The following is a 113,339-nucleotide window of genomic DNA, read 5'->3' on the forward strand; positions in this document are numbered from 1 at the left end:
CAGACTATGGGGTTGATAGGCCGGAGGTGTACAGCAGTAATGCCTAGCCGACCGGTACTAATAGGCCGAGGGCTTGTCCCAACACCGTACAAAACCAATCACCACACGTACGAGACACAGACAGACCCCGCGCACCATGAGAGCCGCTACAAAGCAGCCCGCGTCCACATGCAGTTCCCAACCAACACACCCACCATTGATACCCGGGTAGTGACGGCCACCAGAACCGAACAACAGCACTGAACAACAGCACCGAACAACAGAACTGAACAACGAGCACAACATCAAGCTTGGAACACCCCCACACCAGACAGTCGTGGGTGCGTGTGTTCCGCCAGAGTTACGGCGGCCATAGCGAAAGGGAAACACCCGGTCCCATACCGAACCCGGAAGTTAAGCCTTTCAGCGCCGATGGTACTGCAACCGAGAGGCTGTGGGNTGAAAGAGGGGTCGCCTTGTGCGGCCCCTCTTTTGCGTTCCCGGATGTCGACGCGGGTCACAAGCCGTTCACAGGCAGAACTACCTGGTCTCTTTCCACAGGCGGCGCCGGTCCGGTGAGCCTGCTGTCGGTGCGGGCGGGCAGGTTCGTCGGCGGAGGTGATGTGCAATGGCTGCACAGCTGGCAACCGAGTCAGTCAACGAAGTCCGTCTGGTGGGTCGCGTCAGCGCGGTTCCCGAGGAGCGCACGCTGCCGAGCGGGGATCTGATGGTCACGTTCCGGGTGGTGACAGACCGGCCATCCGGTCATGCGTCCGAGGTGCGGGTCGATGCGCTCGAGTGCACGGCCTGGACGGCACGGGTGCGCCGTACGACCCGGACCTGGCGCAAGGGCGACGTGGTCGAGGTGACGGGTGCCGTGCGGCGACGGTTCTTCGCCACGCCGACCGGTCGGGCGTCGCGGGTCGAGGTCGAGGTCAGGTCGGCGTCGATGGTTCGTCGCGCAACGAGCGCATGATGACGCCGAGGCTGGGCTTCGGCTGGAAGGACGTCGCCTTCTCGGGCAGCAGTCCGCCGCGGTTCACCAGGTCCCGCACAGCGGCGAAGTCCGGTGCCGGCAGCAGGGCCGCGACCGTCCTGGCCGTCGCCCGGCCGAGCGCGTCCTCGGCGGAGTGATGGAACGCCACGGACGTCGGCTGCTGCTCGAGCACGGGGATCAGGCCGGACTGGAGCCACTCAACGAGCTCGAGGCCGGAGCCGTGCGGCGGGGTGAGCACCGCCCACGCGTGGGAGTCGGTGACGACCACCGTGTTGGGGGCCAGCTCGGCCAGTGCGGTGTCGCGGTCACCCGGGTGCACCGCTCCACCCGCCAGGACGGCGGCCGCGCAGACCTGGTCCAGGCTGACGCCGTTGATCGTGCGGTGGATGGCCCCGAGGAAGAGGGGAGTGTCCGTCTGGTCCACGAGCATGGCGAGACCGCGGTCCCAGGCCGTGCCCGGGTGCGCCTCCTGGAGCTGGAGGTAGGCGGCGTAGCGGTGGTGGCCGTCGGCGATCAGGGCCGCCCCGCCGGCGAGCGAGCCGTTGATGGCATCGATCTGACGGGGGTCGGTGATGGCCCAGATCCGCTGCTTCTGCTCGTTGCGGTCGAGGTACTCGCCATGCGGCGGCCGGGTCGCGACCTCCGTGAGCAGCGCGCGCACGTCCTCGGGGCCCTCGTGGACCAGCAGGATCGGCGCGGGATTCATGCCCATCTCGAACATCCGGGTGGCGAGCTCGTCGACCTGGGTGGGATGGATGCCTTCGTGGGGCCAGATTGCGCGGTCGGCCAGGCCGTCAGCGCGACGGTCCATCGCCAGGGCGCCCACCAGGCCCCGAATGGTCAGCCCGCCTGCGGTGTACTCGTGCAGGAAGAGGCCGGGCAGCTCGGAGCGGGTGACGCGACCGTCGGCCTCCCACTCGAGCAGCCGGTTGGCGACCGCGCGATAGGGTCGCGCAAACGCGCGTGCGGAGGCAGGATCGCCGACCCGGTTCGGCGCCAGCAGCATGGCCCGGAACGGCTCGAGTCGCAGCGGCTTCGCGACGTAGGGAGGCGTGATCACGGCCGCGAAGTCCATCGAAGCATCGTAGGGGCCGCCCACCGGCGGCCGACGGGAGGGTGATCGTGCTCAAGGCGTCCGAGGTGCCGTTGCTCGAGGGGTACGACCTGGCCATGTTCGACCTCGACGGGGTCGTCTACGTCAGCGGCCGAGCCATCGACGGTGTGGCGGAGCGGCTCGACCGCGTCCGTGAGGCGGGCGTGCACCTGGCGTTCGTGACCAACAACGCGTCACGCACGCCGGAGAAGGTCGCGGCCAACCTGAACAAGCTGGGCGTGTCGGCCACGGCGGACGACGTGGTGACCTCGGCCCAGGCGGCGGCCCGGGTGCTGCGGGACCGCTTCGGCGACGGCGCCACGGTGATGCTGCTCGGCGGCGCCGGCCTCGAGTCGGCGCTGGCGGCCGAGGGGCTGGTCGTCACGGCCCAGCCTGACGACGCCGTGGCGGTGGTCAGCGGCTACGGACCTGACGTCCTGTGGAAGGACATCATGCGCGCGGCGACCCTGATCCGGGACGGGATGCCGTACGTCGCCAGCAACACCGACCTCACGATCCCCACCGACTACGGTCTCGCGCCCGGCCACGGGGTGCTGGTGCGGACGATCAGTGAGTTCGCCGGGGTGGAGCCGATCGTCGCCGGCAAGCCTGCCCGCCCGCTGATGGACGAGACCATCCGCCGGGTCGGGGGAGACCGCCCGCTGATGGTGGGGGACCGGCTCGACACCGACATCGAGGGCGCCCACGAGGTCGGGATCGACTCCCTCCTCGTGATGACGGGAGTCACCCACCTCGCCGAGCTGGTCTCGGCGACGCCGGACCTGCGGCCCACTTACATCTCGCCCGACCTCGAGGGCCTCTTCGAGGCGCATCCCGTGCCCGAGCAGGACGGGAGCCGAGCCAGTCTGGGCGGATGGCACGCGGAGGTCCGCGACCAGACGCTGACGGTCGACGGCTCCGGCAGCCCCGCGGACTGGTGGCGGGTCGTAGCGTCGGCGAGCTGGTCCGCGCTCGACACCAGCGGCTCCGCCGTGGACGTGTCCGGGCTCGAGCCACCGGTCGCCGCCGGGCAGGCCGGACGGAGGTAGCCTCCCGATCATGAGTGAGCACGACGAGCAGGTGTCCCCGGACGAGCACGCTCCGGCGCACCCGGCAGCGGAGGAGCCGGCCGACGTCCCCACGACCGGCGTCGCGGCCGTCGACGAGGTGCTGGCCGCCGTGGCGCGCCTCGAGGGCCGCCCGGTCGAGGAGCACGTCGCCGTCTTCGAGCAGGCCCACGAGCGGCTGCGTCGGGCCCTCGACCCCGGGCACGGCTGAGTCGTGCCACCCCGTCGTCTGCGGCTGGATGCCGAGCTCGTGCGCCGCGGCCTGGCCCGGTCCCGCGAGCACGCCAGCGAGCTGATCTCCGACGGTCGGGTCAAGGTGGCCGGCGCGCCCGCCACCAAGCCGGCGACCGGGATCACCACCGACGTGGCCATCGTCGTGACGCAGGACCCCGACCGGGAGGAGTACGTCTCGCGCGGGGGGCACAAGCTCGCCGGCGCGCTCGACGTGTTCGAGGCGCTCGGCCTCACCGTGGGCGGCCGTCGGTGCCTCGACGCCGGCGCCTCCACCGGCGGGTTCACCGACGTGCTGCTGCGCCGCGGGGCGCGCGAGGTCGTCGCCGTCGACGTCGGCTACGGCCAGCTCGCCTGGTCCCTGCAGAGCGACGACCGCGTCGTCGTCCACGACCGCACCAACATCCGCGAGCTCACCCCCGACCTCGTCGGCGAGCCGGTCGACCTCGTGGTCGGCGACCTGTCCTTCATCTCCCTCGAGCTCGTCCTCGACGCGCTGCTGGGTGTGACCGCACCGGACGGCGAGCTGGCCCTGATGGTCAAGCCTCAGTTCGAGGTCGGCAAGGACCGCGTCGGCAAGGGTGGCGTCGTCCGCAGCCTCGACCTGCGGGCCGAGGCCGTCAGCCACATCGCCGACGTGGCCGCCCAGCGCGGCTGGGGTGCGGTCGCCGTCACCACCAGTCCGCTGCCCGGTCCGTCGGGCAACGTCGAGTTCTTCCTGCTCCTGCGCCGCGGGCCGGCGGGGATCGACGCCGACGACGTCCGCGCCGAGGTCGAGCGCAGCGCCAGCTGGGGCAACGCGGGTGAGAGGGTGGAGCCGTGAGTCCTGAATCCGCCGATCCGCAGCGACGCGTGCTGCTGCTGGCCCACACGGGACGCGAGGAGGCTCGCACGGTCGCACGTGATTGTGCGCTGGCCCTGACCGAGCACGGCATCGCCGTACGCCTGCTGGCGCACGAGGCCAAGGACCTCGAGCTGGAGCCGACCACGGGCACCGACGGGTCCGGGTGGATCGAGATCGTCGGGGCCGAGGAGACGGCCGGCGACGGCTGCGAGCTGGCCCTGGTCATCGGCGGTGACGGGTCGATCCTGCGCGCGGCGGAGCTCACCCACGCCAGCGGCACGCCGTTGCTGGGAGTCAACCTGGGGCACGTCGGGTTCCTCGCCGAGGCCGAGCAGGACGACGTGGCCATCACGATCGACGCGATCGTCCAACGGCGCTACGTCACCGAGGACCGGCTCACCATCGACGTGTCGGTGCACGAGGACAAGACACTCATCTACTCGACCTTCGCGCTCAACGAGGCGAGCGTCGAGAAGGCGGCGCGCGAGCGGATGCTCGAGGTGGTCGTGGAGATCGACGACCGCCCGCTGTCGCGCTGGGGCTGCGACGGGGTCGTCTGCGCGACGCCCACCGGTTCCACCGCCTACAACTTCAGTGCCGGCGGGCCGGTCGTGTGGCCGGGCGTGGAGGCGCTCCTCATGGTCCCGATCAGCGCGCACGCCCTCTTTGCGCGACCGATGGTGGTCGCACCGACCAGCGTGCTGGCCGTCGAGGTGCTCGCCAACACCCAGGGGTCGGCCGTCCTGTGGTGCGACGGCCGGCGCAGCGTCGACCTGCCGCCGGGGGCCCGGATCGAGGTACGCCGCGGTCAACGGCCGGTGCGACTGGTCCGGCTCCACCAGGCGCCGTTCACCGACCGACTCGTCGCGAAGTTCGACCTCCCGGTCGAGGGCTGGCGAGGCGTGGCCGAGCGACGCCGGCGTGAGGAGGCGCAGCCCGATGCTTGAGGAGATCCGCATCCGCTCGCTGGGGGTGATCGAGTCCTCCACGCTCGAGCTCGGCCCGGGGCTGACGGTGATCACCGGTGAGACCGGGGCCGGCAAGACCATGGTCGTGACCGCGCTCGGCCTGCTCCTGGGCGGGCGGGCCGACCCGGGCGCCGTACGCACCGGAGCCAAGGCCGCACGGGTCGAGGGGGTGATCGGCGTGGCCGACCTTCCCGGCGTGGTCACCGCGGTCGAGGAGGCCGGTGGTGAGGCGGAGGACGACCGCGTCGTGCTCGCCCGCAACGTCGCGGCCGAGGGACGCTCACGCGCCTGGGTGGGTGGCGCCGCCGTGCCGGTCTCGGCCCTCGCCGGCGTGGCGGAGCCGTTGGTCGCCGTCCACGGCCAGTCCGACCAGCACCGGCTGCTCAAGCAGAGCGCGCAGCGCGACGCCCTGGACCGGTTCGGAGGGGCGAGCGTCGCCAAGGCGCTGGCCGCCTACTCCGGGCTCCACGAACGACTGGTCGCCGTCGAGCAGGAGCTGAGCGCCGTGGTGCTCAGCGCCCAGGAGCGCGCCCGCGAGGCCGACCAGCTGCGCTTCGGGCTCGGCGAGATCGACGCCGTCACGCCCGAGCCCGGCGAGGACGCCGCGCTGGCCGCGGAGGAAGGCCGGCTCGGCTTCGCCGACACCCTGCGCACGGCTGCCGAGAGCGCCCGCGAGGCGCTGAGCAGCGAGGAGGGCAGCCCCGACGCGCTGGCCACGACCTCCGCGGCGCGCACCCAGCTGGAGGCGGTTCGCGAGCACGACCCGCAGGCGGGCGAGCTGGCCGATCGGCTGGCCGAGGTGACCTACCTGCTCTCCGACGTCGCGGCCGACGTCGCGTCCTACGCCGCCCGCCTCGAGACCGACCCGGCCCGCCTGGCCGCGGTCAGCGAGAGGCGCGCCGCCCTCACGGCATTGACGAGGAAGTACGGCGAGACGATCGACGAGGTCCTCGCCTGGGCCGAGGCCGGGTCGCTGCGGCTGGTCGACCTCGACGGCACCGACGACCGGATCGAGGAGCTCCGGGCCGAGCGGGCCGACCTGCGCCAGCAGCTCGACGGTGCGGCCGCCAGGCTCACCGCGGCCCGGGTCAAGGCCGCGGGCAGGCTCGGGACGGTGGTGACCGACGAGCTGACCCTGCTGGCGATGCCGCACGCGGTCGTCAGCGTCGAGGTGCGCGGCCACGAGGTCGAGACCGACGAGGAGCTCACCGCAAGCGTGCTGCGGGTCGGCGACCGCCTGCTGCGGGCCACGAGCAGCGGCGTCGACGAGGTCGAGCTGCTGCTCGCCGCCAACACCGGCGCGGACGCCCGGCCGCTGCACAAGGGTGCCTCCGGCGGTGAGCTCTCGCGGGTGATGCTCGCCGTCGAGGTCGCGCTCGCCGGGACGAGCCCGGTGCCGATCTTCGTCTTCGACGAGGTCGACGCCGGGGTCGGCGGCAAGGCGGCCATCGAGGTCGGGCGGCGGCTCGCCCAGCTCGCGCGCGACGCGCAGGTGCTGGTGGTCACCCACCTGCCCCAGGTGGCGGCCTTCGCGGACCGCCACGTGGTCGTGCACAAGTCCAGCGACGGGACCGTCACCACCTCCGGGTTGACCGTCCTCGACGACTCCGAGCGAGAGCGTGAGCTGTCCCGGATGCTCGCCGGCCTGGAGGAGTCGGACAGCGCTCTCGCGCACGCCCGCGAGCTCCTCGAGACCGCTGCCCCGGCCCGCGCCGGACGCTGACCCCGCGCCTGGCCCGCAGGCCGCGCGACGGCCTCGAGAGCTCGACGCGCCCGCGCACACGGGTGCGCGGATCGGCCTGCTCAGGCTGACACCATGGCTTGGTCATGAAGATTCCCGGAAACCAGCTCAGACGCACCCGTACCGCCCTGCCCGGCATCGTCGGGGTCGCGCGTGTCGATCGCCGTACGACCCACCTGCTCGCCCGCCTCCAGCCGGGCGACATCGCCGTGATCGACCACCAGGACCTGGACCGCGCGACCGCACAGGCCCTGGTCGACGCAGGGGTGGGAGCGGTCCTCAACGCCGCGCCGATGATCTCCGGGCGCTACCCCAACCTCGGGCCCGAGGTGCTGGTGCAGGCGGGGATCCCGGTCGTCGACACGTTCGGTGGCGAGGTCGTCAGTCGCGTCAAGGACGGCGCCCGCGTGCGGGTGCACGACGGGGAGGTCTTCGACGGCGACGACAGCATCGCGGTCGGCCGCCCGGTCGACGCCGAGGTGGTCCGCGGCGAGCTCGAGTCGGCCCGCACCGGGCTGCACGCGCAGCTCGAGAGCTTCACCCACAACAGCACCGAGTTCCTGCGCCGCGAGCAGGACCTGCTGCTGCACGGGCGCGGGGTGCCCCGCACCGCCACCGACCTGGCCGGGCGACCGGTGGTGGTCGTGGTCAAGGGCCACGACTGGGAGGCGGAGCTCGCGGGCATCAAGCCGTTCATCCGCGAGCAGGACCCCGTCCTGATCGGCGTCGACGAGGGCGCCGAGGCGCTGCGCTCGGCCGGTCACAAGCCACACATCGTCGTCGCCAACGCCGCCGCCGAGGAGCTGCCGGCGCTGCCCCTGCTCAAGAAGGCCAAGGACGTGGTCGCGCTCGTCGACCGCGGTGCACCGGCCACGGTCACCGAGCGGTTCGAGCGCAGCGGCATCCGTCCCCTGCGGTTCGAGACCGGTGCGACCACCGAGGACGCCGCCCTGATCCTGGCCGACGCCGGCCACGCCAGCCTGATCGTGGGCGTCGGCATGCACGCCACGCTCGACGAGTTCCTCGACCGACGGCGCACCGGCCTCGCCAGCACGTACCTCACCCGGCTCAAGGTCGGCCCGCGGCTCGTCGACGCCGCCGCCGTCCCTCGTCTCTACGACGGCCAGGTGCGACCGCGCCACCTGCTCGCCGTCATGGTCGCCGGGCTGCTCGCCCTGGCCGCCGCCATCGGTGTCACCCCCGTCGGCCAGGAGTGGGTCGACGCGGCCTCCCCGGCCGTGACCGACACCGTCTCCACCGTCATCGATCGCGTGCAAGGACTGTTCTGAGTGATCACCTTCCGGCATTTCCTGACCAGCCTCGTGGCGGTCTTCCTCGCGCTCGCCGTGGGCATCGTCCTCGGCGGCGGACCGCTGTCCGACGTCACGAGCTCCGACCCCGCACCTGCCGCAGTCACGGAGGACGGCTCGGCTGATCCGGCTGCGGTGTACGCCGACGGGTTCGCCGGCGCCGTCGGGCCGGCGCTCACCAGCGGCAAGCTCGCCGAGCGCGGCGTCGCCGTCGTCACCGCGCCCGGCGTCAACGAGGAGACCCTGACCGCCCTGGCCGAGCAGGTCTCGGCCGCGGGCGGCTCGATCACCGGACGCTTCTCGCTCACCGACGCCATGGTCGCCCCCGAACAGAAGTCGCTCGTCGACACGCTCGGCTCGCAGCTGATGACGCAGCAGGGCAAGGAGATCGCGGCCGACGCGACGACGTACGACCGGATCGGCCAGCTGCTGGGCATCGCCATCGCGACCACCGCGGCCGAGGGCGACGCACCGAGCGCCAAGCAGAAGGCGGTCATCGACAGCCTGCTCGGCGCCGACCTCGTCGGCTTCGACGGCACGGTGGCGCGACGCGCGCCCCTCGTCCTGCTCGTCCTGGGCAGCGAGCCCGCGGCCGACGGTGGGGACGCGATCCTGGCCGCGCTGGCGACGGGCCTGTCCCGCGCCGCGGCCGGCGTGGTGGTCGCGGGCACCGTCGCCGACGGGGGAGAGGGCCAGGTCGGGCGGCTCCGGGCCGAGCCCGTCTCCGCCCAGGTGGCGACCGTCGACGGCATCGACACCGCGGCCGGGCGGGTGACCACCGTGCTCACGCTGGCGCGAGCCATGGACACCGACGGCGGAGCGTTCGGAGCGTCGGGTGCGGACGGACCTGCCCCGCTGGGGTAGGCTTGAACCCCGTGAAGAACCCGACGCCGACCAAGCACGTTTTCGTCACCGGAGGCGTCGCCTCCTCGCTCGGGAAGGGACTCACGGCCTCGAGCCTGGGCAGCCTGCTGAAGTCCCGCGGACTGCGCGTCACGATGCAGAAGCTCGATCCCTACCTCAACGTCGACCCCGGGACGATGAACCCGTTCCAGCACGGTGAGGTGTTCGTGACCGACGACGGGGCCGAGACCGACCTCGACATCGGGCACTACGAGCGGTTCCTCGACACCAACCTCAACCAGATCGCCAACGTCACGACGGGGCAGGTCTACTCCAGTGTCATCGCCAAGGAGCGCCGCGGCGACTACCTCGGCGACACAGTGCAGGTCATCCCGCACATCACCAACGAGATCAAGGACCGCATCCTCGCGATGGGCGGCCCCGAGATCGACGTGGTCATCACCGAGATCGGCGGCACCGTCGGCGACATCGAGTCGCTGCCCTTCCTCGAGGCCGCCCGGCAGACGCGCCACGAGATCGGCCGCGACAACTGCTTCTTCATCCACGTCTCGCTGGTGCCCTACATCGGCCCGTCAGGCGAGCTGAAGACCAAGCCGACCCAGCACTCGGTCGCCGCCCTGCGCTCCATCGGCATCCAGCCCGACGCGATCGTCTGCCGCGCCGACCGTGACCTTCCCGCCGGCATCAAGCGCAAGATCGCGCTGATGTGCGACGTCGACGACGAGGCCGTTGTCACCGCCGCCGACGCGCCGTCGATCTACGACATCCCGAAGGTGCTGCACCGCGAGGGCCTCGACGCCTACGTCGTACGCCGCCTCGACCTGCCCTTCCGCGACGTCGACTGGACCGTGTGGGACGACCTGCTGCGTCGTGTGCACCACCCGCAGGAGGACGTCACCGTCGCGCTCGTCGGCAAGTACATCGACCTGCCCGACGCCTACCTCTCGGTCGCCGAGGCCCTGCGCGCCGGCGGCTTCGCGCACGAGGCCAAGGTGCACCTGCGCTGGATCGCCTCCGACGAGTGCGAGACCCCGCAGGGCGCGGCCAAGCATCTCCACGACGTCGACGCGGTGCTGGTCCCGGGCGGGTTCGGCATCCGCGGCCTCGAGGGCAAGCTCGGGGCGCTCACCTACGCGCGCACCCACGGCATCCCCACCCTCGGGCTGTGCCTCGGCCTGCAGTGCATGGTCATCGAGTACGCCCGCAACGTCGCCGGCATCGAAGGCGCAGGCTCGACCGAGTTCGAGACCGACGTCGAGCACCCGGTCATCTCGACGATCGAGGAGCAGAAGAAGTACGTCGAGGGCGCGGGCGACCTCGGCGGCACCATGCGCCTCGGCCTCCAGCCGGCCGACCTGGTCCCCGGCAGCGTCGCCGCCAAGGCGTACGGCACCGAGCGGGTCGAGGAGCGCCACCGGCACCGCTACGAGTTCAACGACGCCTACCGTGCGGAGCTCGAGGAGGCCGGCCTGGTGTTCTCGGGCGTCAACCCCGATCTCGGGCTGGTGGAGTTCGTCGAGCTGCCCGCCGACGTGCACCCCTACTACGTGTCGACGCAGGCGCACCCGGAGCTGAAGTCGCGCCCGACCCGCCCGCACCCGCTCTTCGCCGGGCTCGTCGGTGCCGCCATCGACCGCCAGCGTGAGCTGCGCATCCCACTCGACGAGCAGGGCTTGCGCCGGGTCGACGCCGAGACCGAAGCCGACCCGGCGACCGTCTAGCGCCGACTCGGCCGTCGGCTGGCGCCGACTCGGCGGTCGGCTGGCGCCGACTCGGCCGTCGGCTCGTGCCGACTCGGCGGTCGGCTGGCGCCGACTCGCGGGTCAGAGCTCCCGGGCGCGGTGCAGCCGGCCGAGCACGAACGACTGGGCGCGCAGCTGGTTGCGGGCGTACAGCGAGATCGACTCGTCCTCGCTGGCGGCGAGCGCCGCCGTCAGGAACGACTCGTCGCCGACGGCGTGGGGATACATCGCCCGGATCACCACGCCCTGGTTGAGCATGCCGCCCTTGAGGACGGGGAGCTCCTCGAGGTAGCGGTGGGTGTACGGCGCCAGCAGCTCGAACTGGCCGGGCCGCCAGAAGATGGCACCGAGCTCGAGGGTGTCGCGGCTCGCGGGCACGGCGTAGTCGACGAAGAACGCCCGCCACACGGCCTCCTTGGCCTCCTGGTCGGGGCTGGCGGCGAGCACCTTGAGCCGCTTGATCCCGGCGTCGGGGTCGGCGTCGCGCTCGAGCAGGCGGTCCACGGCGTCGTCGTCACGCTGGCCCAGCTCGGCGCGGCGGATCAGCATCCGCCAGGCGAGGTCGGAGTCGCCGGCCGCGGCCGACGCCTCGTCGAGCACGGCCCAGTGCTCGTCGGTCGTCGCGTTGCCGGCCAGCGTGCGCAGCGCCGGCTGCCGGTTGGCCGGGTCCTGCGCCAGGATCGCGGCCGCGTCGGCGAGCGCCGAGCGCAGCGTGGGGGAGTCCGCGGGACGGGCCCAGCGGTCGGCGACGTGGTGGCCGACGGACAGGAAGGGCTCGACGAGCGCGGGGTTGCCCTCGGTGCGCAGCGCGCGGGCCAGCGAGGTGGCGCCGGCGGCCGGTGCGAGCTCGCCGAGGAGCAGCAGCTGGGTGATCGTGCCGACGACCAGCGCCCGCGCGAGCGGGTCCTCGAGGTCGCCGACGCGCTCCAGCGCCAGGTCGAGCGAGGCGGCGTCGGGACGGACCGCGGCGAACGTGAGGTCGCCGGCGTTCAGCAGCCGCAGGTCGCCCTCGGGGAGCTCGACCTCGGTGGTCGCGCCCGCGAGCTGGACCGGCGTCACCGCGACCTCGCGCATCGCCTCCCCGTCGACGGCGTAGGTCGCGATGTCGATGCGGTGCGGGCGCGGCTCGAGGTCGTCCGCGGACTCGACGTGCACGGTCGAGCCGACCAGCGAGAGGACGTCGGTGCCGGCCCGGTCCAGCCACGCCGCGGTCCAGTCGGACAGGTCACGGCCGGCGGCCTCGCCGTACGCCCCCATCAGGTCGTCGAGGACGGTGTTGCCGAACGCGTGGTCGCGGAAGTAGGCGCGCAGCCCCTCCACGAAGGCGTCCTCGCCGATGTAGGCCATCAGCTGGTGGAGCACGCTCTGGCCCTTGACGTAGGTGATCGCGTCGAAGTTGGCCATCGCGCCGTTGACGTCGGCGACCTCACCGCGGATCGGGTGGCGGCCCGGGCCCATGTCCATCTCGTAGGCGGGGCGCTTGTAGAGCGCGAGGAAGCTCGCCCACTGGTCGGAGAACTCGGTGGCCCGCGCCATCGCCCAGTTGGACGCCCAGGACGCGAACGCCTCGTTGAGCCACAGGTCGTCCCACCACTGCATGGTCACGAGGTCGCCGAACCACATGTGGGCCATCTCGTGGAGGACGAACTCGGCCCGCACGGCGCGCTGGTTGTGCGACGGCGGCGTGCGGAAGAGCTGGGAGTCGCCGTAGGTCACGCAGCCCCAGTTCTCCATCGCACCACCGAGGTTGGGCACGAAGACCTGGTCGTAGCGCTCCTGCGGGAACGGCATGGCGAACTTCTCGCCGAAGAACGCCAGCCCCTGGCGTGTGAGCGTCACCAGCTCCTCGAGGTCGCGCTCGAGGTGCGGCACGAGCGACTGGCGGCAGAAGAAGCCGAGGTCGTAGCCGTCGTGCTGCTGGCGGATCTCGTGGAAGGGCCCGGCGTTGACGACCACGACGTACGTCGAGAGGCGGGGCGTGTCCGCGAAGCGCCACAGCCGCGCGTCGGCCTGCGCGGCGTCCTCGACCGAGTCGGGCGCCGAGTTGGAGGTGACGGTCCACGTCGACGGGGCGAGGACGGTGAAGCCGTGTGGTGCCTTGAGGTCGGGCTGGTCGAAGCAGGCCCACAGCTTGCGGGCCTCGTCGGTCTCGAGGCTGGTCCAGACGTAGACGAGCTTGTCGGTGGGGTCGACGGTGCGGAGGATGCCCTCGCCGCTGCCGGTGTTGGTGGTCGACGCCTCGACGACGAGCACGTTGTCGGCGGCCAGTCCGGTGAGGGGGAGGCGGCCGTCCCGGGCGGTGCTGACGTCGAGCTCGACGCCGTTGAGGCTGGCCCTGGAGACGTCGGCGACGCAGTCGACGAAGGTCGAGGCGCCCGGCTCGCGGCAGGTGAAGGTGATGGTGCTGACCGAGGCGAAGCGCTCGCCCTCGAGCAGCCCGGTCATGTCGACCTCGATGTCGTAGCGCTCGACCTCGAGCAGGCGGGACCGCTCGGCGGCTTCGATCTGGGTCAGGCTCAGCAACGTCATGGGGTGACCGTACTCACAGAGCCCGCGAACGCTAATTTGGCGGCATGGACGACGCAACGCTGGCCGATCGACCGTCCTCCTGGCCGGTCGTGCGCACTCGCGACCTGCACCGGGACGGGTGGATCGTCGCGCTGCGCGAGGACGTCGTGACGAGGCCCGGCCACCCCGAGGACGAGTTCACCAGGATCTCGCTCGAGCACCCCGGCGCGGTCGTGGTCCTCGCGGTCGACGACGAGGAACGGGTGCTGTGCCTGCGGCAGTACCGCCACACGACCCGCCGTGACTTCGTGGAGCTGCCCGCGGGGCTGAAGGACGCGGCGGGGGAGCCGGCGGTGGACACGGCCCGTCGCGAGCTGCGAGAAGAGGCCGAGCTCGCCGCGAGCTCGTGGCAGCTGCTGCTCAGCACCTTCGCCAGCGCGGGCATCAGCGAGGAGGTGCACGACATCTTCCTCGCGCGCGGGCTCACGTCCGCGCCGCGCGGGGACTTCGAGCTGGTGCACGAGGAGGCGGAGATGGAGACCTTCTGGGCGCCGATGTCCGACCTCCTCGACGCGGTGCTCGAGGGACGTGTCCGGCAGGGTCCGCTGGCCCAGGCGGTGCTGGCCTACGACGTGCTCAAGAGGCGCGGTTTGCTCGAATCGTTGTGACAGGCGAAGGGCGGTAGTGTCGCTCCGTTGTGACACGGGTCACGAGGTGTGACGCGTGCAGGCTCGGCACGTCAGTTCGGCAAGGAGACAAGGTGAAGGTCGGCGTTCCCAAGGAAGTCAAGAACCACGAGTACCGGGTGGCGATCACCCCGGCCGGTGTCCACGAGTTCACCACGCACGGCCACGAGGTCGTCGTGCAGGAAGGGGCGGGCCTGGGCTCGTCCATCGCCGACGAGGAGTTCGTCGCGGCCGGCGCGCGCATCCTGCCCACCGCCGACGACGTCTGGGAGTACGCCGACCTGGTGCTCAAGGTCAAGGAGCCGATCGAGGAGGAGTACCCCCGCATGCGCGAGGGGCAGGTGCTGTTCACCTACCTCCACCTGGCCGCCGACAAGCCGCTGACCGAGGAGCTCGTCAAGCGCAAGGTCACCGCCATCGCCTACGAGACCGTCCAGACCCCCGACGGGGCGCTGCCGCTGCTGCACCCGATGTCCGAGGTCGCGGGCCGCCTGGCCCCGCAGGCCGGCGCCTACCACCTGATGCGTGCCGGCGGTGGCCGCGGCGTGCTGCTCGGCGGCGTGTCCGGTGTCTACCACGGCAAGGTCGTGGTCATCGGCGCCGGCGTGTCGGGCATGAACGCCGCCGCGATCGCCCTCGGCATGCACGCCGAGGTGCTGCTGCTCGACAAGGACATCAACAAGCTCCGTTCGGCGGACCGGATCTACCAGGGCCACCTGCAGACGATCGCGTCCAACGGCTACGAGATCGAGCGCGCGTGCCTCGACGCCGACCTGGTCATCGGCGCCGTCCTGGTCCCGGGCGCGAAGGCGCCCACCCTGATCTCCAACGACCTGGTCTCGCGGATGAAGCCCGGCTCGGTGCTGGTCGACATCTCGATCGACCAGGGCGGCTGCTTCGAGGACTCCCGCGCCACCACGCACGCCGACCCGACCTACCAGGTCCACGAGTCGATCTTCTACTGCGTGGCCAACATGCCCGGTGCGGTGCCCCACACCTCGACGTACGCCCTCACCAACGTGACGCTGCCCTACGCCGTCGCGCTGGCCGACAAGGGCTGGCAGCAGGCGTGCAAGGACGACCACAGCCTCGCCCTCGGGCTCAACACCCACGACGGCCAGCTCACCAACGGCCCGGTCGGCGAGGCGGTCGGCCTGGAGGCCGTGGGGCTGGATACCGTCCTCGTGTGAGTGATCGTGGGTGACGCCCTGACGCGCGCCATCCGCACCTACCTCGACCACCTGGCCGTGGAGCGCGGACTGGCGGCCAACACCCTGACGTCCTACCGGCGCGACCTGCGGAGGTACGCCGCACACCTGGACGCCGAGGGTGTCGGCACCCTCGACGAGGTGAGCGAGGCGGTGGTCTCGGGCTTCCTGATGCGGTTGCGCGAGGGGGACGCCGACCACCCGCCGCTGAGCTCGACCTCGGCCGCGCGGACCGTCGTGGCGGTCCGGGGGTTCCACAAGTTCGCCGTCGCGGACGGCCTGGCGACCCACGACCCGGCAGGTGCGGTCAAGCCGCCGACGCCGGCCAAGCGGCTGCCGAAGGCGCTCCCGCTCTCCGACGTCGAGGCGATCCTCGAGGCCGCCGGGTCGGCGGACACCACGCTCGCGCTGCGTGACCGCGCGCTGCTGGAGGTGCTCTACGGCACCGGGGCCCGGATCTCCGAGGCGGTTGGCCTCGACGTGGACGACGTGGACACGGTCGACGCGACGGTCCTGCTGCGCGGCAAGGGGTCGAAGGAGCGGCTGGTGCCGATCGGCGGCTACGCCCTCGACGCGGTCGCGGCCTACCTCACCCGGGCCCGCCCCGAGCTGGTGGCCGCGAAGACGCCGGGCGGCGCGATGTTCCTCAACTCCCGGGGCGGGCGGCTGTCACGGCAGAGCGCCTGGGCGGTCCTGGTGCGGACCGCCGAGCGGGCGGGCGTCACCCGCGACGTCTCGCCGCACACGCTGCGCCACTCGTTCGCCACGCACCTGCTCGACGGTGGTGCCGACGTCCGCGTCGTGCAGGAGCTGCTCGGCCACGCATCGGTGACCACGACGCAGGTCTACACGCTGGTGACCGTCGACAACCTGCGCGAGGTCTTCGCCACCGCGCACCCCCGGGCCCGTGACTGAGCTCCACGCGCCCGCGCTCCGGCTCCTGGACGGCGTCTCCTGGCAGGGCGAGGCCATCCCCGGCGATCGGCTGAAGTCGTTGCTGGCCGCCCTGGCCCTCGAGCCAAGCGGCGTGAGCGACGCCGGGCTGGCGGCGAGGGTGTGGGCGGACGACGAACCCGCCCACCCGACCAAGGCCCTGCAGGTGCTGGTCTCGCGCATCCGTTCGCGCACGCAGGCGTCGGTGCCGGTGCGGCACGACGGCGGCTACCGCCTCGGGCTGGCGGTGGCGGACGTGGACGCGTGGACGCTCACGCGACGCGTCACCGATGCCCGGGCGGCCCTGGCTGCCGGCGACCCCGCGGCCGCCCTGGACCTGGTCGACGTCGTGTCGGGGTGGTCCGTCTCGACCGTCGACTCCGGCCCGCTCGCCGACCTGCGCGCCCGGGCCCGCGCGGACCTCGCCGACGCGCTCCGCACCCGTGGCGTCGCGCTCAGCCGGACCGGTCGCCACGACGAGGCCGCTCCGGTGCTCGCCACGGTCGCGGCGACCGCTGGCGACGACGTGGAGGTGCGGGAGGCGTGGTTGCGCTCGCAGGCCGCAACAGCCGGCGCGGCCACCGCGCTGTCGAGCTACGAGGCCTTCCGCGAGGACCTCGCCGACCGGCTCGGCGTCGATCCCGACCCGACGCTGCAGCGGCTCCACGCCGAGCTGCTCGCGGCCGACGCCCCGGTCCGCAGCGGTGTGCGTCACGACGTCGGGGACACCGGGGGGCTGCTCGGCCGCGACGCCGACCTCGAGCGACTGCGCACGAGCATGGCCAGCGGCCGGCTCACGACGATCCTGGGCCCCGGCGGCATCGGCAAGACCAGTGCCGCCCAGCTGCTCGCCGCCGAGTCCACGGTGCCGCGCGTGCACGTGGTCGAGCTGGTCGGCGTGGGCGCCGGCGACGACGTGGTCGCGGCGGTCGGCGCCGCCCTCGGGGTCCGCGGCTCGTTCACCACCCGCCACGCGCTCACCGCGGCCCAGCAGTCCGACGTGCGTGGGCGGTTGGCCCAGGAGCTCGACGCCGCGCCCGCGCTGCTCGTGCTCGACAACTGCGAGCACGTCCTGGAGCCGGTCGCGGCCCTGGTGGCGTTCCTGCTGGCGACCACGCGCGACCTCCGGGTGCTCACGACCAGCCGCGCGCCGCTGCGGCTGGCGGCGGAGCGGGTGGTGCCGCTGAGCCAGCTCGCCGACCCCGACGCCGAGCAGCTGTTCGTACGCCGCGCGCTCGCCGTCCGCCCGGACGCCGCCGTGGACGCCGACACCGTGCGCGCGGTGGTGTCGCGCCTCGACGGTCTCCCGCTCGCGGTCGAGCTCGCCGCCGCCCGGGTGCGGACGATGACCGTCGCGGAGGTCGCGGCCGCCCTGTCCGACCGGTTCGCCACGCTGCGCACGCGCGATCGCAACGCGCCGGACCGCCACCGCACCCTCGAGGCCGTCATCGGCTGGTCGTGGGACCTGCTGGCCGCCGACGAGCGGCGCGCCCTGGCCTGGCTCTCGGTCTTCCAGGACGGCTTCGACCGCGCCACTGCCGCCGCGGTGCTGGGCCCGGACGGGCTCGACCTCGTCGACGGCCTCGTGGAGCAGTCGCTGCTCGTCCTCACCGAGGACGCGGGCACCACCCGGTTGCGCGCGCTCGAGACCATCCGCGAGTTCGCCGCCAAGCAGCTCGCCTCGACGGGCGAGCACGACGACGCCGTGCGTGCCCAGCAGCGGTGGGCCACCGACCTGTCGCAGCGGTGCCACGACCTCGTGGTCGCGGACGACCAGGTCGAGCTCGTCGACCTCCTCGTCCGCGAGCAGAACAACCTGACCGACGTGCTGCGCCACGCGCTGGCGGTGGGGGACCGCGAGCTGGTGGCGCGCCTCGTCAGCCTGCTGGGGAGCCTGTGGACCATCACCGGCGACCAGCCGCGGATCTTCGCGATCTGCGACCCGGCATTCGAGCTGATGACCGGGTGGGACGTGCCCGCCGAGCTGCTCCGGCCCGCCCAGGAGGCGGCCGGCGCCCTGATGGTCCACCTCAGCTGGATGCCCGGCGTCGACCTCGACGGGCTGCGCGACCTCCTGCTGCAGGGGGACGTGCCGACGGGGACGTGGGGGCTGATCGGCCACACGGTCTACGTCGCCGACGAGCCCGCCGACCCGGCGGCCCGGGTCGCGCTGGTCGCCGACGCCCAGGACGACCCCGTTCGGGCGGGTGCCCTCCTCATGTGGGCCGCGATCCTCTCGGAGAACGACGGCGACGTGGACTCCGCCCGGACGTACGCCGCCCGCGCCCTGGCCGCCGGGACGCTCACGCCGTACCTGTTGGCCTCGGTCCACGCCGAGCTCAGCCAGCTCGCGATGGCCGTCGGCGACCACCGGAGCGCAGCGCACCACGCGTCGATCGCGTGGCCGATGCTGCTGCAGGTGCACTCCGTGACCGATGCGTACAGCCTGCGCGTCGCGACCGCGATCTCACCGCTGCTCGACGGGGAGGTCGACCGGGCCGAGGCGATGTTGGAGGAGTTCGGCGAGCCGGACGGCGAGACCGCCCAGATGGGCGCACGACTCACCTGGCACGCCGCGCAGGCGGAGCTGGCCCTGGCGCGCGGCGACTTCGCCGGCGCGGTCCGCCGCTACGACTCGATCGTGGGGATGGTGCTGGAGGCCGACCCGGCCGGCGGGGTCAACCCGTGGTTGATGCTGTCGGCCTCGGCCGCGCTGGTGAGCCGGGCACGGTTCGGCGAGCGCGACGTGGACGCCCGCGCCGACGAGCTCCGCGACGTGCTGGTCGGCGCGGGCGGTGAGCTGCTCGACGGCCGCCTGTGGTTCACCGACCTGCCCCTCGACGGCGTGCTGATGGTCGCCCTGGCCGCCTGGGTGCTCCGCTACGGTCCGGCCGAGCAGCACGAGGACGGAGTGCTGCTCCTGGCCATCGCCCAGCGGTGGGCCTACAACCGCAGCATCCCGGTGATGTCTTGGGAGCCGATGGTGGGCCTGGCCGACGCGGCCCTGCCCGGGCGGGTCGACCAGCTCCTCGACGAGCTGGCCGACCGTGCCGGGCTGGCGCTGCTGCCCGACGCGACGGCGGCCGTCGGCCGGCTGCGCCGCGCCTGGCAGTGACCGGCTCAGAGCTTCTTGAAGCGGCGCACCGAGAGCGGGGCGAAGATCGCCACGACCACGGCACAGCCGACGAGCGCCCAGCCGACCGCGCCGGTCACCTCACCGTGGTTGGCGAGGTCGCGCAGGGCGGTGATCACCAGCGAGACCGGGTTGACGTTCGCGAACGCCTCGAGGGGGCGCGGCATCGTCTCGGTCGGCACGAAGGCGTTGGACAGGAACGTCAGCGGGAACATCACCAGCAGCGAGATGCCCTGGACCCCCTGGGCGTTGCGGCCCACGAGGCCGAAGAACGTGAAGATCCACGCCAGTGACCACCCGGCGACCACGGCGAGCATGATCGAGCCCGCCACGCCGACGAAGCCGCCACCGGGCCGGTAGCCGATGAGGATGCCGACCCCGAAGGTCAGGCAGGCGGCGATGAAGTAGCGCAGCATGTCGGCCACCATCGGGCCGGCCAACGGGGCGATGCGGGCGATGGGGAGCACCTTGAACCGGTCGAAGACCCCCGAGTCGAGGTCGGTGCGGAGCTGGACACCCGTGGCCACGCACGCCGTCAGGACCGTCTGCCCGATCAGGCCGGGGATGATGAGCGGGAGGTAGCTCGACACGTCGCCCGAGATGGCGCCGCCGAAGATGTAGGCGAACATCGCGGTGAAGATCAGCGGCTGGATGGTGACGTCGAACATCACCTCGAGGTTGCGGCGCATCTTCACTGTGGCACGCCAGGCGAGCGTGAAGGTCTGGGAGAGCGTGTCGGCGAGGCTGACGCGCTGCTCGAGGTCGGGGAGCGGGGGAGCGGTGCTCAGGGGGGTGGTGGTCGTCATCGCGACACCTCCATCTGGGTCGGCTGGTCGCTGGGGCTGGCGTCGGTGCCGGTGGCGTCCCCGGGATCGTCCGTGCTGTCAGGGCCGCCGGTGTCGTGGCCGGTGAGGGCGAGGAACACCTCGTCGAGCGACGGCTTCTGCACCGTCACCGACTCGATCGAGACGCCCCGGTCGCGCAGAGCGACCAGCACGTCGATCGACTGGTCGGTGCGCTGGAGCGGGATGTTGACGCGCCGTGACTCGGGGCTGAGCACGGGCGCCTCCCCGAGCAGCTGCTCGGCGAGCTCGGCGGCGGCCGGCAGGTCGGCCGCGTCCGCGAGCTGGAGCTGGAGCGTCGAGCGCCCGACCGACGACTTGAGCTCGTCGGCGGTGCCCTCCGCCACCTTGAGCCCGTGGTCGATGACCGCGATCCGGTCGGCGAGCTGGTCGGCCTCGTCGAGGTACTGCGTCGTCAGCAGGACGGTGCTGCCCTCGAGCACGAGCTCGCGGATCGTGGTCCACATCTGGCCGCGGGTGCGCGGGTCGAGCCCGGTCGTCGGCTCGTCGAGGAAGATCAGCGGCGGGCGCGTGATGAGGCTCGCGGCGAGGTCGAGGCGGCGACGCATGCCGCCCGAGAACGCGGAGATCGGCTTGGACGCGGCCTCGGTGAGGTCGAACTGCTCGAGCAGGTGAGCCCCGCGGCTGCGGGCCTCGGCCCGCCCCAGGCCCTGGAGCCGTGCGAACAGCCAGAGGTTCTCGGTCGCGGTCAGGTTCTCGTCGACGGACGCGAACTGCCCCGTGACGCCGAGCAGCTGACGGACCAGGTGCGGCTCGCGGCGTACGTCGTGGCCGAACACCTGCGCGTCGCCGCCGTCGATGGGGATGAGCGTGGCGAGCATGCTCAACATGGTGGTCTTGCCGGCGCCGTTGGGGCCGAGGACGCCGAAGACCTCGCCGCGGTGGACCTCGAGGTCGACGCCGTCGACGGCGCGGTGCTCGCCGAACGTCTTGACGAGGCCCTCGGCGCGGACCGCAGGCGCGGAGGGATGTGGTGTGTTCATGGGACGGAGCCTGCGCCGTCGCGCCTTCACGCCGGTTTCACGCCGCGATCGCCGGGTTTCACGCGGCTGGTGATTGGATCAGGGCATGCGCCTCGACACCCTGGTGCCGACCGGCGCCGACTCCGATGCGGTGTACGACGCCTTCTCGACCTGGGTGGCCCAGCAGGGACTAGACCTCTACCCCCACCAGGACGAGGCGGTCATCGAGCTCGTCGGCGGCAACCACGTCATCCTCGCCACCCCGACCGGCTCGGGGAAGTCGATGGTCGCGATCGGCGCCCACGCCGCGGCACTGGCGCAGGACAAGGTCAGCTTCTACACCGCGCCGATCAAGGCCCTCGTCAGCGAGAAGTTCTTCGCGCTGTGCGAGGTCTTCGGTGCCGAGAACGTCGGCATGCTCACGGGCGACGCGGCCGTCAACGCCGACGCCCCCATCATCTGCTGCACCGCGGAGATCCTGGCCAACCTCGCCCTGCGCGAGGGCCGCGCGGCCGACGTCGGCCTGGTGGTGATGGACGAGTTCCACTTCTACGCCGAGCCCGAGCGTGGCTGGGCGTGGCAGGTGCCGCTGCTCGAGCTGCTCGACGCCCAGTTCCTGCTGATGTCGGCGACGCTGGGTGACGTGTCCTTCTTCGCGAAGGACCTCACCGCCCGCACCGGGCGCGACGTCGCGGTGGTGGACGACGCCGAGCGGCCGGTGCCGCTGACGTTCACCTGGTCGCTCGACCACCTCGGCGAGACGCTCGAGGAGCTCGTCGCCACCAACCAGGCGCCGGTCTACGTCGTGCACTTCACCCAGGCCGCCGCGGTCGAGCACGCGGTCTCGCTGCTCAACGCGAGGTCGCCCGCCGGCCGGAGCGTCGACAAGGACGCGATCGCCGAGCGCATCGGGGGGTTCCGCTTCGGCGCCGGCTTCGGCAAGACGCTCTCCAGACTGGTGCGCAACGGCATCGGGGTGCACCACGCGGGGATGCTCCCGAAGTACCGCCGCCTCGTGGAGCAGCTCGCCCAGTCGGGGCTGCTCAGCGTCATCTGCGGCACCGACACCCTGGGGGTCGGCATCAACGTGCCGATCCGGACCGTGCTGTTCACCGGCCTCGCCAAGTTCGACGGCAACCGCCAGCGGGTGCTGCGCACGCGCGAGTTCCTCCAGATCGCGGGCCGGGCCGGTCGCGCCGGTTACGACACGGCGGGGTACGTCGTCGTGCAGGCGCCCGAGCACGTCATCGACAACGAGCGGGCGAAGGCGAAGGCCGAGGCCAAGAACGCCGCCCCCGGCGCCAACGCGAAGCGCAAGTCCAAGGCGCAGCTGAAGAAGCCGCCCGAGGGCACCGTGGTGTGGACCGAGCAGACCTTCGACAAGCTGGTGGCGGGCGTGCCCGAGCAGCTGGTGTCGCGGATGAAGGTCGACAACGCGATGCTGATCAACGTCGCCTCCCGCGAGGAGGACGCGTTCGTGGTGATGCGGCGACTGCTCACCGACAACCACGAGGACCGCCGCCAGCAGCTGCGGCTCTCGCGCCGGGCCCTGCGCCTGGCCCGCAGCCTCGTGCGCACCGGCGTGCTGACCCGGCTCGAGGAGCTCGACCGGTGGGGGCGTCGCTACGTCCTGACGGAAGACCTGCCCGCCGACTTCGCGCTCAACCAGCCGCTGGCCCACTTCGCGCTGGCCGCTCTCGACGTCCTCGACCCGGAGTCGGAGACCTACACCCTCGACATCGTCACCGTCATCGAGTCGGTCCTCGAGGCCCCCCGGCAGATCCTGATGGCCCAGCAGTTCGCCGCCCGGGGTGAGGCCGTGCAGGAGATGAAGGCCGACGGCATCGAGTACGACGAGCGGATGGCGCTGCTCGAGCAGATCACCTGGCCCCAGCCTCTGGCCGAGCTCCTCGAGGGTCTGTACGAGACCTACCGCCAGCGCCACCCCTGGTTGCGCGAGGACGCGCTGACCCCCAAGACCGTGGTGCGGATGATGTGGGAGCAGGGCATGAGCTTCACCGACTTCGTCGGCCGCTACCAGCTCGCCCGGTCGGAGGGGCTGGTCCTGCGCTACCTCACCGATGCTTACCGCACGCTGCGCCAGACCGTGCCCGACGAGCACCGCACCCCCGAGCTCGACGACCTCGTCGAGTGGCTGGGGGAGACGGTGCGCCAGACCGACTCCTCGCTGCTCGACGAGTGGGAGGCGCTCAGCGACCCCGAGCACGTCCCGGGCCGGGTCAGCCACCACGAGCCCCCGCCGCCCCCGCGGCCGCTCACCAAGCAGGGGCGGACGTTCGAGGTGATGGTGCGCAACGCCATGTGGGCGCGCGTCGACCACGTCGCCCGCGACGACCTCGACGGCCTGATGCGCCTCGAGCGGGCCGCGGCCGAGCGCGCCGACCCGCCCCGCTCGGTCGTCATGGGTCGGTCGGTGTGGGACGCGGCGATCGAGGACTACTACGCCGAGCACGACACGGTGCTCACCGACGGCGACGCCCGCGGCCCGTCCCTGCTCGTCCTCGGCCCCGAGACCACCGGCGAGCCCGTCGGCGGCGAGGAGGGCGAGACGGCCCGCGTCCGCGACGTACGCCAGACGATCCACGACCCCGAGGGCCACCACGACTGGGTGATCGAGGCGCGCCTCGACTGCGACGCGTCCGACGAGGCCGGCGAGCTGGTGCTCCCGACCGTGGCCATGCGGCGGCTCTGAGCGCGGTCCGCGAGTGCACAGGTTCGTCCACAGTGACCGGCTCGTTGTGCACTCAACCGGGGCGCCGTGCACAGATTTGGGGTGCCGGTTGTGGGGAGTGCCCCCACCTGTTGTGGGCCGCGCGGGGTGGACCTAGGCTCGCCCGCGACCCGATGTGGGAAGTGTCGCCGTGTCGACAAAGTTCGCGGCCTCGGACGTGATGCAATCAGAACAGTCGATCAAGGAGCGCACGTGATGAACAGTGGCGGACCGTCCACCCCCTCCTGGCCCTCCGGCAGCACCGCCGGCGAGATGCCGCCGCTGGTGAGTCCGCCGCTACCGCCCGTCGTGGACGCTCCCTCCACCGCCGGCTCCACCGAGCCGATCCCCTTCCCCCGAGCCCAGGAGCCCCCCGTGACGTCCCTGCCGCAGGCCGCCGCAGCGTCGGCCGCCGAACCCACCATCGGCCCGACCGGTCGCCCGCTGCCGCAGTTCCCGGTGCCCGGCCCCGTCAGCGGTCCGACCCGGGCGCGGGTGGTGTCGATGTGCAACCAGAAGGGCGGCGTCGGCAAGACCACGACGACCATCAACCTGGGCGCCTCGCTCGCGGAGTACGGCCGCAAGGTGCTGCTCGTCGACTTCGACCCGCAGGGCTCGCTCTCGGTCGGGCTCGGGCTCAACCCGCACGAGATGGACCTGACCATCTACAACCTGCTGATGCAGCGCGACATCTCCGTCGAGGACGTCGTCGTGCCGTCGGGTGTGCCGGGCATGGACCTACTGCCCTCCAACATCGACCTGTCCGCCGCCGAGGTGCAGCTGGTCCACGAGGTGGCCCGCGAGCAGACGCTGCAGCGCGTGCTGGCGCCGGCCCTCGACCAGTACGACGTCATCCTGATCGACTGCCAGCCGTCCCTGGGACTGCTGACCGTCAACGCGCTGACCGCCTCGGACGGGGTGATCGTCCCGCTCGAGTGCGAGTACTTCGCGCTGCGCGGCGTGGCGCTGCTGAAGACGACGATCGACAAGGTCCGCGAGCGCCTCAATCCCAAGCTCGAGGTCGACGGGATCCTCGGCACCATGTTCGACGGTCGCACCCTCCACAGTCGCGAGGTGATGGAGCGGCTCGTCCAGGCCTGGGGCGACAAGGTCTTCCACACCGTCATCCGCCGCACCGTGAAGTTCTCCGACGCCACCGTCGCGGGTGAGCCGATCACGTCCTACGCGTCGGCCTCCACCGGTGCCGGCCACTACCGCGAGCTCGCGCGGGAGGTGACCACCCGATGGCCCGCCGCGTGAGCATGCCGACCGCGGATGACCTGTTCCGCGCCACCGGCGACGGGAACGACGGCGCCCAGGCCGCGCGCCCCGTGCGCGCGGTCGCCGACCAGCCCGAGACCACCGAGGCGGAGGCCGGTCCGAGGAAGCCCTCCGGCCGCGTGCGCCACGACGAGAAGATGACCGTCTACGTCACCTCCGACGAGCTGCTCGACATCGAGCACACCCGGCTGACGCTGCGACGCCGCAACGGGCTGGCGGTCGACCGGGGCCGGCTGGTGCGCGAGGCGCTGGCGCTGGTGCTGGCCGACTTCGAGGCCAACGGCGACGACAGCGCGCTGGTGCGGCGGCTGACGGAGGAGTGAGCGCAGCACAGCCCGGCGCGACGCTCGAGCCTGCCGCGCCGACCGACGGCGAGGCGCCCGCCTTCGCCGTACGCCTCGACAACTTCGAGGGACCCTTCGACCTGCTGCTCAGCCTGATCGCCAAGCACAAGCTCGACATCACCGAGGTCGCGCTCTCGCGCGTCACCGACGAGTTCATCGCCCACGTCAAGGCCGGCGGGCCCGAGTGGGACCTGGAGCAGACGACCTCGTTCCTGCTGGTCGCCTCGACCCTGCTGGACCTCAAGGCCGCGCGGCTGCTGCCGCAGGGCGACGTCGAGGACGAGGAGGACCTGGCGCTGCTGGAGGCCCGCGACCTGCTGTTCGCGCGCCTCATGCAGTATCGCGCGTTCAAGGTCGTGGCCGGTGTGCTGGAGGAACGGCTGGCCGCCGAGTCGACGCGCCACCCGCGCCAGGTCGGCATGGAGGATCGCTTCGCCAGCCTGCTGCCCGAGGTGCTGATCGGCATCGGGCTGGAGCAGTTCGCCCAGCTCGCCGCCAAGGCGCTGGAGCCCAAGCCCGTGCTCGAGGTCTCGCTGCAGCACATCCACGCCGCCAAGGTGAGCGTGCGCGAGCAGGCGAGCATCGTGATGGACCGGTTGCGCCACGCCGGCACGGCGACCTTCCGCGCGCTGTGCGGCGACTCGCCCGACCGGCTCACCACCGTCGCGCGGTTCCTGTCGCTGCTCGAGCTGTTCCGCGAGGGCGTGGTCGCCTTCGACCAGGTCACGCCGCTGGGCGAGCTGACGATCCGCTGGACCGGCGACGACGACGCCGAGGTCGAGATCACCGACGAGTTCGACGGGGCACCCCCGCTGGTCGAGGACGTGCAGGCCGTGGATGTAGAACAGACGAGTGAGTGAGTACGCCGATGAGTGAGACCCCGAGCGAGACCGCCGACGACCAAGTGGTGGACGAGCAGGTGGTGGACGAGCAGGTGGTGGACGAGCAGGTGGTGGACGAGCAGGTCACCGACCAGCAGGTCGCCGACGAGCAGCCGGACGCCGACGTCGAGACCCTCGCGGTGGCCGTGGCCGACCTGCGCCCGGCGCTGGAGGCCATCTTGATGGTGGCCGACCAGGCGCTCGACAAGGTCCAGCTCGCCTCCGTGGTGGGCCACCCGGTCGAGGCGGTGGACGAGGCGCTGCGCGCGCTCGCGGCGGAGTACACCGAGCAGGGCCGCGGGTTCGAGCTGCGCAGCGTGGCCGGCGGCTGGCGCTTCTACACGCGCGACGAGTTCGCCGGTGTCGTCGAGAGCTTCGTGCTCGAGGGCCAGCAGGCCCGCCTGACCCAGGCGGCGCTGGAGACGCTGGCGGTCGTCGCCTACAAGCAGCCCGTGTCCCGGGCCCGGGTCTCGGCCGTCCGCGGGGTCAGCGTCGACGGCGTGATGCGCACCCTCCTCACCCGCGGACTCGTCGAGGAGGCGGGGCAGGACGCCGAGACCGGCGCCAACCTCTACCGCACGACCACCTACTTCCTCGACCGGATCGGGATCACCTCGCTCGACGAGCTGCCCGAGCTGGCGCCGTACCTCCCCGACATGGAGGACCTCGAGGACGAGCTGACGCAGATGGCGGCCCCCACCCCCGAGCCCGCCGCCGAGCCCGCCGCCGAGGCGCCTGCGGCGGTCCACCACGCGCCGCACAGCGGGCAGGGCACCGAGCCGGACGGCGGGACCGAGGTCTCATGAGCACCCCACGAAACCGCTCGCTGCACTCGCGCTTCCGCGGGGATCCCGCATGAAGCCGCACGACGAGAAGGACACCCACCCGGCCTCGCAACGTCCCGACACCGACGACGACGGGCTCATCCGGCTGCAGAAGCTGCTCGCGCAGTCGGGCGTCGCCAGCCGGCGCAAGTGCGAGGAGCTGATGCTCGAGGGCGCCGTCGAGGTCGACGGCGAGGTCGTCACCCGCCTCGGCACCAAGGTCGACCCCCGCACGGCCGTCATCCGGGTCGAGGGCCGGCGGCTGCCGCCGATCAGCGCCTCGGTCTACCTCGTGCTCAACAAGCCCCGTGGGGTCGTGTCGACCATGAGCGACCCGGAGGGACGGCGCACCCTCGGCGACCTGGTCGCCGACCGGCCCGAACGGCTCTTCCACGTGGGGCGCCTCGACACCGACACCTCGGGCCTGCTGATCCTCACCAACGACGGGGACTTCGCCCAGCGCCTCGCGCACCCGTCCTTCGAGATCGACAAGACGTACGTCGCCGAGGTCGAGGGCCAGCTGCACAAGGGGATCGTCAAGCAGCTGTTGGCGGGGGTGACCCTCGACGACGGTCCGGTCGAGGTGTCGAGGGCCCGCATCGTCGAGGGCAGCCACGGCCGCACCTCGCGCGAGCGCACCATCGTCGAGCTGGTGATCCACGAGGGTCGCAACCGGATCGTGCGCCGGCTGCTGGCGCACGTCGGCCACCCGGTCACCCAGCTGACCCGCACGCAGATCGGTCCCGTCGTGCTCGGCAAGCTGGGCGTGGGGGAGATGCGCGAGCTCACGATCACCGAGCTCGGCGAGCTGATGGACTCAGCCAGCCTCTGATCGCGGGTAGCTCGCGGCGCGGTACGTCGGGCCCCAGGGTGGCGGCAGACGGCATCCCCGGGACCGTTCTCGGTGCGGTGTGCCGCCACCTTGCCAGCGCGCACCCTCGGCCCGCCTGAAGGTCCACGCACCCGCGTGGACCTTCAGCCTCGGTGCCCGGCACCTGCCTGCATCTCGACGCAGGCGCGTGGAGATGCAGGCAGCCACAGCCCTCAGGAGCCGGCGCGGGTCAGGCTCAGCTCGCTGCGGAGCAGGGTGTCGCCGCCCTGCGCGAGCGTCGGCGCCCAGCTCAGCGCGACGCCGTTGTCGATGTCCTCGGAGCAGCGGCAGGTGTTCGGCAACGGCGCCATCGCCGTCATCGCGTCCCAGACGTCGGAGTAGTAGCCCTCCATCCAGGTCGAGCCGGGCGTGAGGCTCTGCAGGCGCATGGAGGCCTCCACCTCGGGACCGCTGTCCGGGACGATCGTGCGCAGGCAGCCGACGAGCTCGGCGCTGGGCCGCATCTCGCCGTACCCCGTGTCGAGGTCGCCGAGGTAGCAGTCGATGCCCCGACTGACGCGCACCGCGCGCGGAGCGCCTGCGTTGACGACCTTGATCGAGGTGGAGATGGCCGAGCCCCCGGCCCACCACTTGTCGGTCTGCACGAGCTGGACGCCGGTCCCGGGTGCGGTGACCACGGTCCGCAGCACGGACGGGCTGGCGGCCGTGTTGCTGCCGCTCAGGGTCTGGCTCACGGGTTGCCACGGCACGACCGGGCGCTCCTCGGTGGAGTCGGAGTAGTAGAACGCCGGGATCTTGCGCGGGCCGTAGAGCACGCCGTCGATCACCGCGAAGGTCCCGCAGGCGTCGCCGTTGTCGTCGCTCGCGCTGCCCTCGGTCGTGAAGGGCCCGTTGTCGCCGAAGAACTCGCCGAGCTCGTCCTGGTCGGTGTAGAGGCTGCACTGGAGGTCGTTGCGGACGCCGTACGTCGCGATCGAGCGCAGCGCCGGCCCGGTCGGCGGAAGTCCGGTGTCGACGGTGCCGTCGTCGCCGATCCCGCCGGCGGCCTGGGAGACGGGGAACGTCGCGTGCGCGAAGTCGTCGAAGAACTTGTCGATCTTGAACCCGAGGACCTGGGCGCGGAAGCCCACGCCAGCCTTGAACCCGAGGTCCAGCTTCCACCACGGCCGCAGCGCGGGGTCGGCAGCGAACTCGGGGCCGATGCGCATCTTGACGTACGGCCCGGCGACGCCGTTGACCAGGAACGTCGTCTTGTTGCCGAGGTAGACCGACGCGTTGGCCTTGGCGGAGATCGACGGGGCCTGGGCGCTCAGCACGGGCTTGGGCGGCAGGAAGTAGGGAGTGGCCTTGTCGGGCGTGACGGTCGCGCCGATGCTCGACGACACCGAGGCCTCCACGCCGGTCGCGACCGTGGCCTCGCTGGACACGCTGCCGGAGATGGTGAACTGCGACTCGGGAGTCAGGAAGAGACCGGGCACGCCCGGGATCGGGATGGGGGCGGTGCGCAGCGGCGTGACCAGCAGGTTGGTCTCGGCCAGCTCGCACGACGCCTTGCCGCTGATGGTGGCCCTGGCGTACGCCTCGACCTTCGCGGTCGCGTCCATCTTCACCTGCGGCGTCGCGCCCGACCACACCCAGAACGGCCCGCGCTTGACGTAGGTCGACTTCCAGCTGAGGTCGAAGGTGGTGTCCACCGAGCCCGACACGGCGGCGTCGACCTCGAGGTTGGCGCTGCCACCGCAGGTCAGTGACTTCGCGAAGGGCGTCTTGCCGCGACGACGCGCCGACGTCTCGGGGTTGGCGCTGCTGAGGTCGAACGAGGTCGGCACGGACGCCGCGAAGTCGGCCTCGGTGACCGCCTCGGTGATGTCGGCGTTGACGACCTGGTAGTCGACCGCGCCACCAGCCTGGGTCGCTCCCACCGAGACGACCTTGACCAGCGCCCCGGTGGGCGTGGCGGCGCCGGGCGGGATCGACACGATGTCACCGGGCGAGTAGCCGGTGACCATCCGCACGACACCCGGCCCGGCCGGCTCGGTGCTGGTCGCCACGCTCACGACGTCGGTGGCCGAGGCCACCACGAGGTCGGGGGAGGTGACCACGTCGTAGTCGGTGGTGAGCTTGCCGAGCTGACCCTTCCCGACGGTGATCGTCGTGGGGTACGGCGCGGTGTAGGTGCCGGGCCGACGCTTGTCCTTGCTTCGGATGGTGGCGAGCTTCAGCGTGTAGCGCCCTGCCGGGACGTTGCTCAGGGTGACGGCCTTGGTCAGCTTCAGCTTGCGCTGCTTGCCGTTCGGCTGCACGAGCACCGCGGGAGCCGTCGTGCCTCGCGGCCGGTTGCCGACGGCGAGGCGGAGGCGGGTGAGGGAGTACCTCACCTTCGTCGTCGTACGCGTGCGCTTGCCGAGCGTGATCTTCCTCGTGGTGATCGAGGGGTAGTAGGTCCCCGGTGCTGCCTGCGACGAGCGGCCGACCTTGATCTTGGACGCGCGGACCTGGTAGGCGCCGGGGCGCAGCCCGCGCAGCGTTGTCGTGCGCACGATCGTCTTCTTGAAGCCCTTCGGTCCCGTGACCACGATCCGCGCCACGGGTCCGGCCACCTTGATCGTCAGGGAGGGACCGCGCGGGGCGTCCGCGACCGCCGTGGTCGACACGGAGGCGGCCACCGCTGCGGAGGCGGCCAGCGCCAGGGCGAGGAGGGCGAGGAGGGTCGACCGGACGGTCCTGGGCGTGTTCATGCCGGGAGTCGACCATGCGGCGGGGCGGGATGAGCATCCCCACTTCCGGGGTGGTGTCGCCGCGGGCGGGCCTGCTCACGCTGTGGCGACCGGACCGGAGCGACCGTGGACCGCCACTAGGCTGGCGCGGTGGCAGTCAGAGCAGTCAGAGGAGCAACCCAGCTCGACGACGACACCCGCGAGCACATGCTCGAGCGGGTGGCCGAGATGGTGACCGACGTGATGGAGGCCAACGGCCTCGACGTCGACGACTTCATCTCCGTCATCTTCACCGCGACCAGCGACCTCGTCAGCGAGTTCCCGGCGTACGCCGCCCGCCGGCTCGGCTTCGGCGAGGTGCCGCTGATCTGCGCGCGCGAGCTCGAGATTGCCGGCTCCATGCCGCGCTGCGTGCGGATGATGGCCCACGTCGAGACCGACCTGGCCCGCGCCGACATCACCCACGTCTACCTGCACGGCGCGGCCAACCTGCGCCGCGACCTGACCAAGACCCGCGACGTCCCCGATGCCTGATCCGGCACTGGGGCTGGTCGAGGTCGTCGGCACCGGCCTGGTCGGCACGTCGATCGCGCTGGCCGCTCGCCGGGCCGGGTTGGACGTCGTCCTGTCCGACCTGTCCGCCGAGCACGTGCGGACGGCCACGGGGCTGGGTGCCGGTCACGCGAGGCGGACCGACGACCGTCCCGCGCTGGTCGTGGTCGCCGTACCCCCCGACCACCTCGGCGCGGCGATCGCAGCTGCGCTGAGCGACGGCGACGCGCTCGTCACCGACGTCGGCAGCATCAAGGGCCGGCCGCTGCGGGAGGTGGCGGAGCGCGTCGACGCCGCCGCTTTGACGCGCTACGTCGGCTCCCACCCGATGGCGGGAAGCGAGCGCTCGGGCCCGCTGGCCGCCAGCGCCGCGCTCTTCGACGGTCGGCCGTGGGCCGTCACCCCGCACGCGACGTCCTCGCCCGAGGCGGTGGCGGCCGTCGCGGCCCTGGTCGAGCTCTGCGGGGCGGTGGCGACCACCCTCAGCCCCGAGGAGCACGACCTGGCGGTCGCCCGCACCTCGCACCTTCCCCACCTCGCCGCCGTGCTGGTGGCGGGACGCCTGGCGGGAGCGCCCGCGGAGCACCTGGCCCTGTCCGGGCAGGGCGTGCGCGACGTCACACGGATCGCGGCGAGCGACCCGGCGCTGTGGCAGCAGATCCTCGCCGCCAACGCGGCCGCGGTCACCGACCTGCTGGGTGAGCTCCGCGAGCAGCTCGACGGCCTGATCGACGCGGTGCGCGACGGCCGTCGTGACGCGCTGGGGGAGATCCTCAGCGCGGGGGTGAGCGGCACCGCGGCCATCCCCGGCAAGCACGGCGCGCCGGTGCGTCCGATGCGCTCGGTCTTCGTGTCGGTGCCCGACCATCCGGGCGAGCTGGCCCGTCTCTTCGGCGACGCCGGCGAGATCGGCGTCAACATCGAGGACGTCCACATCGACCACGATCCGGGCCGCCCCGTCGGCCTCACGGAGCTGGTCGTCGAGGAGGACCGGGCCGAGCACCTGCTGGGTGCGCTGGAATCTCGTGGTTGGACGACTCACCGGTAGGCTCACGTCCCGTGAGTTCCCTTGTCGTTGCCATCGATGGACCCTCCGGCTCCGGCAAGTCCAGCACCTCGCGGGGAGTCGCGTCCCGCCTCGGCATGCGCTACCTCGACACCGGCGCGATGTTTCGCGCCATCACCTGGTGGATGCTGACCCACGACGTCGACGTGACCGACGCGGACGCCGTCGCGGCCCGGGCCGGGGACGCGATCATCGAGTCCGGCACCGACCCGCAGGCCCCGACCATCCTGGTCGACGGCGAGGACGCCTCGGTCGCGATCCGCAGCGACGCGGTCAACGCCGCCGTCAGCCCGGTCAGCGCCGTCCCGGCCGTCCGCACCCGGCTGCTCGAGCTCCAGCGCTCGATCATCGAGGCCGGCTCCGACATCGTCGTCGAGGGCCGTGACATCGGCTCCGTCGTCGCCCCCGGTGCGGCGGTCAAGGTCTACCTCACCGCCGACCCCGCCGCTCGCGCGACCCGTCGCGCCGCCGAGGCCGGCGGGGACGTCGCCACGACGCAGGAGTCGCTGCTCGCCCGCGACCGGATCGACTCCGGCCGCGCCACCGCCCCGCTGACGATGGCCGACGGCGCGGTCCACATCGACACCACGCCGTACACCCTGGACGAGGTCGTCGGGCAGGTCGTCGCGCTCGTGGAGGCGGTGTCGGGGGCCGAGGCGTGAGCGACCTGCCACGCCCCAGCGACCGGCACCCGCGCCGGGCCATGCTGCGCGGCCTGCGTCCGGTGTTCCGGGCCGGGATCGGCGCCTACTGGGACCTCCACCTGCACGGCACCGTACGGGTGCCGACGGCCGGTCCCGCGATCTTCGCCTCCAACCACGCCGGCTGGCTCGACGGCCCGCTGCTCGCGATCGTGTCGCCGCGCCCCGTGCACGCGCTGACCAAGCAGGAGATGTTCGACGGCCGGCTCGGCGCGTTCCTGCGGGGCGCGGGCCAGATCCCGCTCGACCGGTTCGGCGCCGATCCCAGCGCCGTCAAGACCTGCCTGCGCGTGCTCGCCGACGGCGGCGCCGTCGGGATCTTCCCCGAGGGCACCCGCGGCGCGGGCGAGCTCGAGGTCTTCCACCACGGCGTCACTTACCTCGCCCTGGTCAGCGGCGCACCCGTCGTCCCCGTCACCCAGGTCGGCACCCGGCTGCCGGGAGGTCGCAGCAGCTCGCTGCCCCCGCGCGGCTCCCGGATCGACGTGTCGTACGGCGAGGCGTGGCGCACGACACGCACCCCCTGGCCGCGCACGCGGGAACACACGCTGGCCACCTCGGCGTTGCTGTGGGAGCACCTGCGCGAGCAGCAGGCCAGCGCACTCGCCCACCTCGGGCGCCGCCTACCCGGACCGTTGCCGGTCGGGGACCGCGAGGAGGAGCCGGACACCGGCTTCGTCCGCCACCCAGACATCGTGGCCACACCGCCACACCAGCAGGCCGCCACCGCGGCCGATCAGCAGGGAGCACCATGACCGAGCACGACACAGACCTCGGGGAGCCCACCGGCCCCACCCCGGTGCTGGCCGTCGTCGGCCGCCCCAACGTCGGGAAGTCGACGTTGGTCAACCGGATCATCGGCCGCCGCGAGGCGGTCGTCGAGGACCGACCCGGCGTCACCCGCGACCGCGTCTCCTACGACGCCGACTGGAACGGGCGCGCCTTCACCGTCGTCGACACCGGCGGCTGGGACCCCGACGCGCAGGGACTCTTCGAGCGGATCGCGCTGCAGGCCGAGGTCGCCGTCAGCCTGGCCGACGCCGTGCTCTTCGTCGTCGACGCCACCGTCGGCATCACCGACTCCGACGCCGCGGTCGTGAAGATCCTGCGCAAGTCGGGCAAGCCGGTCGTGCTGGCCGCCAACAAGGTCGACGACCAGCGCACCGAGGCCGAGGCCCACGGCCTCTGGAACCTCGGCCTGGGCGAGCCGTTCCCGGTCTCGGCCCTGCACGGCCGCGGATCGGGCGACCTGCTCGACGCCGTGCTCGCCGCGCTGCCCGAGACGCCGCCGCAGTCATTCGGCGAGGAGCTCGGCGGCCCGCGCCGCATCGCGCTCGTCGGCAAGCCCAACGTCGGCAAGTCGTCGCTGCTCAACAAGCTCGCCGGCTCGGAGCGCGTCGTCGTCGACAACGTCGCCGGCACCACGGTCGACCCGGTGGACGAGCTCGTCGACATGGGCGACCGCACCTGGCGCTTCATCGACACCGCCGGGATCCGCAAGCGGGTCAAGGAAGCGTCGGGCCACGAGTACTACGCCTCGCTGCGGACCTCGACGGCCATCGACCGCGCCGAGGTCGCCGTGCTGGTCCTCGACGCCGAGCAGAGCATCTCCGAGCAGGACATGCGCATCATCCAGACGATCCGCGACGCCGGCCGGGCGATGGTCGTCGCGTTCAACAAGTGGGACCTCGTCGACGACGAGCGCCGGTACTACCTCGAGCGCGAGATCGAGCGCGACCTCGTGCAGATCCAGTGGGCGCCGCGCATCAACATCACGGCGCGCACCGGCTGGCACGTCGACCGGCTGGTGCCGGCGCTCGACAAGGCCCTCGAGGGCTGGGAGACCCGGGTCTCCACCGGCGCGCTCAACACCTTCCTCGGCCGCCTCGTGGGGGAGCACCCGCACCCCGTCCGCAGCGGCAAGCAGCCCAAGATCCTGTTCGCGACCCAGCCGTCGACGGCCCCGCCGACGTTCGTGCTGTTCACGAGCGGCAAGCTCGACGCGGCGTACGAACGCTTCGTGGAGCGCCGCCTGCGCGAGGAGTTCGGGTTCGTCGGCACGCCGATCGTGATCAACCAGAAGCCGCGCGAGAAGCGCAAGCGCACCTAGTCAGCACAGCTCAGCCCAGGTCTGCTCAGGTCAGCTCAGGGCGGCTCACGGCGTCAGGCCGCGCTCGGTCAGCCACGCCCGCGGGTCGACCGGTGCGGCGCCCCCCGGTCGCACCTCGAGGTGGAGGTGCGGTCCGATGCTGTTGCCGGTGGTGCCCAGCAGCCCGATCGGCTCGCCGATCAGGATCGCCTGACCCTCGAAGACCAGCGGCTGGAGCTGGTGGTTGTACCAGACCTCGGTGCCGTCCTGAAGGGTCAGGACGGTGCGGATGCCGTACGGCCCGGCGTAGGCGACCTCAGTGACGATGCCGTCCGCCACGGCGACCAGCTCGGTCCCGAGCGGCGCCGCGAAGTCGAGCCCGGTGTGCACGCTCGCCCAGTGCGGCCCGCTCTCGCCGAAGCCGGCCGTCAGGCGATAGTCCTGGACGGGGAGGACGTACTCCAGCTTCGTCAGGTCGCCGGTGTAGCCGAGCGCGGCGAGACGCGCGCTGCGCTGCCCGACGTCGGCCGCGTGCCGCTCGGCCGCGTCGAGCAGCGCGGTCAGCACCTCCTCGCGGTGCTGCACGTGCAGCTCGACCTCGACCATCAGCTCGTCGTGCATCTTCAGCGCCCGCGGCGTCTCCGGGGACGCGTGCGCCGCCGTGCCGACGAGCGCCGGCGCGACCATCGCCGCCAGGAGGGCCAGGGCGGCGGGCCAGCGGCGTCGGCGCGTCACTGGCCGGCTCCGAGGTCGACCTGGGCGATCACCGAGTCGGCGACGGCGTCGCCCTCGGACACGACGGTCCAGGTGTCGCCCTTCGATGAGCCGCACGGAGTCGGCATGGCCTGGTCTCCGGGTGGCAGGCAGGCGAGCGTCAGGACGCTGGCTCCTGTGAACGACTGCGTGCGCGCCACCATCGGGCGACCGACGTCCGCGACGAGCGCAGTCGTGGTCGCCAGGCCGCGACCCTGCGCCGAGTCGCTGAGCTGGAGCACGCCGGAGAGCCGATAGCTGACGTAGACGTCGCTGGTCGCGGGCAGGGGACCGGCCCACCCCGACGCGGCGACGACGTCGGCCGACGCGACCGCGACGCCGTCGGCGGCGACGACGACGTCGGTGACCTCCGCGCTGGTCATCCCGTCTCCCGGCGCCGAGAGCTCGAGCCGGTCGACGGGCTCCTCGGTCCGCAACCAGTGCTTGACGGTCAGGTCGCCGTCGGCGAGCACGTCGGTGAACACCAGCTCGGTGTCCGAGACCAGCGGGATCGGGGGCTCCGGGAACGTCCGGGCGGCCGTCGACGGTGCCGGCTCCCCGGCGTCGTCGGCCGGTGACCGGTCGCCGTCGCGCAGCAGCACCGCGGCCGCCCCGGCGACGGCGAGGACCACGACCAGCGACACGACCGCGATCACCGGCCACCGGCGACGCGGCCCCGGCGCGGCGGCCGGCTCCGCGACCGGTTCCCCGTAGTCCACGGGCTCGGGGGTGAACAGGCGTGGTGGGGGCGGCGACACGCTCGCGGCCGGTGCCTTGGCCATCCTCGGGCGCGGCCGGGGCGCGCGCGGTGTCTCCTGGGCGCCCGCGGAGGGCGACGCCGCGGTGGGTCGTCCAGTGGTGGGTCGTCCGGCGGCGGGCGGGGCAGGCTCGGGCTTCGCCGGAGCCGACCGGGTCGTCCGCTGACCCGTCGGGCCGGGTCGCGTCGGCGCCGCTGGCTCGCCGAGCAGCCGGAACCCCTCGGGCTTCGAGGGGCGTCCCGGGGTGCGGTTGCGTCGGGGGAGGCCCGGCCGGTCCGGGGGCTGGGTGTCGTCGCTCATCGCTCGCTCCTCGGCTCGGGCTGCCCGACCGGGGTCGCCGTGACGACGGCGAGGCGCTGGTAGCCGCCCTTGCTCTCGACGTAGGGGCCTGCGCAGGTCACCAGCGTCATCCGGTGGGGACCGGTCGGCGAGGTGATCCACCGGTGGGTGGCGACGGTGCCCTTCGGGATCAGCCGCAGTGACTCGACCTCGTAGTCCTGGCTCAGCGACGACGAGGTCAGGGCGAAGCGCGCGCCGGCGGAGACGGTGAGCAGCTCGGCGTACGGCCCGAGGCCCTGCCGGGCCGAGTCGACGTGCGCGGCGATCAGCATGGACCCGAAGGGGTCTCCCAGGCGTGAGCCGCCGCGCCACCAGCCCGAGACCCGGATGTCGTCCGGGACGTCGAGGGTGCCGTCGGCCGTGGTGCCGACCGGCACGACCGGGACGACCGTGCCGCTCGGCAGCTCGGCGCTGACGGGCGGCTCGGGCGCGACCGCGCCCGTGCGTGGCGCGGTCGCCGCCGTCACCACGACGTCGGCGGGCTCCGGGGACGGCTGGTCCGTGGCCGCCGCGCCACCGGGAAGTGGACCCACGCCGGCCACGGCGATGCCGAGCACGCCGAGGACCACCCCGACGCCCAGGCAGCACGCGATCCTCCCCGCGGGGCGCGTGCCCCCCGGGAAGGATCTCGACCGTCGGTGCGACGCCCGCATCAGGGTGCTTCGGCTGCGTTCCGGCTGCGGCGCAGGGCGAGGAGGGCGATCGCCAGCACGGCGGCGAGGGCGGCCCCACCGCTGACGAGCGGCGAGCTGGCCGTGCCCCCGTCGGCGACGGTGGTCCGCGGCGCCGAGAAGGGAGCGACGGTGATCCCCGCCGCCAGGCCGGCGCTGCCGGTGTCGATGGTGCTGGGCGCCTCGGTGCCGTCGGCGGTGAGGGCGATGCTGTGGGCGATGACCTCCATCGAGTCCTTGGTGGGGTCACCCACGGCGTAGACCATGGTGGCGGTCCCGGCGGGCAGCGTGACGTTGAGCGGGCCGAGGATCGGGTCCCGGGTCAGTCCGGAGGGGAGGAGCTCGGCGACGTGGTCCCCGGCGGCGACGTCGGCGGTGGCGAACTCGCCGTTGGCGATGTTGCGGAAGACCACGGTGCCGTCGACGCGGACGTCGGCCGGGGCGACCGAGGCGGTGTGCGCGATCAGCACGCGGGCCTTGTCGGCACCGATCCGCTCCGTCGGCGTGTCGTACAAGGTGGTGACGGGGTCCCCGTCGGCCTGGGCGGGGAGGTGGACCACGAGGTCCTGGCGCGAGCCGGCCGCCAGCTCGACGGCCGTGTCGAGGACGACCTCACCGTCGGCGTCGCGGAACGAGACCCGGTGCTCGCCGGCGGGGACGGTGAACGGTCCGAGCACGGCACCGGAGTCGGCCCCGTCCTCGACGCCCTCCCGGTCGATGTCGACGTCGAGCGTGAGGCCGGGGAGGGCCTGGACGACCATCAGCTGTGCGGTGCCCGCCTCGCTCCCGGCGGCCTGGGCCGACGGGGCGCCCGCGAGGGTGGCGCCGACCGCCATCGTGGCGGCGAGGTAGATCCATCGTGTGCTGGCCATCGGTTCCTCCTGGGCTCGACCGCCCCCATGGCGCCCGTGGACGGAGCACATCACCGCCGGAAATCGGGCGTACGGAGAACGGTCAGGCTGTGGACGCCTGCTGTCCTCTCGTTGCCGCGGCGTAACCGCGCGTGCCCCAGCGGTCTGGACACGTAGGCCCGACGCCGGTGGTCGGGACGCACGAGAGGCCGCCTCCGCTGGTGCGGTGACGGCCTCTGCGAGGTGGAGAACTACGGTCGGGCTGACAGTGTGCTGGTTCAGGACATCTGCAAGGCATGTCTCACGACATCTGCAAGGCGATGGTGCGTGATGCTCGCTCGTGTCGAGAGCGAGGCTGGTCATCACCGCCGTCACCCTGCAGGGCCTCACCCAGGCCGAGGCCGCCCGCACCTACGGGCTGTCCGAGGCCACGGTCAGCCGGCTCATGGCCCGATACCGAGCCGAGGGCGAGGCCGCCTTCGAACCCCGCTCGAGGGCCCCCAGGACCTCACCACGAGCTACCCCGTCCGCGACCGTCGATCTGGTCCTGCGTCTGCGCAAGCAGCTGGCCGAGTCCGGACACGACGCCGGCGCCGAGACCATCGCCTGGCACCTGGCCCGCCACCACGACGTGACCGTGTCGCGTGCCACGATCCACCGGATCCTGACCCGCCACGGCACCATCACCCCAGAGCCGAAGAAACGTCCGAAGTCGTCCTACACCCGCTTCGAGGCAGCGATGCCGAACGAGTGCTGGCAATCCGACTTCACCCACTACCCGCTGACCGACACCACCACGTTCCCCACGGGCGTGGAGATCATCACCTGGCTCGACGACTGCACCCGTTACGCACTCCACGTGTCCGCGCACCGGGCGATCACCACCCCGATCGTCACCGCCACGTTCCGCAAAGCCGCAGGTCGGCACGGCATCCCCGCGTCAACGCTCACCGACAACGGCATGGTCTACACCGTCCGCCTGGCCAGCATCGGACACCGAGGCGGCCGCAACGGCTTCGAGCAACAACTACGTGAGTGGCACGTGATCCAGAAGAACTCCCGCCCCAACCACCCCACCACCTGCGGCAAGGTCGAACGGTTCCAACAGACGATGAAGAACTGGCTGCGCGCACAACCCACCCAGCCCGCCACCATCGCGGCGCTACAGGTCCTGCTCGACCAGTTCTGCCACGAGTACAACACCGCCCGCCCCCACCGCTCGCTGCCCCACCGAGCCACCCCGGATGCGCGCTACAACGCACTCCCCAAGGCGGTACCCGGACCCAGCCGCGACGCCGAGACCCACGACAGGATCCGACACGACATCGTCGACAAGTCCGGCACCGTCACCCTGCGCGTAGCCGGCCAGCTCCGCCACATCGGCGTCGGACGAACCCACACCCGAACCCACGTCATCCTGCTCATCCAAGACCTCGAAGTCAGCATCATCAACGCCATCACCGGCGAACTCCTCCGCGAGCTCACCATCGACACCACCAAGGACTACCAACCCCGGAAATGAAACAAGACCCGAACCCACTTCCGTGGGTCCGGGCCTTGCAGATGTCCTGAGACATCACACGGTCGGGCTGACAGGATTTGAACCTGCGACCCCCTGACCCCCAGTCAGGTGCGCTACCAAGCTGCGCTACAGCCCGAAGCCCTTCGGCGATCGGCGAGCCGACGCGTTCGAGCGAGCGAAACCCTACCTCAGGGGCGCCGGGATCCGTGCATCAGGTCGCCCTCGGTGCGACGACCCCGAGCCCCGCCCCGGAGAAGCCGGGGAAGACCTGGCTCGAGTCGACCGAGAACCGCGCACGCACGACCTCGGAGAGCACGGCGCGGTAGTCGGTGGTGACGGTCAGGTCGCCGTCCTCGGTGTTCACCAGCCCCGGCCAGGTGCCGTAGTAGCGGCCACCGACGACGCCGGCGCCGGCCAGGAACATGACGTTGCCGTAGCCGTGGTCGAGGCCGTAGTTGGCGTTCTCGGCGACCCGGCGGCCGAACTCGCTCAGCGCCACCACGGTCACCTTGTCGGCCAGCGGACCGATGTCGGTGAAGAACGCGGCCAGGGACGACGCGAGTCCGCCCGCGTTGTCCTTCATCCGGCCCCACTCGAGGGTGCCGACGCCGGTGTGCATGTCCCAGTCGCCCTGGTCGACGGTGATCACCTGCACGCCGAGGTCGCCGCGCACGATCCGGGCCGCGTGGGCCAGCGAGTCGCCGAGGTCGCCGGAGGGGTAGACCGCGCCGTTGGCGGGCGTGTCGTCACCGGCGGCGATCGGGGCGAAGGTGTCGACCGAGGCGAACGTGTCGCGGGCGGCGCGGCCCAGCACGCTGGTGTCCTTGTTCCACAGCGTCGCGAGGCTGGCCCGCCGACCGGCGGCCGACGAGCCGTCGGTGCCGGCGATGCTGATGCCGTCCACCGACTCGGCCGCCATCGCCGCGGCGGGGCCGGACAGCGAGGTCGGGAGCACGCCGCTGCCGAGGCCGACGGCCTGGACGGGGCTGGTGATCGCGTCGAGGCCGATCAGCCGGTTGAGCCAGCCGATCCGCTGCGCCGACCCGGCGCTGGCGTCCTCGATCTCCTCCATCGCCGCGAAGTGCGAGCGGTTGGGCGCGGGCAGCCCGGTCGCGTGCACCGCCGCCACCTTGCCGGCCTGCCACAGCGGCAGCAGCGGCGCGAGCGAGGGGTGCAGGCCGAACATGCCGTCCCGCGCCAGCAGCTGGTCGGCGGGTACGGCGATGCGCGGGCGTGCCTGGTAGTAGACCGGGTCGGCGTGCGGGACGACGAGCGAGAGCCCGTCGGCAGCACCCCGCAGCGACAGCACGACCAGCACGCTGGGCGCCGGCGCGAGGCCGGCGGCCGAGGCGCGCACCTCCGCACCGCCGTACACCACCGCGGCGCCGGCGAGCCCCGCGGCGGTGCCCATGAGGGCCCGGCGCGAGAGGCGCATCCGGGTGAAGTCGTCGCAGCAGTCGGCCATCGGAGCAGAGGCAGGGAAGGAGGTCGTCATGTCGTTCACCGGGTCATGTGGGCGGGGGAGTCGAGCAGGGTGGTGAGCAGCAGCGGCATCTGCCACTGCACGACCGCGTGCTCCTGGTCGATCCTGGTGCCGGGTCGCACGCCCACCGCCTGGCAGCACGCGCTGAGCAGCTGGGCGGTGGCGGGCCGGGAGAGGATCTCCGCCGACAGGTGGTCGACGAGGTCCTCGAAGCGGACCTTGGTGCCCGGCAGCCACGCCTTCGGCGGGCGGTAGCGCAGGTCGTCCTTGGGCCACCAGCCGCCAGCCATCGAGTAGTGCATGCGCCACGATCCGGTCATCCGCCCGGTCGAGGCCCAGGCCGCGTTGGTGATCGGCTGGCCGTCGGGACGGCTCCAGGCGAACGGACGCTGGCCGAGGCCGGAGGTCTGCCACAGGATCGCCTCGGCACCGGAGCTGTCGCTGCCGGGCTTGCGCGCCTTCACCTGCAGGGCGCGCCACGTGGCGACGACGTCCTCGCCGGGGTCGCGGACCTTGGTGCCGCGCGAGGCCGAGAAGACGGGCGAGGAGACCAGCTCGTGCAGCACCGGCACGATCTCGGTGTCGTGCTTGAGGTAGACCTTCGCGAGGTGCTTGACCAGCGCAGCCGGCGGGTCGTCGCGGACGAACTTCACGGCCAGCTTGCGGGCGATCCGCTCCGCGGTGGCCGGGTGGGTCGCGAGGTAGTCGGTGTAGCGCCGCGTCACCGCGCGCCCGTCGCGGGACGTGTTGGCGTCCTTGAACTTCAGCACCTTCACGGTGCCGGTGGCGTGGTCGTCGGGGGAGTACTTCGCGGCGAACGTCTTCCACACGTCGACGCGCCAGCCGGTGAGGATGCGCGCGGAGTCCTTCACGTCGTCCTCGGAGTAGGCGTCGCGCCCGACGGTGTGCAGCTCGAGCAGCTCGCGGCCGAGGTTCTCGTTGGGCGCCGCCTTGGTCGACTCGGCGTTGTTGAGGTAGATCCCCATCGCCGGGTGGGTGGTGGCGGTGAAGAGCAGGTCCTTGAACGACCCGAGCGCACCGGCCCGCAGTGCCTTGCCGTAGGGCACACGGTGGGTGAAGACGCCGTCGGCGTCGACGGGGACGTGGAAGTGGTTCTCCCAGAACTCCGCCATCACCTCGAGCAGCTGCCGCTTGGAGGTGATGCGCCGCATCAGCACCCAGCGCGCGTAGTCCTCCATCACCTGCCAGCCGGGCTCGACCTCGCTCTGCGTGCGCTGCCACAGGTCGAGCGGGGAGCGACCGAGCGAGGGCCACCAGCCCGCGAGGTCGTCGGCCTTGCGGTCGGAGATCTTCCGCGGCTCCAGCTGGTGCTCGAACCAGCCACGGCCGCCGAGGCGGCGTACGTCGCGGCGCAGCTCGGGCGTCAGCCCGTAGGAGAACCTCAGGGCGAGGTGCCGGTCGGGACCCGACAGGGACGACGGGTCCTTCGCTGGCTTCTTCGCCGGCTTCTTGCCCGGCTTCTTCGTGGTGGGGGAGGTCACGGTCGATCAGCCTAGGGTCAGGTCGGGTCCGGCAGGGGGCCGAACGTCGGATTGCAGGTCGTCCCGGTGCAGCCGAGCAGCTGGGTGCGCCGCTCCTCGAGCATGGCGCGGATGACGAGGTAGCCCGGGTCGTCGAAACGGTTGATGAGCTGGTGCGGGTCGCGCAAGGCGTCGTACAGGAAGCCGTCGGCCCCGTTGACGCCGTACAGGAAGCGCGAGGTCCGCAGGCCGCGGTAGGCCCAGCCGTCCCCGCCGTCGTCGCCGGTCTGCACGAGCGTGGCGTCACGGAACGGCTGGTCCTGGCCGCGCAGGGTCGGCAGGAACGACGCACCGTCCAGGGTCCAGCCGGGCTTCACGCCGGCCAGCGCGGTGAAGGTGGCCGGCAGGTCGACGAGCGTCACGGGCAGGTCGGACGTCGTGCCGCGGCCGATGCCGGGACCGCGGACGAGCAGCGGCACCTGCAGCGCCTCGTCGGTCAGCACGTTCTTGCCGACGAAGCGGTGCTCGCCGAGGGAGTAGCCGTTGTCGGAGGTGAACACGATGACGGTGTCGTTGAGCTCGCCGACCTCGCGCAGGGTCTCGACCAGCGACTCGACGGCGCGGTCCACCGACTGGAGCGCCCGCAGCCGGGCCCGGTGCTCGGTGGTGACCAGCTCGGGGTCGGCCATCCTCCGGTTGCGGAACGGCCGGGGCTGGTCGAGGACCGCACGCTCGTTGAAGGACGGGTTGCGGAACGACGGCGGGACGGCAGCGGCGAAGCGACCGCGGTCGCGCGGGGAGGCCGGGGGCGGGACGGGGCGGCCGTTGCCGTTGATCCGGTAGTGCGGGGCCAGGTGCCAGGAGTAGACGAGGAACGGGTCGTCGTCGCGGGCGAAGTCACGGATGGTGGCGTTGGTGCGCTCGGCGATGACGTCGGTGACGTAGCTGTCGCGGTACCTCTCCGGGTCGCCGTCGTTGTCGAAGGCGAAGTCGAAGTAGTCGTAGACCCCTGCGCTCAGCGCGTCCCAGTGGTCCCACCCGGAGGGCCGGACGTCCGCATCGGTGTAGCCGTTGAGGAACTTGCCGACGAAGCCGGTCCGATAGCCGGCCTTCGTGAACCACGAGCTGATCTCCTGCGTCGGGTCCAGCGCCTGGAAGCCGCCGAACGGACCCTTGTTGTGCTGCACGCCGTTGTTCTGGGCGTACTGCCCGCTCACCAGCTCGGCGCGCGCCGGGCAGCACAGCGGGTGGGGCGAGATCGCGTCGCTGAGGTCCATGCCCCGATCGGCCAGCAGCCGGCGGGTGTGAGGCATCCAGTGCAGGTCGTCCTCGCGCATGTCGTCGGTCATCACGAACACCACGTTCGGGCGCTGGCCCGAGTCCGTGAGCAGGCCGACGGGGGCACCGGCCGCGGCCTGGACGGCGCTGGGCAGGGTCGAGGACCGGTCGGCCATGGTCACGCCGAGGACCGCGAGGAGCAGCACGATGAGAGCGGTTGTCCCGCCGCGTACCCACGCCTGCATGGTGTCCCTTGGTTCGCCCGACCGAAGGGCACAGCGTAGGGGCTCGGCAGGCCTCCGCCCAAAGCCTGACGACCGGTCCGCGAACGGCCCCGAGCACGTGCCGGGGCACCTGCCGGGCGCTGACCCGGCGCGTCCCGATTGGGGTCCCGGCGTGTCGCCTCACTTAGGCTGAGGCGTGACCCCGTGGCTCCTCCTGCTCGCCTCCCTGGCGCTGATCGCGATCTGCGGGTTGTTCGTCGCCGCGGAGTTCTCGTTCGTGACCGTCGACCGCGGCAGCGTGGACCGCGCCGCCGCGTCGGGCGACGTCGCCGCCGACGGCGTGCAGACGGCGCTCAAGTCACTTTCCACGCAGCTCTCGGGGGCGCAGGTCGGGATCACGGTCACCAACCTCGCGATCGGCTTCCTCGCCGAGCCGGCGATCGCCCAGCTCGTCGACGGGCCGCTCGCCTCCGCGGGCGTGCCCGACGACTGGGTCACCCCCATCGCGATCGGCCTCGGCCTCGCGCTGGGCACGGTGCTGACGATGATCTTCGGCGAGATGGTCCCCAAGAACGTCGCGCTGGCCCTGCCGCTGGAGACCGCGCGACGCACTCAGGGCTTCATGCGCGGCTTCACGGCCGCGAGCAAGGGCCCGATCCGGGTCCTCAACGGCTCCGCCAACGCGCTCGTGCGCCGACTCGGCATCGAGCCGCAGGAGGAGCTGCGCTCCGCCCGCAGCTCCGAGGAGCTCGCCTCGCTGGTGCAGCGGTCCGCCGACCAGGGCACGCTCGACCACGAGACCGCCGAGCTGATGGAGCGCAGCGTCGAGTTCGGGGCCCGGACGGCCGGCGAGATCATGACACCGCGCGTGCGCACCACCACGGTCGAGGAGACCGAGCGAGCCTCCGCGGTGATCGAGCTGACCCGCCAGACCGGACTGTCGCGCTTCCCGGTCCTCGATGCCGAGGACGTCGTCGTCGGCACCGTCCACGTCAAGCACGCCGTCGCGCTGCCGATCCACGAGCGGGCCACCACCCGGATCAAGCACATCATGGTCAAGCCGACCGTCGTGCCCGACAGCCTGCGGCTCGACCCGCTCATGTCGCTGCTGCGGGGCGACGGCTTCCAGATGGCGATCGTGCTCGACGAGTACGGCGGTCACGCCGGCGTGGTCACGCTCGAGGACGTCGTCGAGGAGATCGTCGGCGACATCTCCGACGAGCACGACCGGCTCGGGTCGCGGGCCCGCCAGCGCCGCGACGGCAGCTGGACCCTGTCGGGCCTGCTGCGCCCGGACGAGGTCGAGGACGCCACCGGCATCGAGCTCCCCGACCACGAGGACTACGACACGATCGGCGGCCTCGTCATGAGGTCCCTCGGCAAGATCCCCAGTGCCGGCGACCGGGTCGAGGTCGCCGTACCCGACCGGTCGAACCCCGACGTGCCGGGCCAGGACCTGGCGACGTTGACCGTGGAGCGGATGGACGGCCTGCGGGTGGACCGCCTCGAGCTGCGGCTGGTGACCACGACGCCGCCGGCGGCCGCGACCGATCCGATCGATCCGAGCGACCCGACCACGGGGGAGGCGACCCATGGGTGACCTCGGCGGCGTGCTGCTGGCGGTCGTGCTGCTGGCCCTCAACGCCTTCTTCGTCGGCGCGGAGTTCGCGCTGCTCTCGGCCCGGCGCAGCCAGATCGAGCCCCGCGCCCAGGACGGCTCCCGGTCCGCGCGCACCACCCTGCGCGCCATCGAGAACGTGTCGCTGGTGATGGCCGGCGCCCAGCTCGGCATCACGGTCTGCTCGCTCGGTCTCGGTGCCGTCGGCGAGCCGGCGGTCGCGCACCTGCTGGAGCCGGTCTTCCACGCCGTGCACGTCCCGGAGGCCGCGCTGCACCCGGTGTCGTTCGTGGTGGCGATGTCGCTGGTGGTCTACCTCCACGTCGTGCTGGGCGAGATGGTGCCCAAGAACATCGCACTGGCCGGACCCGACCGCGCCGCCCTCGTGCTCAGTCCGCCGATGATGGTGATCGTGACGATCCTGCGACCCGTCATCACCCTGCTCAACCTGACGGCCAACGGCATCCTGCGCCTGCTCGGCGTCGAGCCCAAGGACGAGGTGAGCTCGAGCTACACCCGCGAGGAGGTCGCGGCCCTCGTCGAGGAGTCGCGCGGCGAGGGCATGATCGCCGACGACGAGTACGACCGCCTCGCCGGTGCCCTGGGCTTCACCGAGAAGGCCGTCACGTCGGTGCTGATGCCGGTCGACGGTCTCTCGACCATCGGCAGCGGGTCGACGCCCGCCGACGTCGAGGCCCTGTGCGCGGCCACCGGCTACAGCCGCTTCCCGGTCACCGCGCCCGACGGCGACCTCACCGGCTACGTCCACATCAAGGACGTCCTCGAGAGCGACGACGAGCGCCGCCAGCGTCCCGTCGACGCCAAGTGGGTGCGCCCGCTCGCGACCGTCGGACCCGATGACGTGCTGCACGACGCGCTCGAGAGCCTCCAGCGCCGCGGTGCCCACATGGCGCGCGTCGTGACCCGCGAGGGCACCGTGCTCGGTCTCGTCACGCTCGAGGACGTGCTCGAGGAGCTCGTCGGGGAGATCCGCGACGGCTCGCACCACGAGTGGGCCGGATCCGCGGGCGAGGCTGGATAGGGTGACCACCGCACCACCGCCCAGCGAGCACGCCGGGCGACCACCCCAGACGGCAGACTCGATGGCAGGCGATCCAGTGCAGGAGCAGACCGGGCCCCCGGCCAGGACTACTCGTATCTGGACGATCCCCAACATCCTCAGCATGCTGCGGCTCGCCGGCGTGCCGCTGTTCCTGTGGCTCGTCCTGGGCCCGGAGGCTGATGCGTGGGCCCTGGCCGTGCTGATGATCTCCGGGGTCACCGACTACCTCGACGGCTACCTCGCCCGTCGCCTCGACCAGTTCTCCAGCCTCGGCGAGATCCTCGACCCGGTCGCCGACCGGCTCTACATCCTCGCGGTCGTCGTCGGCCTCGGCCTGCGCGAGATCATCCCGTGGTGGATCGCGGTCATCCTGCCGCTGCGCGACCTGCTGCTGTGGGGACTGGTGCCGCTGTTGCGCACCCGCGGCTACAGCGCCCTGCCCGTGCACTTCCTGGGCAAGGCCGCCACCTTCAACCTGCTCTACGCCTTCCCGTTGATCCTGCTGGGGGAGGGCGACGGCGTGGTGGCGACGATGGCCGAGGTGTTCGGCTGGGCCTTCGCCATCTGGGGCATCGGTCTCTACTGGTGGGCCGGGGTCCTCTACGCCTGGCAGGTGCACAAGCTGTTGCGTGTCACGCCCCGGCGCGGGTCCGGCCCGAGCGCCGCCACGGAGTAGGCGTGCCCTCCCACTCCACGACGTCCACGACCGACGCGCCGCTGCCGCACCACGTCACCACCCCGCTGCTGACGCTGATCACCGAGCGCTCGCTCGACGAGGACTACGCCCACGTCGCCATGCGCCGGGCCGCGGCCGGTGGCCCGCCGCCGCGCAGGTCCCGCCTCTGGAGCACGGCGGTCGCGGTCGCCGCGTTCGGCGCACTCGCCACCGTCGTGGCCGTCCAGACCTCGCGCGACGCCGATGTCCAGGAGCTCGGACGCACCGCGCTGATCCGGCAGATCGAGTCCGAGCGCAGCGAGGTGGCCGACCTGCAGAAGCAGATCCGCACGCTCACCGACGCCCGGCTCGCCGCCGACGAGCTCAACGGGACGCTCGACGAGCAGTCGGCCGACCTGACGACGCGCCTCCAGCGGCTCGAGGTGCGCACCGGCTACGTCCCGGTCCGCGGTCCGGGCGTGCGGTTCAAGGTCGCGAGCGCGCCCAACGCCGTACCCAACGACGAGGTGCGCGACGAGGACCTCGCCCTGCTCGTCGACGGCCTGTGGGCCGCCGGGGCCGAGGCGGTCGCGATCAACGACCAGCGTGTCGTCGCGCTCGGCGGCATCCGCAACACGAGCCGCGCGATCCACGTCAACGGCCGGCCGCTCACCCCGCCGTACGTGATCGAGGCGATCGGCGACCAGGGGACGCTCCAGGCCCGGCTGCTGGAGTCCGGTCCGGGACTCGCGTTCTTCGGGCTCGTCAACAGCCTCGGATTCTCCTACGTGGCGCAGAATGTCGATGACCTCCGGCTGCCGGCCGCCAGCCTGCGGGCCCTGCGCCAGGCGACGGAGATGACCACCACCATCGCCGGGGGACCGGACGAGGAAGGAGCCACGCCGTGATCGCCGCCCTGGGACTGCTGCTCGGCATCCTCGCCGGCCTGTTCTTCGCGCCCGACGTGCCGCTCGGCCTCGAGCCCTACCTGCCGATCGCGGTCGTGGCCGCGCTCGACGCCGTCTTCGGCGGCTTGCGCGCGTTCCTCGACGGCATCTTCGACGACAAGGTGTTCGTCGTCTCGTTCGTCAGCAACGTCGTGATCGCCGCGGCGATCGTCTTCCTCGGCGACAAGCTCGGCGTCGGCGGCCAGCTCACCACCGGGGTCGTCGTCGTGCTCGGGATCCGGATCTTCTCCAACGCCGCGGCCATCCGCCGCCACCTGTTCCATGCCTGAGGACGACGAGCGTCCCGCTCCGGCGACCGAGGAGACCGGCCGGGACCGTCTGCTCGCGACCTTCCGGCGCCCGTCGCGGGCGCAGGCCGTGGTCGGCGTCCTGCTCGCCGCCCTCGGCTTCTCGGCCGTCGTGCAGGTCAACAACAACGAGCAGGACAACACCTACGCCGGCCTGCGCGAGCAGGACCTCGTGGAGATCCTCGACGCCCTGACCGGCACCGCCGAACGCGCGCGCCGCGAGGTCGGCCGGCTCGAGAGGACCCGCGACGAGTTCCAGTCCGAGTCCACGAGCCGTGAGGCGGCGCTCTCCGAGACGCAGGACCGGGTCAAGACGCTCAACATCATCGCCGGGCTGGTGCCGGTGACCGGGCCCGGGATCCGCGTACGGATCGAGGAGGTCCGCGGTCAGGTCACGCTCACCTCCCTGCTCGACCTCGTCCAGGAGCTGCGCACGGCCGACGCCGAGGCGATGGAGTTCAACGACACCTACCGGCTGGCCGCGCAGAGCTCGTTCGACAACGCCGTCGGCGGGATCTCGCTCGACGGCCAGCTGCTCGAGCCGCCGTACGTCGTCGACATCATCGGCGAGCCGCACGCGCTGCACAGCGCCATGACCTTCGACGACGGGCCGATCGAGCAGCTCGAGGAGGACGGTGCCACGGTGCAGGTGACCGAGCTCGACTCGCTCGACATCGAGAGCGTCCGCACGCCGGTCAGACCCGTCGATGCGCAAGCCGACACGGGCCAGTAGCCTGCGTCACAACCGATCTGCGGAGAAGGAGCGAGCGTGTATCCCGAGGACCTGAAGTACACCAGTGAGCACGAGTGGGTACGCACCCCCGGCGAGGCCGAGGGGTCCGTGCGGATCGGCATCACCCACTTCGCGCAGGACGCCCTCGGCGACATCGTCTACGTCTCGCTCCCGGAGGTCGGAGAGCAAGTCACCGGCGGCGACACGTGCGGCGAGCTCGAGTCGACGAAGTCGGTCAGCGACGTCTACGCGCCGCTCACCGGCGAGGTGGTCGCCCGCAACGAGGCGCTCGACGCGACGCCCGAGCTGGTCAACAACGACCCCTACGCCGGCGGCTGGCTCTTCGAGGTCGTCCCGACCGACCCGTCGGCCGTCGATGCCCTGATGGACGCCGCCACCTACGAAGCCGGTCTCGAGGGCTGATCGCCCCGGCTGCTCTGCCGCCAGTCGCTCGTGACCTGTCCCAACGGGCGGGACGCGGCTGGTAGGTTCGAGGACCAGTAGTCGTCAGTCACGTTCTGCGCCAGCGACCCGGCCCCCGGGGCTGGCCACGAGGAGGGTTCCATGCCGTTCTGCACCGCCTGTGGCAAGCAGAACCCTGACGATGCGCGGTTCTGCGCCCAGTGCGGGACGCGCCTGGTGACCGAGGACGCCGCAGCGCCGGCCGCGGACGCCGCGACGCCGCCGGCCCCGCCCGCCGCAGAGTCGGACGCCACGTCGACGATCACCTTCGGCGTTCCCGCCTCGGTCGACACCTCCGACCGCAAGCTCAGCCCGGTCGACGCGGCCGCGGTGGACGCGCTGCCCGAGGGTCACGCCCTCCTGATCGTCCAGCGCGGTCCCAGCGCCGGCAGCCGCTTCCTGCTCGACGCCGACCTGACGGGCGCCGGCCGTCACCCCGAGAGCGAGATCTTCCTCGACGACGTGACCGTCTCGCGCCGGCACGCCGAGTTCCGGCGCACCGGCAACACCTTCACGGTCAGCGACGTCGGCAGCCTCAACGGCACCTACGTCAACCGCGACCGCATCGACTCGGTCCAGCTGACCGACGGCGACGAGGTCCAGATCGGCAAGTACCGCCTCGTGTTCTTCACCAGCGCCGCAGGCTGATCCGTGGTCCAACCCTCGTCTCAGCAGCCCTCGTCTCAGCAGGCCTCGTCCCAGCAGCCCTCGTCCCACCCACCCGCCTCCCGGGCGCGGATGAACATCGGGCAGGTCCTCGACCAGCTCCGGGGTGACTTCCCCGGCGTGACGATCTCCAAGATCCGGTTCCTGGAGGACCAGGGGCTGATCAAGCCCGAGCGCACGCAGGCCGGCTACCGCAAGTTCAGCGGCGAGGACGTCGACCGCCTGCGCTACATCCTGCGCATGCAGCGCGACCACTACCTCCCGCACAAGGTGATCGGCGAGCACCTCGACGCCATCGACCGGGGTCTCGAACCGCCGGCGATCGAGGGCGTGGTGCCGACGGTCCCCAAGGTCGCGCTGGCCTCCGACGGCCTGCCGTCCCCGGAGTCCTTCCGGGCCTCCAGCGACGTGCGGCTCTCGCGCCGCGAGCTGATCAAGATCGCCGAGATCTCCGAGGACCTGCTGGTGCAGCTCGAGCAGTTCGCGCTCATCTCGCCGCGTCCCGGCACCGGCCACTACGACGCCGACGCGCTGGTGGTCGCCCAGACCGCGCGCGAGCTCGCCGACTTCGGGTTCGAGCCCCGCCACCTGCGGGCCTTCAAGACCGCCGCCGACCGAGAGGTCGGCATGGTGGAGCAGGTCGTGGCCCCGCTCCAGCGCGGCCGCGACGCAGCCGCCGGCGGTCGCATCGAGGAGGCCGTCAGCGAGATCGCCGCCCTCTCCGTGCGGCTGCACGCGACCCTCGTCAAGTCCGGCCTGCGCCGCTCCTGACGCCCGTCCGGGGCCTCACCACTCGGGAGTAGGGTGAGGACGTGCGCGAAGTCGACGTCATCGGAGTCCGTGTCGAGATGCCCTCCAACCAGCCCATCGTGCTGCTGAGGGAGTCCGGGGGAGAGCGCTACCTGCCGATCTGGATCGGTGCGGTGGAGGCGACCGCCATCGCGTTCGCGCAGCAGGGCGTCACCCCGCCGCGACCCCTCACGCACGACCTGATGAAGAACGTCCTCGAGGCGACCGGCCAGCAGCTCGACGAGGTCCGGATCACCGACGTGCGCGACGGCGTCTTCTACGCCGAGCTGGTCTTCGCCGGCGGCCAGGAGGTCAGCGCGCGTCCTTCCGACTCGATCGCGCTCGCCCTGCGCACCGGCACCCGGATCGTGTGCGCCGAGGGTGTCCTGGACGAGGCCGGTCTCGCCGTGCCGGCCGAGCAGGAGGACGAGGTCGAGGCGTTCCGGGAGTTCCTGGACCACGTGTCGCCCGAGGACTTCGAAGGACAGTGAGGCTCAACCTCACCCTCAGGTCGAGGTTGAGGGTTGCGACACGCCGATCGCGTGTTTGACCGGCCCCGTCGGGCCGCCTACCTTGAACTGTCTCCGCTGTAACTTCACGCGTGTCCTTCCCCCTCGAAGTTACGGCCTGCGGAGTAAGACCTGGAGGGTCGCTGTGGCTGTGAACGAGAACGACCAGGATCGCCTGGCCGCCGCGCACGCGGCCGCCGAGGCCGACCGGGCTGCCGAGCTCGCCGATGAGCAGGGCCTGCTCTTCACCGACGACGTCTCCCCGCTGCCCAGCGACACCGGCTACCGCGGTCCGACGGCCTGCAACGCGGCCGGCATCACCTACCGCCAGCTGGACTACTGGGCCCGCACCGGGCTGGTCGAGCCCACCGTGCGCGGGGCCAAGGGCTCCGGCTCCCAGCGGCTCTACTCGTTCCGCGACATCTTGATCCTCAAGGTCGTCAAGCGCCTGCTCGACGCCGGCATCTCGCTCCAGCAGATCCGCACGGCCGTGCAGCACCTGCGCGAGCGCGGCACCGACGACCTGACGCGCGTCACGCTGATGAGCGACGGCGCCAGCGTCTACGAGTGCACCAGCAACGACGAGGTCATCGACCTCCTCCAGGGCGGCCAGGGCGTCTTCGGCATCGCGATCGGCGGGGTCTGGCGCGAGATCGAGGGCACCCTTGCTGAGCTGCCGAGCGAGCGCGCTGCCGACGACACCGGCGCGTCCGCCGACGTGGCCGGCGACGAGCTCGCCGCTCGACGCGCCGCCCGCAAGATCGGCTGAGACCGGGTCGCACGACCGGCCGACATCTCGGCCGGTGGCCGCGTCCGAGACGTGGTTCTCGCCCGGCCTGCGCTAGGCTGGCCGGGCTGACGATCCCGCGCGGGAGAGTCGACGGCGTGGCTGCCCCGTCCGACGGAGCCGCTCGCGTGCGTTGCGCCGAAGGGGCAATTCCTCCCCGGAACCTCTCAGGCACCCGGACTGCGCGGACCAGGCAACTCTGGAGACCCCGTGGGGGACCCGACAGAGGGGGAGGCGCCTGCTGACCGCCAACCAGGGAGCCTCCGATGACGGACCCGTCCGCGCCCCACTCGCCCTTCGTCGACCGACACATCGGTCTGCGGCCCGACGACGTCGAGAAGATGCTGGCCTTGCTCGGCCACGACTCGCTCGAGTCGCTGATGGAGGCCGCGGTCCCCGGCGGCATTCGCGCGGCCGGCGATCTGGACCTGCCGGAGGCCGTCAGCGAGGACGCCGCGGCCCGCGAGCTGCGCCACCTCGCCGGGCTGAACCGCCCGGCCGAGGCGATGATCGGCTGCGGCTACCACGCGACCATCACCCCGCCGGTGATCCGGCGCAACGTCCTCGAGGACCCGAGCTGGTACACCGCCTACACGCCGTACCAGCCCGAGATCTCCCAGGGCCGGCTCGAGGCCCTGATCAACTTCCAGACCATGATCGGCGACCTGACCGGCCTGCCGACGGCCAACTCGTCACTGCTCGACGAGGGCACCGCGGCCGCGGAGGCCATGACGTTGGTGCGCAGAGGGAACAAGTTGGCGAGCGGTCCGTTCGTCGTCGACGCCGACGCGCTGCCGCAGACGATCGAGGTCGTGCGCACCCGGGCCACCGCCATGGGCATCGACGTCGTCGTCGCTGACCTCGCCGACGGATTGCCCGACGGCGAGATGAGCGGGTTGCTCGTGCAGTATCCCGGTGCCAGCGGCCGGATCCTCGACCCGCGACCGCTGATCGAGGCGGCCCACGAGCGCAACGCGCTGGTCGTCGTCGCTGCCGACCTGCTCGCCCTCACCCTGCTCGAGGCGCCGGGCGAGATGGGCGCCGACGTGGTCGTCGGATCGTCCCAGCGCTTCGGCGTCCCGCTGTTCTACGGCGGCCCGCACGCCGGCTTCATGTCGGTGAGCGCGGGCCTCGAGCGGCACCTGCCCGGCCGCCTGGTCGGGGTCTCGATCGACGCCGATGGCCGCCCGGCCTACCGCCTCGCGCTGCAGACCCGCGAGCAGCACATCCGCCGCGACAAGGCGACCTCCAACATCTGCACCGCCCAGGTCCTGCTCGCCGTCGTCGCCTCGATGTACGCCGTCTACCACGGCCCCGAGGGCCTCAAGGCGATCGCGCAGCGCGTGCATGACCACGCGGCCCACCTCGCCGCCGCCCTCGCGGCCGGGGGAGTGGAGCTGGTCAACGACACCTTCTTCGACACCCTCACCGCGCGCGTGCCCGGCCGGGCCGCCGACGTCGTGTCGTCGGCCCGCACGTTGGGGCTGCACCTGCGCCTCGTCGACGCCGACCACATCGGCCTCTCGACCTCCGAGACCACGTCCCGCTCGACCGTGGCCGCCGTCCTGCGGGCCTTCGGGGTGTCCGAGAGCGACGTGGAGGCCGGTGAGGCGATCCCCGGTGAGGTGGCCCGCCAGTCGCCGTACCTCACGCACGAGGTCTTCAGCAGCCACCACAGCGAGACGCAGATGCTGCGCTACCTGCGCCGCCTGTCGGCGCGCGACTACGCGCTCGACCGCGGGATGATCCCGCTCGGCTCGTGCACGATGAAGCTCAACGCGACCACCGAGATGGAGCCGGTGAGCCTGCCCGGCTTCGCCGACCTGCACCCGTTCGCGCCAGCGGAGGACGCGGCGGGCTACCGCAAGCTCGTCGACGACCTCGAGGGCTGGCTGGCCGAGGTCACCGGCTACGACCGGGTCTCGATCCAGCCCAACGCCGGCTCGCAGGGCGAGTTCGCGGGCCTGCTCGCGATCCGTGGCTACCACCTCGCCAACGGCGACACCCAGCGCACCGTCTGCCTGATCCCGTCGTCGGCGCACGGCACCAACGCCGCGTCCGCGGTGATGGCCGGCATGAAGGTCGTCGTCGTCAAGGCCGGGGAGGACGGCTCGGTCGACCTGGCCGACCTGCGCGCAGCGTGCGAGAAACACTCCGACGAGCTAGCCGCGATCATGGTGACCTACCCGTCGACGCACGGCGCCTACGAGGACACCATCTCCGAGCTCTGCGAGATCGTGCACGGCCACGGCGGTCAGGTGTACGTCGACGGCGCCAACCTCAACGCCCTGCTGGGCTTCGCCAAGCCCGGTGAGTTCGGTGGCGACGTGTCCCACCTCAACCTGCACAAGACGTTCTGCATCCCGCACGGCGGCGGTGGCCCCGGCGTCGGTCCGGTCGCGGTGCGGGCGCACCTGGCGCCGTACCTCCCCTCGCACCCGATGCACCCCGAGACCGAGAAGCGCGAGGGCATCGGCCCGATCAGCGCGGCGCCGTACGGCTCCGCCGGCATCCTGCCGATCTCGTGGGCCTACATCCGCCTCATGGGCGCCCCGGGCCTGACCCGCGCCACGGCGGTGGCCGTGCTGTCGGCCAACTACATCGCGCACCGGCTGCAGGCGCACTTCCCGGTGCTCTACCGCGGCCACGGCGGGCTGGTGGCCCACGAGTGCATCCTCGACGTGCGCGGCCTGACCCGCGACTCCGGCGTCAGCGTCGACGACGTCGCCAAGCGTCTCGTCGACTACGGCTTCCACGCCCCGACGATGTCGTTCCCGGTCGCCGGGACGCTGATGGTCGAGCCGACCGAGTCGGAGGACCTCGGCGAGATCGACCGCTTCTGCGACGCGATGATCGCCATCAAGGGCGAGATCGACCGCGTGGAGGCGGGCGAGTGGAGCCCCGAGGACTCGCCGCTGCGGCATGCGCCCCACACGGCCCGTGCCCTCGTGGGCGAGTGGGACCGGTCCTACCCGCGCGAGCTCGGCGTCTTCCCGACCGGCATCGACCCCGACAAGTACTGGCCGCCGGTGGCGCGCATCGACCAGGCCTACGGCGACCGCAACCTCGTGTGCGCCTGCCCGCCGCCGGAGGCCTTCGCCGAATGAGTGGCGTCTGCGACCTCACCGCGCACCGGCTGCGGTGGCGGTTGGCGGCCGCGCAGGCGGACGGCCAGGTGCCTTCGATCGTCGCCGGCATCGTCCGTGACGGCGCGCTGGCGTGGTCCGACGGCGTCGGTGACGTGCCGGGGCCCGTGGCGGACACGCAGTACAAGGTCGGGTCGATCACCAAGACGCTGACCGCGGTGCTGGTGCTGCAGCTGGTCGACGAGGGCGCGCTGTCGCTCGACGCGCCGGCCTCGTCCGTCCTGGGCGAGGTGGCGTACGCCGACCGGACGGTCCGTCAGCTCCTCGCGCACTCCGGGGGACTCCAGGCGGAGCCGGGCGGGTCGTGGTGGGAGCGCTCGGAGGGCGGTTCGTTCGACGACCTCGCGAGCGCGCACGACGGCTCGGACGCGGCGTTCGAACCGGACCGGCGGTTCCACTACTCCAACCTCGCCTACGGCCTCCTCGGCGAGGTCGTCGCCCGGCTGCGTGGCCGGACGTGGTGGGAGTCGGTCTCGGAGCGGATCCTGCTGCCGCTCGGCATGACCCGGACGTCCTACCAGGCGTCCGGCGTCCACGCCGAGGGTTGGTCGGTGCACCCGTATTCCCAGACGCTGATCGCCGAGCCGCTGCCCGACACCGGCGCGATGGCGCCGGCCGGACAGGTCTGGAGCACGCTCACCGACCTCGCGACGTACTGCCGCTTCCTGCTCGAGGGCGACGACGCGGTGCTGTCCGCCGACACGCTGGCGCTCGCCTTCACGCCCCAGTCGGGCGAGGAGCACACCGGGCTGGCGTACGCACACGGCCTCGGGTTCCAGATCTTCCGGGGCGGCTCCGGCACTCTCGTCGGCCACAGCGGCTCGATGCCCGGCTTCCACGCGATCTGCCTCGTCGACCGCAAGCGGCGCACGGGCGTCGTCGCGCTGGTCAACGCCACCGTCGGCGTGCCCGTCGCGGCGTTCGGCGCGGCCCTGCTCGAGGAGCTCGAGCAGTGGGAGCCCGCGTTGCCGCCGGTCTGGCGCGCCAACGCGACGGTGCCCGCGGAGCTCCACGACGCGCTCGGGGTCTGGCACTGGGGGGCGACGCCGTTCGTCCTCGCCTGCGAGGGCGGCGACCTGGTGGCGCGTCGACGCGGTGTGGAGCTGTGGCGCTTCGGGGTCTCCGATGGCCGCATCGTCGGCATCCGGGGCTACCACGCGGGCGAGGAGCTCCATGTCGTACGCCGCGGCGACGGCACGGTCTCGCACCTCGACGTCGGCACCTTCATCCTGACGCGTGAGCCCTACGAGGACGGCGCCCCCATCCCGGGCGGACGCCCCGACCTCGGCCGATGAGCGGCGTCAGCGCGCCTGGCTGACGCTGGACATGTTGAAGTCGGGGATCCGCAGGGCCGGCATCGCCGTACGCGAGAAGTAGTCGTCGCCCCACTCGCGGCTGAAGCTCGCCACGGTCTCGCTGGCGTGCGAGAACCGGTTGAGCAGGTCGATCGGGCTCTCGTTCCAGCGGAAGTTGTTGACCGCGCCGACGATCTCGCCGCCCTCGACCTTGTAGACGCCGTCACGGGTGAGACCGGTCAGCAGCATCGTCTGGGGGTCGACCTCGCGGATGTACCAGAGGCAGGTGACCAGCAGGCCGTCGTCCATGCCGGCGACCAGGTCGGTCTCGCTGCCCGCGCCGTCGGCCACCTCGAGGCGGAGGTTGTCGACCATCGGGGTGGTCGGCTGGCCGGTCATGCCGGCCGAGTGCCGCGTCTGCAGCAGCGCTGTCAGTCGTCCGTCGGCGATCCAGTCGGTGCGTCCCAGCGGGAGCCCGTTGTCGAAGACCGAGTCGGTGTTGTCGGAGGCGCCCGCGACGTTGAACGGAGCGGCCTCGAGGCCGCTCAGTGTCGGGTCGGAGAAGAGATGAACGCCCGCCCGCGCGATCTGCTCGCCGATCTTCGTGCCGCCACCGGGTCGGCTGTAGACCGACTCGCCCTCGTGGGCGACGCGGGCGCCGGCTCCCCAGTAGGCGTCGATCATCAGGTCCGCGACCGAGCCGGGCGGCAGGATGGTGTCGTAGCGGCCGGCCGGGAGGTCGATCTGTCGCTCGGCCCACGCCAGGCGCTGCTTGACCTGCTCGGCCATGGTGGCGGCGTCCACCTCGGCGAAGTCGCGGGTCGCGCCGCCGACCCACGCGCTGCGGGTCAGGGCGGTGTCCTTCGCGGTGCAGGCGTAGTGGCCGGTCGGCTGGACGTGGCGCAGCCGCAGGCCGCGGGACGAGGCGAGATAGGTGGTGACGACCTCGTGGTTGACGAAGCCGTAGAGCAGCCGGTCCTCGCCGGTGGCCTGGCGGAACGCCTCGCCCAGCGCGGGGGCGAAGGAGTCGTAGACGGCGATGCCGGTGTGCTCCGGCTCCGCGTCCCAGTCGTCGCTGGTGCGGTCGGCGACCAGCTCGGCGGCGTCCTCGGCGGCGCTGGCGCTCCGGGCCGCCGCGTCGGCAGCCGCGACGAGCGCGCCGACCTGCTCGGTCGTGCTGGCGCTTCCGGAGACCGACCCCGTCGCCGTACCCCCCTCGGCGGCCACGAACGAGACGACGGTGACGTCGACCGAGACCATGACGCCGTTGGTGGTGAGGGTGTTGTTGGCCCAGCGGAGGTTGGCGCTGGAGCTGTCGCGAACGATGACGACGCAGTCGTCGGCCGTCGTGGTGGCCAGCGCGTGCTCGGCGAGCTGCTGAGGGGTGGTCATCAGTGGCCTGCCTCGTCGGTGGTGTTGAGGATGCGGACGCCGCGGAACAGCGACGTGGGGGCGCCGTGGCTGACGGCGGCGACCTGCCCGGGCTGGGCCTTGCCGCAGTTGAACGCGCCGTGCAGCTGCCAGGTCTCCGGGCCGCCGACCGCCTCCATCGAGTTCCAGAACTCGGTGGTCGTCGCCTGGTAGGCGACGTCGCGCAGCATCCCGTCGAGCTGGCCGTCGGTGATCTTGTAGAACCGCTGGCCGGTGAACTGGAAGTTGAAGCGCTGCATGTCGATCGACCACGACTTGTCGCCGACGACGTAGATCCCGTCCTCGACGCGACCGATCAGCTCGTCGGTGCTGGGACCGTCGGGAGCGGGTTGGAGCGACACGTTGGCCATCCGCTGGATGGGGATGTGGCCGGGGGAGTCGGCGTAGGCGCAGCCGTTGGAGCGGCCCTCGTGGAGCTCGGGCTTCATGTGCCCCATCGAGCGGTCGAGCTGGTAGCCGACGAGCACGCCGTCCTTGACGATGTCCCACTCGCGGGTCCGGACGCCCTCGTCGTCGTAGCCGACGGTGGCGAGCCCGTGATCGACCGTGCGGTCGCCGGTCACGTTCATCACGGGGGAGCCGTACTGCAGGGTGCCGAGCTTGTCGTACGTCGCGAACGACGTCCCGGCGTAGTTGGCCTCGTAGCCCAGCGCGCGGTCGAGCTCGGTCGCGTGGCCGATCGACTCGTGGATGGTGAGCCACAGGTTGGAGGGGTGGATGACGAGGTCGTAGCTGCCCGCCTCAACGCTCGGCGCGACGAGCTTCTCGGCCAGCAGCTCGGGGACCTCGGCCAGCTCGGCGTCCCAGTCGTAGCGACCGTCGGTGAGGTACTCCCACCCGCGGCCCACCGGCGGGGCGATGGAGGCCATCGAGTCGAACACCCCGGTCCTCTCGTCGGAGCCCATCGCCTCGAAGCCGGGCTGGAGGCGGATCCGCTGCTGGGTCGTGCTCGTGCCGGAGAGATCGGCGTAGTACTTGTTCTCCTGGACCTGCTGGAGGTACGACGTCGCGTGCGCGACCGCGTCGTGCGCCTGCAGCCGGGTGGTCCACTCCGTCAGCACCGCGGCCTTCTCGGCCGTCGGGACCTCGAGCGGGTTGACGTCGTAGGCCGAGACCCACGTGACGTCGGCGTGCACGGGCTCGGGCGCGAGCTGCACCGGGGTGGTGGTCATCCCTGACGCCACCTCGGCCACCGCGATCGCCGTCTCGGCGACCCGCCGTGCCTCGTCCTCGGTGAGGACGACCCCGGAGGCGAACCCCCAGGCGCCGCGGTGGATGACGCGTACGGCGAAGCCGACGTCCTCCGCGTCGCTGGCCGTCTGCAGGACGCCGTCGCGGGCGCCGAGGTACTGGTAGCGGACCCGCTCGAAGCGGAAGTCGGCGTGGGTGGCGCCGAGCTCGGCGGCGCGCGCCAGCGCGGTCTCGCCGAGGCTCCGGTGGGGCAGCTCGGCGAAGGTCGGATCGATCATGGGTCGAACCTAACGCAGCCGTTAGGGTGGCGCGCATGACTGCTCCGGCGTGGTTGGGGATCGGTGCCCAGCGCTCGGGCACCACCTGGTTCACCGACCTGTTGTCCCAGCACCCGCAGGTCGGTCTCGGGGTGAACGGCAAGAAGGAGCAGCACCTCCTGCACAAGGTCGGCGACGGCGTGGAGCCCGCGTCGGCGTACCTCGATCTGTTCCCGGCCGACGACGTCCGCCGCGGGGAGTGGACCCCGCAGTACCTCCGCCACGCGTCCGCGCCTGCGACCGCCGCCCGCCTGCTGGGTCCGGACGCGCCGGTGCTCGTGCTGCTGCGCGACCCGGTCGACCGGTTCGTCTCCGCGATGCGGCTGGCCGCGACGCGGGCGAAGTCGCCCTGGCCCTACCCCGTGCCGATCACCGTCCAGACCTTCAGCGGCTTCTACGCCGACCAGCTGGCCATGTGGGCACACCACGTCGGACGCTCGCGGCTGCGGGTGATGGTCTACGAGACGGTCCGCGCCGACCCGCAGTCAGCCGTCGACGCGGTGTGGACGGAACTCGGTCTGTCGCCGGTCCGGTTGCAGGACGTCGACCGACCCTCCCGGTCGAGCAGCCAGGCGTCGTGGACGCCCCCGGACGGGCTGCTCGAGTCGCTCGAGGTGGCCTACCGTCCACAGGTCGCGCGGCTGATGGACGACTGGGGGCTCGACCTGGCGGCGTGGTCGACGCGCCCCTGACCTGATCGGTGGCGGTGGCGCAGCCACCGTCCGCGTCGGCGAAACGTGGCTGTCGCACCGCCGGGGCCGTGTCGCGCGGCGCAGCGGTGGGTGACCCACGGTCCGTGGCGGTCGACGGTGGCTGGTGCACCGCTGCGGGCGTGTCGCCCGGCGCGGCGGTGGGTGACCCACGGTCCGTGGCGGTCGACGGTGGCTGGCGCACCGCCGAGGGCGTGTCGCCCGGCGCGGCGGTGGGTGACCCACGGTCCGTGGCGGTCGACGGTGGCTGGCGCACTGCTGAGGGCGTGCCGGGTCGCGCGCCGCGGCGGTGGGTGACCCACATTTCGTGGCGGTCGACAGTGGCTGGCGCACCGCTGAGGGCGTGTCGCGCAGCGCGGCGGTGGGTGACCGACGGTCCATGGGGTCGACGGTGGCTGGCGCACCGCTCCAGCGGTTGCGACGGACGATCAGCCGACGATCAGCCGACGGCCAGCGCGACCCGAGACCCGTCGCGGCCCTTGGTAACGCGCAGCTGGCTGGGGATGCGGGTCTGCATCTCGGCGACGTGGCTGACCACACCCACCACCCGGCCGCCGTCGCGGAGACCGTCGAGCGTGTCCATGACGTCGTCGAGGGTGTCGGCGTCGAGCGAGCCGAACCCCTCGTCCACGAAGAGCGTGTCGAGGTCGGCGCCACCCGCCTCCTGGGTGATGACGTCGGCGAGACCCAGCGCAAGGGCCAGCGAGACGACGAATGTCTCACCACCCGACAGCGTGGCCGGGTCCCTCGACTCGCCCGACCAGTCGTCGCGCACGAGCAGGCTCAGGCCGCCGCGCGTCTCGCCCGCACCGCGCCGGCCGGTGTGCTCGAGGGAGTAGCGCTGGTCGCTCATCCGCGCCAGCCGCTCGTTGGCCGCCGCGACGACCTGGCTCAGGCGGTGGGTCAGGACGTACGCCGACAGCCGCATCTGCAGGGCGTTGTCGGCCGACCTCCCCTCGACCAGGAGGGCGAGCCGCGCGGTCAGCTCGAGCTCGTCCCGCACCGGCCGCCACGCCTGGAGGGCCTCGGTGACCTCGTCGGCGAGGGTGGTCAGTCGGCTCCGCCTGCGCGTCGCCTCGTCGTGACGGGCGTGCGCGGTGCGGGCCGCCGACTCCGACGCGGTGTGGGCAGCGGCGAGTGCGGTCAGGTCGGGACGGGGGAGGGCAGCGGCGGCGCAGTGGTCCGGGTCGTCCACCACCGCGCGAGCGGCCCGGAGCACGTCCTCGAGCCTGACGATCTCGTCGGCCAGGGACTGCCGCTCACCGGCGGTCATCCGCGCGCCGCGAGCCTCCTCGACCGAGCCGAACCCGGCTCCGGTCGCGGCGTCGGACAACGCACGCTGCGCCCGCGCCAGGTCGCGCCGGGCCATCGTCACCCGGTCGTGGGCCACGCAGGCCTCGTCCAGGGCGTCGAGCTGCCGCTGCCGGAGCCGGCGCAGGGCGCCCACGCTCGAGCAGCCGCTCCCGGCGAGCACGTCGTCGAGGCGGGCACGCAGACGCTCCGACTCGGCGCGGTGGAGCTCGAGCCGCGCCTCCAGGTCGGTACGGCGCTGGGCGGCCTCGTCACGGCCGCGCTGCAGCTCGTCGCCGGCCGACCGGAGCCGCGCCACGTCCTGCGTGAGACCGGGGACGGCGCGGGCGAGGGCGGCGACCCTCTCGTGCTCCCGGGCGGCCTCGTCGAGGACCTGGGCGGCCTCGTCGGCGGACCGGCCGTCGGAGACGGTGAGCAACCGGGTGTGCTGTGCCTCCACCTGGCGCAACCGGTCGTCGAGGACCACCAGCAGGCCCTCGGCGTCGTCGACGTCCTTGCGCGCGGCACGCTCGCCCGCGGCATCGGGGCTGCCGTCGCCGGCCACGGCGAGGTGCGGGTGGTCGTGGGAGCCGCAGACGGGGCAGCTGGCTCCGACCGCGAGGGCGCCGGCGATCTCGGCCGCCATGCCGTCCAGCCGAGCCTCACGCACCTCGAGCCACGTCTCCTTGAGACGGGCGACGCGCTCCCGCGCGAGCTCACGTTCCTCGCGCGCAGCGGCCAGCGCGGGGCTCACCGTGACGAGCTCGCGGGCCGCGCGAGCCTGCTCGCGTGCGGTCGACAGCGCGGACTCCCGCGACGCCACCAGCTCGGCCGCCGACTGCGCCGCCGCCAACGACTCCTCGGCCGCGTGCAGGAGCAGCGGCGTCGTCTCGAGCTCGGCGCCGAGCCGGTCGGCCTCCGCCGCAGCCTCGGTCAGGCGCGCGGCGACGTCCGTGGTGGTGCGGGTGATCTCGTGCAGGCGCTCGGCATCGGGCTGGGCTGCGTCGACGACGTCGAGCGCGCGCCGCGCGGCCGCGAGCGCGGCGGACAGGTCCGTCTCTCCCGCGTCCGTCTCGGTCGGGGCCGTCTCGTCGGTGTCGCCGACCCGCTTCCAGGCCGCGATCGCGGCCTGCGCCTGCTGGGTCAGGCGGGCGACCAGGGACGCGTCCTCCTCGACCGCGACGTCGAGGTCGGCCAGGGCCTCGGCCCGCTCGGCCCGCCGCAGCCGCTCACTGCGCTCGGACAGCTCGGTCTCGTCGTGGTCCGCGAGTCGCGCCGTGGCGGCCGCGTGGGCCGCCTGCCGGTCGTCGAGCGCCCGGCCGGCGGCCAGGCCGGCCGTCGCGGAGGCGACGAGCAGGTCGCACTGCGTGCGCTCGGCGTCGGCCAGCGCCAGGTCGGTGGTCGTGGCGTCGAGGTGGTCGGACACCCAACCGGCGACGGTCCCGTCGGCGGCCTCGAGCGACAGGTCGGCCACGTCCCAGTCCACGGGGACCGCGGACCCGGTGGCCTCGCTGACGCGACCCACGAGGTCGGCCACGCCGCGGCCGTGGGTCGTCGAGGACCGCTGCAGCTCCAGCCGGCGGTCGCGCAGCCACTGCTCGATGCGGTCGAAGCGGCCCGTGCGGAACACCTGGCGGAGCAGCGCGTGGCGGTCCTCCGACCGGGCACGCAGGAACGCCTGGAACCGCCCCTGGGGGAGCAACGCCACCTGGCAGAACTGGGGGAGGGTGAGCCCGACGAGGTCGGTCATCAGGTGCCCGGTCTCGTCGAGGCGCGTCGACAGCGGCTGCCAGGTGTCGTCGATCCGCTCGAGGAGGGCGACCGAGGGCTGCTGCGTGGTCAGGCCCGTGCCGCGCTTCTTGGGTCGCTCCCACCTCGGGGAGCGCTCGATGCGGAAGCGGCGGCCCTTGAGGGTCATCTCCATCCGCACCCGCGGCGCCACGCCGTCGGCGGCCTGGTCGCAGCGGAGTCGGCCGGCGGCGCTGCGATCGCCGGGCACGTCGCCGTACAGCGCGAAGCAGACCGCGTCAAGGACGCTCGACTTGCCGGCTCCGGTCGGGCCGCTGAGCAGGAACAGGCCGGTGTCGGACAGCGCGTCGAAGTCGACCTCGACGGTGTCGGCGAACGGACCGAAGGCGGTGATGTGGAGGGAGTGCAGACGCATCAGGGCTCACCGACCAGCACGTCGAGGTCGGTGTCGTCGCAGCACGCGTCGGTGGCGTCGCGCAGGAGCGCGGACTCAGCCGGAGTGGCGGGGACGCCGCGGATCTCGGACACGAAGTCGAGGGTGATCTCGTGGTCGGAACGCCCCGCGACCCGGGCCGCGGGCGTCGCCGAGGGCTGGGCGCCGGACGGCGCGAAGGACAGCACGAGAGTGTGGGCGAACCGTCGTCGCAGCCGCTCCATCGCCTGGGCCGGGCGCAGCCGGTCGGTCAGCGTGATGTGCACCCAGTCGTCGGCGTGCCGGGCGAGGGCCGGGTCGGCGAGCAGGTGGTCGAGGTCGCCGGTCAGTCGGGCCAGGCGCCGCGGCACGGGGGCCTCGACGAAGTGCGCGGACGAGACGCCCCGGGCGCCCAGGTCGATGAGCCAGCTGCCCTTGACCTGGTCGGCCTCGCCGAAGGAGTAGGCCAGGGGCGAGCCGCTGTAGCGCAGGTGGTCGGCGAGGGTGTGGCGGCCGTGGAGGTGGCCGAGCGCGACGTAGTCGATGTCGTCGAACACCGCGGTCGGCACCCGGCTCACCCCGCCGACGCTGATGTCGCGCTCGGACTCCGACGGCTCGGCACCGGCCACGAAGGCGTGGGCGAGCACGACGGAGCGGCTGCCCGGACGGGTGGCGAGGTCGGCCCGCACCCGGCGCATGGCCTCGCGCAGCACGATCTCGTGGGAGCGGGCGGGCAGGGCCCACGGCTCGATCATCGCGGTGGGGTCGAGGTAGGGCAGCGGGTGGACGGCGACCTCGCCGTGCTCGTCACCGAGGAGGACGGGCGTGCCCACCGTGCGGGCGTCGGTGCGGATGTAGACGCCGGACGCGTCGATCAGGCGACTGCCGAAGCCGAGCCGCTGGGCCGAGTCGTGGTTGCCGCTGGTGACGACGACCGACGCCCTCGACGAGGCCAGGCGGGCGAAGGCCTCGTCGGCCAGCCGCACGGCGTCGACCTGGGGGAGCGCCCGGTCGTAGATGTCGCCGGCGACGACGACCACGTCGACGCCCTCGGAGTCCACGACCTCGAGGAGGTGGTCCATGAACACGCCCTGCTGCCCGAGGAGCCCTTCGCGGTGGAAGGACCTTCCCAGGTGCCAGTCGGAGGTGTGCAGGATCCGCATGGGACGAACCTAGGTTCGAGCACCGACAACGACCGGCAGCCCACGCCGCGGGAGCCGTCTCAGGCGTACTGCACGCACCTGCGTTCGCTCGTGAAGCCGAAGAGCGCGAGCCCCGACTCGCTCGCGAGGCGCACGGACAGGCTGGTCGGCGCCCCCACCGCCACGAGGCTGCCGATGCCGCTGGCGACGGCCTTCTGCACCAGCTCGAACCCGGCCCGCCCGCTCACCACCAGGCAGGCGGCGGCACGGGGTTGGCCGGCCAGCACCCGGGCGCCGATCACCTTGTCGACGGCGTTGTGCCGACCGACGTCCTCACGGACGACCAGCAGGCTCCCGTCCTCGTCGGCCAGCGCCGCGGCGTGCACACCGCCGGTCCGCTCGAAGACCGACTGCCGCTCGCGCATCCGCGCGGGAAGGCCTCGCACCACCTCGACCCCCGGGATCGGCCCGGACCACCGCTCGGCGGCCCGGACGTCGAGGACCTCCGCGACGCTGTCCTTGCCGCACACCCCGCACGCCGACGACCCGGCGCTCTGTGCCGCGTGCCGGTGACCGATGTCGGTGGGGCGTGCCACGGTGATGGTCACGACGTTGAACTCCTCCTCGCGCTCCAGCTCGGCGTCGGTGCAGTAGGCCACCCGCACGATCTCGGAAGGAGGCACCAGTGACTCGTTCACCGCGAAACCGGCCGCCAGCTCGAAGTCGTGACCCGGCGTCCGCATCGTCACCCACACCCGCTGCGCGGGCTGCCCGGGCGCGGCGAGCCTGATCTCGAGGGGCTCCTCGGTCGCCAGCCGGTCTTCGCGGACGCGGTCGCCCTCATCGGTGTGCTGGGTGACGCGGGCCCGCACCGACGGTCCGGGACGACGCGCGAGGGTGCTCATGTCCTCGAGCGTACGGCGATGCGCCGACGGACCTCGTCCGCGAGCACCGCGAGCTGGCGACGCAGCGAGGTCTCGAGCCCCTCGTCGGCCGCGAGCGCCTCCGACCGCGCCACCACGTCCTCGGTCAGGGCGGTGAGCGGGAAGAACCAGCCCGCGGCCTCGGAGAGCAGCCAGCCGCTGCGGTGCGAGGCCGTGCCGGGCAGGTCCGCGAAGAACCGGTCGACGTACGCCGCGGTGATCTCCTCCTGCCCGGGCTGCCACATGCCCTGGCCGGCCGACTGCAGCTCGTAGTTGGGCACGTCGACGACACCGAGGAAGCGGTCCCAGGCCCAGGCCTTGGCCTCCGCGTCGGGCAGGGAGGCCACAGCCCGTGCGTGCTGGATGGTCGAGACCGCCGTGGGCTCGGCGGCCAGGTGCTCGTCGAGGGCGGCCCGGTCGACCGCGCCGAGGGCCGCGAGCCGGGTGAGCAGGCGCCAGCGCAGGGCGAGGTCGGCCTCGACACCCGCGGGCACGGCGCCCCCGAGCCAGGCGATCAGGTCGGCGACGGACGAGGCGGTCTCGATCGCGGCCTGGAAGCCCGCGAGCTGGACCGTGCTGCCCGGCTCGGCGGACGCGGCGCGCTGCGCGTAGGCCGCGTGGAGGCCGGCGCGGGCGGACGCGGGATCGGCGGAGAGCGGGACGACCTTGCTGGTCAGCCACTCGGTCAGCAGCAGCTTGCTCGGGTCGCTCGCGTGGCTGTTGAACGACAGCGGCTCGTCGCTGGTCTCGCCCGGGATGGACGCCGTGGCGACCGCGATCACCTCCGCCGGAGTCGCCGAGCCGCTCTCCAGGGAGCTGCGGACGTTGTCCCACACGGCGGCGCGCAGGGCCGCGTCCTCCAAGCGGGGCATCAGGTCCGGGAGGGCGGCCAGCGAGGTCGGGTCGAGGTGCGCCACCAGCCACGAGGTGTCGTCGACGTCGAGCAGCACGGTGTCGCCGGCATCGACCTCGACCGGCGTCTCGGCTCCGTCCAGCGAGACGGCCTCGCGCCGCCAGGAGCCGTCCGCGGCGATGCGGGCCAGGCTGAAGGAGTGCCGGCGCGCCACCGGGTCGGCGGCTGGGGGAGTGCGCCGCAGCACCTCGCGCGACCGGTCGAACGACACGGTGTCCACGCCGCTCGTCCGCAACCAGCCCTGCGTGACGTCGCCGAGGTCACCGGCGCCGGCGCGCTCCCAGCTGGAGAACAGGTCGTGCATCGTGGCGTTGCCGAAGCGGTGGGAGGCGAAGTGGTCGTTGACCCCGGCGAAGAAGACGTCGTCGCCGAGCCGGGCGTTGAGCTGCTTCAGCACGCTCGAGCCCTTGGTGTAGGAGATCCCGTCGAAGTCCTGCAGCGCGGCGACGGCGTCCGTCGCCCCGTTGCCGGCGACCGGGTGGGTGCTCGGACCGGCGTCGGCGATCAGGCCCCACTGGCGGCGCTGGTAGGAGGTGCGGATCCACGCGTCGTCGAACTCGGTCACGTCGGCCAGCACCCGGTTGCCCATGTACTCGGCGAAGGACTCGTTGAGCCACAGGTCGTCCCACCAGGCGGGGGTGGTGATGTTGCCGAACCACTGGTGCGCCAGCTCGTGCGCGACGGTGGACGCCCGGAGGTGGTGCGCGCCGCGCGTCATCTTCGAGGTGAACACATAGGGGTCGCGCAACGTCACGCATCCAGGGTTCTCCATCGCGCCGGCGTTGAAGTCGGGGACGAAGGCCTGGTGGTAGTCGCCGAAGGCGTACCGCTCGTCGAAGAGCCGGTGGAACTCGTCGAAGCACTGCGCCGTGACGGTCAGGATCTCCTCGGCGTCGGCCTCGAGCTCCGCCGCGAGGCTCTGCCGCGCGCTGAGGCCGAGCCGGATGCCGTCGTGCTCGCTGCTGATGAGGTGCCACGGGCCGGCGACCAGGGTGACGAAGTAGGTCGAGAGCGGCTGGCTCTGCTCGAGCTCCCACACGCCCGGCGCGACCTGCTCACCCGGGGCGTTGCCGACGACGGTCCAGTCGCGCGGCGCGGTCACGTGGAAGGTGTACGGCGCCTTGAGGTCGGGCTGGTCGAAGCAGGCGAAGATGCTGGGCGCGGCGTCCATGAAGGACATGCCGTAGACGTAGTGCCGTCCGTCCGCGGGGTCGACGCTGCGGTGCAGTCCCTCACCGTCGGTGCGGAACTCCATCACCGCGTCGACCACCAGCTCGTTGACGCCCGGCTGGGTCGACAACGGCAGGCGGCCACGGTCCAGGGACGCGGGGTCGAGCGTGCTGCCGTTCAGGCGCGCCGAGACCAGGTGCCGGGCCTTGAGATCCACGAAGGTCGACCCGCCCGCCGAGTCGAAGACGATCCTCGTGCGCGAGCCGAAGGTCTCGTCGCTCGAGGCCAGGTCGAGCGAGACGTCGTACGACGTGACGTCGAGGGCCGCGCGACGCTCGATCGCCTCGCGGTGCTGCAGGCTCAGGTAGGGGGATCCGCTCACCCGCGGAGCCTAGCGACCCACCGCCGGTCAGGAGCCCGCGCGGGGTGGGGGAGATCACCCCGGAAATGGTCCGGTCCGCCGTCTGCACAGCCGTAGAATGTAAGAGTCGCATCAGCGATGAGTTCATTACACACGACGCCTGGCCGGGGACGGCCGAAAGGACCAGCACATCATGAGCACGCAGCTTCACCTCGCCTACGGAATCGTCGATGGACGGGCCCACTCCGCGGAGGACAAGGCACTGCTGCGCACGGTGGAGCTGGCTCGTCGTGAGGCGCGCCGGCAGGCCCGCGCCGCGCGCCGCAACGCTCGCTGAGACCACCCGGCGCCGGCGCCTATGCTCGCCAGCATGACTGATGAGCACAGGCGCAGCGTCGAGCTGACCCGGATCGGCGACGCCCGCTTCAAGGCCACCAACGCCCGCGGCGGCGAGACCTTCATGGGCACCGGGGGAGAGGACCCCGACTTCACCCCCGTCGAGCTCCTCCTCGCCGCCATCGCCGGCTGCAGCGCCCTCGACGTCGAGGCGATCACCAGGAAACGCGCCGACAGCACCGGCTTCGACGTGTCGGTCGAGGGCACCAAGGTCCGCGACGACGACGGCAACCACCTCACCGGCCTGCGGGTCAGCTTCGACGTGACGTTCCCCGACGGTCCGGGCGGCGACGCCGCCCGGGAGTTCCTGCCACGAGCGATCGCCATGTCGCGTGACCGGCTCTGCACCGTCAGCCGCACGGTCCAGCTCGGTGCCGACGTGGACTACCCCGATGCGCCCGCGGTCCCCGACGCGCCCGGGGCCTGAACGACTGCGACCGCCGCCCAGCCCACCGGGGCCGGACGGCGGTCGCCGTGTGTCGGGGTCGGGTCAGCCGATCGTGACGGACTGGATGTCGATCGGGCCGGCGTTGGGCACACCGCCGCCGGCGGGGTGCGAGCCGTCGTCACCCTTCTTGGCCGCCGTGGTGAGCAGCTTGAGCCCGGCCGGGTCGACCGTGCCGAAGACGTTGTAGTTGGCGGTCAGGCCGGGGGAGTCGTTGAAGACGAAGAAGAACTGTGAGCCGTTGGTGTCGGGACCGGCGTTGGCCATCGCGAGCGTGCCGGCAGGGTAGGTCTCCTGGCCGGTCAGCTCGTCGGCGAAGCTGTAGCCCGGGCCACCCGAGCCGGTGCCGGACGGGTCGCCGCACTGCAGGATCCCGAAGGCCGGGTCGGTCGCCATCCGCGGGCAGGGGGAGTCGTCGAAGAAGCCCTGCTCGGCCAGGGACACGAACGAGTTGACCGTGCACGGGGTCGCGTCGGCGTCGAGGGTGGCGGGGATGTCGCCCAGCGTGGTCTTGAAGACGATCTTCACCTCGCCCGACACGGTCGGCTCGCTCGGCGGGAGGTCGACCGGCTTGGCGGCGGTCGAGCCGTCCTCGACGTACTCGCACGCACCAGCGGCGGGCGCCTCAGACTCGCTGCTCGACTCGCTCGGGGTCTCGCTCGGCGTCTCGCTGGTGGTCTCGCTCGAGCTCGAGGTGGACGGGTCCGCGGCGGTCTCGTCGCCGTCGGCCTCGTTGCCGCACGCGGCGAGGGACAGGCAGGCCAGGGTCGCCGACACGGCGACAAGTCGCTTCAACATGGCCTCGATGGTAGGCGAGGGTGGGTCGCGGCCCGGAGGAGGCATGATCGGCTCATGCCCTACCGCCCCGCCCACGACGCGGTCGACGACCCGGCCGTCCTGCTCGACTTCATCGCCCGGCACCCGCTGGCCACGCTGGTCACGCACGACGGGGAGACCCCCGACGCCGACCTGCTGCCTCTGCTGGCGCAGCAGGGGGGCGAGGGCGTCGAGCTGATCGGCCACGTGGCGAGGGCCAACGAGCTCTGGCAGCGGCCGCAGGTCGGTCCCGTTCTCGCCGTCTTCGGTCCGGTCGACCACTATGTCTCGCCGACCTGGTATCCCAGCAAGGCCGAGCACCAGCGCGTGGTGCCGACGTGGAACTACCTCGTGGTCCACGCCCGCGGCGAGCTCGTCGTGCACGACGACCGCGCCTGGACCCGGGCGGCGGTGGCGCGCTTGACCAACGCGATGGAGTCGGGGCGGTCGCAGCCGTGGCGGGTCGGCATGGCGCCGCAGGAGTACGTCGAGGAGCAGCTGCACGAGATCGTCGGGATCAGCATCGCGGTGACCTCGCTGGTCGGGAAGTTCAAGGTGTCGGGCAAGCGCTCCGCGGCGGATCGCGAGGGCGCGGCGACCGGCATCGCGGCTGACGGCGGGCCGGAGGAGCTCGTCACGGCGATGCGCCTAGCATGGCGCCCGTGAACGACCGCCCCGACGCCGCCGGTGACCGGCTCCCGCTCTACCTCACCATCGGCGTGTTCGTGCTGCTGCTCGCCTGCCTGCCGCTGGCGCGGATGATCGACTCCTCGCACGACGAGGACCGTCCTCTCTACCAGGACATGCTGGCCATGCAGACGATGCAGGCCCAGCTCGTCGCCAACAAGGAGCGCCCCGTCGAGGTCAGCGTCTCCGACGGCGAGACCGTCGAGGTCGGGAAGAACAAGACGTTCACGGTCTCGTCCGGCGTGACGATCGAGGTCCGCGTCGTCGACCACGACTCGTTCTGCGTCAGCGGCCACAACGACCTGGGCGCGTCCTCGCCGGAGCGCTGCAGCTCCTAGCCGTCACCTGGCCGTCACCTGGCCGTCACGTGCTCCCGCTGCCGGGCGTCGACGGCACGAGGGTGCCCACCATCAGCGCCGACACGGCGAACAGGACGGCACCGCCGGCCAGCACGGCGCCGTACCCCACCGCGTCGGCCAGCACCCCGACGACCGGCGACACCACGACCACGACCGCCCGGTTGAGCGAGCGCAGCGTCGTGTTGGTGCGGGCCTGCAGCTCGTCGGGCGTGGCGGCCTGGCGATAGCTCATCTCGTGCGAGTTGCTGTTGCCCATCGCCCAGCCGTGGCACAGCTGCCCAGCGGCGAGCAGCACCGCGGCCGCCCAGCCGGCGGGCACCCAGCCGGCGGCCAGCAGGACCAGGACGGAACCGGTCGAGACGGCGTAGGAGCAGGTGATCGCGCCGACGCTGCCGAGCCGCCGCCCCACCCAGGAGCTCGTCGACGCCCCGACCAGCGCACCGACCCCGGCGACCGCGAGGGCGAGCCCGAGCGCGAACGGGCTGAGGTCGAGCTCGAGCAGGGCGTAGGGCGCGATCAGCACGCCGAGCACCGCCTGCCCGGCGAACCACACGTGCGTCGACAGCGCCATCGGACGCAGCCCGGACCGTCCGTAGGCCCAGCGGGTGCCCTCGCGGATCTCCCGACCCAGCTGGCGCAGGCCGCGCTGCGACCGGGGAGCGGCGTCGGGCTCGGACGTGCGGGGGAGCGAGGCGACCATCGCCGCGGAGAAGAGGTACGTCGCAGCGTCGACCAGGACCGCCAGCGGAGCTCCGACGACGCGGATCAGTGCGCCCGCGAGGGCGGGCCCGCCGGTCTGGGCGACGGCCGCGGCCTGGTCGAGGCGCGCGTGCGCCCGCTGCAGGCCGGCGCGCGGGACGAGGCGGGGGACGATGGAGAACGAGGCCGCGTCGTTGACGACCGAGGCCGTCCCGAAGGCCAGCACGACGCCGAGCAGCATCGGCAGCGAGAGGACGTCGAGCACCCACGCCAGCGGGACCAGGCCCAGCAGCCCGGCCCGGACGAGGTCGGTCACGATCATCACCGGTCGCCGGCGGACGCGGTCGACCAGCGCCCCGACGACCAGCCCGAGCACCAGGTAGGGGAGCCAGCGGGCGGTGTTGAGCCAGCCGACCTCGCTCGGCCCGCCCTGCAGGGTCACGACCACGAGCGTCTGGAGGGCCAGCGTGGTGATCGCGGTGCCCATGCCGGAGACGGCCTCGCCCCACCAGAACCGGACGAAGTGCGCCGACCGCTCGCCGTCGTAGGTCCCGCTCGTCACCCCGCTGAGCCTGCCAGATGCCGTGGGTTACGTTGCCGAGGTGACGACCGTGCCGTTCGCCCCGCTTCCTCCCGACCAGGACGGGGTGCGCTACCTCCACGGCCCGGACTCGTCGCGCCGCGCGGGCGTGCCGGAGGGGTCGGTCGTCGAGCACACGTGGACCGACAGTGCGGTCTTCCCGGGCACGACCCGCCGCTACTGGGTGCACGTGCCCGCGCCGTACGACCCGCGTCGGCCCGCCGCCCTGATGGTGTTCCAGGACGGCGACGGGTTCCTCGACCCGGACGACGAGATGCGCGCCGCGACCGTGCTCGACAACCTGGTCGATGACGGCGCCGTGCCGGTGACGATCAGCGTCTTCGTCGAGCCGGGCACGGCGCCGGCCGGGTCGAGCCGCAACGCGGAGTACGACGCCTTCGACGACCGCTACGCCCGGTTGCTCGCCGACGAGATCATCCCCGAGGTGCGGAAGCGCTGGGCGGTCACCGACGACCACGACCAGTGGGGGATCGGCGGCTTCAGCAGCGGCGGCAGCTGCGCGTTCACCGCCGCGTGGCTGCGTCCCGACCTGTTCGGCCGGGTGCTCGGCTTCTCGTCGAGCTTCCCGCAGGTCGCCAGCGGCACGTCGGTCCCGGAGCTCGTCGCGGGCGAGTCCCGGCCGCCGCTGCGGGTCTTCCTGCAGGTCGGACGGCGCGACCTCGGGTGGGACGAGCCGAGGGACAACTGGTTCGCCGAGAACCTGCGCGTGGCCGCCGCGCTGGCGGAGGCCGGCCACGACGTCCGCCTTGTCATCGGCGACGGTGGACACGACGCCAACCACGCAGGCGTCCTGCTGCCCGACGCGCTCCGTTGGCTGTGGCGTACGCCGCTGGGCGACCGCGCGGCCCTCTAGGGTCGACGCGACCGATCTGACGACGCTCGACGACGGGGGACTGCGATGAAGGCCGATCACTACGACGGGTTCGCGGAGAGCTACGCGAAGGAGAACGAGACCGGGCTCTTCAACGCCCACTACGCGCTGCCGGCGATCCTGGGCCTCGCCGGGGATGTCGCCGGCCGCCGCATCCTGGACGCCGGCTGCGGGGCGGCACCGCTCGCGGCCGCCCTCCGAGAGCGCGGCGCCGAGGTCGCCGGGTTCGACGCGAGCCCGGCGATGGTGGAGCTCGCGCGGAAGCGACTCGGTCCGGAGACGAGCGTGCTGGTCGCGGACCTCAGCGAGCCGTTGCCGTACGCCACGGGGGAGTTCGACGACGTCGTGGCGTCCCTCGTGCTGCACTACCTCGAGGACTGGTCCGGCCCGCTGGCCGAGCTGAAGCGCGTGCTCAGGCCCGGCGGGCGGCTGATCCTGTCGGTCAACCACCCGGTCATCCGCCCGGTCGTCTATCCGGAGGCCGACTACTTCGAGATCTCGCCCTACACGGAGGACTACACCTTCGACGGCCGGACGGCGTCCCTGACGTTCTGGCACCGGCCGCTGCACGCGATGACCGACGCGTTCACGAGCGCCGGGTTCCGGATCGCGGTGATCAGCGAACCGCCGTACGACCCCGACACGCCGCGCGAGCTGCTGCCGCCCGACCTGGGCGACCGCACGTCGTTCCTGTGCTTCCTGTTCTTCGTCCTCGAGGCTGGTGCCGGCGACCCGACGAGGTCAGGGGAGTGACGGGGACTGCGCGTCGTACAACGCCGTGATGGTCGCGTGCAGCATCCAGAACTGCGACCACGGGACGGGGCTGCCGTGGACGGCGGCCTCGAGATAGGTCAGGTGGGTCATCCAGCCAGCGGCGTAGGAGTCGGCGAGATCGCCCAGCCCGGCGTGGACGAGCTCGACCAGGACCTCGTCGGCGGTCTCGTCCAGCGTGATGGCGACCCGGGAACGCGGCTCGTCGGGGAACTCCCACGTCATCAGCAGGCGTCGCGGAGCCTCGAGCTCGATGATGCTGCTGCGACAGAGGTAGCCGTCGCCGTGGTCGACGACGAGGGTCCCGCCGGGCCGCGGCTCCGACTCGAGCACGGCGCCGAGCCACTGCGACTGCCGCGTCGCGTCGGTCAGGACCGACCAGACGGACTCGGCCGGTGCCCGGACCGACCAGGTCACGACGAGCGTGTCGTCGAGGGACACGGACGAGAGTGGCATGGACGCCAGTATGGGTCCGACGACCGCGAGAGGCGTCGGTCCGGCATCATTCGCTCATGGCTGACGAGGCAGGATCGGTGAGCGCTGGCGGCGACGCGAGTGGTCCGTGGCAGGCGCTGTCGTCGGGCTTCGAGGAGGCGCGGGCACGCGAGGACTCGCTGGACCGGCTCGTCGAGTGGCCGGCAGAGCGGGCTCTCCTCGGCGACGTCACGGGACTGTCCGTCCTGGACGCCGGCTGTGGCAACGGTGCGAAGCTCGTCGAGCTGGCCCGGGACGGCGCCGTCTCGTCGGTCGGGGTGGACATCAGCGGCAGCTTCGTCGCACCGCCGGCGGGCGTCGAGCTCGTCCGGGGCGACCTGTCGGACCTGACGGCCGTGCCCGGGGTCGCCGGTCGGACGTTCGACCGGATCCTTTTCCTGCAGTCCTTCGGGTACGCCGCGGACGGCGTCCGGGCGCTGCAGCGCGCCCGCGAGCTGTTGACCGACGACGGCTACATCCTGCTCACGAGGACCCAGCCGATCCGCTACGCGCTCGAACGGGCCGAGGAGAACGGCACGTCACTCGGGCAGGAGTACTTCTCGACCCAGCCGTTCGCCTACCAGCACCGCGCCTGGGACGACCGGGTCACGCTCACCAAGCGGCCGTACACGATGTCGGACCTGCTGAACACGTTCAGCGCGGCTGGTCTGTGGATCGAGACCACCGTCGAGCCGCAGATGACCGCCGACAACGCCCGGCGCTACCCGCACAAGCAGGCGGTGCTGGACCGGTACCTCGGCATCCTGATGTTCACGTTGCGGCCCCGTCGATGAACGGGGATGGCCGGGACGCCCGTCTGACGGTGCTGCCGGCGCCAGGTGCGACGGTGTGCCAGGTCGGCCGACCTCGTCACGGACGGGAGTGGGGGCGGGGTCGGTGTCGATGCCCCACTCACGCCGCACCAGCCTTGATTGACATAATGTCAGTTATCGGCGCTTCGGAACGGCGCAATCACGACTCTCGGACCTCGTCCTGGATCCGGTCGTGCACCTCCCAGACGTGCGCCCAGTCCGGGTGGTCCGCGACGAACCGGTCGACGTCCTCGTCGCTCATGTGCCCCTGCACCAGCTCGTCAGCTCGTCGAGCCGAGCCTCGAACCGCCGCTGGATCTCCGCCTGCCTCTGCTCCCAGGACATCTCGGTCATGCGCGCGATCATGCCGGACCGGCGCGTCGGACGTGATGAGGTCACCTGGCAGCGCGTCGCCGGGCGTGAATGACAACGGTGTCAGGAGTTCGACACGTCCGACGCGCCGTACGGCGAGGTCAGCAACCCGGACATGCGCGCGGCTACCGTGGCGAGGGTGCACCTGACCCGCTCGACCGTCGCCGCCACGGCCGTGCTGCTCGCCCTGGCGGGCTGCAGCGACGACAGCCCGGCGAGCATCGGCTCGCCCAAGCCGAGCGCGAGCCCGTCGAGCACCCCGTCGAGCCCGTCGAGCACGCCAGCCGAGCCGACACCGACCGCCGAGACGCCGACACCGACCACGTCCCCGCCGTCCGGGTTCTCGCTCGACGACGTCATCCCACCCGGCCCGCCGAAGTCCGGCGGCTATGTCGGAGCCGTCGGGACCGTCCGGGTCGGCCACCACCCGGACTTCGACCGGGCCGTGTGGCAGTTCCGCGGCCGCGGCAAGCCGGTCGTCGTGGTCAGGTACGTCGACGAGCCGCTGGCCGAGGGCAGTGGCGACCGGATCGACATCCGCGGCGAGGCCTACCTCCAGGTCGACATCAGTCGCGTGGGCATCCCCCCGGTCGACCAGCCCGCCCCGGCGAACGCCTCCGACGAGTCGCTCGCCGGCACCGTGATCGCCGACGCACGCGCCATCGCCGGCGGGTTCGAGGGCTACGGCCAGTCGTGGATCGGTGTGCGCGACCGTCCGCGGCCCTTCCGGGTCATGGTGCTGAAGGCGCCCACGCGCATCGTGGTCGACGTCTACTCCGGCTGATCAGGCGAACTTGCCGTACTTCTTGTGCATGGCCTGCTTGGTGACGCCCAGCATCGTGCCGATCTCGGCCCAGCTGAAGCCGTGGATCCGGGCACGGCGCACGGCGACGGCCTCCGCCGCGGCGAGCTCGTGCCGGGCCTTCGCGATGCGCATGAGCTCCTCGAGCGGGCTCTCCCCCGACGGTTCGTCGGCGTCCACGGCGGTCCTCATGCGTCAACCGTAGTTGACGAAACGGTCACGCGTCAACCTCGGTTGACGCCCCCCCCTGTCCGGCAAGGCCGCTCACCCCGGTTGCTCCTTCGTGAGGTGCAGCAGCCACTGCGTCCCGCCGGTGTGGATCAGTGCGTAGCGCCGCGAGCCCGACCGACCGTGCAGGGTGAACACCAGGCGGCGCTCGTCGCGGTCGTGCTCCTCCCAGGTCCCGGTGTCGGCGACGGACTTGTGCTCGTCCTCGAAGTCGACGTGGTCGAGGTCGTGGTCACCGACGGCGATGGCCAACCGGTCGTGCGCGGAGGAGTCGGGCAGGCCCTTCGGCACGGCCCAGCTGCGCAGGACGCCGTCCTCCTCGAGCCGGAGGTCGAAGTGCGGACTCGGGCGGCGGTGGTCGTGGAGGACGAACCGGGCAGCTCGCGACATGCCCATCACCGTGCCCTCCTCTCCAAGGTATAGCCGAGGAGGGGGCTTGCGGCAAGGCCCCCGTGATGCTCCAGAATCGCCGCTCCACGCCGCCGACACGCCCCGGAGCTGATGCACGTGACCACGGGCACCACCAGTGCTTTCGTCCTTCCCCCCACCCTCGCCGCCAAGGCCGACGCCCACCTCGTCGGCGACGACGAGCTGCACTTCGCGCGGATCGCGGAGACCCTCGAGCAGTCGATCGCCGACCTCTCCGAGCGGATCAACCTGGCGCTCAAGGCGCCCGGCGGCACCGACCAGGCGGCCATGGACCGCGACGAGGAGATCCACCGGCTCTCGACGCGGCTGCGCACGCTGCGGCGCTACACCCTCGACCTGTGCCTGGGCCGGATGGTCGGGACCGACGTCGAGACCCTCTACGTCGGTCGGCTCGGCCTGACCGACCGGGGCGGGACCCGGCTGCTCGTCGACTGGCGCTCGCCCGCGGCCGAGCCGTTCTTCGGTGCCACCCACGCCCACCCGATGGGGCTCGCGAGCCGCCGTCGCTACCGCTGGACGCGCGGGCGCATCACCGACTACTGGGACGAGGTCTTCACTCCCGACGCCCTCGAGGGGCACGCGGCCCTCGACGACCAGTCGGCCTTCATCGCCACCCTCGGGAGCAGCCGCTCGCCGCAGATGCGGGACGTCCTCGGCACCATCCAGGCCGACCAGGACGCCATCATCCGGGCCGGGTCGCGCGGCGCGCTCGTGGTCGACGGCGGCCCGGGCACCGGCAAGACCGTCGTCGCCCTACACCGCACCGCCTACCTGATGTACTCCGACCCCCGGCTCGGCGACCGCCGCGGCGGCGTGTTGTTCATCGGCCCGCACCAGCCGTACCTCACCTACGTCGGCGACGTCCTGCCCAGTCTCGGCGAGGAGGGCGTGCGCACCTGCACCCTCCTCGACCTCCAGCCCGAGGGGCGTACGGCGACGCCCGAGCCGGATCCCGAGGTGGCCCGCCTCAAGGCCACCGCCGCGATGGTCGGCGCGATCGAGCCCGCCGTGCGGCTCTACGAGGAACCGCCCACCGAGGGCATGGAGGTCGAGACGCACTGGGCCGACGTGTGGCTCGGTGCCGACGACTGGGCCGAGGCGTTCGAGGCGCCCGCACCGGGGACGCCGCACAACGAGGCGCGGGACGAGGTCTGGGAGGCACTCGTGACGATCCTCGTCGACAAGCACGAGGCCGACGAGGACGTCTCCCCCGAGCTCGTCCGTCGGTCGCTGGCGCAGAACGCCGACCTCACCTCGGCGTTCGCCAAGGCCTGGCCGATCATCGAGGCGTCCGACCTCGTCGGCGACCTGTGGGAGGTCCCGGCCTACCTGCGGATGTGCGCACCGTGGCTGACCGCCGACGAGGTGCGCCTCCTCCAGCGTCGTGACGCCCGCGCCTGGACCGTCGCGGACCTGCCGCTGCTGGACGCAGCCCGCCAGCGCCTCGGCGACCCCGAGACGTCACGCCGTCGCCGACGCCACGAGGCCGCGGTCGCGGCCGAGCGCGCGCAGATGGACCGGGTCGTCGACGAGATCCTCCAGCTCGACGACGAGGACGGCCTGTTCGCCCAGCTCAAGCAGGGCGGCATCCGCGACGCCCTCGTCGACGAGGGTGCCCTGCCGGAGGTCGACCGCGACCAGCTCGCCGGCCCGTTCGCCCACGTCGTCGTCGACGAGGCGCAGGAGCTGACCGACGCCGAGTGGCAGATGCTGCTCCAGCGCTGCCCGTCGCGCAGCTTCACGATCGTCGGCGACCGCGCGCAGGCCCGCCACGGGTTCACCGAGACGTGGCAGGAGCGGCTCGAGCGGGTGGGCCTCCCCCAGGTCCATCTGTCGTCGCTGACGGTCAACTACCGCACGCCCGAGGAGGTGATGGCGGCCGCCGAGCCGGTCATCCGTGCGGTCCTCCCCGACGCCAACGTGCCGATCTCGGTCCGCAGCAACGGCGTGCCGGTCCACCACGGCAGCCTCGACGAGCTCGACCCGATCCTCGAGAGCTGGTTGGCAGGGCACGCGGAGGGCACCGCCTGTGTCATCGGCGACCCGTCCTTCCCCGCCACCGACCGGGTGCGGTCGCTGTCGCCCGAGCACGTCAAGGGGCTCGAGTTCGACCTGGTCGTCCTCATCGATCCCGACGCGTTCGGCGACGGCATCGAGGGCGCGGTCGACCGTTACGTCGCCATGACGCGCGCGACCGACCGACTGGTCGTCCTCACCTCCGAGCAGCCCTGAGCCGGCGACGACGCATCGTCCCCGGCAGGGTCAGCAGCAGGGCCACCGCCACCCCGACCACCGTGCCGATCGAGTTCGCGACGACGTCACGCGGGTCGGAGACCCGGCCCGGAACCGACTGCTGGGCGGTCTCGATCGCCGAGGTGAGCGCGACCCCCGCCGCGACGGCCACCCACCACAGACGCGATCCGAAGAGCAGCAGCAGGAAGACGCCCACCGGCACGAACAGGCCGACGTTGGCCAGGAACTCCACCCGCTCGACGCTGAGCCGTGCCGTCAGCGGGTCGAGGTCGGGATAGCGCTCGAGGCGGGCCAGCACACGATCGGCCAGGGCGGTGTAGTCGGGCTGCTGGGAGGCGGGCGTCAGGGTCACGAAGCCCACGAAACCGAGGTAGGCGAAGGTGAGGAGGCTCAGGAACGGGTGGCGGTGGAACACCGTGACAGTCTCCCGGTCGCACCCAACGCGGGCCCCATCGCCGGCCGGGCAGGATGGGCGCATGCCCGAGGGAGACAGCGTCTACCTGCTCGCCCGCCGACTGGACCGCCAGCTCCGCGGGCGGGTCGTCACCCGCTCCGACTTCCGGGTGCCGAGGCTCGCCACGCGCGACGTGTCCGGGCGCCGCGTGCTGGGCCACGGCACGCACGGCAAGCACCTCCTCACGCGCTTCGAGGCGTACGGCGACGAGCCCCCGGCCACGTTGCACAGCCACCTCCGGATGGACGGGTCGTGGAGCGTCACGGGTGTCGGGAAGCGGCTCCCCGGGCGCATCCAGCCCGACGTCCGGCTCCTCCTCGCCCTCGACGACGGACGCACCGCGCACGGCATCAAGCTGCACGACCTCGAGCTGGTGGCGACCGCCGACGAGCACCGGCTCGTCGGGCACCTCGGGCCTGATCCGCTGCGGAGCGACTGGGACGCGGACGAGGCGGTTCGTCGGCTGGGTGGGGACCCGTCCCTCCCCCTCGTCACCGCACTGCTCGACCAGCGGCTGATGGCCGGGCTCGGCAACCTGTGGGCCAACGAGCTCGCGTTCCTCACCGGGGTCAGCCCGTGGACCCCGATCGGTGACGTCGACGTGCCGCGGCTCGTCGAGCGGGCCGCGACGATGCTGCACCACTCGGCCACGGTCCCGCAGGCCTATCAGGTGACGACCGGCTTGTCGGCCCGCGGTGCCGACCACTGGGTCACCGGCCGGCAGCGGCAGGGTTGCCTGCGGTGCGGCGGTCCGATCAGCGTGGCCGCCGAGCGGCATGGCGACCCCGCCAACCGCCGGACCTGGTGGTGCCCCCGGTGCCAGCCCGGCCCCGGGCCGGAGGCCCGCCGGCGCGCAACGTGCTGACTGGCGATCAGAGCACGCGTGGGTCGAGGTCGAGCGTCGTGCGGTCGCCGGACGCGAGCAGGTCGAGCATCGGGGCGACCTTCGGCAGCTCGCGCGTGAAGAAGTAGCGGGTCGCGGCGCGCTTGCCGTCGTGGAACGCGTCCGCGTGCCCCTCGGCCGCCAGCCACTGCTCCAGCCAGAGCCACGCGACGACCAGGTGGCCGGTCGCCTCGAGGTAGGTCGTGGCGTCGGCCAGCATGAGCTGCTGGTCACCGCTGCTCGCGACCACGCCGGTGACCTCGAGCAGCCGGTCGAGGACGGACGCCAGCTGGTCGGCGTACGAGCCTGCCTCCGTGCCCGTGGCCCGCGACGCCGCCGCGCGGATCCGCGCGGCGAGGGCGCCGAGCCCCGCTCCCCCGTCGAGGAGCACCTTGCGGCCGAGCAGGTCGAGGCCCTGGATGCCGTGCGTCCCCTCGTGGATCGGGTTCAGGCGGTTGTCGCGGTAGTGCTGCTCGACGTCGTGGTCGCGGGTGTAGCCGGCACCGCCGAGCACCTGGATCGCGAGGTCGTTGGCCGCCAGGCACCACTGCGAGGGCCAGCTCTTGGCGATCGGCGTCAGCACCCCCAGCAGGAGCTCGGCCTCCGCGACGGCGGCCGGGTCGTCGAGGGAGGCCGCGTCGTCGACCAGGCGCGAGCAGTACAGGACGAGGGCGAGCGCGCCCTCGACGTACGACTTCTGCGCCAGCAGCATCCGGCGCACGTCGGGATGCTCGACCAGCGGCACCTGCGGGGCGTCGGGACCGACCCCCGTCGGGCGGCCCTGGAGCCGCTCGCGCGCGTAGGCCAGGGACTTGAGGTAGCCGGTGTAGCCGAGGGCGGTCGCGCCGAGGCCGACGCCGATGCGCGCCTCGTTCATCATGGTGAACATGGCCGGGAGGCCGCGGTTCTCGGTGCCGACGAGGTAGCCGACCGCGCCGGGACGACCACCGGGCGTGAACGCCCCGTCACCGAAGACCGGGGCGGTGTTGACGGTGCCCCGGAAGCCCATCTTGTGGTTGATGCCGGCCAGGGCGACGTCGTTGCGCTCCCCGACCGAGCCGTCGTCCTCGACGAGGACCTTCGGCACCAGGAACAGCGAGATGCCCCTGGTGCCCGCGGGTGCGCCGGGGGTGCGGGCCAGCACGAGGTGGACGATGTTCTCGCTGAGCTCGTGGTCGCCGGCCGAGATCCACATCTTGCGGCCGAAGAGCCGGAACGTGCCGTCGTCCTGCGGCTCGGCGCGCGTGGTGATGTCAGCCAGGTTGGAGCCGGCGTGGGGTTCGGAGAGCGCCATCGTGCCGAGGAAGCGCCCGCTCAGCATGGGCTCGAGGAAGCGCTCGACCAGCTCGGGCGCGGCGTGCACGGTGAGCAGGTTGGCGTTGGCCATGGTCAGCAGCGCGTAGCCGGACGTGCCGACGTTGGCGGCGTGGAACCACGCCATGCAGGCCCCGAACACCGAGCTCGGCAGCTGCATGCCTCCGAACTCCTCACCGAGCGGCGCGGCCATGAAGCCCGCGTCGGCGAAGGCGCGCACGGCCTCCTTCACCTCCGGCACGAGATGGACGGTGGTGCCGTCGAAGCGCGGCTCCTCGAGGTCGGCCTTGCGGTTGTGCGGCGCGAAGTGGTCGGTGGCGATCTGCTCGGCGAGCCGGAGCACGTCGTCCACGGTGTCGCGGGAGTGCTCGGCGAAGCGCGGACGCTCGAGCAGCGACTCGGTGTCGAGCCACTCGAAGAGCAGGAACTCCAGGTCGCGTCGGGACAGGATCACGCTCATCCGACGTACGCCGCGAGGTGCTCGCCGGTCAGGGTCCTCTTCTTCGCCGACACCAGGTCGGCCGGCGTGCCCTCGAAGACGACGGTGCCGCCGTCGTGCCCGGCGCCCGGACCGATGTCGATGATCCAGTCGGCGTGCGCCATCACGGCCTGGTGGTGCTCGATCACGATGACCGACTTGCCGGAGTCGACGAGCCGGTCGAGCAGGCCGAGCAGGTTGGCGACATCGGCGAGGTGCAGGCCGGTGGTGGGCTCGTCGAGGATGTAGACGTCGCCCTTCTCCCCCATCTGCGTGGCGAGCTTGAGCCGCTGCCGCTCACCGCCCGACAGCGTGGTCAGCGGCTGGCCGAGCGAGAGGTAGCCGAGGCCGACGTCGACGAGCCGCTCGAGGATTTTCATCGCGGCGGGGATCTTCGCCTCGCCCTCGCTGAACAGCCCGAGGGCGTCGAGGACCGACATCTCGTGCACCTCGGCGATGTCCTTGCCGCCGAGGGTGAACTCGAGCACCTCGGCCTTGAAGCGGCGTCCCTCGCACTCCTCGCACGGCGACTCGACGGTGGCCATCGGGCCGAGCTCGGTGAAGATGACGCCCGCTCCGTTGCAGGTCGAGCAGGCGCCCTCGGAGTTGGAGCTGAAGAGCGCCGGCTTGACGCCGTTGGCCTTGGCGAAGGCCTTGCGGATCGGCTCGAGCAGTCCTGTGTACGTCGCCGGGTTGCTGCGCCGCGAGCCCTTGATCGCGCCCTGGTCGATGACGATGACGTCGTCGCGACCCGCGAGCGAGCCGTGGATCAGCGAGCTCTTGCCCGACCCGGCGACGCCGGTGACGACGGTGAGCAGGCCCAGCGGCACGTCGACGTCGACGTCCTTGAGGTTGTGCGTGCTCGCGCCGCGGACCTCCATCTGCCCGCTCGCCTCGCGCACGGACTCCTTGAGGGACGCCCGGTCGTCGAGGTGCTTGCCGGTGATCGTGTCGCTCTTCCGCAGGCCAGCGACGTCGCCCTCGAAGCAGATCTCGCCGCCGCCCGCACCGGCTGCCGGGCCGATGTCGACGACGTGGTCGGCGATCGCGATCGTCTCGGGCTTGTGCTCGACGACGAGCACGGTGTTGCCCTTGTCGCGCAGCTGCAGGAGCAGGTTGTTCATCCGCTCGATGTCGTGCGGGTGGAGACCGATCGTGGGTTCGTCGAAGACGTACGTGACGTCGGTCAGCGACGACCCGAGGTGGCGGATCATCTTGGTGCGCTGCGCCTCGCCGCCGGACAGCGTGCCGGCGGGGCGGTCGAGGGAGAGGTAGCCGAGGCCGATCTCGGAGAACGAGTCGAGCAGGTGCTGGAGGCCCTTGAGCAGCGGCGCGACGGTCGGCTCGTCGAGGTTGCGCACCCAGTCGGCAAGGTCGCTGATCTGCATCTCGCACAGGTCGGCGATCGACTTGCCGTCGACCTTCGACTTCCGCGCTTCGGTCGTCAGGCGGGTGCCCTCGCAGTCGGGGCAGGTCTGGAACGTCACCGCCCGGTCGACGAAGCGCCGGATGTGCGGCTGCATCGCCTCGGGGTCCTTGGACAGGATCGACTTCTGGATCTGCGGGATCATCCCGGTGAAGGTGAGGTTGACGCCCTCGACCTTCAGCTTGGTCGGCTCCGACCAGAGCATCGTCTCGAGCTGCTTCTTGGTGAAGGACTTGATCGGCTTGTCCATCGGCAGCCCCATGCCCTCGAACAGCCGGCCGTACCACCCGTCCATCGAGTAGCCCGGCACCGTCAGGGCGCCCCCGCTCAGCGACTTCTCCTCGTCGTAGAGCGCCGTGAGGTCGATGTCGTTGACCTTGCCCATGCCCTCGCAGCGCGGGCACATGCCGCCGAGGTAGACCTCCTGCTTGGCGATCCGGCGCTCGGTGCGCCCGCCCTTCTCGGTCGTCATCATCCCGCTCGCCTTCCGCGTCGGGACGTTGAACGAGTAGGCGGTCGGCGGGCCGACGTAGGGGTCGCCGAGGCGGCTGAACAGGATGCGCAGCATGGCGTTGGCGTCGGTGGCGGTGCCGACGGTGGAGCGAGGGTTGGCCCCCATCCGCTCCTGGTCGACGATGATCGCGGTGGTCAGGCCCTCGAGGTAGTCGACCTCCGGGCGGGACAGCGACGGCATGAAGCCCTGGAGGAACGCGCTGTAGGTCTCGTTGATCATCCGCTGCGACTCTGCGGCGATGGTGGCGAAGACCAGCGAGCTCTTGCCGGAGCCGGACACGCCGGTGAACACGGTGAGCCTGCGCTTGGGGATCTCGACGCTGACGTCCTTGAGGTTGTTCTCCCGGGCCCCCTGGACGCGGATCAGGCCATGGCTGTCGGCAACGTGCGTGCTCATCGTGCTCCCTCGGTGCGGTCGACGGTCGGGTGCGATCCTCTCGCGAGGACGACCGCGGGGCCAACGAACCCGGCCGGTCGCGAGTTCCTAGACTGCCGCCGTGGCTGCGGATCCGGACGACGAGGGAGCGCGGGCGTCCTTCCGTCGCGGGGCCCGCCTCGCCGTACCCTTCGCGATCGTCGGCTTCGTGCTTAGCCTGTCGTTCGGGGTCCTCGCCCGCCGGGCCGGGTTGAGCGCCGGCCAGACGATCGCAGCGGCCGCGATCATGTTCGCCGGGTCGGCGCAGTTCGCGATGCTCTCGGTCGTGGCGGGCGGAGGTGGCGTCGCCGCCGCCATCAGCGCCGCCGGGCTGATGAACGCGCGCTTCCTCGCGATGGGCGTCGCCATCGCTCCGTCGCTCCCCGGCGGCCCGCTCCGGCGCGCCGCCCAGGGGCAGAGCGTCATCGACGCGTCGTGGGCCCTCGCCAACCGTGGGGACGGCACGTTCGACCGGTGGCTGCTGTTCGGCAACACCGCCCCGCAGTACCTCACCTGGACCCTCGGCACCGTCGTCGGCGCGGTCTTCGGCGACACCCTCGGGGACACTGACCGGCTCGGGCTGGACGCGATCTACCCGACGTTCTTCCTCGCCCTCCTGCTGGGCGAGCTCCGGGACCCCGCGTCGCGGTGGGCCGCCGTCGGCGGCGGGTTGCTCGCCCTCGCGCTGGTGCCCGTGGCGCCACCCGGCGTGCCGATCCTGGCGGCGAGCGCGGTCGCGCTGGTCGGTCTGGTCAGGAGGTCGGCATGACGTTGTCGTACGCCGAGGTGTGGCTGGTCATCGTCGGCTGCGCCGTCCTGACCGTGCTGATCAAGGCCTGCGGTCCGGTGCTCCTCGGTGGCCGCACCCTGCCTGCCACCTTCACGCGGGTCGTGACGCTGATGGCCCCGACCCTGCTGTGCGCCCTGGTCGTCACGTCGGTGCTCGCCGAGGGTGGCTCGTGGTCGGTCGGCGCGCAGACCGGGGGCGTCGCCGTCGCCGGTGTGATGCTGTGGCGCCGGCTGCCGCTCGTACTGTGCGTCCTCGTCGCCGTGCTCGTCACCGCGGGCATCCGCGCCGTCGCGTGAGTCAGCGCCAGCCGAGCTCGGGAGCAACCAGGGTCAGGACGTTCTCGACCAGCTTCGCGTTGTAGTCGACGCCGAGCTGGTTGGGCACCGTCAGCAGCAGCGTGTCGGCGGCCGCGACCGCCTCGTCGCCGGCCAGCTGCTCGACGAGGACGTCCGGCTCGGCGGCGTACGTCTTGCCGAACCGGGCCCTGCCGCCCTCGAGGATGCCGACCTGGTCGGTGCTGCGCCGCTCGGCGCCGAAGTAGGCGTGGTCGGTCTCGGAGACGAGCGGCATGATGCTGCGACTCACCGAGACGCGCGGCTCCCGCAGGTGGCCGGCCTCCTTCCACGCGGCGCGGTAGCGCTCGATCTGCTCGGCCTGGAGCTGGTGGAACGGCACGCCGGTGTCCTCGGTCAGCAGCGTCGAGCTCATCAGGTTCATCCCCTGCTCGGCGGTCCACTCGGCGGTCGCACGGGTCGCCGCGCCCCACCAGATGCGGTCGCGCAGGCCCTCGGAGTGCGGCTCGAGGCGCAGCAGCCCGGGCGGGTTGGGGAACATCGGGCGCGGGTTGGGCTCGGCGAACCCCTCCCCCTCCAGCATCCGGAGCAGCACGGCGGTGTGCTGGCGCGCCATCGCGGCGTGGTCGCCGTCCTCGGGCTCGTGGCCGAAGTAGCGGTAGCCCTCGATCACCTGCTCCGGTGATCCTCGGCTGATCCCGAGCTGCAGGCGTCCTCCGGAGATCAGGTCGGCGGCGCCCGCGTCCTCCGCCATGTAGAGGGGGTTCTCGTAGCGCATGTCGATCACACCGGTGCCGATCTCGATCCGGCTGGTGCGCGCCCCGACGGCGGCCAGCAGCGGGAACGGAGAAGCGAGCTGACGGGCGAAGTGGTGCACGCGGTAGTAGGCGCCGTCCGCACCGAGCTCCTCGGCCGCGACCGCGAGGTCGATGGCCTGGTGCAGCGCGTCGGCCGCCGTCCGCGTCTGGGAGTGCGGCGACGGGGTCCAGTGCCCGAAGGACAGGAAGCCGATCTTCTTCATGCCACTTTCAACAACCTCGGACGCGTGCGCTATTCCGGGACGCCGCCGGCGCGACGTCGGGAGTCACCTAACCTCCAGCCATGAGCGCGGCGCCCCGGGACAGCAGCACCTCCCACGCCGTCGCCGCCGGAGTCGTCACGGCCCTGGTCGGCTTCACGTCGTCGTTCGCCGTCGTCCTGACCGGGCTCCGGGCCGTGGGCGCCGACCAGGCGCAGGCCGCGTCGGGCCTGGCGGTCGTCAGCGTGACGATGGGCCTCGGCTGCATCGTGCTCTCGCTGGTGCACCGCACGCCGGTCACCGTCGCGTGGTCGACGCCCGGCGCCGCGCTGCTCGCCGGTGCCGCGGTCCCGGCGGCCGGCTGGGCGGGCGCCGTCGGCGCGTTCGTGGTGGCCGGTCTCCTCTACCTCCTCACGGCCGCGGTCAAGCCGCTCGGTGAGTGGGTGGCGCGCATCCCGAAGGCGATCGCCAGCGCGATGCTCGCCGGAGTCCTGCTGACCCTGTGCGTCGAACCGTTCCGCGCGCTCGCGTCCGACCCGCGCGCCATCGCTCCGGTGCTCGTCACCTGGCTGGTGCTCCTGCGGCTGGCGCGACGCTGGGCGGTGCCCGGCGCGCTGCTGGTGGCCGGAGTGGTCATCGCCGTCGCCGGGGAGCCGCTCGGTGACGGGTCGCTGCTCCCGGCCCTGACCTGGACGATGCCGGACTTCGACTGGCGCACGACGATCGCGCTCGGCCTGTCCCTCTACCTCGTGACCATGACCGGCCAGAACATCCCGGGCGTCGCGGTGCTCGAGTCGTTCGGCTACCGCGCCCCCCTGCGCTCCGCGCTCACGTGGGCGGGCGCGAGCACGGTGCTGACCGGGCCCGCGGGCGGCTTCAGCATCAACCTCGCCGCCATCTCCGCCGCCCTGGCGGCCGGCCCGGAGGCGGGCGACGATCGCGACCGTCGCTGGGTCGCGGGCGTGACCTGTGGCGTCGTCTACGTCCTGCTCGCCCCGCTGTCGGTGCTCGTCACCACCATCAGCGCGGCGGCGCCCGACGGGATCATCGCCTCGGTCGCCGGTGTCGCGCTGATCGGCACCTTCGCGTCCTCCGCGTCGGCCGCGCTCTCGGACACCGACCACCGGGAGGCGGGCGCGATCACCTTCCTGGTCGCGGCGTCCGGGCTGTCGTTCGCCGGGATCAGCCCGGCCTTCTGGGCACTCGTCGCGGGCGGGGTGGTGCTCATCACCCTGCGGCTGCGCGTCCGCTGACTGCTTGGATGGGGACATGAGCGACGAGAGCAGGCTGGAGACCGCCGAGGAGTTCCACGCGAGGGTGGCCGCGGCCACCGACGCCGAGGGGCGACTGCCCGTCGCGTTCGAGGAGATGCCGGGCTGGGACATCTTCCCGTTCGAGCTCGACGGACTACGGATCAAGCCACTCCAACCCCTGGCCGACGCGGAGCCCGCCCGTCGCGGCGAGGACCCCGCCGACTGCTGGTGCCACCAGGAGGAGGTGCCGGCCCGGATCGCCGACAACGTGCTGTGGAGCAACGAGCGCTGGCTCGTGACCCTCGACCACCAGATGCGGCTGCCCATGTCGTGCAACCTGATGCCGCGCGAGCACTGCGACCTCGGCGCCGTTCCGTCGCACCTCAGCGGCGAGATGGGGGCGCTCATCGTGGCGCTGTCGGCGGCGATCGAGTCGCTGCCCAGCGTGGGCCGCTCGCAGCTCGCGAAGTACGGCGACGGCGGCGCCCACCTCCACCTCTTCTTCTTCGGCCGGCCCGACCGGATGCTCCAGCTCCGCGGCTCGACGATGCTGGACTGGGAGGAGAACCTCCCCGCGGTGCCCCTCGAGGTGCTGAGGGCCAACGCGGCGTACGTCGCGGAGCAGCTGGTCGACGCCGTCGGCGGCGACGGTCCGGTGTGGGCGTAGGCCGATCATCGCGGGTCCACTAGTCATCTCGGGTGGTCCTGATGGCTCGATGACCCCGTTCACCGCGCGTTCACCCGCGCCGGCCGTCGCTGCGTGTCACCGTCGAGGGCATGTGGGACACCGTGGGCAGTGACAACCCGACCGAGCACCTCTCGCACGACCGACCGTGCGTGGCGTGCGGCCACGGCCAGCACACCTACCTTCCGTGCTCCGACGCGTGCGCCTGCGTCCACGGCCGGATGCTGGTCGGCAGCGCACGCTGACCTCGTCCTGCAGTCGTACAGTGCCCTCACCACTACAGAAGAGGGCCTGTCATGAGCGAGCTGCACGTCGTCGCCACCATCCCGGTCAAGCCCGAGCACGTCGAGGCCATCGCCTCCGCGCTCGGTGAGCTCGTCACCGCGACCCGGCAGGAGGCCGGCTGCCTGGCCTACCACCTCTTCGAGTCGGCGGCCGCGCCGGGCGTCTTCGTGACGGTCGAGCGATGGACCGACCAGGCGGCACTCGACGCGCACATGCAGTCCCCGCACGTCGCTGCAGCGTTCGCTGCCGCCGGTGACGCGCTCGCCGGTGACGTGGCGATCCACCCGCTCACCCCGGTCGAGTGATCGCCACTCGCTTAGCCGATTATCCCTACACACTTGGTCGGCTTAGGGTGGATCGCATGACGCACCGACGGCGCACGCTCGCCCTGCTGATGGCCTGGGGCGCGCTCCTGCTCGGTCTGGTCGCACCCGCCGCTGCCGAGGAGCCCGCCCCCGCGGCCACGGTCGTGCGGGTCGGCACCGAGGGGACGTATCCGCCGTTCACCTTCCACGATCCCGACACCGACGAGCTCACGGGCTACGACATCGACGTCATTCGTGAGGTCGGCAAGCGTGCGGGCTGGGACCTGCAGTTCGTCGAGGCGCAGTTCGACTCGATCTTCCCCGCGCTGGACGCCGGGCGCATCGACGTCATCGCCAACCAGATCTCGCTCAACCCCGAGCGGGAGGCGAAGTACGCCTTCTCCACGCCCTACACCTTCTCCCAGGGCGTGATCGTCACGGCCGCGGACACCGACGACATCACCACGCTCGAGGACCTGCGTGGCAAGACGATGGCGCAGTCCTCCACCAGCAACTGGGCGCAGGTGGCGCGCGACGCCGGCGGCGACGTCCGGTCGGTGGAGAGCCTCGCCCAGGCTGCCGAGCTGCTCGAGCAGGGCCGGGTCGACGCGCTCGTCAACGACAACATCGCCGTCCTCGACTACCTCGCGGCCAGCGGGTCCACCGACGTCAAGATCGCCGGCGTCGTCGAGGGCGAGGAGACCCAGCAGGCGCTGGCCTTCGCCAAGAGCGACACCGCCCTACGCGACCAGGCCGACCAGGCCCTGGCCGACATGGCGAAGGACGGCACGCTCACCGAGATCTCGGAGTCCTACTTCAAGGCCGACGTGTCGGTGAAGGACGGCGGCGGCGAGGCCGACCTGTCGGGTCGCGACAGCGACAAGGGCTCGTGGCAGGTCGTCCAGGACGCCACCGGACCGATGCTCAAGGCGCTGGTGCAGTACACGATCACCCTGTCACTGCTGAGCATGGCGCTCGGCCTGGTCCTCGCGCTGCTGGTGGCGCTCGCGCGGTTGTCGACGCGACCCTGGTTGCACTGGCCGGCGCGGGCGTTCATCTCGCTGATCCGGGGCACGCCGCTGCTGGTGCAGCTGTTCATCGTCTTCTACGGGTTGCCGCAGGCGGGCATCAAGTTCGAGAGCTATCCCGCGGCCGTGCTCGCGCTGTCGCTCAACGTCGCGGCGTACGCCGCCGAGATCATCCGGTCCTCGATCCTCTCGGTCCCCAAGGGCCAGTCGGAGGCAGCGGCGACCGTCGGCATGGGCTACGCGCTGACCATGCGCAGGATCGTCCTGCCGCAGGCGGCGCGCACCGCCGTACCCCCGCTGTCCAACACGTTCATCTCGCTGGTCAAGGACACCTCGCTCGCGTCCGGGATCCTGGTGGCGGACATGTTCCGGGTGGCCCAGAACTACGCGGGCGCGACCACGGAGTACCTCCCGCTCTACACGCTCGCCGCGCTCTTCTACTGGATCGTCTGCGCGGTCCTGTCCTTCGGCCAGAGCCGCCTGGAGACCCGACTCGAGAGGCACACCCTGTGAGCACCGACGAGAGCACCGACGAGAGCACCGACGAGAGCACCACTCCCCTGCTGGAGGTCACCGACCTGCGGAAGTCGTTCGGCGACCAGGAGGTCCTGCGCGACATCGACTTCACCGTCGAGCAGGGCACCGTCACCGTGCTGCTGGGTCCGTCCGGCTCGGGCAAGACGACCGTGCTCCGCTCCCTCAACGCCCTCGAGGTGCCGGACGCAGGTGTCGTGCGCATCGAGGACGTCGAGGTCGACTTCGGGCAGGCCCGCAGCCGGCGCGATGCCGACCGCGACCTGGCGCGGTTGCGGCGCCAGAGCGCCATGGTGTTCCAGGCGCACCACCTCTTCCCGCACCGCACCGTCCTGCAGAACCTCACCGAGGGACCGATCCACGCGCAGGGCCGGCCCGAGGCCGAGGTGGTGCCGGAGGCGCGGGTGCTGCTGGAGCAGGTCGGCCTGGCCGACCGCGAGGACGCCTACCCCTCGCAGCTCTCCGGTGGCCAGCAGCAGCGGGTGGGCATCGCCCGCGCGCTCGCGCTCAAGCCCCGGCTGATGCTCTTCGACGAGCCCACCTCCGCGCTCGACCCCGAGCTGGTCGGTGAGGTGCTCGGCGTGATGAAGGATCTCGCGGCCGAGGGGTGGACGATGGTGGTGGTCACCCACGAGATCCGCTTCGCCCAGCAGGTCGCCGACCAGGTGCTGTTCCTCGACGACGGCGTGATCGCCGAGCGCGGCCCGGCGTCGCAGGTGATCGAGGACCCGCGTGAGGCGCGCACGCGCCAGTTCCTGCACCGCATCCTCGACCCCCTCTGAGGGTGGGGCGACCGGTTGGTCGCCGTGACAGGCTCGGAGCGGCGCCGTACGCACGGCGAGAACGGCCACGAGAGGGGCACGACATGGGCACGGACGAGCGCGAGCTGACCACGAAGATCATGAAGGACACGCGGATCGCGATCCTCACCTACCGCAGCGCGAGCGGTGACCTGGTCTCGACGCCGATGGGCACCCAGGACTTCGAGGACCCCTCGACGGTCTGGTTCATCACCGAGGTCACCAGCGACAAGGCGGCCGCGATCACGTCCGACCCGCGGGTCAACGTGTCCTACTCCAGCGACTTGGGCTGGGTCTCCCTCGCCGGCACGGCGCGGGTCAACATGGACCGCGACAAGCTCAAGGAGCTGTGGGACGCCTCGGCCGGGATCTTCATGTCAGGCGGTCCCGACGACGCCGAGAACGGCCTGCTCGAGATCACCGGCACCACGGCGGAGTACTGGGAGTCGCCTGGCAAGGTCGCCACCGTCGTGCAGCTCGCCAAGGGCCTGGTCACCGACGGCGAGCCCGACCTGGGCGACAGCGGGGTCGTCCAGCTCTGACCGCGTCGACGGCGGGGCTCAGGGCTCGAGCAGCACCTTGATCGCCCGGCGCTCGTCCATCGCGCGGTAGCCCTCCGGCGACTGGTCCAGCGGCAGCGTCAGGTCGAAGACCAGCCCCGGGTCGATCGCGCCCGACAGCGTCAGGTCGAGCAGCTCGGGGAGGTACTTGCGCACGGGGGCCATGCCGCCGGCCAGGCCGATGTTCTTCTGGAACATCCGCCGCACCGGCAGCTCCACGTCGTGCGGCACGCCGACGAAGCCCACCGTCGCGCCCGGGCGGGCGACCGCGAAGGCAGTCTTGATCGACTGGTCGGTCCCGACGCACTCGAGGACGGCGTCGGCGCCGACGCCGTCGGTGATCTCCTTGATCCGGTCGGCGCCCTCCTTGTCGCGCTCGGCGACGATGTGGGTCGCCCCGAACTGACGGGCGATCGCCTGGCGCGGCTCGTGGCGCGACATCGCGATCACGCGCTCGGCGCCCAGCTGGGCCGCGGCGAGCACGCCGCACAGCCCGACGGCGCCGTCGCCCACCACGACGGCGGTGCTTCCCTTCGTCACCCCCGCCGAGACGGCCGCGTGCCAGCCGGTCGCCATCACGTCGGACAGGGCGAGCAGGGAGGGCAGCAACGACCGGTCCGGCACGCCGTCGGTCTTGACCATCGAGCCGTTGGCCTGCGTGACGAGGGCGTACTCCGCCTGGCCGCTGGTGGTGAAGCCGAGGTTGACGCACCCGGCGTGCGCGCCGACCCGGCAATGGGTGCAGGTGTTGTCGCAGTGGTCGAACGGGACGATGACGAAGTCGCCGGCCTTGAAGTCGCTGACCTCGGAGCCGACCTCCTCCACGACTCCGATGCACTCGTGGCCGATCGTGTCGCCGGGCGTGATGTCGTTGAAGCCGCGGTAGGGCCACAGGTCCGAGCCGCAGATGCAGCTCGCGGTGACCTTCACGATCGCGTCGGTCGGACTGGTGATCGTCGGGTCGGGGACCTCCTCGACGCGGATGTCACCGGCAGCATGGATCGTCGTGGCTCGCATGCCGTCGATCTTCGCACGGGCCGGATCGGGCCGGAACGGGACGTACGGCGCGCCGGTCGACGACGACTTGTTGTATCTCATATCTGAGATACCGTGGTCGCCATGGAGACGGACTACAAGGGTCGCATCGGCAACCTCATCCGCGACGCGCGCAAGCACCGCGGGCTGACGCAGCACCAGCTCGCCGACCTGCTCGCGACCAGCCAGAGCGCGATCAACCGCATCGAGAAGGGCCACCAGAACCTCTCGTTGGAGATGCTGGCCCGCATCGGCGCGGCCCTCGACTCCGAGATCGTCGCCCTCGGCGCCGGCCCCACCCACCTGCGCGTCACCGGCCCCACGACCCTGTCCGGGTCGATCGAGGTCAAGACCTCCAAGAACGCCGGGGTCGCCCTGCTGTGCGCCTCGCTACTCAACCGCGGCCGCACCACGCTGCGCAAGGTCGCCCGCATCGAGGAGGTCAACCGGCTGCTCGAGGTCCTCACGTCCCTCGGCGTGCAGACCCGCTGGCTCAACGACCAGAACGACCTCGAGATCATCCCGCCGGCCGAGCTCGACCTCGCCAACATCGACGAGGACGCGGCTCGTCGCACCCGCTCGGTGATCATGTTCCTGGGCCCGCTGCTGCACCGCAACGAGACCTTCGACCTGCCCTACGCCGGCGGCTGCAACCTCGGCACCCGCACCGTCGAGCCCCACATGTCCGCACTGCGGCCCTTCGGGCTCGAGGTCAAGGCGACCGACGGGTCCTACCACGCGCAGGTCAACCGGGCGGTCGAGCCGACGCGTCCGATCGTGCTCACCGAGCGCGGCGACACGGTCACCGAGAACGCGCTGATGGCCGCGGCCCTGCACGCCGGCACCACCGTCATCCGCAACGCCTCGTCCAACTACATGGTCCAGGACCTCTGCTTCTACCTCCAGAAGCTCGGCGTGCAGATCGAGGGCGTCGGCAGCACCACCCTGCGCGTCACCGGCCTCGAGACCATCGACGTCGACGTCGACTACTCCCCCTCCGAGGACCCGATCGAGGCGATGTCGCTGCTCGCCGCCGCGATCGTCACCAAGTCCTCGATCACCATCACCCGCGTCCCGATCGAGTTCCTCGAGCTCGAGCTCGCGATCCTCGAGGGGATGGGTTTCCGCTACTCCCTCACCGAGGAGTACGTCGCCGCCAACGGCGCGACCCGGCTCGTCGACATCACCACCCACGCCAGCGACCTCACCGCGCCGCTCGACAAGATCCACCCGATGCCGTTCCCGGGCCTCAACATGGACAACCTGCCGTTCTTCGCGGCCATCGCCGCGGTCGCCGAGGGCCAGACCCTGCTCCACGACTGGGTCTACGAGAACCGCGCCATCTACTTCACCGAGCTCAACAAGCTCGGCGCCCAGGTCAAGCTGCTCGACCCGCACCGTGTGCTCGTCGAGGGTCCGACGCACTTCTCGGGCGCCGAGATCGTCTGCCCGCCCGCGCTGCGCCCGGCCGTCGTGCTGCTGATCGCGATGCTCGCCTCCAAGGGCACCTCGGTGCTGCGCTCGACCTACGTCATCCACCGCGGGTACGAGGACCTGGCCGAGCGGCTCAACCAGCTCGGCGCCAACATCGAGACCTTCCGCGACATCTGATCGAGCACCGGCGACCGAGGAACGAGGTCGGCGCGTGGGCTCGGTCAGGTTGAGCAAGGACCGCTGGCGAGGAACGAGCCCGCGACCGCGACGAAACATCAGGGGACGACGATGAACGTGGGGCACCTCCTCGAGGCGTACGACGCCCAGCTGCGCCGTGAGGCCGAGGTGCTCACCGCGACCGGCGTCTCCCAGGACGGACCCCTGGTCCGGGCGGTGTTCAACCGGGGTGGCTTCGTCACCTACCGCGACCTCGGTGGGCTCACGGGTGAGGACCTCGACGACCTGATCGCCCGGACGATCGCCCACTTCCGCGACGAGACGGACGTCGACGAGGTCGAGTGGAAGACCCGTGGCCACGACGAGCCGGCCGACCTCGCCGAGCGTCTCGTCCGCGCCGGCTTGGTCGCCGACCCGGTGGAGACGGTGATGATCGGCGAGGCCAGCGCCCTCGCCGTACCCGTCGAGGTCCCCGACGCCGTCAGGATCAGACGACTCGACCCGGCCGACGCCGGCTTCGTGTCCGACGCGCACCGCATGTCGGCCATGCAGACGACGGCCTTCGGCGGCGGTCCGAGCGCCGACGACCTGGTCGACCGGCTCACCCGGACCGCGGACCTGTCCGAGGCCTGGATCGCCGAGGTGGGCGACGAGGTGGTGTGCGCGGGCCGGCTCGAGGTCGTCCCCGGGACCGAGTTCGCCGGGCTCTGGGGCGGCGCGACGCTCGAGCCGTGGCGCGGGCGCGGCATCTACCGCGCGCTCGTCGCGGCGCGGGCCGGGTCAGCCATCGCCCGCGGGGTGCGCTATCTCCACTCCGACTGCACCGCGATGTCGCGCCCGATCCTGGAGCGCTCCGGCCTGGTCCCGGTGACCACCACGACGCCGTACCTCTGGCGCCGCCACCCGCAGGCCTGAGCGTTCCGCCCGATCGCCCGTCAGGGGGATTTCGGTGCGCGACCCTGTCTCCCCAGCCCCGCGTGCCCCTACATTGTCACGGGTGACGCATCCTGCGGTTCAGCTCGACGACGTGGTCAAGTCCTTCGGTCCGGTGACCGCGGTGGCGGGCGTCGACCTCGCGATCGCCGACGGCGAGTTCTTCTCGATGCTCGGCCCGTCGGGCTCGGGCAAGACCACGGTGCTGCGCATGATCGCGGGCTTCGAGCAGCCGACGAGCGGTCGGGTGCTGCTCGACGACCGCGACGTCACCGGGGTGCCGCCCTTCGCCCGCGACGTCAACACGGTCTTCCAGGACTACGCCCTCTTCCCGCACATGGACGTGCGCGCCAACGTGGAGTACGGCCTGCGCGTGAAGCGGGTCGGCCGCGCCGAGCGCCGCGAGCGGGCGACGGCCGCACTCGAGACCGTCCGCCTCGGCGGCTACGCCGACCGCCGCCCCACCCAGCTCTCCGGCGGCCAGCGCCAGCGGGTCGCGCTGGCTCGCGCCCTGGTCAACCGTCCGAAGGTGCTCCTCCTCGACGAGCCGCTCGGCGCGCTCGACCTGAAGCTGCGGCGCGAGATGCAGCTGGAGCTCAAGCAGATCCAGCGCGACGTCGGCATCACCTTCGTGTTCGTCACCCACGACCAGGAGGAGGCGCTGACGATGAGCGACCGCATCGCGGTCTTCAACGACGGCCGGATCGAGCAGGTCGACACGCCAGCGCGTCTCTACGAGGCTCCGGCCACGGCGTTCGTGGCCGGCTTCGTCGGCACCTCCAACCTGCTGCGCGGCTCCGACGCACGCGCGGTCTTCGGTCGCGACGGCACCTTCAGCATCCGCCCGGAGAAGATCCACCTCGACGACGACGCCGAGCCCACGAAGGCACGTGGCACGGTGCGGGCCGTGGTCTACCTGGGCTCGGTCAACCACTACCTGGTCGACCTCGACGGCGGGGGCACGCTCACGGTGCTGCGGCAGAACCTGCGCGACAGCACCGACTCCGCCCTCGACCAGGAGGGGCGACGCGTGGCGCTCAGCTGGGACGACGCGCACGTGATCGACCTCGACGACTCGGGCGCCGGCCAGCCGGTCGGCGCAGGCACAGAAACACAGGAGGCGCCATGAAGCTCACCCGACTGGCCGGCGCGGCCGTCGTCCTCGCCCTGTGTGCCGTGGGCTGCGGCACCAGCAGCGACGACAGCGGCGGCAGCGCCGGCGACTCCGACACCCCCGGCGGCTTCACCGCCCCGGACGTCCCCATGGCCAGCGAGCTCGGCGACAACGAGGGCGCGCTGAGCATCCTCGCCTGGCCCGGCTACGCCGAGGACGGCTCGACCGACAAGACCGTCGACTGGGTGACGCCGTTCGAGGAGAAGACGGGCTGCCAGGTCGACGTGAAGACCTTCGGCACCTCCGACGAGGCCGTCTCGCTGATGCAGTCGGGACAGTACGACGTCGTCTCCGCGTCCGGCGACGCGTCGCTGCGCCTCATCGCGGGCGGTGACGTGGCGCCCGTCAACACCGACCTGGTGCCCAACTACGCCGACGTGTGGCCGTTCCTCAAGGACCGGCCGTGGAACTCCGTCGACGACCAGATGTACGGCATCCCGCACGGCTACGGAGCCAACCTGCTGATGTGGCGCACCGACAAGGTCGACCCGGCGCCGACCAGCTGGAGCGCGGTCTTCGACGACTCCTCGGCCTACGCCGGCAAGGTCACGGCGTACGACTCCCCCATCTACATCGCCGATGCCGCGCTCTACCTGATGAACACCCAGCCCGACCTGGGCATCGAGGATCCGTACGCGCTCGACGCCGACCAGCTCGCGGCCGCCGTCGAGCTGCTGAAGGCGCAGAAGGCCAACGTCGGGGAGTACTGGTCGGACTACCTCAAGGAGGTCCAGGCCTTCACGACGGGTGACTCGATCGTCGGCACCACCTGGCAGGTGATCGCCAACCTCGCCGAGGCCGACAAGGTCCCGGTGAAGGCGATCCTCCCCGAGGAGGGCTCGACCGGGTGGTCGGACACCTGGATGGTGGGGAGCGAGACCGAGCACCCCAACTGCGCCTACGCGTGGCTCGACCACATCATCAGCCCCGAGGCCAACGACGCGGTGGCCGAGTGGTTCGGCGAGGCGCCCGCCAGCTCCAAGGCCTGCGAGATCGCGACGAAGGGCTTCTGCGAGAGCTACCACGCGGGCGACGAGGCCTACGCCGAGAAGATCCACTACTGGACCACGCCCATCGAGGAGTGCCTCGACGGCCGCACGGACGTGACGTGCACGACCTACCAGGAGTGGACCCAGGCCTGGACCGAGATCAAGGGCTGACCGCGTGGCGTCGTCAGGGAGCGCAGGACTGCTGCACCGCAGCCCACGGCTGCGGCTCGGGCTGCTGCTCGGGCCGCCGATGCTGTGGCTCGGCGTGCTCTACCTGGGCTCCCTGGCGGCGTTGTTCATCACCTCGTTGTGGACGGTCGACGCCTTCGGCGCCGGGATCCAGCGCACCTGGACGCTGGAGAACTTCCGCACGCTGTTCACCCTCGACGTCTACCGCACCATCACGTTCCGCACCCTGCTCACGGCGGTCGCGGTCACGGTGATCGACGGACTGGTCGCCGTGCCGGTGGCGCTCTTCATGGCGAAGGTCGCCTCGCCGCGCTGGCAACGGATCCTGGTCATCCTGGTCCTGACGCCGCTGTGGGCGTCGTACCTCGTCAAGGCCTACGCCTGGCGCGGCATGTTCTCGACCGGCGGACCGCTCGACTCCGTCGGGCTCTCGCCGGGCTACGGACTGTCGGCCACGATCGTGACGCTGGCCTACCTGTGGCTCCCCTACATGGTCCTGCCGATGTACGCCGGGCTCGAGCGCCTGCCGGACTCGCTGCTCGAGGCATCGGCCGACCTGGGCGCGGGGACGTGGACGACGATGCGACGGGTCGTGCTGCCCGTGCTGTTCCCGGCCGCCGTGGCCGGGTCGATCTTCACGTTCTCGCTCACGCTGGGCGACTACATCGCGGTGAAGATCGTCGGCGGCACCAACCAGCTGCTCGGCAACGTCGTCTACGACAGCTTCCTGACGGGCAACAACATGCCGTTCGCGGCCACGGTGTCGCTGATCCCGGTCGTCGTGATGCTGGCCTACCTCACCGCCGTACGCCGCACCGGGGCCTTGGAGAACCTGTGAGGCTCTCTCCCCTGACCCGTGCGCTGCTGGGTGCGTTCACCGCCCTGGCCCTGGTGTTCGTCTACCTGCCGCTGAGCCTGGTGCTGCTCAACTCGTTCAACACCTCGCGCGCCTTCGCCTGGCCGCCGCCGGGGCTCACGACACGCTGGTGGTCGCAGGCCTGGTCCTCCGACGGGGCCCGGTCGGCGATCGTGGTGTCGCTCGAGGTCGCCGCGATCGCGACCGTCGTCGCGCTGGTGCTGGGCACGATGGCGGCGATGGCCCTGCACCGCTTCCGGTTCTTCGGCCGCGACACCGTCTCGCTCCTGATCATCCTGCCCATCGCCCTGCCCGGGGTGGTCACCGGCATCGCGCTGGCCAACGCGTTCACCACCATGCTGGGCCTCGAGCTCGGCTTCCTGACCGTCGTCGTCTCGCACGCCACCTTCTGCATCGTCACGGTCTTCAACAACGCGATCGCCCGGATGCGCCGGCTCGGCACCACCCTCGAGGACGCCTCGGCGGACCTCGGCGCAGGCACGTTCACCACGTTCCGGCTCGTGACCCTGCCGATGCTGCGCTCGGCGCTGCTCGCCGGTGGACTGCTGTCGTTCGCGCTCAGCTTCGACGAGATCATCGTGACCACCTTCACCGCCGGCTCCGGGGTGACGACGCTGCCCATCTGGATCTACCAGAACCTCTTCCGGCCCAACCAGGCACCGGTCGTCAATGTGGTCGCCGCGGCCCTGATCGTGCTGTCCATCCTGCCGATCTGGCTGGCCCAGCGACTGGCCGGCACGGACGAGAGTGTGGCGGCCGCGCGCTGAGCCATACTGCTCGCGTGAACCGCGGCTACCTCGACCACGCAGGCGTCCTGGCCTTCGCCCACCGCGGTGGTGCGTTCCACCCCGAGATCGAGGGCCTGGAGAACACGATGGCCGCCTTCCGGCACGCCGTCGACCTCGGCTACGTCTACCTCGAGACCGACGTCCACGTGACGGCCGACGGCGTCCTGCTCGCCTTCCACGACGACGTCCTCGACCGCGTGACCGACCGGACGGGCAGCATCGCCGAGACGTCGTACGCCGACGTGCAGGCCGCCCTCATCGGTGGTCGTGAGCGGGTGCCGACGCTGGCCGAGCTGTTCGAGGCCTTCCCGGGCGTCCGTTTCAACATCGACATCAAGTCCGCGGGCTCGGTCGCGGCGCTGGCCGACTTCGTCTCCGCGCACGACGCCTGGGACCGGGTGCTCGTGGGGTCCTTCTCCCGTCGCCGTCTCCAGTCGTTCCGGCGACTGACGCAGGGTCGTGTCGCCACCTCGGCCCACCCCCTCGAGGTCGCCGCCTACGTCCTGTCCCCGAGCGCCCAGCTCGCGCGGCTGCTGACCCGCGGTCGGCCCGACGCGCTCCAGATCCCGCACCGCCGGGGCCGGCTGACGGTCGCCTCCGCCGGACTGGTGCGGCGCGCGCACGCCAACGGCCTGCACGTGCACGTGTGGACCATCGACGACCCGGCCGAGATGAAGGTGCTGCTGGATCGTGGTGTCGACGGGCTGATCAGCGATCGCACCGACATACTCAGCGACGTGCTGCGATCCCGCGGCCAATGGGAGGACAAGTCATGAGCCACGCAAGCCCCGGCGGGATCGCCGACCTCAGGCCGCTCGAGCAGGAGAAGGAGCAGAAGGCCTGGTACTGGTACGACTGGGCCAACAGCGCCTTCGTCACCACCGTCAGCACGGTGATGTTCGCGCCGTACATCATCGCGGTCGCGAAGGACGCGGCGGTCGACAACCGCATCTCCCTGGTCGGCCTGTCCGTCGCCCCGGGCGCCCTGCCGTCCTACCTGGTCACCTTCGCCACGATCCTGTCGGCGCTCCTGCTCCCGCCGCTGGGTGCGCTGATGGACCGCACCGCCAACAAGAAGAAGTGGCTCGGGATCTTCGCCTGGGCCGGCGCGGCCTCGGGCTCGCTGCTGTGGTTCTGCCGCGACGGCAACTGGCAGATCGGCGCCGTGGCGATCATCTTCGCCAACCTGTTCCTGGCCGCGTCGATGGTGGTCAACGACTCGATCCTGCCCCTGATCTCCGACGAGGAGAACCGTGACCGCGTGTCGTCGCGCGGATGGGCCTGGGGCTACCTCGGAGGCGGCCTGCTGCTCGCGGCCAACCTCGCCCTGTTCACCATGCTCCCGTTCGGCCTGACCGAGGGCGAGGCGACCCGCATCAGCATGCTGTCCGCGTGCGTGTGGTGGGCCGGGTTCACGTTCATCCCCTTCCTGCGGCTCAAGGAGCACCCGCCGGCCAACGTCGAGCACGTCGAGGGCAATGTCGTGGCCCGCAGCTTCGGCCAGCTCTTCGCGACGCTGCGCGACATGAAGAACTACCCGATGGCGCTGACGTTCCTGCTCGCCTACCTGTTCTTCAACGACGGCATCCAGACCGTGATCGCGTCGTCCTCGACGTACGGCTCGGAAGAGCTCGGCTTCGGACAGTCGGTCCTCATCGCCACCATCCTGCTCGTGCAGTTCGTCGCCTTCGGTGGGGCGTTGCTGTTCGGGCGCCTGGCCAGGTCGTACGGCGCCAAGCACACGATCCTCGGTGGCCTCGCCATCTGGATGCTGATCGTCACCGCCGCCCTGTTCCTTCCCGCGGAGTCCGTGGTCCCGTTCCTGCTCCTCGGTGTCGCCATCGGCATCGTCCTGGGCGGCACCCAGGCCCTGGCCAGGTCCTACTTCTCGCTGCTCATCCCCCGCGGCAAGGAGGCGGAGTACTTCAGCTTCTACCACGCGATGGACCGCGGGACGTCGTGGTTCGGCACCCTGGTCTTCGGCCTCACCTACCAGTTCACCGACTCCTACCGCCCGGCCGTGTTCGCGCTGATCGTCTTCTTCGTGCTCGGCGGCGCGATCTTGATGCGGGTCGACACCGAGCGCGGGATCCGCGAGGCCGGCAACGACGTCCCCGCCACGATCTGAGCCCGTCGGATCGTTCCAACGTGAGGTGACTCACCCCTGTGGGTAGCAGGCGGGCCGAGATTCCGCGGAACCTTGCCCACCCCGCTACCGTTGATCGAATCGGGACATCGTTCGCCGGCACATCCCGGCGCGAGGACACGCCAGTCCACCCGTCCCGCTTCCGCCCACACCCACGGGCGGTTGTCATCAGCAGCACACTTGGAGGTGGCTCAATGGCGGAGCGCACACTACGCGGCGCGAGGCTCGGCGGCCAGAGCTTTGAAGACGAGCGCGGCATCGAGTTCGCCGCTCGGCAGCAGGTGGGATACCGCTGCGAGCACGGTCACGAGTTCGAGATCACGATGTCGGTCGAGGCCGACATCCCCGCGATCTGGGAGTGCCCGCGCTGCGGCGCGAAGGCGCTCAGCATCGCCGGCATCAAGCCGGAGGAGAAGGCCGAGAAGCCGGCCCGCACCCACTGGGACATGCTCCTCGAGCGTCGGTCCACGCAAGAGCTCGAGGACATCCTCAAGGAGCGCCTGGAGCTGCTGCGCGGCGGCGAGATCGGCCCGGCGCACCTGCACCGCGCCAACGCCAAGAAGCGCAAGGTCTCCTGACCGGCGTCAGTCGACCACTTCGCCCTCCACCACGGGTCCGTCAGGATCCGGGTGGGGGCGTTGTCGATTTGTGGGGCGATCCGTCGGCCGGGTCGTCCCGGGCACGTACGCCGCTGCGCCGGCGCCGACCAGGCGGCGCGTCACGATCCCGGTCAGCACGCGGCGCGCGACGGGTCGGGTGAAGGGCAGGATCAGCACGATCCCGAAGAGGTCGGTGACGAACCCCGGGCTGAGCATGAGGGTGCCGCCGACCAGGATCAGCGCCCCGTCCGCGAGCTCGCGCGCCGGCATCCGCCCGCTGCCGAGCGCCTCGCGCAGGGCGGCGAAGGCTCGTCCGCCCTCGCGCCGGATCAGCCAGGTGCCGAGGATGCTGTCGGCGACCAGCAGCAGGATCGTCCACCACGGGCCGATCACCTGACCGACCTGGATCAGGACGAAGATCTCGAGCAGCGGCACGACCACGAAGGCCACGACGAGCAGCCAGGCGGGGATCCGGAGACGGGTCACGAGGCGCTCCCGCGAGCGACCTTCCGGCTCCGGCGGCGTGCGACGGCGCGTCCTGCCTGCTTGCGTCGCTCCTGCAGGCCCCACCGGGTGATCTTCTTGAGTGACTCGCTGGCCACCTGGCCACTCATCTTGGAGTCGCCGCGGACCCGCTCGATGAACTCGATCGGCACCTCCACGACCTTCAGCCCCGCCACGATGGTGCGGTAGGCCATGTCGGTCTGGAAGACGTAGCCGGTGGAGGTGACCGACGCGAGGTCGATCTTCTCCAGGGTGTGGCGGCGGAAGAGCCGGAAGCCGGCCGTGGCGTCCTTGACACCCATGCCGAGCAGCAGCCGCACGTAGAGGTTGCCGCCACGCGAGAGCAGCTCGCGGCGCCGGGGCCAGTTCACGACCGAGCCGCCCGGCACGTAGCGCGAGCCGATCACCAGGTCGGCGTCGTGCAGCGCGTCCAGGAGCCGGTGCAGCTGCTCGGGCTGGTGGGAGCCGTCGGCGTCCATCTCGCCGATCACGTCGTAGCCCTGCTCGAGGGCCACCGCGAAGCCGTGGAGGTAGGCGGCGCCGAGGCCACCCTTCGCCGTACGGTGCAGGACGTGCACCTGCGGGTCGGCGGCCGCGAGCCGGTCGGCGATGTCCCCGGTGCCGTCGGGCGAGTTGTCGTCGACGACGAGCACATCGGCCTCGGGCACGGCGGTGCGCAGCCGATCGACGATCAGCTCGAGGTTCATGGCCTCGTTGAAGGTGGGGATCACCATCACGATCCGACCCAGCTCGGTCGTGCTCACTGTCTCCCCTTACGTGTGTGCCGTCGCGGACGGCTCGATCACCCGGTCGTGTGCGACGGGCCGGAGCGCATTGTGCCGTCTCCGACGACGATACGTGAGGGTAATGAAGGCAATCGAGCCCAACGTGAGACCCACGACCACGCGACCCGTCCACGGCCCCAGGACGACGGCCGGCGTGAGGTCGTCGTGGAGCACCACGTCACCGCGCACCACGGCCCGGGTGCGTGGATCGGCGGACTCCACGACCTCGCCGTCCGGCGCGATGATGCCGGAGACCCCGTTGATGGCGGCGACCACGACGTAGCGGCCGGTCTCGATGGCCCGCAGCCGGCTGATCTCGAACTGCTGGTCGATCTGCGCGGTGTTGATGAACATCGCGTTGCTCGTCTGGACCGTGACCAGCTGGCCGCCGTTGGCGACCTGCCCGTGGATCGCGTCGTCGTACGACACGTCGAAGCAGATCGCGTCCGCCACCAGCGCGCCCGCGACCCGGAGCGGCTCCAGGCTGGTGCCCCGGGCCATGTCGCGCGGGATGAGCGCGAGCTGGCCGTAGGTGTCGGGGATCAGCGACCCGCGGTAGGGGATGTACTCGCCGTACGGCACGGGATGGCGCTTGGTGTAGCGGTCTCCCCCGCCGAGTCCGGGCTGCCACACGATGCCCTGGTTGAGGATCTCCTTCGGGCGGCTGGAGTCGACCATGCCGCCGACCAGGATCGGTTCGTCGATCGCCGCGGACGCCCGGGTGATCTCGCCGCGGGCCTCGGCGTCGGTGAAGGGGTCGACGGCGGTGGAGTTCTCCGACCAGACCACGAGGTCCACCGGCTCTCCCGCGTCCGCGAGGTCCACCGTGGCGTCGGCGAAGGCGCGGGTGATCTCGCGGTGGTGGGCGAGCACGTCGGTGCCGTCGCCCGGCACGTCCGCCTGCACGGCGGCCACGGCGAGGCTCCTGCCTCCGCTGACGTCGTACGGCGCTGCGACCGGCAGCCAGGTCAGGGCCCCCAGGGCCGTGGCGGCCACCACCGCGACGACCGGGCGCCGCAGCCGCGTGGCCACGGCCCACGCCACCGTGCTGCCGGTGAGCGCGATCAGGAGGCTGACCCCGGTCATGCCGAACCACGGCAGCCCGGACGCCCACGCCGTGTCGACGGTCGCGAAGGACAGTCGTCCCCACGTCAGGCCACCGAAGGGCCACGCTCCGCGCAGCGTCTCGATGCTCACCCAGGCGCAGGCGCACCACCACGGCCACCAGCGCAGCCGGGACACGGCGGACAGCAGCAGGCCCAGCGGGATGAAGTAGACGGACTGCACCACGCTCAGCGCGGCCCAGGCGTCCGACCCGACCGCGCGCAGCCACCACAGGAGCGCGGCGAAGAAAGCTAGCCCGAAGAGCCAGGCGGGAAGCCAGGCGGAGCGGGCACGAGTGCCGCGCACGCTCAGGACGAGCGCGGCCACGCCGATCGGCAGCGCCGGCGCGAATCCCACCGGCGCGAATCCGGTGGAGAGCACGACACCGCCCGCAAGGGCGAGGATGCAGCGGAACAGCACGTGCACACGCTAGCCGTCAGCCCGGAATCGCCGGCGCCCTGCAGGGGAACGGGAGGCGCGCACACCCTTCGGACCAACCCACAGACGACTGGCTGCCGCCGGCGGGAAGTTGTCTACGGAGCGTGCGCTCCTCCCGTGTCAGCCCTCATGGAGCGAACCGACCTCCGTGAACCGGTCAGGTCAGATGCTGGCTTCACACCCCCCGCCCCGGCCACTCGGACGTCGGTCCGCTGACCACGATCTGCATGGGCGGACCGTGGAACCCTGTCTCCACCGCGGTGGAGTGTCAACACGATCCTGACCTGCGACTTCGCGCATCGATGCAGGTCAGGGCGATGCCGCGGCGCGAGAAAAACTCGTGGGAAATTTGCCCGGATCGGCGTGTCGGTGCGTGACACGCCGTGACATTGATGTCGTCGATTCCTGCCTGCGGGTCCGGAGGCAGGCTCGGGCGCGGACCTGCCGGATTCGACCGCGGGCGGCGCGGACCTTGTCTAGGGTCCAGCCATGGCACAGTCGGACCGTTCTCCACACGCGATCTCTCCCCCACCGTTCCCCGACGGCCTCGACAGCGGACCGGTGACCCTGCGCCGCTTCTCCGCCTCCGACGCCGACTGCCTGGTCGAGGCCGGCACCGACGCCGACATCTTGTCCTTCACCAGCCTCGACCAGCTCGCGACCGCCGACGAGGTCGACCACTGGCTCGAGCGCCGGGGCAAGGAGGACGCGGACGGCACGGCCCTGGCGCTGGCGATCACCGAGGACGGTGAGGCCCTCGGCGCGGCCCTGGTGCTGCGCAGCGACCTGGCGGAGGCGAGTGCCGAGGTCGGCTACTGGCTGCTCCCCCGCGGCCGTGGGCGGGGGTTGGCGACGTACGCCCTGCTGGGGCTCCGGGACTGGTGCGCCTCGGCCGGCTTCCAGCGCCTGTCCCTGGTCACCAACCTCGACAACGTGGCCACGCAACGGGTCGCTCGACGCTGCGGCTTCCAGGCCGAGGGCGTGCTGCGGTCCTACGGGTTCGACCGCTACGGGAGGCGCGAGGACGTGCTGGGCTTCTCCTACGTCGTGCCGGGCTGCGAGGCCACGCGATGAGCACCGTGTCGAGCGGATCGAGGACGCCCCGAGCTCGTCGGGGCTCCGGCGTCGACCTGGCGTTGGTGATCGGGGTGGGCGCGTCCACCGTGCTCGCCGTGCTGACCAGCCTCTCGATCCCCACCTCCGTCGTGCTCGGCCTGCTGGTCGGCCTCGTCGGCGCGACCACGACCCTGCAGATCGACACGCTGCTCCGCCTCGAGAAGCGGTTCTCGGCCGATGACTCCCGGCTGATGCTCCTCAAGGAGATCGAACGGGCCCCGGAGATGCTGCCGAGCCTCACCGCCATCGCGGCCGCGACGGCCGAGGCCCTCGAGCGGCACGCCGACCACGAGGAGTTCTCGGGCGCCACCCACGACACCATCGAGACCGCGCGCGCCCAGCTCGCCGGGCTCGCCGACGGCCGGATGGTCCTCGAGGACGGCAACACGAGGTGGATGATGGCCAGGCTCGCCGGCTGCCAGCACTCCGTGCTCGCCACCAGCGTCGACGGCGACCTGAACTGGTGGCTCTCCCCGTCCGGCCAGGCCTACCTCGCCGTGAACGCCCAGCTGTGCAGCAGCAACGTCGTGGTCCAGCGCATCTTCCTGGTCAGCCAGCACGACGCCGCCCTCCGCGACGTGCTCGACGCGCAGGTGCGCGCCGGGGTCCAGGTCCTCGTGCTGCACCCCACCCAGCCGATCCCTGCAGCCCTGATGCGCAACTTCGCGATCTACGACGAGGCCTACCTCGTCGAGGACGAGGTCAATGCGCTCGGCTCGGTGACGGGCTACCTCCACTCGCGCAACGTCACCGACGTCAACGACGCCGTGCGGGCCTTCGAGCGCCTGCGCACGTTGAGCCAGCCCTACGTCCCCAACGCCGCGCCGTCCGTCGCCACGGCCACGCCCGCGCCGCCCGCAGCGGTCCCGAGCCCCTCGGCTCCGTAATATTTGCGGCCTGAGCGATACGAGACGCAATAGTTTTGACTTCGCCGACGTTGAAGCGAGAGACTTTACGCACCACGCGTCGGTGAAAGGACTGCACGACATGACCTCCGGATTCCCCCACCTCAGCCTCGTCGGCGAGCCCACCCCGGCCCTGGTGGCCGCGCTGTCCCACCGTGGCGTCCGCAGTGACGTCGTGGCCGCCATCGAGCAGGTCGACCTCGCGGGGACCGACGCCGTCGTGCTGCTCCCGGGGGCCACGGTGACGCCCGCCCTGGTCGAGGCCGTGCGATCGGGGCTCGGCCTCGTCGCCGTCGGCGGGGTCGATGGTCTCGACGCCCTGGGCCTCGAGGCACACCCGGCCACGCCGAGCTCCGGCCGGCTCGACCGCGAGGCCGTCGCGTGGCCCGCCATCGACCTCTCCGCCCGGGTCGACCTCGCGAGCGTGCCGTGGTCGACCGGCTACGACCTGCACGGGGTCGGCACGCCGCTCGCGGGGACGCACGAGGACACCGCCCTCGGCTCCCTCGTCCTCGACGCCGGTCGGGTCGCCGTCATCGGCCAGGACGGCGACACGCTGGACGGCGAGCTGCTGCTCAACGCCGTCCACCACGTCTCCCGTCGCGCCGAGCAGGCCGCCGGTGGGTCGAGCCTCGCCACCCACCCCGACTGGGTCGCGCTCAAGCAGGCCGTCACCGCGCTGCGCGAGTTCCAGGTCAAGGACGGCTCCGTGCCCGAGGTCGCCGACCACGCACGTGTCGACGCGCTGGTCACCGAGATCGCCGAGCTGCTCCCGCGCCTGGCCCAGCACTTCCCGCACGACGCCGACTACCTGACGGCGCTCGTCAAGGACTTCGACGGCTGGCGCGCGGCAGGCTTCGGCGTACCCGACTTCCACGACTCCCTCGTCGTCTTCGACCCCGCGGGCGCGCGCGGCGACGGTGTCACGCACCTCGTGCTGTTCCCGATGTACACCCAGAACGGCTCGGCCGACCGCCTCTTCGAGGCCGTCCTGATCGAGCTCATCTGGCCGGAGTTCGTGGCCGATCTCGAGGCGGGCGACTACTCCAACAAGCTGTTCCTGCCGATCCGCTTCATCGACTTCACGCCCGGCTACGACACCCACTCGGCGGTGCTCTTCCCCGAGACCGTCGCGATGCGCACCGTCCCCGACTTCACCTGGGGCGGGATCTTCGCCGACCGCGAGGCCGCGCGTTTCCGGCTCGTGGTCTCGGAGGCCGCCCGCGTCACCAGGCTCGCGCTGCCGCCCGAGGTCAAGTGGATGCTCGATCACCAGTCCCTCACCGAGGAGACCTTCGTGATGTGGGACCTGATCCACGACCGCACGCACATGCGCGGCGACCTCCCGTTCGACCCGTTCATGATCAAGCAGCGGATGCCGTTCTTCCTCTACTCCCTGGAGGAGCTGCGCTGCGACCTGACCGCCTTCCGCGAGGCGGTCAAGCTCGAGGCCGAGGGCCTGCCCCACGCCCGGCTCGTGCAGCACGCGATCCTGCTCGACCGGATCTTCCGCTTCTCGATCACCGGTCCGCGCGTGCGCAACTACGACGGCCTCGGCGGGCAGCTGCTCTTCGCCTGGCTGCACCAGGCCGACGTCCTGCACTGGACCGACAACCGCCTCACCGTCGAGTGGGACCGCGTGGCCGAGCACGTGCTCGCGCTCGGCACGGCCATCGAGGAGCTCTACTGGCGCTCGATCGACCGCTCCAAGCTCGCCCACTGGCTGGCCGCCTACGACCTCGTCTCGGCGACCGTCGAGCCCCACCCGGCCTCGGTCTGGGCGCAGGGCAAGCAGGCGCTGCCGCTGACCGGTCCGCTCAAGGAGATGACCGACCTGGTCCTCGACGACGAGTTTCCGCTGTCCATGTTCTTCGAGGCGCTGAGCAAGAAGATGACCGCGACGATCGAGGAGACCGCCGGCATCACGGGAGCCGGACGATGACCGGCTGCGTCGTGGTGGTCGGCGCCGGCGGTGCCGCCGGCCGCGCTGCCGCCGAGGCGATCGTCGCCTCCGGCCGCACCGTGGCGGCGGTCGACCTGCAGGCCCCGGAGATCCCCGGCTGCCACGGCTATGCCGTCGACGCCACCTCGCGCGACGCCGTACGCGCCCTCGCCGCGCAGCTGCGCGACGAGCACGGCGGCGTCGACGGGCTCGTCCACCTGATCGGCGGCTGGCGCGGCGGCAAGGGCTTCACCGCTAACTCCGACGAGGACTGGGAGTGGCTGCGGACGATGCTGGTCGACACCTTGCGCAACACCACGCTCGAGATGCACGACGACCTGGTGGCCTCGCCGTCCGGGCGCGTCGTGATCGTCTCGGCCACGGCGGCCGCCAACCCGACGCCCGGCGGCGCCAACTACGCGACCGCCAAGGCGGCGGCCGAGACCTGGCTGATGGCGATGGCCGACTCGTTCGCGCGCAAGCAGAAGGACACCGGCCTGCGGGCCGCGGCGACGGCGCTGGTGGTCAAGGCCCTGTTGACGCCCGCGATGCGCGAGGAGCAGCCCGACAACGCCTTCGACGGCTACACCGACGTCGCCGACCTAGCCGCCGACCTGGTCCGTATCCTCGACGCCGACCCCGAGGAGATCAACGCGCAGCGGGTCGACCTCACCGCCAGCTGAACGAAAGAGACGCTCCATGTCGCCGACCCTGCACGACGTGAACCTCCGCGCCTTCGCCTCCGACAACTACTCCGGGGCCCACCCGGCGGTTCTCGAGGCCCTGGTCGCCGCCAACGGCGGTCACCAGGTGGCGTACGGCGAGGACGTCTACACCGCCCGCCTCCACGACGTCCTCGAGACCCACTTCGGGCGTCCGGTCGAGGCGTTCCCGGTGTTCAACGGCACCGGTGCCAACGTCGTGGCCCTCCAGAGCCTGCTCCCCCGCTGGGGTGCCGTCGTGTGCGCCCAGACGGCGCACATCCACTGCGACGAGGGCGGTGCCCCCGAGAAGGTCGCCGGCATCAAGCTGCTGCCCGTCCCGACGCCGGACGGCAAGCTCACCCCGGAGCTGATCGCCACCGAGGCGTGGGGATGGGGCGACGAGCACCGCGCCCAGCCACTCGCCGTGTCGATCACCCAGAACACCGAGCTCGGCACCGTCTACACCCCCGACGAGATCGCCGCGATCTGCACGTGGGCCCACGAGCACGGGATGGCCGTGCACATGGACGGCGCACGCATCGCCAACGCCGCAGCCAGCCTCGACCTGCCGCTGTCGGCCTTCACCAGCGACGTCGGCGTCGACGTCGTCTCCCTCGGCGGCACCAAGAACGGCCTGGTGTACGGCGAGGCGGTCGTCGTCCTCGACAGCGAGCGCGCCGCGGGCCTGCCCTACCTCCGCAAGCTCAGCATGCAGCTGCCCTCGAAGATGCGCTTCGTCTCCGCGCAGCTCATCGCCCTGTGGGAGGGCGAATTGTGGCGCGAGGGCGCCGCCCACGCCAACGCGATGGCCGCCCGCCTCGCCGCCGGCGTCGAGGGGCTCGAGGGCGTGCGGATCACCAACCCCGTCCAGGCCAACGCCGTCTTCGTCGTCATCGAGGACGCCGTCGCCGAGAAGCTGCGCGAGCAGTTCCGCTTCTACGACTGGGACGCCGCACGCCACGAGCGCCGCTGGATGTGTGCCTTCGACACCACCGAGGCCGACGTCGACGCCTTCGTCGCCGCGCTGCGGGAGTGCCTGGCCGGCTGAGGGCCTCGCTCAAGTTTCCCCGGCTCGCCGGGGAAATCCCAACATCACGATGCAAGCAAGCACCCCGAAGTCGACAACTCGCCCAAGAAGTCGCTGTGCCGCGTCTCGTCTCCACAGGCTGCCGAGCCGCCGTTTCCACCTCCGCCTGGCGCGGGCACCCTCGCGCCATGGGAACTGATCAACAGGTCGATCTGCAGGGCGTCATACGCCTCCGACGAGAGTTCATTGCCGAGGGCTACACGGACTACCAGCTCAGCCGACTGGTCATGGCCGGCGTGCTGCACCGTGTCCGACACGGCGCGTACGTCGACAAGGAGCTGTGGGACCGGCTGTCGGCCGCTGACAGACACCGCGTGCTGAGTCGTGCTGTGTTGCGAACGGCTCATCCGTCATCGGTGCTGTCGCACGTCTCCGCGGCCGTCGAACGAGGTGTGCCGGTGTGGAACATCGACCTGGACCAGGTTCACACGACCCGCACTGACGGCCAGAGCTCGCGACGCGAAGCCGGCGTCGTCCACCACGTCGGAGACCTGGACGAGGCAGACGTCGAGATCATCAACGGCCTCCGCGTGACGAGAGCTCCGAGGTGCGCCGTCGAGGTGATCGCCACCTCGACGACCGAGGCTGCACTCGTCGTGGTCAATGGGATGCTCAACTCACGGATGATGACCGGTCGCGAGCTGATGTCGGCGGTCAGGGAGATGAAGCACTGGCCGTACACGCTGACTGCGCATCGCGTAACGGCGTTGGCGAGCGACCAGATGGAGTCGGTCGCCGAGACCCGCACCCTCTTCATGTGTTGCCAACAGGGCCTGCCCCGTCCCGAGCCTCAGGTGGTCGTGCGCGACGAGTGGGGTGACGTCTTCGCCCGGGTCGACTTCGCCTGGATCACCCATGGCGTCTTCCTCGAGTTCGACGGCCGGATCAAGTACGAACGCTTCCGACGCGACGGCGAGACGCTCGAGGAGTTCCTCATGCGGGAGAAGAAGCGCGAGGAGCGCATCTGCCAGCTGACCGGGTGGGTCTGCATCCGTATCGGGTGGGCTGACCTGGAGAGACCGGCGGCCACAGCTCGCCGGATCCGAGGCGTCCTCGACAGCCGCCGCGGCGCCATGGGTGCCTGACTCCCCGCGGCAGTTGTGAACTTCCGGTGGTTTGCATGCCTCCAGAAGTTGCGGTTTCCCCGGCGAGCCGGGGAAACCAAACGATCCAGAGGGCCCTCAGCCCAGGGAGCGGTTCTCGTACGGCGTCGAGAGCACGATCGTCGTCCGCGTCGAGACGTTGGCGGCGGCGCGGATGCGACCGAGCA

105 protein-coding genes, 1 tRNA gene, 1 rRNA gene and 1 riboswitch (1 of these 108 running past the window's edge) are annotated in these 113,339 nt (G+C 71.8%); of the genes, 74 read left to right on the forward strand and 33 right to left on the reverse strand.

Features of this window, described 5'->3' with window-relative positions; all coding sequences use genetic code 11:
- Positions 1–341: 341 nt before the first annotated feature.
- Positions 342–459, forward strand: a 5S ribosomal RNA gene (gene rrf, locus C7S10_RS19465).
- 148 nt (positions 460–607) lie between these two features.
- Positions 608–955 carry a single-stranded DNA-binding protein gene (locus C7S10_RS19470; RefSeq protein ID WP_108346146.1) on the forward strand — a complete coding sequence of 116 codons (348 nt, stop codon included), beginning with the start codon at positions 608–610 and terminating at the stop codon, positions 953–955.
- On the opposite strand, the gene C7S10_RS19475 is transcribed toward C7S10_RS19470, so the two are convergent.
- On the reverse strand, positions 915–2,051 hold the full coding sequence (locus C7S10_RS19475; RefSeq protein WP_108346148.1) for a DUF1015 family protein: 1,137 nt from the start codon (positions 2,049–2,051) through the stop codon (positions 915–917). The two genes, C7S10_RS19470 and C7S10_RS19475, sit on opposite strands and share 41 nt — an antisense overlap.
- Before the next feature lie 47 nt (positions 2,052–2,098).
- On the opposite strand from C7S10_RS19475, the gene C7S10_RS19480 reads away from it, so the two are divergent.
- From C7S10_RS19480 to C7S10_RS19515, 8 genes are all read left to right on the forward strand, one after another.
- Entirely contained in the window at positions 2,099–3,118 is a 1,020-nt protein-coding gene (locus C7S10_RS19480; protein ID WP_243395487.1) for an HAD-IIA family hydrolase, read from the forward strand.
- A 10-nt stretch (positions 3,119–3,128) separates the two neighbouring features.
- On the forward strand, positions 3,129–3,347 hold the full coding sequence (locus C7S10_RS22380) for a hypothetical protein (protein ID WP_108346150.1): 219 nt from the start codon (positions 3,129–3,131) through the stop codon (positions 3,345–3,347).
- A 3-nt stretch (positions 3,348–3,350) separates the two neighbouring features.
- Complete coding sequence (locus C7S10_RS19490) at positions 3,351–4,190, forward strand: TlyA family RNA methyltransferase (RefSeq protein ID WP_108346152.1); 840 nt, start codon at positions 3,351–3,353, stop codon at positions 4,188–4,190.
- Entirely contained in the window at positions 4,187–5,158 is a 972-nt protein-coding gene (locus C7S10_RS19495; RefSeq protein WP_108346154.1) for an NAD kinase, read from the forward strand. Before C7S10_RS19490 ends, C7S10_RS19495 begins: the two co-directional genes overlap by 4 nt.
- The gene (recN, locus tag C7S10_RS19500) at positions 5,151–6,902 is read left to right on the forward strand and encodes a DNA repair protein RecN (RefSeq protein WP_108346156.1); all 1,752 of its coding nucleotides are present in this window, start codon (positions 5,151–5,153) and stop codon (positions 6,900–6,902) included. Before C7S10_RS19495 ends, recN begins: the two co-directional genes overlap by 8 nt.
- 104 nt (positions 6,903–7,006) lie before the next feature.
- Positions 7,007–8,209, forward strand: a complete 1,203-nt coding sequence (gene steA / locus C7S10_RS19505) for a putative cytokinetic ring protein SteA (RefSeq protein WP_108346158.1) — start codon at positions 7,007–7,009, stop codon at positions 8,207–8,209.
- Positions 8,210–9,094, forward strand: a complete 885-nt coding sequence (locus C7S10_RS19510; RefSeq protein WP_108346160.1) for a copper transporter — start codon at positions 8,210–8,212, stop codon at positions 9,092–9,094.
- 11 nt (positions 9,095–9,105) lie between these two features.
- On the forward strand, positions 9,106–10,815 hold the full coding sequence (locus C7S10_RS19515; RefSeq protein WP_108346162.1) for a CTP synthase: 1,710 nt from the start codon (positions 9,106–9,108) through the stop codon (positions 10,813–10,815).
- Between the two features lie 102 nt (positions 10,816–10,917).
- Here C7S10_RS19515 and pepN (C7S10_RS19520) read toward each other — a convergent pair whose 3' ends face one another.
- On the reverse strand, positions 10,918–13,365 hold the full coding sequence (gene pepN, locus C7S10_RS19520) for an aminopeptidase N (RefSeq protein ID WP_108346164.1): 2,448 nt from the start codon (positions 13,363–13,365) through the stop codon (positions 10,918–10,920).
- A gap of 44 nt (positions 13,366–13,409) precedes the next feature.
- Here pepN (C7S10_RS19520) and C7S10_RS19525 point away from each other — a divergent pair, with 44 nt between their 5' ends.
- From C7S10_RS19525 to C7S10_RS19540, 4 genes are all read left to right on the forward strand, one after another.
- Positions 13,410–14,012 (forward strand): NUDIX domain-containing protein, encoded by a 603-nt coding sequence (locus C7S10_RS19525; protein ID WP_108346166.1) that lies wholly within the window; start codon positions 13,410–13,412, stop codon positions 14,010–14,012.
- Positions 14,013–14,104: 92 nt separating this feature from the next.
- Positions 14,105–15,220, forward strand: a complete 1,116-nt coding sequence (gene ald, locus C7S10_RS19530; RefSeq protein WP_108346168.1) for an alanine dehydrogenase — start codon at positions 14,105–14,107, stop codon at positions 15,218–15,220.
- 3 nt (positions 15,221–15,223) lie between these two features.
- Positions 15,224–16,153 carry a site-specific tyrosine recombinase XerD gene (gene xerD / locus C7S10_RS19535; protein WP_423802728.1) on the forward strand — a complete coding sequence of 310 codons (930 nt, stop codon included), beginning with the start codon at positions 15,224–15,226 and terminating at the stop codon, positions 16,151–16,153.
- Positions 16,146–19,286, forward strand: coding sequence for an ATP-binding protein (locus C7S10_RS19540; protein ID WP_108346170.1), 3,141 nt, complete (start codon positions 16,146–16,148; stop codon positions 19,284–19,286). The genes xerD and C7S10_RS19540 overlap by 8 nt, the downstream gene beginning before the upstream one ends.
- Positions 19,287–19,291: 5 nt before the next feature.
- Here C7S10_RS19540 and C7S10_RS19545 read toward each other — a convergent pair whose 3' ends face one another.
- Both C7S10_RS19545 and C7S10_RS19550 read right to left on the reverse strand, forming a co-directional pair.
- Positions 19,292–20,110: an ABC transporter permease gene (locus C7S10_RS19545; protein WP_108346172.1), complete on the reverse strand. Its 819-nt coding sequence runs from the start codon at positions 20,108–20,110 to the stop codon at positions 19,292–19,294.
- Positions 20,107–21,150 (reverse strand): ATP-binding cassette domain-containing protein, encoded by a 1,044-nt coding sequence (locus C7S10_RS19550; protein ID WP_108346174.1) that lies wholly within the window; start codon positions 21,148–21,150, stop codon positions 20,107–20,109. The genes C7S10_RS19545 and C7S10_RS19550 overlap by 4 nt, the downstream gene beginning before the upstream one ends.
- An 85-nt stretch (positions 21,151–21,235) precedes the next feature.
- Between C7S10_RS19550 and C7S10_RS19555 the strand changes: the two genes are divergently transcribed.
- The 6 genes from C7S10_RS19555 to C7S10_RS19580 all read left to right on the forward strand — a co-directional run bounded on the left by C7S10_RS19555 (position 21,236) and on the right by C7S10_RS19580 (position 28,022).
- Positions 21,236–23,842: a DEAD/DEAH box helicase gene (locus tag C7S10_RS19555; RefSeq protein ID WP_108346176.1), complete on the forward strand. Its 2,607-nt coding sequence runs from the start codon at positions 21,236–21,238 to the stop codon at positions 23,840–23,842.
- A 291-nt stretch (positions 23,843–24,133) separates the two neighbouring features.
- Positions 24,134–25,120, forward strand: coding sequence for a ParA family protein (locus C7S10_RS19560; RefSeq protein WP_423802729.1), 987 nt, complete (start codon positions 24,134–24,136; stop codon positions 25,118–25,120).
- Positions 25,121–25,122: 2 nt separating this feature from the next.
- Positions 25,123–25,464: a hypothetical protein gene (locus C7S10_RS19565; protein ID WP_243395503.1), complete on the forward strand. Its 342-nt coding sequence runs from the start codon at positions 25,123–25,125 to the stop codon at positions 25,462–25,464.
- On the forward strand, positions 25,461–26,345 hold the full coding sequence (locus C7S10_RS19570) for a segregation and condensation protein A (protein WP_108346182.1): 885 nt from the start codon (positions 25,461–25,463) through the stop codon (positions 26,343–26,345). Before C7S10_RS19565 ends, C7S10_RS19570 begins: the two co-directional genes overlap by 4 nt.
- 8 nt (positions 26,346–26,353) lie before the next feature.
- Positions 26,354–27,172 carry an SMC-Scp complex subunit ScpB gene (scpB, locus tag C7S10_RS19575; protein ID WP_108346184.1) on the forward strand — a complete coding sequence of 273 codons (819 nt, stop codon included), beginning with the start codon at positions 26,354–26,356 and terminating at the stop codon, positions 27,170–27,172.
- 49 nt (positions 27,173–27,221) lie between these two features.
- On the forward strand, positions 27,222–28,022 hold the full coding sequence (locus tag C7S10_RS19580; RefSeq protein ID WP_108346186.1) for a pseudouridine synthase: 801 nt from the start codon (positions 27,222–27,224) through the stop codon (positions 28,020–28,022).
- A 212-nt stretch (positions 28,023–28,234) separates the two neighbouring features.
- Here the strand turns inward: C7S10_RS19580 and C7S10_RS19585 are convergent, their stop codons facing one another.
- Entirely contained in the window at positions 28,235–30,760 is a 2,526-nt protein-coding gene (locus C7S10_RS19585; protein ID WP_108346188.1) for a hypothetical protein, read from the reverse strand.
- A gap of 129 nt (positions 30,761–30,889) precedes the next feature.
- Between C7S10_RS19585 and aroH the strand changes: the two genes are divergently transcribed.
- Genes aroH through der form a run of 5 tightly spaced genes read left to right on the forward strand, consistent with a single transcriptional unit; the run spans position 30,890 to position 35,168 of the window.
- Positions 30,890–31,273 (forward strand): chorismate mutase, encoded by a 384-nt coding sequence (gene aroH, locus C7S10_RS19590; protein ID WP_108346190.1) that lies wholly within the window; start codon positions 30,890–30,892, stop codon positions 31,271–31,273.
- Positions 31,266–32,339: a prephenate dehydrogenase gene (locus tag C7S10_RS19595; RefSeq protein ID WP_108346192.1), complete on the forward strand. Its 1,074-nt coding sequence runs from the start codon at positions 31,266–31,268 to the stop codon at positions 32,337–32,339. Before aroH ends, C7S10_RS19595 begins: the two co-directional genes overlap by 8 nt.
- Before the next feature lie 11 nt (positions 32,340–32,350).
- On the forward strand, positions 32,351–33,019 hold the full coding sequence (gene cmk, locus C7S10_RS19600; RefSeq protein ID WP_108346194.1) for a (d)CMP kinase: 669 nt from the start codon (positions 32,351–32,353) through the stop codon (positions 33,017–33,019).
- On the forward strand, positions 33,016–33,813 hold the full coding sequence (locus C7S10_RS19605) for a lysophospholipid acyltransferase family protein (RefSeq protein WP_243395489.1): 798 nt from the start codon (positions 33,016–33,018) through the stop codon (positions 33,811–33,813). The genes cmk and C7S10_RS19605 overlap by 4 nt, the downstream gene beginning before the upstream one ends.
- Positions 33,810–35,168, forward strand: a complete 1,359-nt coding sequence (der, locus tag C7S10_RS19610; protein WP_108346196.1) for a ribosome biogenesis GTPase Der — start codon at positions 33,810–33,812, stop codon at positions 35,166–35,168. The genes C7S10_RS19605 and der overlap by 4 nt, the downstream gene beginning before the upstream one ends.
- Before the next feature lie 45 nt (positions 35,169–35,213).
- Here der and C7S10_RS19615 read toward each other — a convergent pair whose 3' ends face one another.
- From C7S10_RS19615 to C7S10_RS19630, 4 genes are all read right to left on the reverse strand, one after another.
- Positions 35,214–35,882 (reverse strand): M23 family metallopeptidase, encoded by a 669-nt coding sequence (locus C7S10_RS19615; protein WP_108346198.1) that lies wholly within the window; start codon positions 35,880–35,882, stop codon positions 35,214–35,216.
- Positions 35,879–36,958: a hypothetical protein gene (locus C7S10_RS19620; RefSeq protein ID WP_133176568.1), complete on the reverse strand. Its 1,080-nt coding sequence runs from the start codon at positions 36,956–36,958 to the stop codon at positions 35,879–35,881. Before C7S10_RS19620 ends, C7S10_RS19615 begins: the two co-directional genes overlap by 4 nt.
- Positions 36,955–37,554, reverse strand: a complete 600-nt coding sequence (locus C7S10_RS19625; RefSeq protein WP_165807242.1) for a class F sortase — start codon at positions 37,552–37,554, stop codon at positions 36,955–36,957. Before C7S10_RS19625 ends, C7S10_RS19620 begins: the two co-directional genes overlap by 4 nt.
- 95 nt (positions 37,555–37,649) lie before the next feature.
- Complete coding sequence (locus C7S10_RS19630; RefSeq protein ID WP_165807243.1) at positions 37,650–38,540, reverse strand: DUF4397 domain-containing protein; 891 nt, start codon at positions 38,538–38,540, stop codon at positions 37,650–37,652.
- A 319-nt stretch (positions 38,541–38,859) separates the two neighbouring features.
- On the opposite strand from C7S10_RS19630, the gene C7S10_RS19635 reads away from it, so the two are divergent.
- Complete coding sequence (locus tag C7S10_RS19635) at positions 38,860–40,041, forward strand: IS481 family transposase (protein WP_108346204.1); 1,182 nt, start codon at positions 38,860–38,862, stop codon at positions 40,039–40,041.
- A 62-nt stretch (positions 40,042–40,103) separates the two neighbouring features.
- On the opposite strand, the gene C7S10_RS19640 is transcribed toward C7S10_RS19635, so the two are convergent.
- From C7S10_RS19640 to C7S10_RS19655, 4 genes are all read right to left on the reverse strand, one after another.
- Positions 40,104–40,177: transfer RNA gene (locus tag C7S10_RS19640), tRNA-Pro, on the reverse strand.
- A 75-nt stretch (positions 40,178–40,252) separates the two neighbouring features.
- Complete coding sequence (locus tag C7S10_RS19645; protein ID WP_133176569.1) at positions 40,253–41,536, reverse strand: DUF1501 domain-containing protein; 1,284 nt, start codon at positions 41,534–41,536, stop codon at positions 40,253–40,255.
- Between the two features lie 5 nt (positions 41,537–41,541).
- Positions 41,542–43,026, reverse strand: a complete 1,485-nt coding sequence (locus tag C7S10_RS19650; protein WP_108346209.1) for a DUF1800 domain-containing protein — start codon at positions 43,024–43,026, stop codon at positions 41,542–41,544.
- 17 nt (positions 43,027–43,043) lie between these two features.
- A complete protein-coding gene (locus C7S10_RS19655; protein ID WP_165807244.1) occupies positions 43,044–44,489 on the reverse strand; it encodes a sulfatase family protein in 1,446 nt (481 codons plus the stop codon).
- A 214-nt stretch (positions 44,490–44,703) separates the two neighbouring features.
- Here C7S10_RS19655 and C7S10_RS19660 point away from each other — a divergent pair, with 214 nt between their 5' ends.
- The 13 genes from C7S10_RS19660 to C7S10_RS19720 all read left to right on the forward strand — a co-directional run bounded on the left by C7S10_RS19660 (position 44,704) and on the right by C7S10_RS19720 (position 57,485).
- Positions 44,704–46,107 (forward strand): hemolysin family protein, encoded by a 1,404-nt coding sequence (locus C7S10_RS19660; RefSeq protein WP_108346213.1) that lies wholly within the window; start codon positions 44,704–44,706, stop codon positions 46,105–46,107.
- Positions 46,100–47,167, forward strand: coding sequence for a hemolysin family protein (locus C7S10_RS19665; RefSeq protein WP_108346215.1), 1,068 nt, complete (start codon positions 46,100–46,102; stop codon positions 47,165–47,167). Before C7S10_RS19660 ends, C7S10_RS19665 begins: the two co-directional genes overlap by 8 nt.
- Positions 47,168–47,228: 61 nt before the next feature.
- Complete coding sequence (gene clsA / locus C7S10_RS19670; RefSeq protein ID WP_108346217.1) at positions 47,229–47,864, forward strand: cardiolipin synthase ClsA; 636 nt, start codon at positions 47,229–47,231, stop codon at positions 47,862–47,864.
- Positions 47,865–47,866: 2 nt separating this feature from the next.
- On the forward strand, positions 47,867–48,751 hold the full coding sequence (locus C7S10_RS19675) for a DUF881 domain-containing protein (protein WP_108346219.1): 885 nt from the start codon (positions 47,867–47,869) through the stop codon (positions 48,749–48,751).
- Positions 48,748–49,080, forward strand: coding sequence for a small basic family protein (locus C7S10_RS19680; RefSeq protein ID WP_108346221.1), 333 nt, complete (start codon positions 48,748–48,750; stop codon positions 49,078–49,080). Before C7S10_RS19675 ends, C7S10_RS19680 begins: the two co-directional genes overlap by 4 nt.
- Positions 49,073–49,831 carry a DUF881 domain-containing protein gene (locus C7S10_RS19685; protein ID WP_108346223.1) on the forward strand — a complete coding sequence of 253 codons (759 nt, stop codon included), beginning with the start codon at positions 49,073–49,075 and terminating at the stop codon, positions 49,829–49,831. The genes C7S10_RS19680 and C7S10_RS19685 overlap by 8 nt, the downstream gene beginning before the upstream one ends.
- A gap of 36 nt (positions 49,832–49,867) precedes the next feature.
- Positions 49,868–50,254: a glycine cleavage system protein GcvH gene (gcvH, locus tag C7S10_RS19690; RefSeq protein WP_108346225.1), complete on the forward strand. Its 387-nt coding sequence runs from the start codon at positions 49,868–49,870 to the stop codon at positions 50,252–50,254.
- A 141-nt stretch (positions 50,255–50,395) separates the two neighbouring features.
- The gene (locus C7S10_RS19695) at positions 50,396–50,941 is read left to right on the forward strand and encodes an FHA domain-containing protein (protein WP_108346227.1); all 546 of its coding nucleotides are present in this window, start codon (positions 50,396–50,398) and stop codon (positions 50,939–50,941) included.
- A 90-nt stretch (positions 50,942–51,031) separates the two neighbouring features.
- Entirely contained in the window at positions 51,032–51,730 is a 699-nt protein-coding gene (ftsR, locus tag C7S10_RS19700; protein WP_108346229.1) for a transcriptional regulator FtsR, read from the forward strand.
- A gap of 41 nt (positions 51,731–51,771) precedes the next feature.
- Entirely contained in the window at positions 51,772–52,239 is a 468-nt protein-coding gene (locus tag C7S10_RS19705) for a bifunctional nuclease family protein (protein WP_108346231.1), read from the forward strand.
- Positions 52,240–52,432: 193 nt separating this feature from the next.
- Positions 52,433–53,026: a MerR family transcriptional regulator gene (locus C7S10_RS19710; RefSeq protein ID WP_108346439.1), complete on the forward strand. Its 594-nt coding sequence runs from the start codon at positions 52,433–52,435 to the stop codon at positions 53,024–53,026.
- A gap of 90 nt (positions 53,027–53,116) precedes the next feature.
- Positions 53,117–53,237, forward strand: a riboswitch (glycine riboswitch).
- 73 nt (positions 53,238–53,310) lie between these two features.
- Positions 53,311–56,151, forward strand: coding sequence for an aminomethyl-transferring glycine dehydrogenase (gene gcvP / locus C7S10_RS19715; protein ID WP_108346233.1), 2,841 nt, complete (start codon positions 53,311–53,313; stop codon positions 56,149–56,151).
- The gene (locus tag C7S10_RS19720; protein ID WP_133176570.1) at positions 56,148–57,485 is read left to right on the forward strand and encodes a serine hydrolase domain-containing protein; all 1,338 of its coding nucleotides are present in this window, start codon (positions 56,148–56,150) and stop codon (positions 57,483–57,485) included. The genes gcvP and C7S10_RS19720 overlap by 4 nt, the downstream gene beginning before the upstream one ends.
- Before the next feature lie 6 nt (positions 57,486–57,491).
- Here the strand turns inward: C7S10_RS19720 and C7S10_RS19725 are convergent, their stop codons facing one another.
- Both C7S10_RS19725 and C7S10_RS19730 read right to left on the reverse strand, forming a co-directional pair.
- On the reverse strand, positions 57,492–58,877 hold the full coding sequence (locus C7S10_RS19725; protein ID WP_108346237.1) for a metallopeptidase TldD-related protein: 1,386 nt from the start codon (positions 58,875–58,877) through the stop codon (positions 57,492–57,494).
- Positions 58,877–60,385, reverse strand: coding sequence for a TldD/PmbA family protein (locus C7S10_RS19730; protein WP_108346239.1), 1,509 nt, complete (start codon positions 60,383–60,385; stop codon positions 58,877–58,879). Before C7S10_RS19730 ends, C7S10_RS19725 begins: the two co-directional genes overlap by 1 nt.
- 35 nt (positions 60,386–60,420) lie before the next feature.
- On the opposite strand from C7S10_RS19730, the gene C7S10_RS19735 reads away from it, so the two are divergent.
- Positions 60,421–61,116 (forward strand): sulfotransferase family protein, encoded by a 696-nt coding sequence (locus C7S10_RS19735; protein ID WP_108346242.1) that lies wholly within the window; start codon positions 60,421–60,423, stop codon positions 61,114–61,116.
- Positions 61,117–61,573: 457 nt separating this feature from the next.
- Here the strand turns inward: C7S10_RS19735 and C7S10_RS19740 are convergent, their stop codons facing one another.
- Genes C7S10_RS19740 through pepN (C7S10_RS19755) form a run of 4 tightly spaced genes read right to left on the reverse strand, consistent with a single transcriptional unit; the run spans position 61,574 to position 69,115 of the window.
- On the reverse strand, positions 61,574–64,588 hold the full coding sequence (locus C7S10_RS19740; RefSeq protein ID WP_108346244.1) for an AAA family ATPase: 3,015 nt from the start codon (positions 64,586–64,588) through the stop codon (positions 61,574–61,576).
- The gene (locus C7S10_RS19745) at positions 64,588–65,748 is read right to left on the reverse strand and encodes an exonuclease SbcCD subunit D (RefSeq protein ID WP_108346246.1); all 1,161 of its coding nucleotides are present in this window, start codon (positions 65,746–65,748) and stop codon (positions 64,588–64,590) included. The genes C7S10_RS19740 and C7S10_RS19745 overlap by 1 nt, the downstream gene beginning before the upstream one ends.
- A 59-nt stretch (positions 65,749–65,807) precedes the next feature.
- Positions 65,808–66,632 (reverse strand): formate dehydrogenase accessory sulfurtransferase FdhD, encoded by an 825-nt coding sequence (locus C7S10_RS19750; RefSeq protein ID WP_108346248.1) that lies wholly within the window; start codon positions 66,630–66,632, stop codon positions 65,808–65,810.
- Positions 66,629–69,115 carry an aminopeptidase N gene (gene pepN, locus C7S10_RS19755; protein ID WP_108346250.1) on the reverse strand — a complete coding sequence of 829 codons (2,487 nt, stop codon included), beginning with the start codon at positions 69,113–69,115 and terminating at the stop codon, positions 66,629–66,631. The genes C7S10_RS19750 and pepN (C7S10_RS19755) overlap by 4 nt, the downstream gene beginning before the upstream one ends.
- A 172-nt stretch (positions 69,116–69,287) precedes the next feature.
- Here pepN (C7S10_RS19755) and C7S10_RS22385 point away from each other — a divergent pair, with 172 nt between their 5' ends.
- Together C7S10_RS22385 and C7S10_RS19760 are read left to right on the forward strand one after the other, a co-directional pair.
- Entirely contained in the window at positions 69,288–69,431 is a 144-nt protein-coding gene (locus tag C7S10_RS22385; RefSeq protein ID WP_165807245.1) for a hypothetical protein, read from the forward strand.
- 33 nt (positions 69,432–69,464) lie between these two features.
- On the forward strand, positions 69,465–69,917 hold the full coding sequence (locus C7S10_RS19760) for an OsmC family protein (protein ID WP_108346441.1): 453 nt from the start codon (positions 69,465–69,467) through the stop codon (positions 69,915–69,917).
- Between the two features lie 63 nt (positions 69,918–69,980).
- Here the strand turns inward: C7S10_RS19760 and C7S10_RS23045 are convergent, their stop codons facing one another.
- Positions 69,981–70,733, reverse strand: a complete 753-nt coding sequence (locus C7S10_RS23045; RefSeq protein ID WP_108346252.1) for a peptidylprolyl isomerase — start codon at positions 70,731–70,733, stop codon at positions 69,981–69,983.
- 54 nt (positions 70,734–70,787) lie between these two features.
- Here C7S10_RS23045 and C7S10_RS19770 point away from each other — a divergent pair, with 54 nt between their 5' ends.
- Both C7S10_RS19770 and C7S10_RS19775 read left to right on the forward strand, forming a co-directional pair.
- The gene (locus C7S10_RS19770) at positions 70,788–71,417 is read left to right on the forward strand and encodes an FMN-binding negative transcriptional regulator (RefSeq protein ID WP_108346254.1); all 630 of its coding nucleotides are present in this window, start codon (positions 70,788–70,790) and stop codon (positions 71,415–71,417) included.
- A complete protein-coding gene (locus C7S10_RS19775) occupies positions 71,414–71,776 on the forward strand; it encodes a hypothetical protein (RefSeq protein ID WP_133176571.1) in 363 nt (120 codons plus the stop codon). Before C7S10_RS19770 ends, C7S10_RS19775 begins: the two co-directional genes overlap by 4 nt.
- A gap of 25 nt (positions 71,777–71,801) precedes the next feature.
- On the opposite strand, the gene C7S10_RS19780 is transcribed toward C7S10_RS19775, so the two are convergent.
- The gene (locus C7S10_RS19780; RefSeq protein ID WP_108346258.1) at positions 71,802–73,058 is read right to left on the reverse strand and encodes an MFS transporter; all 1,257 of its coding nucleotides are present in this window, start codon (positions 73,056–73,058) and stop codon (positions 71,802–71,804) included.
- Between the two features lie 40 nt (positions 73,059–73,098).
- Between C7S10_RS19780 and C7S10_RS19785 the strand changes: the two genes are divergently transcribed.
- Positions 73,099–73,950, forward strand: a complete 852-nt coding sequence (locus tag C7S10_RS19785) for an alpha/beta hydrolase (RefSeq protein WP_243395491.1) — start codon at positions 73,099–73,101, stop codon at positions 73,948–73,950.
- Positions 73,951–73,995: 45 nt separating this feature from the next.
- Positions 73,996–74,721, forward strand: a complete 726-nt coding sequence (locus C7S10_RS19790) for a class I SAM-dependent methyltransferase (protein WP_108346260.1) — start codon at positions 73,996–73,998, stop codon at positions 74,719–74,721.
- On the opposite strand, the gene C7S10_RS19795 is transcribed toward C7S10_RS19790, so the two are convergent.
- Complete coding sequence (locus tag C7S10_RS19795) at positions 74,710–75,195, reverse strand: SRPBCC domain-containing protein (RefSeq protein WP_108346262.1); 486 nt, start codon at positions 75,193–75,195, stop codon at positions 74,710–74,712. The genes C7S10_RS19790 and C7S10_RS19795 overlap by 12 nt on opposite strands.
- Before the next feature lie 56 nt (positions 75,196–75,251).
- On the opposite strand from C7S10_RS19795, the gene C7S10_RS19800 reads away from it, so the two are divergent.
- Positions 75,252–76,007: a class I SAM-dependent methyltransferase gene (locus C7S10_RS19800; protein WP_108346264.1), complete on the forward strand. Its 756-nt coding sequence runs from the start codon at positions 75,252–75,254 to the stop codon at positions 76,005–76,007.
- Positions 76,008–76,536: 529 nt separating this feature from the next.
- On the forward strand, positions 76,537–77,181 hold the full coding sequence (locus C7S10_RS22065; RefSeq protein WP_133176572.1) for an AMIN-like domain-containing (lipo)protein: 645 nt from the start codon (positions 76,537–76,539) through the stop codon (positions 77,179–77,181).
- Here C7S10_RS22065 and C7S10_RS19815 read toward each other — a convergent pair whose 3' ends face one another.
- Positions 77,182–77,391 (reverse strand): hypothetical protein, encoded by a 210-nt coding sequence (locus tag C7S10_RS19815; protein ID WP_108346270.1) that lies wholly within the window; start codon positions 77,389–77,391, stop codon positions 77,182–77,184. It lies immediately after the preceding gene.
- Positions 77,392–77,463: 72 nt separating this feature from the next.
- A complete protein-coding gene (locus C7S10_RS19820) occupies positions 77,464–77,817 on the reverse strand; it encodes a DNA polymerase ligase N-terminal domain-containing protein (RefSeq protein ID WP_108346446.1) in 354 nt (117 codons plus the stop codon).
- A gap of 117 nt (positions 77,818–77,934) precedes the next feature.
- Here C7S10_RS19820 and helR point away from each other — a divergent pair, with 117 nt between their 5' ends.
- Positions 77,935–80,088, forward strand: coding sequence for an RNA polymerase recycling motor ATPase HelR (gene helR / locus C7S10_RS19825; RefSeq protein WP_243395492.1), 2,154 nt, complete (start codon positions 77,935–77,937; stop codon positions 80,086–80,088).
- Here the strand turns inward: helR and C7S10_RS19830 are convergent.
- Positions 80,069–80,524 carry a VanZ family protein gene (locus C7S10_RS19830; RefSeq protein WP_165807246.1) on the reverse strand — a complete coding sequence of 152 codons (456 nt, stop codon included), beginning with the start codon at positions 80,522–80,524 and terminating at the stop codon, positions 80,069–80,071. The two genes, helR and C7S10_RS19830, sit on opposite strands and share 20 nt — an antisense overlap.
- Before the next feature lie 61 nt (positions 80,525–80,585).
- On the opposite strand from C7S10_RS19830, the gene C7S10_RS19835 reads away from it, so the two are divergent.
- Entirely contained in the window at positions 80,586–81,428 is an 843-nt protein-coding gene (locus tag C7S10_RS19835; protein ID WP_108346277.1) for a DNA-formamidopyrimidine glycosylase family protein, read from the forward strand.
- A gap of 7 nt (positions 81,429–81,435) precedes the next feature.
- Here the strand turns inward: C7S10_RS19835 and C7S10_RS19840 are convergent, their stop codons facing one another.
- A complete protein-coding gene (locus C7S10_RS19840) occupies positions 81,436–83,220 on the reverse strand; it encodes an acyl-CoA dehydrogenase (RefSeq protein WP_108346279.1) in 1,785 nt (594 codons plus the stop codon).
- Complete coding sequence (locus C7S10_RS19845) at positions 83,217–85,574, reverse strand: ATP-binding cassette domain-containing protein (protein WP_108346281.1); 2,358 nt, start codon at positions 85,572–85,574, stop codon at positions 83,217–83,219. Before C7S10_RS19845 ends, C7S10_RS19840 begins: the two co-directional genes overlap by 4 nt.
- Positions 85,575–85,674: 100 nt before the next feature.
- On the opposite strand from C7S10_RS19845, the gene C7S10_RS19850 reads away from it, so the two are divergent.
- Both C7S10_RS19850 and C7S10_RS19855 read left to right on the forward strand, forming a co-directional pair.
- Complete coding sequence (locus tag C7S10_RS19850; protein WP_108346283.1) at positions 85,675–86,361, forward strand: AzlC family ABC transporter permease; 687 nt, start codon at positions 85,675–85,677, stop codon at positions 86,359–86,361.
- Positions 86,358–86,678: an AzlD domain-containing protein gene (locus C7S10_RS19855; protein WP_207769487.1), complete on the forward strand. Its 321-nt coding sequence runs from the start codon at positions 86,358–86,360 to the stop codon at positions 86,676–86,678. The genes C7S10_RS19850 and C7S10_RS19855 overlap by 4 nt, the downstream gene beginning before the upstream one ends.
- A gap of 1 nt (position 86,679) precedes the next feature.
- On the opposite strand, the gene C7S10_RS19860 is transcribed toward C7S10_RS19855, so the two are convergent.
- Positions 86,680–87,696, reverse strand: coding sequence for an LLM class flavin-dependent oxidoreductase (locus tag C7S10_RS19860; RefSeq protein WP_108346285.1), 1,017 nt, complete (start codon positions 87,694–87,696; stop codon positions 86,680–86,682).
- A gap of 80 nt (positions 87,697–87,776) precedes the next feature.
- On the opposite strand from C7S10_RS19860, the gene C7S10_RS19865 reads away from it, so the two are divergent.
- The 7 genes from C7S10_RS19865 to C7S10_RS19890 all read left to right on the forward strand — a co-directional run bounded on the left by C7S10_RS19865 (position 87,777) and on the right by C7S10_RS19890 (position 93,125).
- A complete protein-coding gene (locus C7S10_RS19865; RefSeq protein WP_108346287.1) occupies positions 87,777–88,946 on the forward strand; it encodes a benzoate/H(+) symporter BenE family transporter in 1,170 nt (389 codons plus the stop codon).
- A 16-nt stretch (positions 88,947–88,962) separates the two neighbouring features.
- Complete coding sequence (locus tag C7S10_RS19870) at positions 88,963–89,613, forward strand: hypothetical protein (protein ID WP_108346289.1); 651 nt, start codon at positions 88,963–88,965, stop codon at positions 89,611–89,613.
- 110 nt (positions 89,614–89,723) lie between these two features.
- Complete coding sequence (locus tag C7S10_RS22390; RefSeq protein ID WP_165807247.1) at positions 89,724–89,876, forward strand: hypothetical protein; 153 nt, start codon at positions 89,724–89,726, stop codon at positions 89,874–89,876.
- A 51-nt stretch (positions 89,877–89,927) separates the two neighbouring features.
- Complete coding sequence (locus tag C7S10_RS19875) at positions 89,928–90,221, forward strand: putative quinol monooxygenase (RefSeq protein ID WP_108346291.1); 294 nt, start codon at positions 89,928–89,930, stop codon at positions 90,219–90,221.
- 56 nt (positions 90,222–90,277) lie between these two features.
- Positions 90,278–91,762 (forward strand): ABC transporter substrate-binding protein/permease, encoded by a 1,485-nt coding sequence (locus C7S10_RS19880; RefSeq protein WP_108346293.1) that lies wholly within the window; start codon positions 90,278–90,280, stop codon positions 91,760–91,762.
- The gene (locus C7S10_RS19885) at positions 91,759–92,565 is read left to right on the forward strand and encodes an amino acid ABC transporter ATP-binding protein (RefSeq protein ID WP_108346295.1); all 807 of its coding nucleotides are present in this window, start codon (positions 91,759–91,761) and stop codon (positions 92,563–92,565) included. Before C7S10_RS19880 ends, C7S10_RS19885 begins: the two co-directional genes overlap by 4 nt.
- An 83-nt stretch (positions 92,566–92,648) precedes the next feature.
- Positions 92,649–93,125: a pyridoxamine 5'-phosphate oxidase family protein gene (locus C7S10_RS19890; RefSeq protein WP_207769488.1), complete on the forward strand. Its 477-nt coding sequence runs from the start codon at positions 92,649–92,651 to the stop codon at positions 93,123–93,125.
- Positions 93,126–93,143: 18 nt separating this feature from the next.
- Here C7S10_RS19890 and C7S10_RS19895 read toward each other — a convergent pair whose 3' ends face one another.
- Positions 93,144–94,160 carry a zinc-dependent alcohol dehydrogenase family protein gene (locus C7S10_RS19895; RefSeq protein ID WP_108346452.1) on the reverse strand — a complete coding sequence of 339 codons (1,017 nt, stop codon included), beginning with the start codon at positions 94,158–94,160 and terminating at the stop codon, positions 93,144–93,146.
- A gap of 102 nt (positions 94,161–94,262) precedes the next feature.
- Between C7S10_RS19895 and C7S10_RS19900 the strand changes: the two genes are divergently transcribed.
- From C7S10_RS19900 to C7S10_RS19940, 9 genes are all read left to right on the forward strand, one after another.
- Positions 94,263–95,789 (forward strand): helix-turn-helix domain-containing protein, encoded by a 1,527-nt coding sequence (locus C7S10_RS19900; protein ID WP_108346454.1) that lies wholly within the window; start codon positions 94,263–94,265, stop codon positions 95,787–95,789.
- Positions 95,790–95,900: 111 nt separating this feature from the next.
- Positions 95,901–96,704, forward strand: a complete 804-nt coding sequence (locus tag C7S10_RS19905) for a GNAT family N-acetyltransferase (protein WP_108346297.1) — start codon at positions 95,901–95,903, stop codon at positions 96,702–96,704.
- Positions 96,705–96,786: 82 nt separating this feature from the next.
- Entirely contained in the window at positions 96,787–97,851 is a 1,065-nt protein-coding gene (locus C7S10_RS19910) for an ABC transporter ATP-binding protein (protein WP_108346299.1), read from the forward strand.
- The gene (locus tag C7S10_RS19915; RefSeq protein WP_108346301.1) at positions 97,848–99,056 is read left to right on the forward strand and encodes an ABC transporter substrate-binding protein; all 1,209 of its coding nucleotides are present in this window, start codon (positions 97,848–97,850) and stop codon (positions 99,054–99,056) included. Before C7S10_RS19910 ends, C7S10_RS19915 begins: the two co-directional genes overlap by 4 nt.
- Positions 99,057–99,060: 4 nt before the next feature.
- On the forward strand, positions 99,061–99,912 hold the full coding sequence (locus tag C7S10_RS19920; RefSeq protein ID WP_243395493.1) for an ABC transporter permease: 852 nt from the start codon (positions 99,061–99,063) through the stop codon (positions 99,910–99,912).
- Positions 99,909–100,718 (forward strand): ABC transporter permease, encoded by an 810-nt coding sequence (locus C7S10_RS19925; RefSeq protein WP_108346303.1) that lies wholly within the window; start codon positions 99,909–99,911, stop codon positions 100,716–100,718. Before C7S10_RS19920 ends, C7S10_RS19925 begins: the two co-directional genes overlap by 4 nt.
- Before the next feature lie 14 nt (positions 100,719–100,732).
- On the forward strand, positions 100,733–101,515 hold the full coding sequence (locus C7S10_RS19930; protein WP_207769490.1) for a glycerophosphodiester phosphodiesterase family protein: 783 nt from the start codon (positions 100,733–100,735) through the stop codon (positions 101,513–101,515).
- Positions 101,512–102,867, forward strand: a complete 1,356-nt coding sequence (locus C7S10_RS19935) for an MFS transporter (RefSeq protein ID WP_108346305.1) — start codon at positions 101,512–101,514, stop codon at positions 102,865–102,867. Before C7S10_RS19930 ends, C7S10_RS19935 begins: the two co-directional genes overlap by 4 nt.
- Positions 102,868–103,079: 212 nt before the next feature.
- Complete coding sequence (locus C7S10_RS19940) at positions 103,080–103,463, forward strand: RNA polymerase-binding protein RbpA (protein ID WP_108346307.1); 384 nt, start codon at positions 103,080–103,082, stop codon at positions 103,461–103,463.
- 6 nt (positions 103,464–103,469) lie between these two features.
- Here C7S10_RS19940 and C7S10_RS19945 read toward each other — a convergent pair whose 3' ends face one another.
- From C7S10_RS19945 to lnt, 3 genes are read right to left on the reverse strand one after another with little or no spacing between them, the layout of a single operon-like run.
- Positions 103,470–103,970, reverse strand: a complete 501-nt coding sequence (locus tag C7S10_RS19945; protein WP_108346309.1) for an FxsA family protein — start codon at positions 103,968–103,970, stop codon at positions 103,470–103,472.
- Positions 103,967–104,722, reverse strand: a complete 756-nt coding sequence (locus C7S10_RS19950; protein WP_108346460.1) for a polyprenol monophosphomannose synthase — start codon at positions 104,720–104,722, stop codon at positions 103,967–103,969. The genes C7S10_RS19945 and C7S10_RS19950 overlap by 4 nt, the downstream gene beginning before the upstream one ends.
- 39 nt (positions 104,723–104,761) lie before the next feature.
- A complete protein-coding gene (lnt, locus tag C7S10_RS19955; RefSeq protein WP_165807248.1) occupies positions 104,762–106,297 on the reverse strand; it encodes an apolipoprotein N-acyltransferase in 1,536 nt (511 codons plus the stop codon).
- A gap of 507 nt (positions 106,298–106,804) precedes the next feature.
- On the opposite strand from lnt, the gene C7S10_RS19960 reads away from it, so the two are divergent.
- The 6 genes from C7S10_RS19960 (at position 106,805) to C7S10_RS19985 (ending at position 113,154) form a co-directional block, all read left to right on the forward strand.
- The gene (locus C7S10_RS19960) at positions 106,805–107,389 is read left to right on the forward strand and encodes a GNAT family N-acetyltransferase (protein WP_108346314.1); all 585 of its coding nucleotides are present in this window, start codon (positions 106,805–106,807) and stop codon (positions 107,387–107,389) included.
- Positions 107,386–108,318: a hypothetical protein gene (locus tag C7S10_RS19965; RefSeq protein WP_133176573.1), complete on the forward strand. Its 933-nt coding sequence runs from the start codon at positions 107,386–107,388 to the stop codon at positions 108,316–108,318. The genes C7S10_RS19960 and C7S10_RS19965 overlap by 4 nt, the downstream gene beginning before the upstream one ends.
- 100 nt (positions 108,319–108,418) lie before the next feature.
- Entirely contained in the window at positions 108,419–110,278 is a 1,860-nt protein-coding gene (locus C7S10_RS19970; RefSeq protein WP_207769491.1) for a DUF6421 family protein, read from the forward strand.
- Positions 110,275–110,961 carry an SDR family NAD(P)-dependent oxidoreductase gene (locus tag C7S10_RS19975; RefSeq protein WP_108346318.1) on the forward strand — a complete coding sequence of 229 codons (687 nt, stop codon included), beginning with the start codon at positions 110,275–110,277 and terminating at the stop codon, positions 110,959–110,961. Before C7S10_RS19970 ends, C7S10_RS19975 begins: the two co-directional genes overlap by 4 nt.
- Before the next feature lie 16 nt (positions 110,962–110,977).
- Positions 110,978–112,030, forward strand: a complete 1,053-nt coding sequence (locus C7S10_RS19980; protein ID WP_108346320.1) for a threonine aldolase family protein — start codon at positions 110,978–110,980, stop codon at positions 112,028–112,030.
- Positions 112,015–113,154: a type IV toxin-antitoxin system AbiEi family antitoxin domain-containing protein gene (locus C7S10_RS19985; RefSeq protein WP_133176574.1), complete on the forward strand. Its 1,140-nt coding sequence runs from the start codon at positions 112,015–112,017 to the stop codon at positions 113,152–113,154. The genes C7S10_RS19980 and C7S10_RS19985 overlap by 16 nt, the downstream gene beginning before the upstream one ends.
- 96 nt (positions 113,155–113,250) lie before the next feature.
- Here C7S10_RS19985 and C7S10_RS19990 read toward each other — a convergent pair whose 3' ends face one another.
- Positions 113,251–113,339, reverse strand: the end of a protein-coding gene (locus C7S10_RS19990) for an Lrp/AsnC family transcriptional regulator (RefSeq protein ID WP_108346324.1). Its footprint extends 364 nt past the window's final position; the window shows 89 of its 453 coding nt (coding positions 365–453); its start codon lies beyond the right edge, outside the window — the gene reads right to left on this strand; its stop codon occupies positions 113,251–113,253.

The organism is Nocardioides currus (assembly GCF_003057875.1).
GTDB classification, from domain to species: domain Bacteria; phylum Actinomycetota; class Actinomycetes; order Propionibacteriales; family Nocardioidaceae; genus Nocardioides; species Nocardioides currus.

Excerpts from the sequence above, each read along its gene's own strand:
- C7S10_RS19470 (WP_108346146.1), top strand. The coding sequence starts at position 608 with ATGGCTGCACAGCTGGCAACCGAGTCAGTCAACGAAGTCCGTCTGGTG.
- C7S10_RS19475 (WP_108346148.1), bottom strand. The coding sequence starts at position 2,051 with ATGGACTTCGCGGCCGTGATCACGCCTCCCTACGTCGCGAAGCCGCTG.
- C7S10_RS22380 (WP_108346150.1), top strand. The coding sequence starts at position 3,129 with ATGAGTGAGCACGACGAGCAGGTGTCCCCGGACGAGCACGCTCCGGCG.
- recN (WP_108346156.1), top strand. The coding sequence starts at position 5,151 with ATGCTTGAGGAGATCCGCATCCGCTCGCTGGGGGTGATCGAGTCCTCC.
- steA (WP_108346158.1), top strand. The coding sequence starts at position 7,007 with ATGAAGATTCCCGGAAACCAGCTCAGACGCACCCGTACCGCCCTGCCC.
- pepN (WP_108346164.1), bottom strand. The coding sequence starts at position 13,365 with ATGACGTTGCTGAGCCTGACCCAGATCGAAGCCGCCGAGCGGTCCCGC.
- C7S10_RS19525 (WP_108346166.1), top strand. The coding sequence starts at position 13,410 with ATGGACGACGCAACGCTGGCCGATCGACCGTCCTCCTGGCCGGTCGTG.
- C7S10_RS19545 (WP_108346172.1), bottom strand. The coding sequence starts at position 20,110 with ATGACGACCACCACCCCCCTGAGCACCGCTCCCCCGCTCCCCGACCTC.
- C7S10_RS19550 (WP_108346174.1), bottom strand. The coding sequence starts at position 21,150 with ATGAACACACCACATCCCTCCGCGCCTGCGGTCCGCGCCGAGGGCCTC.
- C7S10_RS19555 (WP_108346176.1), top strand. The coding sequence starts at position 21,236 with ATGCGCCTCGACACCCTGGTGCCGACCGGCGCCGACTCCGATGCGGTG.
- C7S10_RS19560 (WP_423802729.1), top strand. The coding sequence starts at position 24,134 with ATGCCGCCGCTGGTGAGTCCGCCGCTACCGCCCGTCGTGGACGCTCCC.
- C7S10_RS19565 (WP_243395503.1), top strand. The coding sequence starts at position 25,123 with ATGCCGACCGCGGATGACCTGTTCCGCGCCACCGGCGACGGGAACGAC.
- scpB (WP_108346184.1), top strand. The coding sequence starts at position 26,354 with ATGAGTGAGACCCCGAGCGAGACCGCCGACGACCAAGTGGTGGACGAG.
- C7S10_RS19580 (WP_108346186.1), top strand. The coding sequence starts at position 27,222 with ATGAAGCCGCACGACGAGAAGGACACCCACCCGGCCTCGCAACGTCCC.
- C7S10_RS19585 (WP_108346188.1), bottom strand. The coding sequence starts at position 30,760 with ATGAACACGCCCAGGACCGTCCGGTCGACCCTCCTCGCCCTCCTCGCC.
- C7S10_RS19595 (WP_108346192.1), top strand. The coding sequence starts at position 31,266 with ATGCCTGATCCGGCACTGGGGCTGGTCGAGGTCGTCGGCACCGGCCTG.
- der (WP_108346196.1), top strand. The coding sequence starts at position 33,810 with ATGACCGAGCACGACACAGACCTCGGGGAGCCCACCGGCCCCACCCCG.
- C7S10_RS19620 (WP_133176568.1), bottom strand. The coding sequence starts at position 36,958 with ATGAGCGACGACACCCAGCCCCCGGACCGGCCGGGCCTCCCCCGACGC.
- C7S10_RS19630 (WP_165807243.1), bottom strand. The coding sequence starts at position 38,540 with ATGGCCAGCACACGATGGATCTACCTCGCCGCCACGATGGCGGTCGGC.
- C7S10_RS19645 (WP_133176569.1), bottom strand. The coding sequence starts at position 41,536 with ATGACGACCTCCTTCCCTGCCTCTGCTCCGATGGCCGACTGCTGCGAC.
- C7S10_RS19665 (WP_108346215.1), top strand. The coding sequence starts at position 46,100 with ATGGGTGACCTCGGCGGCGTGCTGCTGGCGGTCGTGCTGCTGGCCCTC.
- clsA (WP_108346217.1), top strand. The coding sequence starts at position 47,229 with ATGGCAGGCGATCCAGTGCAGGAGCAGACCGGGCCCCCGGCCAGGACT.
- C7S10_RS19685 (WP_108346223.1), top strand. The coding sequence starts at position 49,073 with ATGCCTGAGGACGACGAGCGTCCCGCTCCGGCGACCGAGGAGACCGGC.
- C7S10_RS19695 (WP_108346227.1), top strand. The coding sequence starts at position 50,396 with ATGCCGTTCTGCACCGCCTGTGGCAAGCAGAACCCTGACGATGCGCGG.
- ftsR (WP_108346229.1), top strand. The coding sequence starts at position 51,032 with ATGAACATCGGGCAGGTCCTCGACCAGCTCCGGGGTGACTTCCCCGGC.
- gcvP (WP_108346233.1), top strand. The coding sequence starts at position 53,311 with ATGACGGACCCGTCCGCGCCCCACTCGCCCTTCGTCGACCGACACATC.
- C7S10_RS19720 (WP_133176570.1), top strand. The coding sequence starts at position 56,148 with ATGAGTGGCGTCTGCGACCTCACCGCGCACCGGCTGCGGTGGCGGTTG.
- C7S10_RS19725 (WP_108346237.1), bottom strand. The coding sequence starts at position 58,877 with ATGACCACCCCTCAGCAGCTCGCCGAGCACGCGCTGGCCACCACGACG.
- C7S10_RS19730 (WP_108346239.1), bottom strand. The coding sequence starts at position 60,385 with ATGATCGATCCGACCTTCGCCGAGCTGCCCCACCGGAGCCTCGGCGAG.
- C7S10_RS19735 (WP_108346242.1), top strand. The coding sequence starts at position 60,421 with ATGACTGCTCCGGCGTGGTTGGGGATCGGTGCCCAGCGCTCGGGCACC.
- C7S10_RS19740 (WP_108346244.1), bottom strand. The coding sequence starts at position 64,588 with ATGCGTCTGCACTCCCTCCACATCACCGCCTTCGGTCCGTTCGCCGAC.
- C7S10_RS19745 (WP_108346246.1), bottom strand. The coding sequence starts at position 65,748 with ATGCGGATCCTGCACACCTCCGACTGGCACCTGGGAAGGTCCTTCCAC.
- C7S10_RS19750 (WP_108346248.1), bottom strand. The coding sequence starts at position 66,632 with ATGAGCACCCTCGCGCGTCGTCCCGGACCGTCGGTGCGGGCCCGCGTC.
- C7S10_RS22385 (WP_165807245.1), top strand. The coding sequence starts at position 69,288 with ATGAGCACGCAGCTTCACCTCGCCTACGGAATCGTCGATGGACGGGCC.
- C7S10_RS19760 (WP_108346441.1), top strand. The coding sequence starts at position 69,465 with ATGACTGATGAGCACAGGCGCAGCGTCGAGCTGACCCGGATCGGCGAC.
- C7S10_RS23045 (WP_108346252.1), bottom strand. The coding sequence starts at position 70,733 with ATGTTGAAGCGACTTGTCGCCGTGTCGGCGACCCTGGCCTGCCTGTCC.
- C7S10_RS19770 (WP_108346254.1), top strand. The coding sequence starts at position 70,788 with ATGCCCTACCGCCCCGCCCACGACGCGGTCGACGACCCGGCCGTCCTG.
- C7S10_RS19790 (WP_108346260.1), top strand. The coding sequence starts at position 73,996 with ATGAAGGCCGATCACTACGACGGGTTCGCGGAGAGCTACGCGAAGGAG.
- C7S10_RS19795 (WP_108346262.1), bottom strand. The coding sequence starts at position 75,195 with ATGCCACTCTCGTCCGTGTCCCTCGACGACACGCTCGTCGTGACCTGG.
- C7S10_RS19800 (WP_108346264.1), top strand. The coding sequence starts at position 75,252 with ATGGCTGACGAGGCAGGATCGGTGAGCGCTGGCGGCGACGCGAGTGGT.
- C7S10_RS19815 (WP_108346270.1), bottom strand. The coding sequence starts at position 77,391 with ATGAGGACCGCCGTGGACGCCGACGAACCGTCGGGGGAGAGCCCGCTC.
- C7S10_RS19820 (WP_108346446.1), bottom strand. The coding sequence starts at position 77,817 with ATGTCGCGAGCTGCCCGGTTCGTCCTCCACGACCACCGCCGCCCGAGT.
- C7S10_RS19835 (WP_108346277.1), top strand. The coding sequence starts at position 80,586 with ATGCCCGAGGGAGACAGCGTCTACCTGCTCGCCCGCCGACTGGACCGC.
- C7S10_RS19840 (WP_108346279.1), bottom strand. The coding sequence starts at position 83,220 with ATGAGCGTGATCCTGTCCCGACGCGACCTGGAGTTCCTGCTCTTCGAG.
- C7S10_RS19845 (WP_108346281.1), bottom strand. The coding sequence starts at position 85,574 with ATGAGCACGCACGTTGCCGACAGCCATGGCCTGATCCGCGTCCAGGGG.
- C7S10_RS19855 (WP_207769487.1), top strand. The coding sequence starts at position 86,358 with ATGACGTTGTCGTACGCCGAGGTGTGGCTGGTCATCGTCGGCTGCGCC.
- C7S10_RS19860 (WP_108346285.1), bottom strand. The coding sequence starts at position 87,696 with ATGAAGAAGATCGGCTTCCTGTCCTTCGGGCACTGGACCCCGTCGCCG.
- C7S10_RS19865 (WP_108346287.1), top strand. The coding sequence starts at position 87,777 with ATGAGCGCGGCGCCCCGGGACAGCAGCACCTCCCACGCCGTCGCCGCC.
- C7S10_RS19870 (WP_108346289.1), top strand. The coding sequence starts at position 88,963 with ATGAGCGACGAGAGCAGGCTGGAGACCGCCGAGGAGTTCCACGCGAGG.
- C7S10_RS22390 (WP_165807247.1), top strand. The coding sequence starts at position 89,724 with ATGTGGGACACCGTGGGCAGTGACAACCCGACCGAGCACCTCTCGCAC.
- C7S10_RS19875 (WP_108346291.1), top strand. The coding sequence starts at position 89,928 with ATGAGCGAGCTGCACGTCGTCGCCACCATCCCGGTCAAGCCCGAGCAC.
- C7S10_RS19880 (WP_108346293.1), top strand. The coding sequence starts at position 90,278 with ATGACGCACCGACGGCGCACGCTCGCCCTGCTGATGGCCTGGGGCGCG.
- C7S10_RS19890 (WP_207769488.1), top strand. The coding sequence starts at position 92,649 with ATGGGCACGGACGAGCGCGAGCTGACCACGAAGATCATGAAGGACACG.
- C7S10_RS19895 (WP_108346452.1), bottom strand. The coding sequence starts at position 94,160 with ATGCGAGCCACGACGATCCATGCTGCCGGTGACATCCGCGTCGAGGAG.
- C7S10_RS19900 (WP_108346454.1), top strand. The coding sequence starts at position 94,263 with ATGGAGACGGACTACAAGGGTCGCATCGGCAACCTCATCCGCGACGCG.
- C7S10_RS19905 (WP_108346297.1), top strand. The coding sequence starts at position 95,901 with ATGAACGTGGGGCACCTCCTCGAGGCGTACGACGCCCAGCTGCGCCGT.
- C7S10_RS19915 (WP_108346301.1), top strand. The coding sequence starts at position 97,848 with ATGAAGCTCACCCGACTGGCCGGCGCGGCCGTCGTCCTCGCCCTGTGT.
- C7S10_RS19935 (WP_108346305.1), top strand. The coding sequence starts at position 101,512 with ATGAGCCACGCAAGCCCCGGCGGGATCGCCGACCTCAGGCCGCTCGAG.
- C7S10_RS19940 (WP_108346307.1), top strand. The coding sequence starts at position 103,080 with ATGGCGGAGCGCACACTACGCGGCGCGAGGCTCGGCGGCCAGAGCTTT.
- C7S10_RS19950 (WP_108346460.1), bottom strand. The coding sequence starts at position 104,722 with ATGGTGATCCCCACCTTCAACGAGGCCATGAACCTCGAGCTGATCGTC.
- C7S10_RS19960 (WP_108346314.1), top strand. The coding sequence starts at position 106,805 with ATGGCACAGTCGGACCGTTCTCCACACGCGATCTCTCCCCCACCGTTC.
- C7S10_RS19965 (WP_133176573.1), top strand. The coding sequence starts at position 107,386 with ATGAGCACCGTGTCGAGCGGATCGAGGACGCCCCGAGCTCGTCGGGGC.
- C7S10_RS19970 (WP_207769491.1), top strand. The coding sequence starts at position 108,419 with ATGACCTCCGGATTCCCCCACCTCAGCCTCGTCGGCGAGCCCACCCCG.
- C7S10_RS19975 (WP_108346318.1), top strand. The coding sequence starts at position 110,275 with ATGACCGGCTGCGTCGTGGTGGTCGGCGCCGGCGGTGCCGCCGGCCGC.
- C7S10_RS19980 (WP_108346320.1), top strand. The coding sequence starts at position 110,978 with ATGTCGCCGACCCTGCACGACGTGAACCTCCGCGCCTTCGCCTCCGAC.